This window comes from Massilia phyllosphaerae (genome assembly GCF_034659755.1).
GTDB classification, from domain to species: Bacteria; Pseudomonadota; Gammaproteobacteria; order Burkholderiales; family Burkholderiaceae_D; genus Telluria; species Telluria phyllosphaerae.
Map to the genome: position 1 here is coordinate 478,212 of NZ_JAXSQX010000002.1, position 114,658 is coordinate 592,869.

The 114,658-nt window shown below is 64.6% G+C and carries 97 protein-coding genes, 4 tRNA genes and 1 pseudogene (1 of these 102 running past the window's edge); 47 read left to right on the top strand and 55 right to left on the bottom strand.

Features of this window, described 5'->3' with window-relative positions:
* The 10 genes from U1H99_RS10275 to U1H99_RS10320 all read left to right on the top strand — a co-directional run.
* Positions 1-72, top strand: partial view of an efflux RND transporter permease subunit gene (locus U1H99_RS10275; RefSeq protein WP_323141639.1) — the 3' end only. Its footprint begins 3,033 nt before the window's first position; the window shows 72 of its 3,105 coding nt (coding positions 3,034-3,105); its start codon lies beyond the left edge, outside the window; it ends in the stop codon at positions 70-72.
* 292 nt (positions 73-364) lie between these two features.
* A tRNA-Leu gene (locus U1H99_RS10280) sits at positions 365-451 on the top strand.
* Between the two features lie 31 nt (positions 452-482).
* Entirely contained in the window at positions 483-1,823 is a 1,341-nt protein-coding gene (gene tig / locus U1H99_RS10285; protein WP_323141640.1) for a trigger factor, read from the top strand.
* A 112-nt stretch (positions 1,824-1,935) separates the two neighbouring features.
* Positions 1,936-2,553, top strand: coding sequence for an ATP-dependent Clp endopeptidase proteolytic subunit ClpP (gene clpP, locus U1H99_RS10290; RefSeq protein WP_185748496.1), 618 nt, complete (start codon positions 1,936-1,938; stop codon positions 2,551-2,553).
* 157 nt (positions 2,554-2,710) lie between these two features.
* Complete coding sequence (gene clpX / locus U1H99_RS10295; RefSeq protein WP_323141641.1) at positions 2,711-3,979, top strand: ATP-dependent Clp protease ATP-binding subunit ClpX; 1,269 nt, start codon at positions 2,711-2,713, stop codon at positions 3,977-3,979.
* A gap of 268 nt (positions 3,980-4,247) precedes the next feature.
* Positions 4,248-6,653: an endopeptidase La gene (gene lon, locus U1H99_RS10300; protein WP_323141642.1), complete on the top strand. Its 2,406-nt coding sequence runs from the start codon at positions 4,248-4,250 to the stop codon at positions 6,651-6,653.
* A gap of 204 nt (positions 6,654-6,857) precedes the next feature.
* Complete coding sequence (locus U1H99_RS10305; RefSeq protein ID WP_141829851.1) at positions 6,858-7,130, top strand: HU family DNA-binding protein; 273 nt, start codon at positions 6,858-6,860, stop codon at positions 7,128-7,130.
* 48 nt (positions 7,131-7,178) lie between these two features.
* A tRNA-Asp gene (locus U1H99_RS10310) sits at positions 7,179-7,255 on the top strand.
* A 56-nt stretch (positions 7,256-7,311) separates the two neighbouring features.
* Positions 7,312-7,388, top strand: a tRNA-Asp gene (locus U1H99_RS10315).
* A gap of 114 nt (positions 7,389-7,502) precedes the next feature.
* Positions 7,503-9,425 carry a SurA N-terminal domain-containing protein gene (locus U1H99_RS10320; protein ID WP_323141643.1) on the top strand — a complete coding sequence of 641 codons (1,923 nt, stop codon included), beginning with the start codon at positions 7,503-7,505 and terminating at the stop codon, positions 9,423-9,425.
* 136 nt (positions 9,426-9,561) lie between these two features.
* On the opposite strand, the gene mnmH is transcribed toward U1H99_RS10320, so the two are convergent.
* Both mnmH and U1H99_RS10330 read right to left on the bottom strand, forming a co-directional pair.
* Positions 9,562-10,617, bottom strand: coding sequence for a tRNA 2-selenouridine(34) synthase MnmH (gene mnmH, locus U1H99_RS10325; protein WP_323141644.1), 1,056 nt, complete (start codon positions 10,615-10,617; stop codon positions 9,562-9,564).
* A gap of 7 nt (positions 10,618-10,624) precedes the next feature.
* Positions 10,625-11,257: an arylesterase gene (locus U1H99_RS10330; RefSeq protein WP_323141645.1), complete on the bottom strand. Its 633-nt coding sequence runs from the start codon at positions 11,255-11,257 to the stop codon at positions 10,625-10,627.
* On the opposite strand from U1H99_RS10330, the gene U1H99_RS10335 reads away from it, so the two are divergent.
* Both U1H99_RS10335 and U1H99_RS10340 read left to right on the top strand, forming a co-directional pair.
* Positions 11,256-11,981, top strand: coding sequence for an ABC transporter ATP-binding protein (locus U1H99_RS10335; protein ID WP_323141646.1), 726 nt, complete (start codon positions 11,256-11,258; stop codon positions 11,979-11,981). The two genes, U1H99_RS10330 and U1H99_RS10335, sit on opposite strands and share 2 nt — an antisense overlap.
* A gap of 2 nt (positions 11,982-11,983) precedes the next feature.
* Positions 11,984-12,481: a hypothetical protein gene (locus U1H99_RS10340; RefSeq protein WP_323141647.1), complete on the top strand. Its 498-nt coding sequence runs from the start codon at positions 11,984-11,986 to the stop codon at positions 12,479-12,481.
* On the opposite strand, the gene U1H99_RS10345 is transcribed toward U1H99_RS10340, so the two are convergent.
* Positions 12,441-13,967 (bottom strand): NAD(P)H-hydrate dehydratase, encoded by a 1,527-nt coding sequence (locus U1H99_RS10345; RefSeq protein ID WP_323141648.1) that lies wholly within the window; start codon positions 13,965-13,967, stop codon positions 12,441-12,443. The two genes, U1H99_RS10340 and U1H99_RS10345, sit on opposite strands and share 41 nt — an antisense overlap.
* Positions 13,968-14,081: 114 nt before the next feature.
* Here U1H99_RS10345 and U1H99_RS10350 point away from each other — a divergent pair, with 114 nt between their 5' ends.
* Complete coding sequence (locus tag U1H99_RS10350) at positions 14,082-17,702, top strand: hydantoinase B/oxoprolinase family protein (protein ID WP_323142101.1); 3,621 nt, start codon at positions 14,082-14,084, stop codon at positions 17,700-17,702.
* A 143-nt stretch (positions 17,703-17,845) separates the two neighbouring features.
* Here the strand turns inward: U1H99_RS10350 and U1H99_RS10355 are convergent, their stop codons facing one another.
* The gene (locus U1H99_RS10355) at positions 17,846-19,483 is read right to left on the bottom strand and encodes a response regulator (protein ID WP_323141649.1); all 1,638 of its coding nucleotides are present in this window, start codon (positions 19,481-19,483) and stop codon (positions 17,846-17,848) included.
* A 209-nt stretch (positions 19,484-19,692) separates the two neighbouring features.
* Between U1H99_RS10355 and purL the strand changes: the two genes are divergently transcribed.
* The gene (gene purL / locus U1H99_RS10360) at positions 19,693-23,697 is read left to right on the top strand and encodes a phosphoribosylformylglycinamidine synthase (RefSeq protein ID WP_323141650.1); all 4,005 of its coding nucleotides are present in this window, start codon (positions 19,693-19,695) and stop codon (positions 23,695-23,697) included.
* A 72-nt stretch (positions 23,698-23,769) separates the two neighbouring features.
* Here purL and U1H99_RS10365 read toward each other — a convergent pair whose 3' ends face one another.
* Positions 23,770-24,468, bottom strand: a complete 699-nt coding sequence (locus tag U1H99_RS10365) for a glutathione S-transferase family protein (protein WP_323141651.1) — start codon at positions 24,466-24,468, stop codon at positions 23,770-23,772.
* A gap of 270 nt (positions 24,469-24,738) precedes the next feature.
* Here U1H99_RS10365 and lpxD point away from each other — a divergent pair, with 270 nt between their 5' ends.
* Positions 24,739-25,791 carry a UDP-3-O-(3-hydroxymyristoyl)glucosamine N-acyltransferase gene (lpxD, locus tag U1H99_RS10370; RefSeq protein WP_323141652.1) on the top strand — a complete coding sequence of 351 codons (1,053 nt, stop codon included), beginning with the start codon at positions 24,739-24,741 and terminating at the stop codon, positions 25,789-25,791.
* Positions 25,792-25,798: 7 nt separating this feature from the next.
* Here the strand turns inward: lpxD and U1H99_RS10375 are convergent, their stop codons facing one another.
* The 7 genes from U1H99_RS10375 to U1H99_RS10405 form a co-directional block, all read right to left on the bottom strand.
* A complete protein-coding gene (locus U1H99_RS10375; RefSeq protein WP_323141653.1) occupies positions 25,799-26,683 on the bottom strand; it encodes a dioxygenase family protein in 885 nt (294 codons plus the stop codon).
* A 228-nt stretch (positions 26,684-26,911) separates the two neighbouring features.
* Positions 26,912-27,694, bottom strand: coding sequence for a foldase protein PrsA (locus U1H99_RS10380; RefSeq protein ID WP_323141654.1), 783 nt, complete (start codon positions 27,692-27,694; stop codon positions 26,912-26,914).
* 104 nt (positions 27,695-27,798) lie between these two features.
* A complete protein-coding gene (locus U1H99_RS10385) occupies positions 27,799-28,590 on the bottom strand; it encodes a peptidylprolyl isomerase (RefSeq protein ID WP_323141655.1) in 792 nt (263 codons plus the stop codon).
* Between the two features lie 104 nt (positions 28,591-28,694).
* The gene (locus U1H99_RS10390; protein ID WP_323141656.1) at positions 28,695-28,970 is read right to left on the bottom strand and encodes a BolA family protein; all 276 of its coding nucleotides are present in this window, start codon (positions 28,968-28,970) and stop codon (positions 28,695-28,697) included.
* Positions 28,967-29,608 carry a septation protein A gene (locus tag U1H99_RS10395; RefSeq protein WP_323141657.1) on the bottom strand — a complete coding sequence of 214 codons (642 nt, stop codon included), beginning with the start codon at positions 29,606-29,608 and terminating at the stop codon, positions 28,967-28,969. The genes U1H99_RS10390 and U1H99_RS10395 overlap by 4 nt, the downstream gene beginning before the upstream one ends.
* Before the next feature lie 21 nt (positions 29,609-29,629).
* Positions 29,630-30,025, bottom strand: coding sequence for a peptide-methionine (R)-S-oxide reductase MsrB (gene msrB, locus U1H99_RS10400; protein ID WP_323141658.1), 396 nt, complete (start codon positions 30,023-30,025; stop codon positions 29,630-29,632).
* 24 nt (positions 30,026-30,049) lie between these two features.
* Positions 30,050-31,549, bottom strand: coding sequence for a protein adenylyltransferase SelO (locus tag U1H99_RS10405; protein WP_323141659.1), 1,500 nt, complete (start codon positions 31,547-31,549; stop codon positions 30,050-30,052).
* A 193-nt stretch (positions 31,550-31,742) separates the two neighbouring features.
* On the opposite strand from U1H99_RS10405, the gene U1H99_RS10410 reads away from it, so the two are divergent.
* From U1H99_RS10410 to U1H99_RS10420, 3 genes are all read left to right on the top strand, one after another.
* Entirely contained in the window at positions 31,743-33,413 is a 1,671-nt protein-coding gene (locus U1H99_RS10410) for a 3-(methylthio)propionyl-CoA ligase (protein WP_323141660.1), read from the top strand.
* A gap of 161 nt (positions 33,414-33,574) precedes the next feature.
* Complete coding sequence (locus U1H99_RS10415; protein ID WP_323141661.1) at positions 33,575-35,662, top strand: 3-hydroxyacyl-CoA dehydrogenase NAD-binding domain-containing protein; 2,088 nt, start codon at positions 33,575-33,577, stop codon at positions 35,660-35,662.
* A 76-nt stretch (positions 35,663-35,738) separates the two neighbouring features.
* Positions 35,739-36,962 carry an MFS transporter gene (locus U1H99_RS10420; RefSeq protein ID WP_323141662.1) on the top strand — a complete coding sequence of 408 codons (1,224 nt, stop codon included), beginning with the start codon at positions 35,739-35,741 and terminating at the stop codon, positions 36,960-36,962.
* Positions 36,963-37,031: 69 nt separating this feature from the next.
* On the opposite strand, the gene U1H99_RS10425 is transcribed toward U1H99_RS10420, so the two are convergent.
* The 4 genes from U1H99_RS10425 to U1H99_RS10440 all read right to left on the bottom strand — a co-directional run bounded on the left by U1H99_RS10425 (position 37,032) and on the right by U1H99_RS10440 (position 41,381).
* Positions 37,032-38,729: an MFS transporter gene (locus tag U1H99_RS10425; RefSeq protein WP_323141663.1), complete on the bottom strand. Its 1,698-nt coding sequence runs from the start codon at positions 38,727-38,729 to the stop codon at positions 37,032-37,034.
* A 129-nt stretch (positions 38,730-38,858) separates the two neighbouring features.
* Complete coding sequence (locus tag U1H99_RS10430) at positions 38,859-39,236, bottom strand: hypothetical protein (RefSeq protein WP_323141664.1); 378 nt, start codon at positions 39,234-39,236, stop codon at positions 38,859-38,861.
* An 87-nt stretch (positions 39,237-39,323) separates the two neighbouring features.
* Positions 39,324-39,878, bottom strand: a complete 555-nt coding sequence (locus U1H99_RS10435; protein WP_323141665.1) for a DUF3237 domain-containing protein — start codon at positions 39,876-39,878, stop codon at positions 39,324-39,326.
* 102 nt (positions 39,879-39,980) lie between these two features.
* On the bottom strand, positions 39,981-41,381 hold the full coding sequence (locus U1H99_RS10440; protein WP_323141666.1) for an aminotransferase-like domain-containing protein: 1,401 nt from the start codon (positions 41,379-41,381) through the stop codon (positions 39,981-39,983).
* A gap of 157 nt (positions 41,382-41,538) precedes the next feature.
* On the opposite strand from U1H99_RS10440, the gene U1H99_RS10445 reads away from it, so the two are divergent.
* A complete protein-coding gene (locus U1H99_RS10445) occupies positions 41,539-41,775 on the top strand; it encodes a hypothetical protein (protein ID WP_323142102.1) in 237 nt (78 codons plus the stop codon).
* A gap of 125 nt (positions 41,776-41,900) precedes the next feature.
* Positions 41,901-42,785, top strand: a complete 885-nt coding sequence (locus tag U1H99_RS10450; protein WP_323141667.1) for a TraB/GumN family protein — start codon at positions 41,901-41,903, stop codon at positions 42,783-42,785.
* A gap of 5 nt (positions 42,786-42,790) precedes the next feature.
* On the opposite strand, the gene U1H99_RS10455 is transcribed toward U1H99_RS10450, so the two are convergent.
* Positions 42,791-43,939 (bottom strand): GGDEF domain-containing protein, encoded by a 1,149-nt coding sequence (locus U1H99_RS10455; RefSeq protein WP_323141668.1) that lies wholly within the window; start codon positions 43,937-43,939, stop codon positions 42,791-42,793.
* Positions 43,940-44,205: 266 nt separating this feature from the next.
* Positions 44,206-45,267, bottom strand: a complete 1,062-nt coding sequence (locus U1H99_RS10460) for a site-specific integrase (RefSeq protein WP_323141669.1) — start codon at positions 45,265-45,267, stop codon at positions 44,206-44,208.
* A gap of 333 nt (positions 45,268-45,600) precedes the next feature.
* Between U1H99_RS10460 and U1H99_RS10465 the strand changes: the two genes are divergently transcribed.
* From U1H99_RS10465 to U1H99_RS10475, 3 genes are read left to right on the top strand one after another with little or no spacing between them, the layout of a single operon-like run.
* On the top strand, positions 45,601-45,903 hold the full coding sequence (locus U1H99_RS10465) for a Dabb family protein (RefSeq protein WP_323141670.1): 303 nt from the start codon (positions 45,601-45,603) through the stop codon (positions 45,901-45,903).
* Between the two features lie 50 nt (positions 45,904-45,953).
* Positions 45,954-46,598 (top strand): SDR family NAD(P)-dependent oxidoreductase, encoded by a 645-nt coding sequence (locus U1H99_RS10470; RefSeq protein WP_323141671.1) that lies wholly within the window; start codon positions 45,954-45,956, stop codon positions 46,596-46,598.
* Between the two features lie 6 nt (positions 46,599-46,604).
* Complete coding sequence (locus U1H99_RS10475; protein ID WP_323141672.1) at positions 46,605-47,021, top strand: secondary thiamine-phosphate synthase enzyme YjbQ; 417 nt, start codon at positions 46,605-46,607, stop codon at positions 47,019-47,021.
* Between the two features lie 164 nt (positions 47,022-47,185).
* Here U1H99_RS10475 and U1H99_RS10480 read toward each other — a convergent pair whose 3' ends face one another.
* Together U1H99_RS10480 and U1H99_RS10485 are read right to left on the bottom strand one after the other, a co-directional pair.
* Positions 47,186-47,926 carry a CPBP family glutamic-type intramembrane protease gene (locus U1H99_RS10480; RefSeq protein ID WP_323141673.1) on the bottom strand — a complete coding sequence of 247 codons (741 nt, stop codon included), beginning with the start codon at positions 47,924-47,926 and terminating at the stop codon, positions 47,186-47,188.
* Positions 47,923-48,492 (bottom strand): TetR/AcrR family transcriptional regulator, encoded by a 570-nt coding sequence (locus U1H99_RS10485; protein ID WP_323141674.1) that lies wholly within the window; start codon positions 48,490-48,492, stop codon positions 47,923-47,925. The genes U1H99_RS10480 and U1H99_RS10485 overlap by 4 nt, the downstream gene beginning before the upstream one ends.
* Positions 48,493-48,642: 150 nt before the next feature.
* On the opposite strand from U1H99_RS10485, the gene U1H99_RS10490 reads away from it, so the two are divergent.
* Positions 48,643-50,874: a TonB-dependent receptor plug domain-containing protein gene (locus U1H99_RS10490; RefSeq protein WP_323141675.1), complete on the top strand. Its 2,232-nt coding sequence runs from the start codon at positions 48,643-48,645 to the stop codon at positions 50,872-50,874.
* A 15-nt stretch (positions 50,875-50,889) separates the two neighbouring features.
* Here U1H99_RS10490 and U1H99_RS10495 read toward each other — a convergent pair whose 3' ends face one another.
* The 4 genes from U1H99_RS10495 to ygfZ all read right to left on the bottom strand — a co-directional run bounded on the left by U1H99_RS10495 (position 50,890) and on the right by ygfZ (position 55,528).
* The gene (locus tag U1H99_RS10495; protein ID WP_323141676.1) at positions 50,890-53,280 is read right to left on the bottom strand and encodes a sensor domain-containing protein; all 2,391 of its coding nucleotides are present in this window, start codon (positions 53,278-53,280) and stop codon (positions 50,890-50,892) included.
* Between the two features lie 128 nt (positions 53,281-53,408).
* Positions 53,409-54,167: an NRDE family protein gene (locus U1H99_RS10500; RefSeq protein ID WP_323141677.1), complete on the bottom strand. Its 759-nt coding sequence runs from the start codon at positions 54,165-54,167 to the stop codon at positions 53,409-53,411.
* Complete coding sequence (locus U1H99_RS10505) at positions 54,158-54,448, bottom strand: DUF4936 family protein (RefSeq protein ID WP_323141678.1); 291 nt, start codon at positions 54,446-54,448, stop codon at positions 54,158-54,160. The genes U1H99_RS10500 and U1H99_RS10505 overlap by 10 nt, the downstream gene beginning before the upstream one ends.
* 21 nt (positions 54,449-54,469) lie before the next feature.
* Positions 54,470-55,528, bottom strand: coding sequence for a CAF17-like 4Fe-4S cluster assembly/insertion protein YgfZ (gene ygfZ / locus U1H99_RS10510; protein ID WP_323141679.1), 1,059 nt, complete (start codon positions 55,526-55,528; stop codon positions 54,470-54,472).
* A gap of 150 nt (positions 55,529-55,678) precedes the next feature.
* Between ygfZ and mltG the strand changes: the two genes are divergently transcribed.
* From mltG to lpxO, 11 genes are all read left to right on the top strand, one after another.
* A complete protein-coding gene (mltG, locus tag U1H99_RS10515) occupies positions 55,679-56,710 on the top strand; it encodes an endolytic transglycosylase MltG (RefSeq protein WP_323141680.1) in 1,032 nt (343 codons plus the stop codon).
* A 19-nt stretch (positions 56,711-56,729) separates the two neighbouring features.
* A complete protein-coding gene (gene tmk / locus U1H99_RS10520) occupies positions 56,730-57,365 on the top strand; it encodes a dTMP kinase (protein WP_323141681.1) in 636 nt (211 codons plus the stop codon).
* Positions 57,366-57,370: 5 nt separating this feature from the next.
* Positions 57,371-58,402, top strand: coding sequence for a DNA polymerase III subunit delta' (locus tag U1H99_RS10525; protein ID WP_375341595.1), 1,032 nt, complete (start codon positions 57,371-57,373; stop codon positions 58,400-58,402).
* 36 nt (positions 58,403-58,438) lie between these two features.
* The gene (locus tag U1H99_RS10530) at positions 58,439-58,816 is read left to right on the top strand and encodes a PilZ domain-containing protein (RefSeq protein ID WP_141829929.1); all 378 of its coding nucleotides are present in this window, start codon (positions 58,439-58,441) and stop codon (positions 58,814-58,816) included.
* Positions 58,817-58,835: 19 nt separating this feature from the next.
* Positions 58,836-59,354, top strand: a complete 519-nt coding sequence (locus tag U1H99_RS10535) for a GNAT family N-acetyltransferase (RefSeq protein WP_323141683.1) — start codon at positions 58,836-58,838, stop codon at positions 59,352-59,354.
* Between the two features lie 104 nt (positions 59,355-59,458).
* Positions 59,459-60,241 (top strand): TatD family hydrolase, encoded by a 783-nt coding sequence (locus U1H99_RS10540; protein ID WP_323141684.1) that lies wholly within the window; start codon positions 59,459-59,461, stop codon positions 60,239-60,241.
* Between the two features lie 3 nt (positions 60,242-60,244).
* Entirely contained in the window at positions 60,245-60,889 is a 645-nt protein-coding gene (locus U1H99_RS10545) for an ankyrin repeat domain-containing protein (RefSeq protein WP_323141685.1), read from the top strand.
* Between the two features lie 146 nt (positions 60,890-61,035).
* Entirely contained in the window at positions 61,036-61,965 is a 930-nt protein-coding gene (locus U1H99_RS10550; protein WP_323141686.1) for a class I SAM-dependent methyltransferase, read from the top strand.
* A 187-nt stretch (positions 61,966-62,152) separates the two neighbouring features.
* Entirely contained in the window at positions 62,153-62,341 is a 189-nt protein-coding gene (locus tag U1H99_RS10555; protein WP_323141687.1) for a hypothetical protein, read from the top strand.
* A gap of 116 nt (positions 62,342-62,457) precedes the next feature.
* Positions 62,458-62,685 carry a DUF6139 family protein gene (locus tag U1H99_RS10560; protein ID WP_141829939.1) on the top strand — a complete coding sequence of 76 codons (228 nt, stop codon included), beginning with the start codon at positions 62,458-62,460 and terminating at the stop codon, positions 62,683-62,685.
* A 147-nt stretch (positions 62,686-62,832) separates the two neighbouring features.
* The gene (lpxO, locus tag U1H99_RS10565) at positions 62,833-63,732 is read left to right on the top strand and encodes a lipid A hydroxylase LpxO (RefSeq protein ID WP_141829941.1); all 900 of its coding nucleotides are present in this window, start codon (positions 62,833-62,835) and stop codon (positions 63,730-63,732) included.
* Positions 63,733-63,927: 195 nt separating this feature from the next.
* Here the strand turns inward: lpxO and U1H99_RS10570 are convergent, their stop codons facing one another.
* The 6 genes from U1H99_RS10570 to U1H99_RS10595 form a co-directional block, all read right to left on the bottom strand.
* Positions 63,928-65,340, bottom strand: coding sequence for an acetate kinase (locus tag U1H99_RS10570; protein WP_323141688.1), 1,413 nt, complete (start codon positions 65,338-65,340; stop codon positions 63,928-63,930).
* Positions 65,341-65,363: 23 nt separating this feature from the next.
* Positions 65,364-65,885 carry a hypothetical protein gene (locus tag U1H99_RS10575; RefSeq protein WP_323141689.1) on the bottom strand — a complete coding sequence of 174 codons (522 nt, stop codon included), beginning with the start codon at positions 65,883-65,885 and terminating at the stop codon, positions 65,364-65,366.
* Between the two features lie 11 nt (positions 65,886-65,896).
* Positions 65,897-66,586, bottom strand: a complete 690-nt coding sequence (locus tag U1H99_RS10580) for a C39 family peptidase (protein WP_375341596.1) — start codon at positions 66,584-66,586, stop codon at positions 65,897-65,899.
* Complete coding sequence (locus U1H99_RS10585; RefSeq protein ID WP_323141691.1) at positions 66,583-66,951, bottom strand: hypothetical protein; 369 nt, start codon at positions 66,949-66,951, stop codon at positions 66,583-66,585. The genes U1H99_RS10580 and U1H99_RS10585 overlap by 4 nt, the downstream gene beginning before the upstream one ends.
* A gap of 134 nt (positions 66,952-67,085) precedes the next feature.
* The gene (locus U1H99_RS10590) at positions 67,086-69,626 is read right to left on the bottom strand and encodes a beta strand repeat-containing protein (protein WP_323141692.1); all 2,541 of its coding nucleotides are present in this window, start codon (positions 69,624-69,626) and stop codon (positions 67,086-67,088) included.
* A gap of 532 nt (positions 69,627-70,158) precedes the next feature.
* Complete coding sequence (locus tag U1H99_RS10595) at positions 70,159-71,493, bottom strand: sigma-54 dependent transcriptional regulator (RefSeq protein WP_323141693.1); 1,335 nt, start codon at positions 71,491-71,493, stop codon at positions 70,159-70,161.
* A 495-nt stretch (positions 71,494-71,988) separates the two neighbouring features.
* On the opposite strand from U1H99_RS10595, the pseudogene U1H99_RS10600 reads away from it, so the two are divergent.
* Positions 71,989-72,339 (top strand): annotated as a pseudogene (locus tag U1H99_RS10600) (pyridoxamine 5'-phosphate oxidase family protein); the annotation flags it as partial.
* Positions 72,340-72,375: 36 nt separating this feature from the next.
* On the opposite strand, the gene U1H99_RS10605 reads toward U1H99_RS10600, so the two are convergent.
* Complete coding sequence (locus U1H99_RS10605; RefSeq protein WP_323141695.1) at positions 72,376-74,346, bottom strand: peptidase U32 family protein; 1,971 nt, start codon at positions 74,344-74,346, stop codon at positions 72,376-72,378.
* 186 nt (positions 74,347-74,532) lie between these two features.
* Here U1H99_RS10605 and U1H99_RS10610 point away from each other — a divergent pair, with 186 nt between their 5' ends.
* Complete coding sequence (locus U1H99_RS10610; protein WP_323141696.1) at positions 74,533-75,081, top strand: DUF2939 domain-containing protein; 549 nt, start codon at positions 74,533-74,535, stop codon at positions 75,079-75,081.
* Here the strand turns inward: U1H99_RS10610 and U1H99_RS10615 are convergent.
* Both U1H99_RS10615 and U1H99_RS10620 read right to left on the bottom strand, forming a co-directional pair.
* Entirely contained in the window at positions 75,067-75,543 is a 477-nt protein-coding gene (locus tag U1H99_RS10615; protein WP_323141697.1) for a PPC domain-containing DNA-binding protein, read from the bottom strand. The genes U1H99_RS10610 and U1H99_RS10615 overlap by 15 nt on opposite strands.
* Entirely contained in the window at positions 75,540-77,837 is a 2,298-nt protein-coding gene (locus tag U1H99_RS10620; protein WP_323141698.1) for an FdhF/YdeP family oxidoreductase, read from the bottom strand. Before U1H99_RS10620 ends, U1H99_RS10615 begins: the two co-directional genes overlap by 4 nt.
* A gap of 191 nt (positions 77,838-78,028) precedes the next feature.
* Here U1H99_RS10620 and U1H99_RS10625 point away from each other — a divergent pair, with 191 nt between their 5' ends.
* Together U1H99_RS10625 and U1H99_RS10630 are read left to right on the top strand one after the other, a co-directional pair.
* Positions 78,029-79,141 (top strand): catalase family protein, encoded by a 1,113-nt coding sequence (locus U1H99_RS10625; RefSeq protein ID WP_323141699.1) that lies wholly within the window; start codon positions 78,029-78,031, stop codon positions 79,139-79,141.
* Between the two features lie 11 nt (positions 79,142-79,152).
* A complete protein-coding gene (locus U1H99_RS10630) occupies positions 79,153-79,539 on the top strand; it encodes a hypothetical protein (RefSeq protein ID WP_323141700.1) in 387 nt (128 codons plus the stop codon).
* A 129-nt stretch (positions 79,540-79,668) separates the two neighbouring features.
* On the opposite strand, the gene U1H99_RS10635 is transcribed toward U1H99_RS10630, so the two are convergent.
* The 7 genes from U1H99_RS10635 to fdnG all read right to left on the bottom strand — a co-directional run bounded on the left by U1H99_RS10635 (position 79,669) and on the right by fdnG (position 89,112).
* A tRNA-Sec gene (locus U1H99_RS10635) sits at positions 79,669-79,764 on the bottom strand.
* Between the two features lie 77 nt (positions 79,765-79,841).
* Entirely contained in the window at positions 79,842-81,734 is a 1,893-nt protein-coding gene (gene selB, locus U1H99_RS10640) for a selenocysteine-specific translation elongation factor (RefSeq protein WP_323141701.1), read from the bottom strand.
* Positions 81,731-83,152 (bottom strand): L-seryl-tRNA(Sec) selenium transferase, encoded by a 1,422-nt coding sequence (selA, locus tag U1H99_RS10645; RefSeq protein ID WP_323141702.1) that lies wholly within the window; start codon positions 83,150-83,152, stop codon positions 81,731-81,733. Before selA ends, selB begins: the two co-directional genes overlap by 4 nt.
* Before the next feature lie 16 nt (positions 83,153-83,168).
* A complete protein-coding gene (gene fdhE, locus U1H99_RS10650) occupies positions 83,169-84,197 on the bottom strand; it encodes a formate dehydrogenase accessory protein FdhE (RefSeq protein WP_323141703.1) in 1,029 nt (342 codons plus the stop codon).
* A 230-nt stretch (positions 84,198-84,427) separates the two neighbouring features.
* Positions 84,428-85,111, bottom strand: a complete 684-nt coding sequence (locus U1H99_RS10655; RefSeq protein WP_323141704.1) for a formate dehydrogenase subunit gamma — start codon at positions 85,109-85,111, stop codon at positions 84,428-84,430.
* Positions 85,101-86,021 (bottom strand): formate dehydrogenase subunit beta, encoded by a 921-nt coding sequence (gene fdxH / locus U1H99_RS10660; protein WP_323141705.1) that lies wholly within the window; start codon positions 86,019-86,021, stop codon positions 85,101-85,103. Before fdxH ends, U1H99_RS10655 begins: the two co-directional genes overlap by 11 nt.
* A gap of 19 nt (positions 86,022-86,040) precedes the next feature.
* Positions 86,041-89,112, bottom strand: coding sequence for a formate dehydrogenase-N subunit alpha (fdnG, locus tag U1H99_RS10665; RefSeq protein ID WP_323141706.1), 3,072 nt, complete (start codon positions 89,110-89,112; stop codon positions 86,041-86,043).
* 259 nt (positions 89,113-89,371) lie between these two features.
* Between fdnG and fdhD the strand changes: the two genes are divergently transcribed.
* Together fdhD and U1H99_RS10675 are read left to right on the top strand one after the other, a co-directional pair.
* Complete coding sequence (fdhD, locus tag U1H99_RS10670) at positions 89,372-90,169, top strand: formate dehydrogenase accessory sulfurtransferase FdhD (protein ID WP_323141707.1); 798 nt, start codon at positions 89,372-89,374, stop codon at positions 90,167-90,169.
* Positions 90,170-90,242: 73 nt separating this feature from the next.
* The gene (locus U1H99_RS10675) at positions 90,243-90,563 is read left to right on the top strand and encodes an EthD family reductase (RefSeq protein WP_141829971.1); all 321 of its coding nucleotides are present in this window, start codon (positions 90,243-90,245) and stop codon (positions 90,561-90,563) included.
* A 19-nt stretch (positions 90,564-90,582) separates the two neighbouring features.
* On the opposite strand, the gene U1H99_RS10680 is transcribed toward U1H99_RS10675, so the two are convergent.
* Complete coding sequence (locus tag U1H99_RS10680) at positions 90,583-90,933, bottom strand: hypothetical protein (RefSeq protein WP_323141708.1); 351 nt, start codon at positions 90,931-90,933, stop codon at positions 90,583-90,585.
* A gap of 181 nt (positions 90,934-91,114) precedes the next feature.
* Here U1H99_RS10680 and U1H99_RS10685 point away from each other — a divergent pair, with 181 nt between their 5' ends.
* From U1H99_RS10685 to U1H99_RS10700, 4 genes are all read left to right on the top strand, one after another.
* Complete coding sequence (locus U1H99_RS10685; RefSeq protein ID WP_323141709.1) at positions 91,115-91,438, top strand: patatin-like phospholipase family protein; 324 nt, start codon at positions 91,115-91,117, stop codon at positions 91,436-91,438.
* 123 nt (positions 91,439-91,561) lie between these two features.
* The gene (locus U1H99_RS10690) at positions 91,562-92,482 is read left to right on the top strand and encodes a patatin-like phospholipase family protein (RefSeq protein WP_323141710.1); all 921 of its coding nucleotides are present in this window, start codon (positions 91,562-91,564) and stop codon (positions 92,480-92,482) included.
* Between the two features lie 7 nt (positions 92,483-92,489).
* Positions 92,490-93,635 carry a DSD1 family PLP-dependent enzyme gene (locus tag U1H99_RS10695; RefSeq protein WP_323141711.1) on the top strand — a complete coding sequence of 382 codons (1,146 nt, stop codon included), beginning with the start codon at positions 92,490-92,492 and terminating at the stop codon, positions 93,633-93,635.
* 37 nt (positions 93,636-93,672) lie between these two features.
* Positions 93,673-94,683: a LacI family DNA-binding transcriptional regulator gene (locus U1H99_RS10700; protein ID WP_323141712.1), complete on the top strand. Its 1,011-nt coding sequence runs from the start codon at positions 93,673-93,675 to the stop codon at positions 94,681-94,683.
* A gap of 39 nt (positions 94,684-94,722) precedes the next feature.
* Here the strand turns inward: U1H99_RS10700 and U1H99_RS10705 are convergent, their stop codons facing one another.
* From U1H99_RS10705 to U1H99_RS10760, 12 genes are all read right to left on the bottom strand, one after another.
* Positions 94,723-95,535 carry a transporter substrate-binding domain-containing protein gene (locus tag U1H99_RS10705; RefSeq protein ID WP_323141713.1) on the bottom strand — a complete coding sequence of 271 codons (813 nt, stop codon included), beginning with the start codon at positions 95,533-95,535 and terminating at the stop codon, positions 94,723-94,725.
* Positions 95,536-95,546: 11 nt separating this feature from the next.
* A complete protein-coding gene (locus U1H99_RS10710; RefSeq protein ID WP_323141714.1) occupies positions 95,547-96,479 on the bottom strand; it encodes an isoaspartyl peptidase/L-asparaginase in 933 nt (310 codons plus the stop codon).
* Entirely contained in the window at positions 96,476-97,210 is a 735-nt protein-coding gene (locus U1H99_RS10715; RefSeq protein ID WP_323141715.1) for an amino acid ABC transporter ATP-binding protein, read from the bottom strand. The genes U1H99_RS10710 and U1H99_RS10715 overlap by 4 nt, the downstream gene beginning before the upstream one ends.
* A 1-nt stretch (position 97,211) precedes the next feature.
* Positions 97,212-97,886 carry an amino acid ABC transporter permease gene (locus tag U1H99_RS10720; RefSeq protein WP_323141716.1) on the bottom strand — a complete coding sequence of 225 codons (675 nt, stop codon included), beginning with the start codon at positions 97,884-97,886 and terminating at the stop codon, positions 97,212-97,214.
* Positions 97,883-98,545, bottom strand: coding sequence for an amino acid ABC transporter permease (locus U1H99_RS10725; RefSeq protein WP_323141717.1), 663 nt, complete (start codon positions 98,543-98,545; stop codon positions 97,883-97,885). The genes U1H99_RS10720 and U1H99_RS10725 overlap by 4 nt, the downstream gene beginning before the upstream one ends.
* 115 nt (positions 98,546-98,660) lie before the next feature.
* A complete protein-coding gene (locus U1H99_RS10730; protein WP_323141718.1) occupies positions 98,661-99,392 on the bottom strand; it encodes a copper homeostasis protein CutC in 732 nt (243 codons plus the stop codon).
* Complete coding sequence (locus U1H99_RS10735; RefSeq protein WP_323141719.1) at positions 99,385-100,302, bottom strand: ROK family protein; 918 nt, start codon at positions 100,300-100,302, stop codon at positions 99,385-99,387. Before U1H99_RS10735 ends, U1H99_RS10730 begins: the two co-directional genes overlap by 8 nt.
* Positions 100,303-100,373: 71 nt before the next feature.
* The gene (locus U1H99_RS10740) at positions 100,374-101,300 is read right to left on the bottom strand and encodes a hypothetical protein (protein WP_323141720.1); all 927 of its coding nucleotides are present in this window, start codon (positions 101,298-101,300) and stop codon (positions 100,374-100,376) included.
* Positions 101,301-101,381: 81 nt separating this feature from the next.
* A complete protein-coding gene (locus U1H99_RS10745; RefSeq protein ID WP_323141721.1) occupies positions 101,382-103,538 on the bottom strand; it encodes a glycoside hydrolase family 97 protein in 2,157 nt (718 codons plus the stop codon).
* 26 nt (positions 103,539-103,564) lie between these two features.
* Complete coding sequence (locus U1H99_RS10750; protein ID WP_323141722.1) at positions 103,565-105,094, bottom strand: tryptophan halogenase family protein; 1,530 nt, start codon at positions 105,092-105,094, stop codon at positions 103,565-103,567.
* Complete coding sequence (locus U1H99_RS10755; protein ID WP_323141723.1) at positions 105,091-106,584, bottom strand: tryptophan halogenase family protein; 1,494 nt, start codon at positions 106,582-106,584, stop codon at positions 105,091-105,093. Before U1H99_RS10755 ends, U1H99_RS10750 begins: the two co-directional genes overlap by 4 nt.
* A 78-nt stretch (positions 106,585-106,662) precedes the next feature.
* Positions 106,663-109,389, bottom strand: a complete 2,727-nt coding sequence (locus U1H99_RS10760) for a TonB-dependent receptor (protein ID WP_323141724.1) — start codon at positions 109,387-109,389, stop codon at positions 106,663-106,665.
* A gap of 722 nt (positions 109,390-110,111) precedes the next feature.
* On the opposite strand from U1H99_RS10760, the gene U1H99_RS10765 reads away from it, so the two are divergent.
* Complete coding sequence (locus U1H99_RS10765) at positions 110,112-110,288, top strand: hypothetical protein (RefSeq protein WP_323141725.1); 177 nt, start codon at positions 110,112-110,114, stop codon at positions 110,286-110,288.
* 707 nt (positions 110,289-110,995) lie between these two features.
* A complete protein-coding gene (locus U1H99_RS10770; protein WP_323141726.1) occupies positions 110,996-111,214 on the top strand; it encodes a hypothetical protein in 219 nt (72 codons plus the stop codon).
* A gap of 342 nt (positions 111,215-111,556) precedes the next feature.
* Here the strand turns inward: U1H99_RS10770 and U1H99_RS10780 are convergent, their stop codons facing one another.
* Both U1H99_RS10780 and U1H99_RS10785 read right to left on the bottom strand, forming a co-directional pair.
* On the bottom strand, positions 111,557-113,263 hold the full coding sequence (locus U1H99_RS10780) for an ATP-binding protein (protein WP_323141727.1): 1,707 nt from the start codon (positions 113,261-113,263) through the stop codon (positions 111,557-111,559).
* Positions 113,264-113,266: 3 nt separating this feature from the next.
* Positions 113,267-114,511, bottom strand: a complete 1,245-nt coding sequence (locus U1H99_RS10785) for an SIR2 family protein (protein WP_323141728.1) — start codon at positions 114,509-114,511, stop codon at positions 113,267-113,269.
* Between the last annotated feature and the right edge of the window lie 147 nt (positions 114,512-114,658).

The following is a 114,658-nucleotide window of genomic DNA, read 5'->3' on the forward strand; positions in this document are numbered from 1 at the left end:
GCATTGACGCTGCTGTTCCTGCCGGCCCTGTACGCGGCCTGGTTCAGGGTAAAAAAGCCGGTTAATTCGTAGGGTGGACATCCCGTGCCCACGCGAGCGTTCGCGTAACGACGGCGTTCGCGTGGGCTCGGGGAGCCCACCCTACCTATACATTGCTAACCTAAGTAATTGATATAACGTAGAAAAATCTCCGCTATAAAAACGGGGTCAATGACTAGCACGGTACGATTTAAAAATCATCCAATGCTGTCAGAAAATCCAGTAAAATATCGGGTTGAAGTTGTAGCCCCTAAACAAATGGAATGCAGGGCGGCCGGGTGTTCGATCGGGCGCCCTTTGTTTTTGTGGCAAGATGCAATCCTGCGCGAGGATGGCGAAATTGGTAGACGCACCAGGTTTAGGTCCTGACGCCAGCAATGGTGTGGGGGTTCGAGTCCCCCTCCTCGCACCACGAATAATTATTTTTTTGGACGATTTTTACAATGGCAACTGCAGTCGAAAACCTGGGTAAACTCGAGCGTCGCTTGACTCTCTCTTTTCCGCTGAGCGACGTTCGTACGGAAGTTGAAAAGCGCCTCAAGCAGCAGGCCAAGACCGCACGCGCACCGGGCTTCCGTCCGGGCAAAGTGCCGCTCAAGATGGTCGCTGCCCAGTACGGCTACCAGATCGAGTCCGACGTGCTGAACGACCGCGTCGGCGCGGCCTTCAACCAGGCAGCGACCGAAGCCCAGCTGCGCGTCGCCGGCATGCCGAAAATCGAACCGAAGCAAGATGCACCGGAAGGCATGCTGGCCTTCGACGCGACCTTCGAAGTCTATCCGGAAGTCTCCCTGCCTGACCTGGCCGGCATCGAAGTCGAAACCGTCAAGGCCGACGTCAGCGACGCCGAGATCGACAAGACCATCGACATCCTGCGCAAGCAGCGCGTGCACTTCCACACCAAGGGCGAAGCCGGCGAACACGGCGACGGCGGCGAAGCCGTCGCTGCCAACGGCGACCGCGTGACCGTGGACTTCACCGGCGTCATCGACGGCGTCGAGTTCCCGGGTGGTAAAGCTGACGACTACGCCTTCGTGCTGGGCGAAGGCCGCATGCTGCCGGAATTCGAAGCCGCGACCGTCGGCCTGAAAGTCGGCGAAAGCAAGACCTTCCCGCTGGCTTTCCCCGAGGACTACCACGGCAAGGACGTGGCCGGCAAGACTGCCGAGTTCACCATCACCCTGAAGAACCTGGAATGGGCGCACCTGCCGGCGATCGACGAAGAGTTCGCCAAGTCGCTGGGCATCGAAGACGGCAGCGTCGAAAAAATGCGCGAAGACATCAAGGTCAACCTGGAGCGTGAAGTCAACGCCCGCATCAAGGCGCGCAACAAGGAAGCCGTGATGGATGCGCTGGTCAAGCACACCGAAATGGACGTGCCGCAAGTGATGGTTGCACAGGATTCCGAGCGCCTGGCCGAGCAGACCCGCCAGGACATGGCTGGCCGCGGCATGGACGTCAAGAGCCTGCCGTTCCCGGCCGACCTGTTCGCGACCAAGGCCGAGCGCCGCGTGCGCCTGGGCCTGATCCTGTCGCAGCTGGTGGGCGACAACAACCTGCAAGCCACCCAGGACCAGGTGAAAGCCCAGATCGAAGACTTCGCGCAAAGCTACGAAGACCCGAAAGAAGTCCTGAAGTACTACTATAGCGATCGTCGCCGCCTGAGCGAAGTCGAAGCTCTTGTATTGGAAGAAAACGTCGTTAACTATGTACTTGGCAAGGCAAAGGTGACTGCGAAAGACATCGCCTTTGACGAACTGATGGGAAGCAACGCCCAAGCGTAATCGCTTGACGCAAGTTCCCTGACGCTCGGCTGCATGGAGCCGCCGCCGGTGCCGCGCTTAGCGCCGCACCGGCGGCGGCGTCCCGTAACTTTATACAAGGATAGTGACAGGTATGAATCATAATCCCGCATTGGATACCCAAGCCCTCGGCCTCGTGCCGATGGTGATCGAGCAGAGCGGTCGTGGCGAGCGCGCCTACGATATCTACTCGCGCCTGCTGAAAGAGCGCGTGATTTTCCTGGTCGGTCCTGTCAACGACCAGATGGCCAACCTGATCGTGGCCCAGCTGCTGTTCCTGGAAAGCGAAAATCCGGACAAGGATATTTCGCTGTACATCAACTCGCCGGGTGGCTCGGTCTCGGCCGGCCTGGCGATCTTCGACACCATGAACTTCATCAAGCCGGACGTGTCGACCCTGTGCACCGGCCTGGCCGCGTCGATGGGCGCCTTCCTTCTGGCTGCCGGCGCCAAGGGCAAGCGTTTCTCGCTGCCGAATTCGCGCGTCATGATCCACCAGCCGTCCGGCGGTTCGCAGGGCATGGCCTCGGACATCGAGATCCAGGCCAAGGAAATTCTGTACCTGCGCGAGCGCCTGGCGCGCATCATGGCCGACAACACCGGCCAGACGATAGAACAGATCCACAAGGATACCGACCGCGACCGCTTCATGTCCGCCGAGGAATCCGTCGAATACGGACTGATCGACCGGGTGCTGACCAGCCGTGCATAATCAAGGTAAATAGTAACGCCCGATTGTTGCTCAAAACGCCCGGTCGCGACAGCGGTTCGGGCGTTTTATTTTCAAATCGAGTAGCATGGAGATGTGTGCACTTGTTGCGCCCCTGTATTAGCGTTATATTCATTGCAATTCAACAGAAACCTGCCCCATGTCTGACAAAAAATCCTCAAGCGGCGAAAAACTCCTGTACTGCTCGTTCTGCGGCAAGAGCCAGCACGAGGTCAAGAAGCTGATCGCGGGACCTTCGGTCTTCATCTGCGACGAATGCATCGACCTGTGCAACGACATCATCCGCGATGAGACCTCGAACGTCGAAACGGTGGCGGGCGCCAAGTCCGACTTGCCGACGCCGCACGAGATCAGCGAGCTGCTGGATCAATACGTGATCGGCCAGCAGACGGCCAAGCGCATTCTGTCGGTCGCTGTATACAATCACTACAAGCGCCTCAAGCACCTCGGCAAGAAGGACGAGGTCGAGCTGGCCAAGAGCAACATCCTGCTGGTCGGTCCTACCGGCTCCGGCAAGACGCTGCTGGCCCAGACCCTGGCGCGCATGCTCAACGTCCCGTTCGTGATCGCCGACGCGACCACGCTGACGGAAGCCGGCTATGTCGGCGAGGACGTCGAGAACATCATCCAGAAACTGCTGCAGAGCTGCAACTACGAAGTCGAGAAGGCGCAGCGCGGCATCGTCTATATCGACGAGATCGACAAGATTTCGCGCAAGTCCGACAATCCGTCGATCACGCGCGACGTGTCCGGCGAAGGCGTGCAGCAGGCATTGTTGAAGCTGATCGAAGGCACCATGGCCTCGGTACCGCCGCAGGGCGGGCGCAAGCACCCGAACCAGGACTTCGTGCAGATCGATACGACCAACATCATGTTCATCTGCGGCGGCGCCTTCGACGGCCTGGCGAAAGTGATCCAGAACCGTTCGGAAAAGAGCGGCATCGGCTTCGCGGCCAGCGTCAAGAGCCCGAGCGAGCGCTCCAACAGCGACGTGCTGCTGGAAGCCGAGCCGGAAGACCTGATCAAGTTCGGCCTGATCCCCGAACTGGTCGGCCGCCTGCCGGTGGTCGCCGCGTTGAGCGAACTCACCGAAGAAGCGCTGATCCAGATCCTGATCGAGCCGAAGAACGCCCTGATCAAGCAGTATTCCAAGCTGCTCGAGATGGAAGGCGCGGAACTTGAAATTCGCCCGGCGGGCCTGCATGCGATTGCCAAGAAGGCACTGGCACGCAAGACCGGTGCGCGCGGCCTGCGTTCGATCCTGGAACACGCGCTGCTGGACGTGATGTACGAACTGCCGAGCCAGCAAAACGTGGTGAAAGTCGTGATCGATGAAAATACGATCACGAATGGCGCGAAACCTTTGCTGATCTATAGCGAGACGCCAAAAGTTTCTGGGGAAAATTAATATTTCCTGCTGTAAAAGCCTAAAACACGCTTGAAACCTGCGGTCGAGTCGGTACAATCAATCTCGACACCAGCGGGGAACGCAGTAAAAAGCCACTCGCGACTTTCGTTGCAGAGTGGCTTTTTCATTCAAAAAGCACGCTTTTGTCGAATCGGCTATAGTCAAACCCAAGTTAACAAATTTTTCATCAGGAAAAATTTTTTTGGCCGGTCTTGTGAATCGAGGGTGGGCGCCCAACATCCTCTTCACGCTTTCTATAAGGTATGCCATGACGACTACTAAATTTACCGAGCAAACGACGCTGCCCCTCTTGCCCTTGCGCGATGTGGTGGTGTTCCCTCATATGGTGATACCTCTGTTCGTCGGCCGCCCGAAATCCATCAAAGCGCTGGAAGCTGCGATGGAGCAGGGCAAGAGCATCATGCTCGCTGCGCAAAAAGCAGCTGCCAAGGACGAACCTTCGGCCGCAGACATCTACGAGATCGGCTGCGTGGCCAATATCCTGCAAATGCTGAAGCTGCCCGACGGTACCGTGAAGGTGCTGGTCGAAGGCGCCCAGCGTGCCCGTATCAATCACATCAGCGACGGTCCGAGCCATTTCGTGGCTGACCTGACCCCGATCAATTCGGAAATCGGCGACGACTCGGAAGTCGAAGCGATGCGCCGTGCGATCGTCCAGCAGTTCGACCAGTACGTCAAACTGAACAAGAAGATTCCTCCCGAGATCCTGGCATCGCTGGCCGGTATCGACGACGCCGGCCGCCTGGCCGACACCGTTGCTGCCCACCTGCCGCTCAAGCTCGAGCAGAAGCAGGTGATCCTCGAGATCTTCAACGTCGCCAAGCGCCTCGAGCACCTGCTCGGCCAGCTGGAAGGCGAACTCGACATCCTGCAGGTGGAAAAGCGCATCCGCGGCCGCGTCAAGCGCCAGATGGAGAAATCGCAGCGCGAGTACTACCTGAACGAGCAGGTCAAGGCGATCCAGAAAGAGCTGGGTGAAGGCGAAGACGGTGCCGACATCGAAGAGCTCGAGAAGAAGGTGATCGCGGCGAAGATGCCGAAGGAAGCCCTCGAGAAGGCCATGGGCGAGATCAAGAAGCTGAAGATGATGTCGCCGATGTCGGCCGAAGCCACGGTCGTGCGCAACTACATCGACACCCTGGTCGGCCTGCCTTGGAAGAAAAAGTCCAAGGTCACGATCGATCTGGAAAAGGCCGCCGAAGTGCTCGAATCCGACCACTACGGCCTGGACAAGATCAAGGAACGCATCCTCGAGTACCTCGCGGTGCAGCAGCGCGTCGAAAAACTGAAGGCGCCGATCCTGTGCTTCGTCGGTCCTCCGGGCGTGGGCAAGACGTCGCTGGGCGAATCGATCGCCCGCGCGACCGGCCGCAAGTACGTGCGCATGGCGCTCGGCGGCGTGCGCGACGAAGCCGAGATCCGCGGCCACCGTCGTACCTACATCGGCTCGATGCCGGGCAAGGTGCTGCAATCGCTGTCGAAAGTCGGCGTGCGCAACCCGCTGTTCCTGCTCGACGAGATCGATAAGATGGGTGCGGACTTCCGTGGCGACCCGTCGTCGGCACTGCTGGAAGTGCTCGACCCGGCGCAGAACCATACCTTCAGCGACCACTACGTCGAAGTCGACTTCGACCTGTCGGACGTGATGTTCGTGGCGACCTCGAACTCCTTCAACATCCCGCCGGCGCTGCTGGACCGGATGGAAGTCATCCGCCTGTCGGGTTACACCGAAGACGAGAAGACCTCGATCGCTCAGCGCTACCTGCTGCCGAAGCAGATCAAGGCGAACGGCCTGAAGGAAGAAGAGATCAAGGTCGAAGAAGCAGCGATCCGCGACATCATCCGCTACTACACCCGTGAAGCGGGCGTGCGTTCGCTCGAGCGCGAAATCTCGAAGATCTGCCGCAAGGTCGTCAAGATGCTGCTGCTGAAGAAGGACAACAAGCGCGTCATCGTCAACGCCAAGACCCTGGACAAATACCTGGGCGTGCGCCGCTACGATTTCGGCGTGGCCGAGAAGGAAAACCAGATCGGCCAGGTGGTCGGCCTGGCATGGACCGAAGTCGGCGGCGACCTGCTGACGATCGAAGCCGTGCAGGTGCCGGGCAAGGGCGCAGTGATCCGTACCGGTACGCTGGGCGACGTGATGAAGGAATCGATCGAAGCTGCGCGTACCGTGGTGCGCTCGCGTGCGAACCGCCTGGGCATCAAGAACGAGGTGTTCGAGAAGACCGACATCCACATCCACGTGCCGGAAGGCGCGACGCCGAAGGACGGTCCGTCCGCCGGTATCGCGATGACGACCGCGCTGGTGTCGGTGTTCACCGGTATCCCGGTCCGTGCCGATGTCGCCATGACCGGCGAGATCACGCTGCGCGGTGAAGTCCTGCCGATCGGCGGCTTGAAGGAAAAACTGCTGGCGGCGCAGCGCGGTGGCATCAAGACCGTGCTGATCCCCGAGCAGAACGTGAAGGACCTGGCCGACATCCCGGACAACGTCAAGAACAAGCTCGAGATCGTGCCGGTGCGCTGGATCGAAAAGGTCCTCGAAGTCGCCCTGGAACGCCAGCCGGAAGCCCTGGTCGACGTCCCGGCCGTGGCTGCCCCGGTGGCCGCGGCTGCCGAAGGGCAGGGCGGCGTGGTCAAGCACTGATCCTGCCTGTTTCACTCTGAAAAGCGCCCCTCGCGGGCGCTTTTTTCTTGCCTGTGCCTGCCGCAGTCGAATGGTTCTTCTAATTTGTTGCCCCACGGTACCATACTTGCTTGACATGAAGCATCACGCCCTTGTCTAATACGCGCTTGCGGTTTTGCCGGCGCTCGTCGCCTGGCAAGCCGGGAACGTAAATGAGGGAAAAGAGTGAACAAAACTGAATTGATCGAAGAAATCGCGAAGTCCGCGGACCTGACCAAAGCTTCTGCGGCGCGTGCCCTCGATGCGATGATCGAAGCGGTGACCAACACCCTGAAGAACAACGACAGCGTGACCCTGGTCGGCTTCGGCACCTTCACGGTCGGCGAACGCGCTGCCCGCACCGGCCGCGACCCGCGTACCAAGGAAGCCATCAAGATCAAGGCAGCCAAGGTCCCGAAATTTAAGGCTGGTAAAGCACTGAAAGATGCAGTAAACTAATGCCTCTTCTGCGCTGACACGCAGAGGTTGGTAGTGCCAGTATTTCGTGGAGCGGTAGTTCAGTTGGTTAGAATACCGGCCTGTCACGCCGGGGGTCGCGGGTTCGAGCCCCGTCCGCTCCGCCACCCATCCCAGTGCCAATGTCTGGCCGGATGAAGCGGTTTGCGAAATACACGAATTTGGAGCGGTAGTTCAGTTGGTTAGAATACCGGCCTGTCACGCCGGGGGTCGCGGGTTCGAGCCCCGTCCGCTCCGCCAGAATGTAAGAGAAGTGTCCCCTCCGGGCGACGCGGCTGAAAAAAAGGCGAACCCGAGGTTCGCCTTTTTTTTTGGTTTTTTTGTGAATGCATCTTCAACCTTGATTGGCTGACCATGTTTGAATTTATCCGTACTCACCAGCGTGTCATGCAGATCCTGCTGCTGCTGCTGATCCTGCCGTCCTTCGTCCTGGTCGGCGTCAGCAGTTACCAGGATCGCGGCGGCAGCAGCGATGGTGTGGCGACCGTGGACGGGAAAAAGATCACCCAGCAGGAGTGGGAAAACGCGCAGCGCCGCCAGATCGACCAGGCGCGCCAGATGATGGGCGCCCAGTTCGACCAGAAACTGTTCGACACGCCGGAAGCGAAACAGGCGATCCTCGATAACCTGGTGGCCGAACGCGCCATCAACGCCGAAGTCGCGCGCAGCAACCTCACCGTCAGCGACGCCGTGCTGGTCAAGGCCATCTCCGACATCCAGCAGTTCCGCAAGCCGGACGGCAGCTTCGACAAGGAAGGCTACTACGCCGCGATCGCCGCCCAGGGCATGAACGAGCAGCAGTTCAACGCGCGCATGCGCCACGACATGGCCGTGCAGCAGCTGGTCGGATCGATCCAGCAGACCGCCTTCGCCCCGCGCACCGTGTCGAACCGCCTGTCGGACATCAACGACCAGGAACGCGAAGTCCAGGAGCAGCTGTTCCCGGTCGCGAACTTCGTCGGCCAGGTGAAAGTCACCGACGACATGCTGAAAGCCTTCTACGACAAGAACGCCACCCTGTTCCAGGTGCCGGAAACCGTCAAGGCCGAATACGTCGTGTTCAACGCCGACGCCGTCGAGAAATCGGTGACCGTCTCGGACGCCGAGATCGCCGACGCCTACAACAAGAACAAGGCCCGCTTCACGACCGCTGAAAAGCGCAGCGCCAGCCACATCCTGATCAACGCACCGGCGGGCGCCAAGCCGGCCGACGATGCCGCCGCCAAGGCCAAGGCGCAAGCCATCCTGGATGAAGTGCGCAAGAACCCGGCCGACTTCGCGAAGATCGCCAAGGCGCAGTCGCAGGACCCGGGCTCGGCCGAGCTGGGCGGCGACCTCGGCAACATCGAGCGCGGCGTGTTCCCGGCCAAGCAGGTCGAAGACACGATCTACAGCCTGAAGGACGGTGAAATCAGCGGCCTGGTGCGTTCGGATTTCGGCTACCACATCATCAAGCTGACCAAGCTGACCCCGGCCACGCAGAAGAGCCTGGAAGATGCCAAGCCGGAAATCGCGGCCGAGCTGAAGAAGACCAAAATGTCGTCGAAGTATTCGGAACTGGCCGAGACCTTCTCGAACACCGTGTATGAGCAGGCCGACAGCCTGAAGCCGGTGGCCGACAAGCTGGGCCTGACCATCCAGACCGTGGACGGCCTGACCCGCACGCCGAATCCGGCACTGGGCACCTCGCCGGTCAACAACGACAAGTTCCTGAAGGCGATCTTCTCGAGCGACGCGCTGACCAACAAGCGCAACACCGAAGCGGTCGAAGTGGCGCCGAGCACCCTGGTGGCGGGCCGCGTGGTGGCTTCCAAGCCGGCGTCCAAGCGTCCGTTCGCGGAAGTCGAAGGCATCATCCGCCAGCGCGTGACCCAGGAAGAAGCCACCCGCCTGGCACGCCAGGCCGGCGAAGCCAAGCTGGCCGCGGCCAAGGCCTCGGGCGACGCCAGCGGCTTCGGCGACGTCAAGGTCGTGTCGCGCACCAAGGAACCGACCATCAACCAGACCGCCGCGCTGGCCGTTCTCAAGGCCGACACCAGCAAGCTGCCAGCCTACGTCGGCGTCGAGTTGCCGGGCCAGGGCTATGGCGTGTACCGCATCGCCAAGGTGTCGCAGCCGGCCCAGCCGGACACCGCGCGCCGCCAGCAGGAAGCCGAGCAGATCGCGAATGCGGTCGGCGGCGGCGAGACCTACGGTTTCGTGGAGGCGCTGAAGCACAAGGCCAAGGCCAAGATCAACGTCAAATCGGCCGACCTGGGTGTGAAGCAGGATCAGTAAGCACCACGTAGTCAGCATCACGTCTACGGCAAAAAGCCCGGTCCGCGCAAGCGGCCCGGGCTTTTTTCATGGCGGATGCGGCCGCCTTATTCGAAGGTGCCGCGCCCGGGCGCGGGCGCACCCGTGCGCGGAAAGCTCAAGCTGGATGCAGGTGGCGCGCGGCCGCGAGGAAATCGTCCGGGCCGATGTCTGCCAGTTCCAAGGCCTCGGCCCCCGCATACTGGGCAAAATTGCGGTCGATCGAACGCAGGTAAGCCGGGTCGTAGTGCTCGACCAGCAGCTGGTCGACCAGTTCCGGCATGCGGCCGCCGTTGGCCAGCCCGTGCCACGCTTTGATCTTGGCGTGGCCGTGCAGTTGGACCAGGTGGTCGAGCTGGGTGTTCAGCGCGGCCGGGTCGGCGGCGAAGTGCTCGTAGTCTTCCATCAGCAGGCGCACCCGGTTCGGGCGCGACAGCTGCAGCGCGATGCAGGGCGAAGCGCGCATGCGCGCCATCACGGCGTCGGGCACGCGCAGGTTGCCGACCTTCTTGCTTTCCGATTCGACGAATACCGGGCGCGCCGGATCGAAGCGCCGCAGCAGTTCCCAGATGCGGGTCTCGAAGGCTTTCTGGCTCGGCTGCGGTTCGTTCGGCAGGTGGCCCAGCACCGAGCCGCGGTGCGCCGCCAGCTGCTCGAGATCGAGCACTTGGGCGCCGATCGAATCGAGCACCTGCAGCAGGCGGCTCTTGCCGCTGCCGGTGGTGCCGCAGATCACGCGGAAGTCGAGCTTGCAGGGCTGTTCCAGCGCCGCGTTGACGTGGCCGCGGAAGGCCTTGTATCCGCCCTCCAGCTGCACTACCGGCCAGCCGATCTTGGCGAAGATCAGCGCCATCGAACCGCTGCGGTTGCCGCCGCGCCAGCAGTAGACCAGCGGCTTCCAGTCGCGCGGCTTGTCGGCGAACATGGTCTCGACCGCGTGCGCGATGTTTTTCGCCACCAGCGGCGCGCCCAGGCGCTTGGCTTCGAACGAGCCGACCTGCTTGTAGGTCGTGCCGACCAGGATGCGCTCGGCGTCGTTCAGCACCGGGCAATTGATCGCGCCCGGAATGTGATCGAGCGCGAACTCGGATTCGCTGCGCGCATCGATGATGGTGTCGAAGTCGTCGAGCAAAGGCAGGATGGTGTCGAAGTTCAGGACTGCAGGGTATTTCATCGAGTTCTTATTCTTTGATCAGCGGCGCGAATTGCGGCCAGATATTGTTGAGGATGGTCGGATGCGCGGTCGCCAGCGGATGCAGGCGGTCGGCCTGGAAGTTGGCCGGTTCCTGGGCCACGCCTTCGAGCATGAAAGGCACCAGCGGCACCTTCAGCTCGCCGGCCAGTTCCTTGTACATGCCGGAAAAGCGTTCGGTGTAGGCGCGGCCATAGTTCGGCGGCATGCGCATGCCGACCAGCAGGACCTTGGCACGGTTCTTCTGCGCCAGCGAAATCATGGTACGCAGGTTGTCTTCCGCGGCGTTCACCGGCAAACCGCGCAGGCCGTCGTTGGCGCCCAGTTCCAGCACCACCAGGTTCGGCTTGTGCTGCTGCAGCAGGGCCGGCAGGCGCGTACGGCCGCCGCTGGTGGTGTCGCCGCTGATGCTGGCGTTGACGATGCGCGCATCGATCTTCTGCGCCTTCAGGCGCTGTTCCAGCAGCGCGACCCAGCCGCTGCCGCGTGCCAGGCCATATTCGGCCGACAGGCTGTCGCCCACCACCAGTACGGTTTTTGGTGCAGAATAGGCACTCCCCGACGCCGCCAGCGCGAAGGCCGCGAGGGCACCTACGGTATATTTTTTGAGACGAGCAAGCATGCGTGATATTCCCGAGGCTACAAAAGGTGACAGCGTAACATTGGATAAGGAAAGAGGACGGCCTGCGATCGAGGTGATCGGCTTGTCGAAGCGGGTGGCCGACGCCAGCGGCGAACTCACCATCCTGCACGACGTCGATTTTACCGTGGGCGCGGCAGAGACGCTTGCCCTGGTGGGCGCCTCGGGGTCCGGCAAATCCACGCTGCTCGGCCTGCTGGCCGGCCTCGACACGCCATCGAGCGGGAAGGTGCTGCTCGACGGCACCGATATCTTCGCCCTCGACGAAGACGGCCGCGCGGCCTTCCGCAAGGCCAAGCTCGGCTTCGTGTTCCAGTCGTTCCAGCTGCTGGCGCACCTGAACGCCGTCGAAAACGTGATGCTGCCGCTGGAACTGCGCGGCGACGCCGACGCCCGCGGCAAGGCCGAAGCCATGCTCGGCCGCGTCGGCCTCGGCAGCCGCCTGCGCCACTATCCGAAATACCTGTCCGGCGGCGAACAGCAGCGCGTCGCGCTGGCGCGCGCCTTCGTCACCGAGCCGCCGCTGCTGTTCGCCGACGAACCGACCGGCAGCCTGGACGCGGCCACCGGCGAAGCGGTCATCCAGCTGATGTTCGAACTGAACCGCGAGCGCGGGTCGACGCTGGTGCTGGTGACGCACGATCCGGCGATGGCGGCGCGCTGCGGGCGTACACTGACCATTGCGGCGGGGCGTTTGCAAACCTGAGCATGGATCGCGCCTATGTGATGAACAGCCTGCTCGTGGACGATGGGTCATGCCGGGACATCAACTTCTCGCAGTGCATCTCCACGCATGGGGCGAAGTCGCTGCTGGACACCCTCTCGGCGTTCTGGACGCTGACGGAGGCGACGGATGCCGAGGGTGAAGACGTAGCCGATGCCTGTCTCGGCGCATCGCTGAGCCGGCAGGAGGGGGCGTTGCGAACCCTGTGGCATGGACCCGGTCTGTTGCGTGACTTGCAGGCCTTTCTTTACTGGCCAGCCCATGACCAGGTGTTTTGCGAGCTGACCTTCTTTCCCGAAGCCCTCGATGTGCCGGGGTTCACGCTGGAAGGTTTGTTGACGCAGCTGGCCACCTTCGTGCGCGTCACCGGATCGCGAGAATATTACGTTCGTTTCGAAAACGCCGCGTGGCGTCACGGCTGCCACGACAGGGACCAGGGCGTCATTCTGTCTCACCTGTCCGTCCCCCTGCCGCTGGCGTAGCCGCTACCAGCCTATTGCGTTCGGCCCGGATCGCGCGCGGCAGCTCGCCCGCCGTCAGGCCGATCGGCCCGGCGCCATCCGCCACCAGCCGGTCCGCCGCGGCCCCGTGCAGCCACACCGCACCCAGCGCCGCTTCCCACGCCGGCCAGCCTTGCCCCAGCAGGGCGCCGCACACGCCGGCCAGCACGTCGCCGCTGCCGCCGGTCGCCAGCCCGGGATTCCCGGTGGGGTTGATCGCGACCTCGCCGTCCTGGCGCGCGATCACGCTGCCGGCGCCTTTCAGCACCACCACCGCATTCAGGCGCTGCGCCAGTTCACGCGCGTTTTCGAGGCGGTCGGCCTGCACGATGGCGGCGGTCACGCCGAGCAGGCGCGCCGCTTCCAGCGGGTGCGGCGTCAGCACCACGGGCCCGTCGTGATGGGCCAGGCGCGCCTGTAGGTCGGGGCTGGCCGCCACCAGGTTCAGGCCGTCGGCATCGAGCAGCAGCGGCCCGCTGCCGTCGATCACCTTGCCGAGCAGGCGCATGGCTTGGCTCGAATCGCCCAGGCCGGGCCCGGCAACCACCGTGCGCCGCTCGAACGCGAATCCCGCCGCGTCGCGCAGCATGATTTCCGGCTGCAGCGGATCGACGCCCAGCGCCGCATCGAGGGCCACCAGGAACACCCGGCCGGCACCGGCGAACAGCGCGCCGCGCGCCGCCAGCAGGCCTGCGCCCAGCATGCCCGGCGCGCCGCCCAGCACCGCCACGTCGCCGAAGCTGCCCTTGTGCGAATTGCGCCGCCGCGGCGCCAGGCAGGCGCCGAACAGCGCCGGCGTATTGCACCGGACCTGCGCCGCCTCCCGCACCGCGACGTCGAGCAGGTCGACGCTCACCCGGCCCGCGTAGTCGCAGCCGTCGCCCGTATGCAGCCCCGGTTTGTCGCCGAGGAAGGTGATGGTGTGGGTCGCGGCGACCGCCACCCCGCCCGGGCCGACGATGGCGCCGGTATCCGCATCCAGGCCGCTCGGCACGTCCAGCGCCAGCACCGGGCCGCGCATGATATTCACCTGTTCGGCCAGCTGGCGCGCCTGGCCGGTCAGCGGGCGGGTCAGGCCGATGCCGAACAGGCCATCCACCACCAGCGCGTACTGCGCATCGGCCGCGACGGCATCGATGAAGCGCAGGCCGGCGCCGCGCGCGCGTTCCAGCGCCGCCTGGGTTTCCGGCGAGGGCGTGCTGCCGGCCAGGTGCACGACCTCGACCGTCCAACCGGCTTCGCTCAGATGGACCGCGGCTTCCAGCGCATCGCCACCGTTGTTGCCGGGACCAGCCAGCACCATCACTGGTAATGACAGGTCGGCCACGGGCCGGCCTTTCAACAAGTCCAGTGCTCGGGCCGCTGATGCGGCGCCGGCGCGCCGCATCAGCGTGCCCGGCGGGAGGCCGGCCTGGGCTGCCTGTTCGATGGCGCGGATCTGGGCGACGCTGTAGAGCTGGGTGTCCATGCAAAGTCCGATGAAGAGGGTAGACATGCATTTTCGCTAAAATCCGTCCGGCGTGCTGCACGCGACTACAATAGGCGCAGCGACCGAATGGAGACATGGATGGCAGAGACAGGCATGGACTGGCAGTTCTGGATCGACCGCGGCGGCACCTTTACCGACATCGTTGCCCGCCGCCCCGACGGCGGCCTGGTGACCCACAAGCTGCTGTCCGAGAATCCGGAACAGTACCGCGACGCCGCCGTGGCCGGCATCCGCCACCTGCTCGGGCTGCAGCCCGGCGACGCCATCCCCGGCGGCCGGGTGGAGGCCGTCAAGATGGGCACCACGGTCGCCACCAACGCGCTGCTCGAACGCAAGGGCGAGCCCACCGCGCTGGCGATCACGCGCGGGTTCCGCGACGCGCTGCGCATCGCCTACCAGAACCGGCCGCGCCTGTTCGACCGCCACATCGTGCTGCCCGAGCTGCTGTATGCGCGCGTCATCGAGATCGACGAGCGCATGGGCGCCCACGGCGAGGTCGTGCAGGCGCTCGACCAGGAAGCGGCCCGGCGCGCCCTGCAGCAGGCCTACGACGACGGCCTGCGCGCGCTGGCCATCGTCTTCATGCACGGCTACCGCTACAGCGGCCACGAAGCGGCGGTGGCACGCATCGCGCGCGAGATCGGCTTCACGCAAGTGTCGGTATCGCATGCGGTCAGCCCGCTGATGAAGCTGGTGGCGCGCGGCGACACCACCGTGGTCGACGCCTACCTGTCGCCGATCCTGCGCCGCTACGTCGACCAGGTGGCGGGCGAGCTGCCCGGCGTGAATCTGCAGTTCATGCAGTCGAACGGCGGCCTGACCGATGCGCGCGCCTTCCAGGGCAAGGACAGCATCCTGTCCGGCCCGGCCGGCGGCATCGTCGGCATGGTGCGCGCCAGCCGCCTGGCCGGCTTCGAGCGCGTGATCGGCTTCGACATGGGCGGCACCTCGACCGACGTCTCGCACTACGCCGGCGAATTCGAGCGCGTGTTCGAGACCCAGGTCGCGGGCGTGCGCATGCGCGCGCCGATGATGAGCATCCATACGGTGGCGGCGGGCGGCGGCTCGATCCTGCATTTCGACGGCAGCCGCTACCGCGTGGGGCCGGACAGCGCCGGCGCCAATCCCGGCCCGGCCAGCTACCGGCGCGGCGGGCCGCTGTGCGTCACCGATGCCAACGTCATGCTCGGCAAGCTGCAGCCGCGCCACTTCCCGCACGTGTTCGGGCCGCAGGCGAACGAAGCGCTCGACGTCGACGCGGTGCGGGCCGGTTTCGCGGCGCTGGCTGCGGAAATCGGCCGCGCCGGCGGGCAGGCCGCGCCGTCGCCCGAATCCGTGGCGGAAGGCTTCATCCGCATCGCCGTCGGCAACATGGCGAATGCGATCAAGCAGATCTCGGTGCAGCGCGGCCACGACGTCACCGACTACACGCTGACCAGCTTCGGCGGCGCTGGCGGCCAGCATGCCTGCCTGGTGGCCGATGCGCTGGGCATGAAGACGGTGTTCATCCACTCGCTGGCCGGCGTGCTGTCGGCCTACGGCATGGGCCTGGCCGACCAGAGCGCGATGCGCGAGCATGCGGTCGAGCGGCGCCTGGACGCCATCGGCGAGGGCGAGCTGGCGCTGACGCTGGAAGGACTGGCCGGGACCGCGCGCGAGCAGCTGCTGGCGCAGGGCGTGCAGATCGAGCGCATCGAACTGCTGCATCGCGTGCACCTGCGCTACGAAGGCACGGATGCGGCGATCGTGGTCGCCTTCGGCAGCAGCGAAGCCATGCGAGCACGCTTCGAGCAGGCGTACCGGCGCCGCTTTTCCTTCCTAATGCCGGATAAGGCGCTGGTGGTGGAAGCGGTGTCGGTGGAAGCGCTGGGGCGCTCGGACGCGCCGCCGGAGCAGCCGCTCGACGCCCCGCTGCGCGAGGACACGCCGGCGCCCTGCGAAGCGGTGCCGATGTTCGGCGACGGCGCCTGGCGCGCTACCGGCGTCTACCTGCGCCGCAGCCTGGCGCCGGGCCACCGCATCGCCGGGCCGGCCATCATCGCCGAGGACAATGCGACCACGATCGTGGAGGCGGGCTGGCAAGCCGAGGTCACGCCGTACGACCACCTGGTGCTGCGGCGCGTGGCGGCGCTGCCCGAACGCCACGCGATCGGTACCAGCGCCGATCCGATCATGCTCGAGATCTTCAACAACCTGTTCATGTCGATCGCCGAGCAGATGGGCCTGCGCCTGCAGAACACGGCGTATTCCGTCAACATCAAGGAGCGTCTCGACTTCAGCTGCGCGATCTTCGATGCGGACGGCAACCTGGTCGCGAATGCGCCGCACATGCCGGTGCACCTGGGTTCGATGGGCGAGAGCATCAAGGCCGTGATGCGCAAGAACGCAGGCCGCATGCAGGCCGGTGACGTGTTCATGCTGAACGATCCGTACAACGGCGGCACCCATCTGCCGGACGTGACGGTGATCTCGCCGGTGTTCGACGAAGCCGGCAAGGAGAACGGGGAGCCGGACCTCCTGTTCTACGTCGGCTCGCGCGGCCATCACGCCGACATCGGCGGCACCACGCCGGGCTCGATGCCGCCGGATTCCACGCACGTCGAGGAAGAGGGCGTCCTGATCGACAATTTTAAATTGGTCGATGGCCGCGACGCTCAGCTGCGCGAAGCCGAAACGCGCGCGCTGCTGGCCGGCGCACGCTACCCGGCGCGCAATCCGGACCAGAACCTGGCCGACCTGCGCGCCCAGGTCGCGGCCAACCAGAAGGGTGTCGAGGAACTGCACAAGATGGTGGCGCTGTACGGCCTCGACGTGGTGCGGGCCTACATGGGCCACGTGCAGGACAATGCCGAGGAGGCGGTGCGGCGCGTGATCGGCGCCCTGAAGGACGGCCGCTTCGTCAACCAGCTCGACAACGGCGCCCGCATCGAGGTCGCGATCCGCGTCGACCAGGCCGCGCGCAGCGCCGAGATCGACTTCAGCGGCACCTCGGGCCAGCTGCCCAACAATTTCAATGCGCCGTCGAGCGTGTGCATGGCGGCGGTGCTGTACGTGTTCCGCACGCTGGTCGAGGATGCGATCCCGCTGAACGCCGGCTGCCTGAAACCGCTGAAAGTCATCATCCCGCCCGGGTCGATGCTGAATCCGCATTACCCGGCCTCGGTGGTATCGGGGAACGTCGAGACCTCGACCTGCATCACCAACGCCCTGTACGGCGCGCTCGGCGTGATGGCGGCCAGCCAGGGCACGATGAACAACTTCACCTTGGGGAATGCGCGCTACCAGTATTACGAGACCATTTCCGGCGGCTCAGGCGCCGGCCCCGGCTTCGACGGCACCGACGTGGTGCAGACCAACATGACCAACTCGCGCCTGACCGATCCGGAAATCCTGGAGTTCCGCTTTCCGGTGCGGCTGGAGAGTTACGCGATCCGTCCCGGGTCGGGCGGGGCGGGGCGCTGGCATGGTGGGAATGGCGGGGTACGCCGGATCCACTTCCTGGAGCCGATGACGGCGGCGATTTTGTCGAACAACCGCCTGCATGCGCCGTTCGGGATGGCTGGCGGGGAGCCTGGGAAAAAGGGACGGAATCTGGTCGAGCGCGCGGATGGGCGGGTCGAGGAGCTGGGGCATATCGGGAAGACCGATATGGGGCCGGGGGATGTGTTCGTTATCGAGACGCCGGGTGGTGGGGGTTACGGCACGCCCGGATAAGCGCGAGCCGATGCTTCGCGATAGGGTGGACGGCTGTGCCGTCCACGCGGCGAGTGAGCGGCAGCCATCACGTGCACGAGATCGGAGCTCGCGCCAATCGACGCGTGGACGGGGAACCCGTCCACCCTACCGTCAACAGAGGGTCACGTCGAAATACCGTACTTCCGCTTGGCTGCCGCAAACTCCGCCTCCAGCGCCGCCAGCCGCGGATGCGACGCATCCAGCCCGCGGATATGCGCCAGCTGCTCGCCGCACAAGCTCCCCAGCGGCTCGTCCCAACCCATCTCCATCACTTGGCGCAGGATGCCGCCGACCAGCGCGATCATCACCTGCAGGTTGTTCGGCGCCATGTTGAGCGCTTCCAGCAGCGTCTGCACCGCGCCGCGCACGTCGCCCATGTTGCGCTTTTCGTCGGCGATGCCGAGCAGGATCTGGGCCTGGGCGCGCAGCTGCTTCACCATGCCTTCGGCGAGGTCGGGGCGGCCGGCGTCCACGAATACCTCGGTGGCCTGGCGCGCCGACACGCCGGCGTCTTGCGGCGTCGCCGTGCCCAGTCCCGCCATCATCACGGCGGCGGCTTCGTCGTCGAGCCGGTGCGCCAGGCAGGCGCGCGCCAGGTCGGCCCGCACGGCGCCGGACAGCGCGCTGCCGCCGCGCACCGCGTCGACCGCCTGCTTCAGCTGCGCCACCGCGCCGGCGCCGTTGCCGCCGGCGTCCTGCACCAGCGCGCCGGCGAGGGCGGCGCAGGCGGCCGTCTCGGGGGCGCCCTGCAGCGAACGCTCCATGTCGCGGATCACGCCGCCGGCCGCCGATGCGTCGCCCCTGGCGACCAGCGCCTTGACCAGGCCGAGGTGGTCTTGCGGCGTGCGGAATGCGGAATGGCGCGAGCGCGCTACCGCTTGACGGTAGGACTGTTCGGCGGCGGCGGGGTCGCCGGCGTCAAGCGCGACCTCGCCCAGCCGGCGCAGGCGCCCGACCATGTGCGGCGAGAGCGCCACCGCGGCCGCCAGCACCTTCTGCGCCCCGGCGTGGTCGGCGCGCGCTTCGTGGCAGCGCGCCAGCAGGTCGTAGGCCCCCATCAGGCGCGGATTGTCGTCGATCAGGGCGTCGAGCAAGGCCGCGGCTTCGGCTATGCGCTCCTGCTCGACCATCGCGCGCGCCAGTCCGAGTCCGGCCCAGCCCAGCGGCCGCGCTGCCAGCACCTCGCGGTACACGCGTTCTGCTTCGCGCGGCTCGCGCAGCGAGGCGTGCAGCTCGGCGCGCAGGCGCGCGAAGTCGAAAGCGAAGCGCGGCCTGGCGCCGGCGCCGTCGATGCAGGCCTGGATCGCAGCGCGCGGCTGGCCCTGCGCCACCAGCTGGTAGGCCGGCAGCAGGGCGGCGCGGCGCTCGAGCGCGCGCGTGATGCGCTCGTGCAGCATGCCGGCGGTAAAGGGCTTGAGCACGTAGTCGGTGGGCGCCAGCTCGGCCGCGCTGACCACCTTGTCGCGGCTGCCCTCGGCGGTCAGCATGATGAAGATGGCCCAGGGCGGGATAATGCGCTCGCGGCGCAGGTCTTCGAGCAACTGCTGGCCGTCCTGGCCCGGGCCGCCGAGGTCGTATTCGCACAGGATCACGTCGAAGCCACGGCGTGCCAGCTGCCTGACGGCGGTGCCGGCGTTGACGGCGAACTCGACGCGCGTGATGCCAGCCCCGTTGAGCATGTTCTGCAGGTTGGCGCGGATGCCCGGATTCGGGTCCACGACCAGTACGCTCAGCTGAGCACTCGACTGAGCATGCTGCAAGGCGTTTTGTGGCGTAGTTGGGCTGGTTTCGGGCATCGTCGTTCTCGTCTGGACCGCACTACAATAAGCGATTCCTCGTCACCCTGCCAAGCGTGTGGGGGCACGGTGCCGCGGCCGAGGCGCTTCCAGAGTGTCAACAGTGGCCGACACTGTATAATAGCGGGCTATCTTTCACCCGCAGCCACGCTGCATCAACCGACTGTTTAGCCATGTTGATTCTGCCGGGTTCCAACGCCCTCTCTGCCTTCCGTAGCAACCGCCTCCTCGCGCAACTGCAAGCCGTCGCCCCGACGATTGCCGCCGTGCAGGCACGTTACTACCACTTCATCGACGCCAGCAGCCCTCTCACCACGGAGGATACCGAGCGTCTGACGGCCATGCTCACCTACGGCGAGCCTGTGCCGGAAACGCAGTACGAGGGCGTGACCGAGGAGTTCTTCGTCATCCCGCGCCTGGGCACGATCTCGCCCTGGGCCTCGAAGGCCACCGATATCGCCCACAACTGCGGCATGGCCCACATCCACCGCATCGAACGCGGCGTGGCCTACACCGTGGTGCTGAAAAGCGGCATCCTCGGCACCGGCTTTGGCGCACCCAAGAAGCTGCCGGACAACGAAATCGCCGCCGTCTCGGCGCTGCTGCACGACCGCATGACGGAAACCGTGCTGCGCAACGCCGACCAGGCCCAGGCGCTGTTCACCGAACTCGAAGGCCGTCCGCTGGAATCGGTCGACATCCTGGGTAGCGCCGGCCGCAATGCGCTGGTGCAGGCCAATGTGGACATGGGACTGGCCCTGGCCGAAGACGAGATCGACTACCTGTTCGACGCCTTCACCCGCGTGCAGCGCAACCCGACCGACGTCGAACTGATGATGTTCGCCCAGGCCAACAGCGAACATTGCCGCCACAAGATCTTCAACGCCGAGTGGACCATCGACGGCGTCAAGCAGGACAAGTCGCTGTTCGGCATGATCAAGAACACGCACCAGCTGCAGCCGAAGGGCACGATCGTGGCCTACAGCGACAACTCGTCGATCATGGAAGGCGCGGAAGTGATGCGCTTCTTCCCGCAAGGTGAAGCCCACGAATACAGCCCGGCCACTCAGCTGACCCACACGCTGATGAAGGTCGAGACCCACAACCACCCGACCGCGATCTCGCCGTTCCCGGGCGCCTCGACCGGCGCCGGCGGCGAGATCCGCGACGAGGGCGCGACCGGCCGTGGCGCCAAGCCGAAGGCCGGCCTGACCGGCTTCACGGTGTCGAACCTGAACATCCCGGGTGCCGAACAAGCCTGGGAAACGCCGGCCTACGGCAAACCGGAACGCATCGCCTCGCCGCTGCAGATCATGGTCGACGGCCCGCTCGGCGGCGCCGCCTTCTCCAACGAATTCGGGCGTCCGGTGCTGGGTGGCTACTTCCGCACCTACGAGCAGAACGTCGGCAAGACCGCGCTGGGCGACAACACCGTGTTCGGCTACCACAAGCCGATCATGATCGCCGGCGGCATCGGCAACATCTCGAACGAACACACCCACAAGAACGACATTCCGCCGGGCAGCCTACTGATCCAGCTCGGCGGCCCCGGCATGCGCATCGGCATGGCCGGCGCGGCGGCGTCGTCGATGGCGACCGGCACCAACACCGCCGACCTCGATTTCGACTCGGTCCAGCGCGGCAATCCGGAGATGGAGCGCCGGGCCCAGGAAGTCATCAACAGCTGCTGGCAGCTGGGTAGCGCCAACCCGATCATCTCGATCCACGACGTCGGCGCCGGCGGCATCTCGAACGCCTTCCCGGAAATCACCAACGACGCCAAGCGCGGCGCCACCTTCGACCTGCGCAAGGTACCGCTGGAAGAAAGCGGCATGTCGCCGCGCGAAATCTGGAGCAACGAGTCGCAGGAGCGCTACGTGCTGGCGATTTCTCCCGACGACCTGGCGCGCTTCGCCGCCATCTGCGAGCGCGAGCGCTGCCTGTTCGCCGCGGTCGGCGTCGCCACCGAGGAACGCCAGCTGCGCCTGATCGACCCGCTGACCAACACCTCGCCGGTCGACATGCCGATGGACGTCCTGCTCGGCAAGCCGCCGAAGATGTCGCGCAACGTCGAGCATGTGCAGAACGACTTCGCGCCGGTCGACGTCACCGGACTGGAGCTGACCGAAGTGGCGCGCCGCGTGCTGCTGCTGCCGACCGTGGCCGACAAATCCTTCCTGATCACCATCGGCGACCGCAGCGTCGGCGGCATGAGCGTGCGCGACCAGATGGTCGGCCCGTGGCAGGTGCCGGTGGCCGACGTCGCCGTCACCACCATGAGCTTCGAAGGCTTCAAGGGCGAGGCGATGGCGATGGGCGAACGCACCCCGGCCGCCGTCATCGATGCGCCCGCCTCGGGCCGCATGGCCGTCGGCGAAGCGATCACCAACATCGCCGCGGCACCGATCGCCGACATCACCGACATCAAGCTGTCGGCCAACTGGATGGCGGCCTGCGGCCAGCCGGGCCAGGACGCCGCGCTGTTCGACACCGTCAAGGCGGTCGGCATGGAACTGTGCCCGGCGCTGGGCGTGTCCATCCCGGTCGGCAAGGATTCGCTGTCGATGCGCACGACCTGGAACGATAACGGTGAATCGAAGGCGGTCATTTCTCCTGTCTCGCTGATCGTCTCGGCCTTTGCCCCGGTGGGCGACGTGCGCAAGACGCTGACCCCGCAGCTGCGCACCGACCTGGGCGACACCTCGCTGATCCTGATCGACCTGGGCCGCGGCAAGAACCGTCTCGGCGCCTCGGCGCTGGCGCAGGTCACCGGCCAGCTCGGCAACGAGACCCCGGACCTCGATAACCCGGCCGACCTGAAAGCCTTCTTCGCGGCCGTCCAGCAACTGAACGCGGACGGCAAGCTGCTGGCCTACCATGACCGTTCCGACGGCGGCCTGTTCGCGGCCCTGTGCGAAATGGCCTTCGCCGGCCGCGCCGGCGTCTCGGTCAACCTCGACATCCTGACCATGGAAGGCGAGCACGCCTCCGACCACGGCGACGCCAAGAACTGGACGGCGCAGGTCGGCGAGCGCCGCAACGAGATGACGCTGCGCGCGTTGTTCAGCGAAGAGCTGGGCGCCGTGATCCAGGTGCGCCACGACGAGCGCAGCGCGGTTATGAACGTGCTGCGCAGCTTCGACCTCGGCGCCTGCAGCCACATCATCGGCAAGGTCAACGACCGCGGCGTGATCGAGTTCACCCGCGACACCAAGGTCATCTACCAGGAGCGCAGGAGCGCGTTGCACCGCCTGTGGAGCGAGACCAGCTGGCGCATCGCGCGCCTGCGCGACAACCCGGCATGCGTCGACCAGGAATACGAGCGCCTGCTGGACGAACAGGACCCGGGCTTCACGCCGAAGCTGGTGCACGACACCGAGGTCAACATCGCCGCACCGTTCATTGCCACCGGCGCGCGTCCGAGCGTGGCCATCCTGCGCGAGCAGGGCGTCAACTCGCACATCGAAACCGCCTGGGGCATGCACCAGGCCGGCTTCAAGGCGGTGGACGTGCACATGAGCGACCTGATCGCCGGCCGCGTCTCGCTGCAGGACTTCAAGGGCCTGATCGCCGTCGGCGGTTTCTCCTACGGCGACGTGCTGGGCGCGGGCGAGGGCTGGGCCAAGACCATCCTGTTCAACGCCGCTCTGAAAGAACAGTTCGCCGCCTTCTTCGGCCGCGACGACACCTTCGGCATGGGCGTCTGCAACGGCTGCCAGATGATGAGCAACCTGAAGGGCATCATCCCGGGCGCCGAAGCCTGGCCGAAGTTCACCCGCAACAAGTCGGAACAGTTCGAGGCGCGCTTCGGCATGGTCGAGGTGCTGGATTCGCCGTCGATCTTCTTCCAGGACCTGGCCGGCACGCATGCGCCGCTGGCGATCGCCCACGGCGAGGGCTTTGCCGATTTCTCGCAGACCGGCGACCTGTCGAAGGTCGTGCAGACCTTGCGCTATGTCGACAATCGTGGCCAGGCGACCGAGGCGTACCCGTTCAATCCGAACGGTTCGCCGGGCGGCCTGACCGCGGTGACTACGCCGGACGGCCGCTTCACCGTCATGATGCCGCACGCCGAGCGTGTGCAGCGTACCGTGACCATGTCCTGGCATCCGGATGCCTGGGGCGAGAATTCGCCCTGGGCACGCATGTTCCAGAACGCGCGCAAGTGGGTCGGCTGATTTGATTTGATGTGATGCGTCACGAAAAAGCGCTCCCTTGGGAGCGCTTTTTTTACCGGCCCGCGCCGATCGTCAGGCCGGATTGTCGATCTCCGGAATCCCGCTATTGCGGTCGGCATAGGCAGCCTTGAAGGCCGGCCGCTGTTGCCAGCGCTGCCAGTAGGCATCCAGGAATTCGAAACGCTCGTCGAGCGGCGTGGCGATCACGGGGAATTTCGAAAACGCGATGGCGGTTGCCAGCGTGATGTCGGCAAACGTCGGCTGGTCGCCGCCCAGCAGCCATTGGCGTCCGTCCGACAGCTGCTTGTTGACCAGCGCGGCATGCGCGATGGCTTCCTTGCGGCAGTGCTCGCCCCATGCCTCATTCTTCGTGAGTTCCAGCTTGAAACCCAGGCCGGTATGCAGGACGTGGAAGGCCGTGGTCAGGCGGTACAGGATGTGGACCCAGATGCGGTGGTCCCACATGCTGTCCAGGCCCTGTTCCAGGGGCGTGTCGCCGGTGAGCTTGCGGCCCGGGTAGGCCTGGTCCAGGTAACGGACCACGGCGGCGGTCTCGGAAATATAGCTGCCGTCAGCCAATTGCAGGGTCGGGGTCTCGCCCCACTCGTTCATTTTGAGATGGCGCCAGCCGCGTTGCTCGCCGACCGGCGTCATGTTGTAGACAGTCTCTTCGAATTGATCTGCGATTCCCTTTTCATGCATGAACAGGCGCAGGCGCTGGGGGTTGGGAAATGCGGATGGCGAAGTAAAGACACGTAGTTTGGTAGTCATTCGGGCGGTTCCTCGGTTGTGTTGTTCATGAAGCCGTGCCTCGATAAGACGGCCCGGCCGCACCGTCTGCTTGATGAGGCAATGAACAGACTGTACCAGTCCTGCATAGAATCCATCGCACGATCCCCGTCGTTCGCCGCGGCAGCGATTGGACGGTCAGGCGTTTGCGCTGCAACAGGACGGCCATCGAGGCGCTCCTCAGGCGGGAACTGTCAGCCTTATCGATGAGTCCAAACGACGCATATGGACACGGCGACGAAAGGTGAGGCGATGGGAACGCGACTCGGTGAGCTGGTGGAGCGCTTCGGTGGACAACTTGCGGGCAGTCCGGACGTCGAGGTCACGGCGATCGCCTCGCTCGAGCGCGCCGGGGCGTCGGAAATCAGCTTCCTGAGCAACAGCAGGCTGCGTACCCTGGCGCTGCAGAGCCGGGCCGCCGCCCTGATCCTGTCGCCCCAGGACGATGACGCCGTGGCTGCCGGTTACGCGGGCGCCCGCATCGTCACCGCCAATCCCCATGCGTATTTTGCGCAGGCCGCGCAATACCTGGTGCGGGCAAGCGAAGAACCGGCGGCGGGCGGCATCCATCCCACGGCGGTGGTCCACGGCACGGCAAGCGTCGACCCCACGGCCTGCATCGGCCCGCACGTCACGGTAGAGGCCGGCGCGACGATCGGTGCGCACGCCGTGATCGATGCCGGTTGCTATATCGGCCGCGACGCCGTCATCGGCGACCATACCCACCTGTTCGCCAACGTGAGCTTCCACGCGCGCTGCGTCATCGGCGCACGCGGCATCATCCACGCCGGCGCCGTGATCGGCGGCGACGGCTTCGGCTTTGCCGTGGACGACGGCGTCTATATAAAAATCCCGCAGGTCGGCCGCGTGCTCATCGGCGACGACGTCGACATCGGCGCCAGCACCACGGTCGACCGCGGCGCCCTGGACGACACCGTCATCGAGGACGGCGTCAAGCTCGACAACCAGATCCAGATCGGCCACAACTGCCGCATCGGCGCCCATACCGCCATGGCCGGCTGCGTCGGCGTGGCCGGCAGTGCGGTCATCGGCCGGTACTGCACTTTCGGCGGCGCGGCCATGGTCAACGGCCACATCGACATCTGCGATCATGTCGACATCACCGCCGGCACACTGGTCGCGCACTCGATCAGGGAGCCGGGCCGCTACACCGGCTATTACCCGATAACGCGCAATGCCGAGTGGGAGCGCAATGCCGCGCTGCTGCGCAATCTGCCGGCGCTGCGCGACAAGATCCGTGCACTGGAGCGTGCGCTCAAGGCGCTCGGCGGCAGTGAGGACTGACGGGGCATTAGAGCGAGACGCCGATCGTCAGCGTCACCACGTAGCCGTTGACCGGGTCGCCAGTGACAGAGGCGATTTGCAGCGAAGTGCCGTCGCTGAACACGTTGTCGGTGGCGTAGCTAATGCTCGACAGGTTGCGTGAACTGCTGGCATAGGCGGTCGTCGAATACGCTTCGTTGAGCGTCGCCATCGGAAAAGTGAATTGCGAGGTCTTGACGCGGTTGGCGGCGCTGGTGGCCTTGGCCAGGCTGGGATAGACCTCGAAGTGGATGTGCGGCATGCGGCCGGCGTAGCAGCCGGGGAAGATGGTAGTAAAGGTCACGATGCCGCTGCTGTCGGCTTCCTGCACGCCGCGCAGGTAGTTTTCCTTGGTCAGGCCGGTGGCATACATCGAATAATTGCCGTCGCGGTCGCAATGCCAGAGGTAGACGGCGGCGCCGGCGGCGCTGGCGCAGCTGTTGCCGACGTTGACGATCTGCAGTTTCAGCGTGGTCGGAATGCCGGCCGCGGTGGCGCTGCCGGGCGATACGCTGGTGCGGATGTCGCTGCGCACGATGCCGGACAGCGTGAGTGCGTTGGCGATGCCGCTGCCGTTGCTGTTGGTGCCGTCGCCAGGGTAGGGGCCGCCGGTCTCTTCAGGAATGACGCTGCAGGTGCCGTTGCTGCCGGTGCCTGTGCCTGTGCTCGTACCGGTGCCGGTACTGCCGGTGCTGGTCGTCCCGCCGTTGCCGGTCGTCGTCGACGCCGTGGTGGTGCTGCTACCGCCGCCGCAGCCGATCAAGGGCAGGGCGGCGGCGCCGGCAAACAGCCAGCGCAATGACTGGCGGCGGTCGGACTGGGTGGCGAGCATGCGCTCGAGGTCGTCGGCAAGGGTGGTGTGTTCGTGGTCCATGATTCAATCTTTCATCGCGCGTGGGGGCGGCCGGGGTTGTCAATACTACTTGCCGGATCGACGACATTGTCTGTTGCCCATACGTAAAGCGCAGTCAACGGCGGTAAATGAATGTAAAGACGAATCGCGATGTAAAGACGAATAGGAAACATGCGGCTACGGCGGCCAAAAAAAAGCGCCCCCGAAGGAGCGCTTTTTTCAGCTTGACCGCGTCAAGACCATGCCAGCTTACTGGATCTTGGCCTTCTTCATCAGGTCGTCGCGGAAGGCGGCAACTTTACGCTGCTGCACGGCTTCTGCCACTTGCTGCTTGACTTCTTCCAGCGGCGGGATCGGGGTCGCGCGGCTTTCTTCCAGGCGGATCACGTGGTAACCGTACTGGCTCTTGACCGGGGTCTGGGTGACTTCGCCTTTTTTCAGCGAGGTCATGGCCTTCGAGAACTCAGGCACGAAGTTCTCCGGGCTGGCCCAGCCGAGGTCGCCGCCATTGGCTGCCGAACCCGGGTCTTTCGATTGCTTGGCCAGGTCTTCGAACTTGGCGCCGCCCTTCAGCTTGGCGATGATCTGGTTGGCTTCGGCTTCGGTCGCGACCAGGATGTGGCGCGCGTGGTATTCCTGGCGGCCGCCCTGTTCAGCCTTGGCCTTGTCGTACTCGGCCTTGATCTGGGCGTCGGTCACCGGGTTCTTCTTGATGTAGTCCGCCAGCATCGCGTTGATGATGATGCTTTGACGGGCATTGTCGATCTGGTTCTTGACCTCCGGGCGGGTGCCGACGCCTTGCTTGTCGGCTTCCTGGATCAGGACTTCACGGCCGATCAGGTCCTTCTTGATCGCATCGCGCAGTTGCGGCGAGTCGGTCGCTTTGCCTTGGGCGACGACTTGCTTGACCAGCTGGTCGACCTTGGACGCCGGGATCGGTTTGCCATTGACGGTCGCAACGTTTTGCGCGAACGACGGCAGGGCTACCATCGCGGTCATGGCTAACAAGAGGCGGGCTGGCTTCACAATCATTTATTCGATCCTATTTGTTCCCGGCAGCGCAAGGCCACCGATGTTCAACATAATGTCGCGATGCGACGCAAACCGGCGGTCGGTGCCGCCGGGATACCAACATCTTACTGTACCTTCGCCTTCTTGACCATTTCCTCTTGGAAGGCTGCCAGCTTTTGCTGCGACAGCGAATCCTGGATCTGCGGTTTGACTTCATCCAGCGTCGGCAGTTTCGCCTGGCGGATGTCGTCCAGCTTGATCACGTGGTAGCCGACCTGGGTCTTGACCGGCTTCTCGGTGACCTGGCCTTTTTGCAGGCCGGTCAGGCCGGCAGCGAATTCCGGCGGGAAGGACGACGGGCTGGCCCAGTCGAGGTCGCCACCGTTGTTGGCGGAGCCGGTGTCTTTCGATTGCTTGGCCAGGTCTTCGAACTTGGCGCCGCCCTTGATCTTGGCGATCACGGCGTTGGCGTCGGCTTCGTTGTCCAGCAGGATGTGGCGAACGTGATATTCCTTGTCGCCACTGGTCTTGACGAAGCGGTCGTACTCGGCCTTGACTTCAGCATCGGTCACCGGATGCTTGGTGATGTAGTCGCGGGCCAGGGCGTTGATGACGATGGTCTGGCGGGCGCTTTCCAGGGCTTGCTTGACTTCCGGGTTCTTGTCGTAGCCTTGCTTGACGGCTTCCTGCATCATCACTTCGCGGGCGATCAGCTGCTGCTTGACTGCTTCGCGCAGTTGCGGCGAATCCTGGCCCTGGCCCTGGGCCACGACTTGCTTCACGGCCTGGTCGGCGCGTGCGGACGGGATGGCCTTGCCGTTGACGACGGCGAGGTTCTGGGCGGATGCTGGCAGGTTTGCAAAGGATGCGGCGATAGCGATCAAGGCTAACAGCAGCCGTGCTGGCTTAAAAGTCATGTTGTTTCCTGTGAGGGGGTTGCTTGGACGAGATTGGATTAGTTTTTTTAATACGCAGCAGATTTTCAAACAGATTACTTAAGATTCCCTGAAAGCTCCGGCCATCAGGACAGCTCGGATGGTGCGTGTGCGGTAATCGCCAGCGCGTGAATGTCGGTATGCATCATACCTTGCACGGCATCATATACCAGCCGATGGCGCATGACCAGTCTGAGGCCCTCGAAGCGTTCAGAAACGATCTTGACCCTGAAGTGGCCACCGCCGGATGCCGCGCCGGCATGGCCGGCGTGCAGGTGGGAGTCGTCGCCGACTTCTAGTACGGTCGGGGCCAGCGCGTCGGCCAGCAGCATGTGGATACGTTCGACTCGGGTCTGGCTCATACGATATCTTCCGGTTCTTCCTGCATATGTTTTGACAGCATCAGCGTCTGGATGACCACGAACGCGAAGAACAGGCCGGTGGCGCCGAACATCTTGAAGCTGACCCACGCGCTGGTATTGCCCTTGAAGACGATGAAGGCCATGACCAGGTTCAGCACGCCCATGGCGGCCATGAAGGCGATCCAGGCGTAGCCGACGCGGTCCCAGACCGCGTCCGGCAGCTTGATCTGCGCTTCCATACCCTTGCGCATCAGGTTTTTGCGGAACACCACCTGTGCCACGAACAGTACGACCGCGAACGCCCAGTACAGGATGGTCGGCTTCCACTTGATGAAGTTCTCGTCGTGGAAATAAATGGTGGCGCCGCCCATCACGACGATCACCGCCAGCGACAGCCACAGCATGCCGTCCACCTTGCGGCCGCGGACCAGCAGGTAGCCGATCTGCAGCACTGTGGCGACGATGCCGACTGCGGTGGCCAGGATGATCGGCGATTGTTCGGGCGTGATGCTGCCGCCCGCGATCAGGCCGCCCATGTACTCGAGCGCCAGCGCATGCGCGGTATCCTGGTTGCTGGTGCCGAAACGATAGGCGATGAAGAACAGGATGACCGGAAACAGGTCGAACAGGAATTTCATGTTACGGAAACGTCTTTCAGGTCAGGCAGGTTCGAAGCGCATCGCTGCGGAGTTGATGCAATAGCGCAGGCCGGTCGGCGGCGGGCCGTCCTCGAAGACGTGGCCCAGGTGCGCATCGCACACGGCGCAAATGATTTCGGTGCGCACCATGCCGTGCGTACGGTCGACCTTCTCGATCACGTTGGCCGGGTCCAGGGCCTTGAAATAGCTGGGCCAGCCGCAGCCGGATTCGAACTTGGCGTCGGATTCGAACAGCGGGGTGTCGCAGCAGACGCAATGGTAGATGCCGTGCTCGTGATGGTCCCAGAACTTGCCGGTGAAGGCGCGCTCGGTGGCCGCGTGGCGGGTCACCTGGTATTCCATTGGATCCAGCTTGGCACGCCATTCGGCGTCGGTTTTGGTTACTTTTTCAGTCATCGATGTCTCACTTGTATACAGAGTTCAGGAAGAGCAGCTCACCTCGAGGTGGGCTGCCCAATCCGGCGGCAGCGCCGCGTAGGATTCGTTCTCGGGCTGCTCGTCGAACGGACGCTCGAGCACCGCGAGCAGGCGCGCCACTTCGCTGAAGTCGCCATTCTGCGCCTTTTCGATCGCAACCTGGGCCAGATAGTTGCGCAATATGTATTTGGGATTGACGCGGTTCATGGCCTCGCTTCGATTTGCATCGACGCTCCCTTCCTGACGCAAGCGTTCGCGGTAGAGCACGGCCCAGGCATCGAAGCCGGGACGGTCGAGGAACAGGTCGCGCAGCGGGGCGTCGGCCGCTTCCCGCTCCGCATCCGCCACGTCCAGGCGCAGGCCGCCCAGGCGGCGGAAGAACAGCGTGAAGTCGACGTGGTTCTCCTGCATCAGCTTGAACATGTGGTCGAACAGCGCGCGGTCATCGGCCTGTGCCGTCGCCAGGCCCAGCTTGGCGCGCAGCAGTTCGTCGAACTTGTCGCCGTAGGCGTCGACGTAGACTTCGAGCGCGGCCTGGGCGGCCTCGGTATCGCCGATCAGCGGCAGCAGGGCGTTCGCCAGCGCGTAGCAGTTCCAGTGGCCGACCGGCACCTGGTTGGCATACGAATAGCGGCCGCCCTGGTCGGTGTGGTTGCAGATGTGATCGACGTCGAAGGCCTCCATGAAGCCGAACGGGCCGTAATCGAGGGTCACGCCCAGGATCGACATGTTGTCGGTGTTCATGACGCCATGCATGAAGCCGACCGCCTGCCAGTGCGCGATCATGCGCGCAGTGCGTTTGGTGACTTCGCCCAGCAGGGCCAGGTACGGGTTCTCGGCGCCGGCCAATTCCGGATAGAAGTCGCGAATCACGTAGTCGGCCAGGATGCGCAGCTCTTCGTGCTTGTTACGGTAGTGCCAGTGCTCGAAGGAACCGAAGCGCACGAAGCTGGGTGCCATGCGCGTCACCACGGCAGCGGTCTCGACGGTTTCGCGCATGATGCGCTGGTTGGAGCCGGTCACCATCAGGGCGCGGGTGGTCGGCACGCCCAGGGCAGCCATGGCTTCCGAGCACAGGAATTCGCGGATCGAGGAACGCAGTACCGCGCGGCCGTCGCCCATGCGCGAGTAGGGCGTCATGCCGGCGCCCTTCAACTGCAATTCCATCGGTCCTTCAGGGGTGGCCAGTTGGCCCAGCAGGATGGCGCGGCCGTCGCCCAGCTGGCCGGCCCAGTGGCCGAACTGGTGGCCGGAGTACACCGCGGACAGCGGCTTGGCGCGCGGCGGCACCGCGTTGCCGGTGAACACGGCAACGAAATCGTCATGCGCCAGGTCGGCAGGATCCAGACCGACCAGGGCGGCAGCCTTGGCGCTGGCCGCGACGAAATACGGCGCGGGCATCGGCGTCGGCATCAGCCGCGTGTAGAACGCGGGTGGCAATTCAGCGAAGGAATTGTCGAGTGGCAGGTCGTCAGCAGTAATGGTCGTTCCAGTCGGTGGCATTGCAGGAATGTCGCGATTCTACCGTAAGCGCGCCGATTCTATGGGTCCGCTTGCAGGCCGGCCAAAGCACGTTACATTCGGTAACGGATTGCCGGCATGCCCCTTGCGGCAATGCAGCATCGAAAACCGTTGACGATTTTCGCACGACCGGTCGAAACTGAGCCGTAAACATCATCAGAGGAGATACGCCGTCATGCAGAGCCCGCTTCAAAGTCCGGTGCAGAGTCTGCTCATGGGCCAGATGATGCACCAATCGCTGACCATCTCGAGCATCCTGCAATTTGCCGCGCGCCACTTTGGCGCCAGCGAGATCGTGTCGCGCCGCGTCGAGGCGGACCTGCACGGCGAGCTGCACCGCTACACCTACCGCGATTGCGAATTGCGCGCGCGCAAGCTGGCGCAGGCGCTGGGCAGGCTGGGCGTCGAGAGCGGACAGCGGGTCGGCACGCTGGCCTGGAACGGCTACCGCCATCTCGAGCTCTACTACGGCGCGTCGGGGTCCGGTGCGGTGCTGCACACGATCAATCCGCGCCTGCATCCCGAGCAGATCGCCTACATCGTCAACCACGCGGAAGACCAGGTGCTGTGCTTCGACCTGACTTTCCTGCCGCTGGTCGAGGCGATCGCCGCCGCCTGCCCGACGGTGCGCGCCTTCGTGCTGATGAGCGACCGCGCCCACATGCCGGCCAGCACGCGCATCCAGGACCTGCTGTGCTACGAAGACCTGCTCGATGCCGAGGACGGCGCTTACGCCTGGCCGGAGATCGACGAGAACGCGGCCGCGTCGCTGTGCTACACCTCGGGCACGACCGGCAACCCGAAGGGCGCGCTGTACTCGCACCGCTCGACCGTGCTGCACGCCTATGCATCGGCCCTGCCGAACGTGCTGAACGTGGGCGCCATCGATACCGTGCTGCCAGTAGTGCCGATGTTCCACGTGAATGCCTGGGGCTTGCCGTATTCGGTGCTGCTGTCTGGCGCCAAGCTCGTGCTGCCGGGCGCCCAGCTCGACGGCAAGTCGCTGTACGACCTGTTCGAGGGCGAAGGGGTGACCTTCTCGGCCGGCGTGCCGACCGTCTGGCTGGGCCTGATCAATTACGCGATCCAGAACGACCTGACATTCTCGACATTCCGGCGCACCGTGATCGGCGGCTCGGCCTGCCCGCCGGCGATGATGGACACGCTGATCGACCGCTTCGGCGTACAAGTCATCCACGGCTGGGGCATGACGGAAATGTCGCCGCTCGGCACCACCGGCGGCCTGCTGGCCAAGCACCGCGCGCTGCCGGTCGAAGGCCAGCGCGCGATCCTGCAGAAGCAGGGCCATGCGATCTATGGCGTGGACATGAAGATCGTCGACGACGCCGGCGTTGAACTGCCCTGGGACGGCCAGGCATCCGGCCACCTGCTGGTCAAGGGACCGTGGATCATTGCCAGCTATTTCCGGGACGAGGGTGGCGATCCGCTGGTGGACGGCTGGTTCCCGACCGGCGACGTGGCGACCATCGACCCTGACGGTTTCATGCAGATCACCGACCGCAGCAAGGACGTGATCAAGTCCGGCGGCGAGTGGATCGGCTCGATCGACATCGAGAACATCGCGATGGCGCACCCGGCGGTGCTGCAGGCGGCCTGCATTGCCATGGCCCACCCCAAATGGGACGAGCGGCCGCTGCTCTTGGTGGTGCGCCGGCCCGGCCAGGACGTCGGGCGCGAGGAGATGCTGAAGTGGTTCGAGGGCAGGATCGCCAAGTTCTGGATGCCGGACGATGTCGTGTTCGTCGACGCGCTGCCGATCGGCGGGACCGGCAAGGTCCAGAAGAACAAATTGCGGGAGCAATTCAAGGACCACCGCGGAGTATAAGAGCGCGCTCGCGTAGGGTGGACGGGTTTCCCCGTCCACGCGTTCAACCGGCGCTTGCACGCCGGGTTAAACCGCACGTATCACCGCGCGGGCGGCACAGCCGCCCACCCTACGATCGGTTATAGTGCCCGTATTGCCTTATCATTAATACAGAGACATACATGAGCGCAGATTACCAGCTCCGCAACCGGATCGCCGTCATCACCCTGAACAACCCGCCGGTCAACGGCCTCGGTCGCGAGACCCGCAGCGCCGCCGTGGCCGCCCTGCAGCGTGCCCAGGCCGACGACGCGGTGCAGGCCATCGTCATCACCGGCGCCGGCACCGCCTTTTCGGGCGGCGCCGACATCCGCGAGTTCAATTCACCCAAGGCGCTCACCGAACCGACGCTGCACACCCTGATCCGCGTGGTCGAGGAATCGAGCAAGCCGGTGGTCGCCGCCATCCACAGCGTGTGCATGGGCGGCGGACTGGAGCTGGCGCTGGGCGCGAATTACCGGGTGGCGCTGCCCGGCGCCCAGATCGCGCTGCCGGAAGTGAAGTTGGGTCTGCTGCCGGGCGCCGGCGGCACCCAGCGCCTGCCGCGCGTGCTGGGCCTGGAGCCGGCCTTGGACATGATCGTCTCCGGTACGCCGGTCCTGTCCGAAAAACTGGCCGGCACGCTGCTGTTCGACGACCTGCTGCCGGCCGGCAGCGACGTGGTGGAAGGGGCAGTCGCTTTCGCCGAACGCGTGGCCGCCGTGCGTCCGCTGCCGCGCGTGCGCGACAACACGATCGAGCAAGCCGGCCTGGACGCATTCCTGGCGGCGGCACGCGCCAGGGTACAGGCCGCCGCCGGCCCGTTCCCGGCGCCGCTGGCCTGCCTGGACGCGGTGGCCGCCGCCGCCGCCATGCCCTTCGAGGAAGGACTGGCCTTCGAGCGCGACCGTTTCATGGCGCTCGCGGAGACCGTCGAGTCGAAGGCGCTGCGCCATGCCTTCTTTGCCGAGCGCGCCGCCGCCAAGGTCCCGGACGTGCCGGCCGATACGCCGGTGCGCCCGATCGCGGCCGCGGCGGTGGTCGGCGCCGGCACCATGGGCGCCGGCATCGCCATGAATTTCGCCAATGCCGGCATCCCGGTGACCATCATCGATACCGAGCAGGCCGCGCTCCACAAGGGCCTGGCGACGATCCGCCGGAACTACGAAAGCAGCGTCAAGAAGGGCAAGCTCGGCCAGGACCAGTTCGACCGGCGCATCGGCCTGATCCGCACCACGCTCGCCTATGAAGACATTGCCGCGGCCGACATCGTGGTCGAAGCGGTATTCGAAGACCTGGCCGTCAAGGAAACCGTGTTCCGCCGGCTCGACGCCGTCATGAAGCCGGGCGCGATCCTGGCCTCGAACACCTCGACGCTGGACCTGAACCGCATCGCCGCCTTCACCGCCCGCCCGCAGGACGTGATCGGGCTGCACTTCTTCAGCCCGGCCAACGTGATGAAGCTGCTGGAAATCGTGCGCGGCGCGCACACCGGCAAGGACGTGCTGGCCACCGCGCTGGCACTGTCGAAAAAGCTGAAGAAGACCGGCGTGGTGTCGGGCGTGTGCGACGGCTTCATCGGCAATCGCATGGTCGAGCAATACATCCGCCAGGCCGGCTTCCTGCTGGACGAGGGAGCGCTGCCGCAACAGGTCGATCGCGCCGCCGAAGCCTTCGGCTTTGCCATGGGTCCGTTCCGCATGAGCGACCTGGCCGGCAACGACATCGGCTGGTACATCCGCAAGCGGCGCCAGGTCGAGATGCCCGACCTGAAATACTCGAAGACCGCCGACCTGCTGTGCGAGCAGGGCCGCTTCGGCCAGAAGACCGGCGCCGGTTGGTACGACTATGTGGCCGGCGAGCGCGCGCCGTTGCCGTCGCCGCTGGTCGAGGACATGATCACCGGGCACGCGGCCGGCCTGACCATCGAGCGCCGCATCGTCGGCGACGAGGAAATCGTCGAGCGCCTGGTGTACGCGCTGGTAAACGAGGGCGCCAGGATACTGGAAGAGGGCATCGCCCTGCGCGCCTCCGACATCGACATGGTCTACCTGTCCGGCTACGGCTTCCCGCTGCACCGCGGCGGGCCGATGTTCTATGCGGACACGGTCGGCTTGCCGGCGGTGCTGGCGGCAATGGAGAAGTTTGCGCGCGGCTACCACGGCGATGCCTGGACGCCGGCGCCGCTGCTGGTGCGGCTGGCGGCCGAGGGCAAATCCTTCAACGCTTAGTGTGGTCGCTTAATCCCGAGATGCGGGTAGGGTGACGCTCGTGCTAGGCTCGTTACACTTTCGTTAACGAGCCGACATGAAGAACGCCCTGCTGATTGCCACTGCCTGCCTGCTGGGACTGCTGTCCACGACCGGCGCCTCGCTGCCTTATCCGATCCTGCCGCCGCTGTTCGTCCATGGAACGGCGGACGGGCTGACCAATTTCCTCGGGCTGCCGCCCAAGCTGCTGTTCTCGGTGGCGCTGATGGTGAACCCGATCGGGCTGCTGATCGGCACCGCGGTGCTGGGCTCGCTATCGGACCGCTTCGGACGCCGGCCGCTGCTGCTGGGGACGGCGGCCGGCGCCGCGCTCGGCCACGTGCTGACCGCCTGGGCCCTGGCCAGCCATTCCTATCCGCTGTTCCTGCTGGCGCGTTTCGGCACCGGGCTGCTCGAAGGGCAGAGCTCGATCGTGCGGGCGATGCTGGCCGACGGCCTGCAGGGACCGCTGCGCAACCACGCGCTGTCGTGGCTGAACGGCGCGCTGACCCTGGGCTGGCTGTTCGGGCCGCTGCTGGCCGGCCTCACCGTGGGCTGGGGCGTCACGGTACCGTTCTATATCGCCGCCGGCGCGCTGCTGCTCGGCGCGTGCCTGGTGACGATCGCGCTGCCGCGCCAGCCGCGCAGCCACGGACCGTCGTGGTGGCAAGTGGCGCGCGAACGCCACGCCTTCAACCTGCTGCGCCATCCCGGCCTGCGCACGCTGTTCGGCGTGCAACTGGCCTACACCTGCGGCGTCACGGCCTTCTATGAGTTCTATCCGCTGTGGCTGGTCGAAGTCGGCCATTACGACACGCGGTCGATTGCCCTGGTAAATGTCGGCATGTGCGGCATCATGACCGGTGCCGCGCTGTTCGCCGGCCGCCAGAGCCGCTCCGATCCGCTGCGGCGCGCCGGCCTGCTGGCCGTGGTGGTGGCGCTGGCGATCGCCTCGCTCGGTGCCGGCAACCTGTGGATCGGCATGGTCGGCATCATGGCCTTCGGGCTGCCGCACGCGTTCTACAACGCCGTGATCCAGGTATGGGCCGCCGACCGCTTCGGCGGCCATGGCCAGGGCGCGGTGATGGGCCTGCTGTCGACCACCTTCTGCCTGGCGAACATCCTGATGGCGGCGGCCGGTGCCGTGCTGACCCTGTTCGACACGCGCCTGGTGCTGCTGTTCGGCGCCGCCATGACGGCATGGGCGGCGACCCGCATGCGCGCGTGGAGCCGCGCGCCGGCGCCGGTCGCGAGCGAGGCCGCGGCCGAGAGCGTCAAATAGGAACGGCGGCGGCGGAACAGGCCACCATCGATGGCGGCCTGTTCTCGGACGGTCGTATTGACGGCCGCTTCAGTCCGCCGCGTAGATATTGTTGTCCTTGGTCTCGCGCACGAACAGCGCTCCGATCACGACGCAGATGGCTGCGATGATGATCGGATACCAGAGACCGTAGTAAATGTTGCCGTTTGACGCCACCAGCGCGAACGAGATCGTCGGCAGCAAGCCACCGAACCAGCCGTTGCCGATGTGGTAGGGCAGCGACATCGAGGTATAGCGGATGCGGGTCGGGAACATCTCGACCAGCATCGCCGCGATCGGACCGTACACCATGGTCACGAACAACACCAGGATGAACAGCATCAGCACCAGCATCGGCCGGTTGATCTGCTCGGGATCGGCCTTGGCCGGGTAGCCGGCCGCCTTCAACGAGGCGCCGAGGTCTTTCTTCAGCGCCGCTTCGCGCGCCTTGCTGGCCTTGTCGAAGTCCAGTCCGTCCGCCGTCATGGTGGCGTTGAAGGACGGGTAGACCTTGTCGCCAATCTTGATGCTGGCAACCGTGCCGGCCGGCGCGTCCTGGTGGGTGTAGCTGACCGAGGCGGCGGTCAATTGCGCGGTGGCGATGTCGCACGACGATGGGAACTTGGCGGTGCCGGTCGGGTTGAACTGGAAGCGGCAGGACGCCGGATCGGCCACCACCACCACCGGCGCGTTGTTGATCGCGCTTTCCAGGGCCGGGTTGCCGTAGTGGGTGACGGCCTTGAAGATCGGGAAATAGGTGAGGGCGGCGATGGCGCAGCCGCCGAGGATGATCCACTTGCGGCCGATGCGGTCCGACAGCGTGCCGAAGAAGATGAAGAAGGGTGTGCCCAGCGCCAGCGCGACGGCCAGCATGATGTTGGCCGATGCCGGTTCGATCTTGAGGGTCTGGGTCAGGAAGAACAGGGCGTAGAACTGGCCGGTGTACCAGACCACGGCCTGGCCCATCACCATGCCGAGCAAGGCCAGCAGCGCGATCTTGCCGTTGCGCCAGGTCAGGAAGGCTTCGCTGAGCGGTGCCTTCGAGGTCTTGCCTTCGGCTTTCATCTTCGCGAAGGCGGGCGATTCGGCCATCGACATGCGGATCCACACCGATATGCCGAGCAGGACCACCGACACCAGGAAGGGAATGCGCCAGCCCCAGGCGTCGAAGGAGGCGGTGTCCATCGAGCTGCGTACCCCGAGGATCACCAGCAGCGACAGGAACAGGCCCAGCGTTGCCGTGGTCTGGATCCAGGAGGTGAAGTAGCCGCGCCGGCCTTCGGGCGCGTGCTCGGCGACGTAGGTGGCGGCGCCGCCGTACTCGCCGCCCAGCGCCAGGCCCTGCAGGATGCGCAGGCAGACCAGCAGGATCGGCGCGGCGATGCCGATCGACGCGTAGCCGGGCAAGATGCCGACGATGAAGGTCGAGCCGCCCATGATCAGGATCGTGACCAGGAAAGTATATTTGCGGCCGATCATGTCGCCCAGGCGGCCGAACACGAGGGCGCCGAAGGGCCGTACCAGGAAGCCGGCGGCGAAGGTCAGCAGCGCGAAGATGAAGGAGGTGGTCGGGTCGCCGAGGAAGAACTGCTTGCCGATGATCGCGGCAAGCGAGCCGTACAGGTAGAAGTCGTACCATTCGAAGACGGTACCGAGGGAGGAAGCGAAGATGACTTTCCGTTCTTCCCTGGTAAGCCCGCTGGAAGGCGCTGCCTTCCCGCCGGCGGCCATGCCGGGTGTGATCGCCATTGTAGTCCCCATATTGTAAGTTTGACGTCCTCGCGGCGGCGTATTTACGCCGGCCGCGGAGCGACTGTGCGCCGCGAAGCTTACGCGGTGCTGTCTTCAAACTTACAGGGCACTGACGGTTCCACCAATCTAGACTGGCTTCCACTCTCCCGGGATGGGAGGAGAACATCGAACGGAGAAGTCGATCCCAGTCTCGATCAGGGTCAAGATATTCTGCACAGCGCGCTCAAGTTCATCCTGGTTGCACCAGTATTCCGCGAGCTTCCCTAGAACTATATATGAAGAGCAATTAAATCCATCTTCGATATCGTTGAACCAGATTGCCCGGTTGCCGATAATGGCCACCACCCAGAATCCTCCGCCGGGGACACCGTACGATGTTTCGCTCCATTTTTCAGGCGTGATCTTGACCGCTTCCCACAAGCGGAAAATGTGCGGACTCATCCGGCCCTCGGCGTCGATGATTCTGTCCCATAGTTCGGCTTCTGAAATTGGTTCCCAGTCCATTGTCTCTCCAGTGATGGCATTTGCGCGCCAGCTAGCGTTCCGACTAATGCCATGCATGCCGAAATGGACTGAGGACGACGCTTTTTTCTATTCCAATAAGTATGCATCGTACACGACAGCGGCCCCCAGGCGCATCGCCGAACCCACACCGATAGCACGGTTGAGCCAGGTGTAACGCGGATCGGCTGTTTCGAAACTCATCGTCAAGCGAAACGTATATTTGGCGGGATCGACCGGGTTGCCCTTGGCGACTTCCGCCATCACTTCGGGCGGTCCGTAGCGAAAACCCTTGGTCTGCAAGTAAATCAGGGCGCCGTCGTTGGTCTTGAGCAGGTAGCGGGTGTCGATGATGGCAAGCCCCTGGGCGGTAACGACCTGCCAGTCCGCACCATTGTTGAGAATCGTTCCTTTCAGCCGCTTGCCGTCGAAACTGCCGCTGGTGATCGGAATGATGCGGCGGCGCCCCAGATCGCTGGTGGCGCCCAGTTCCCAGATCGGCGCTTCCAAATTGACGCTGAAACGCGCGAGGTGCTCGAGCTTCGGTTTGGGTGGCTGGAAGTCCTCCTTGCCGGCAGCGCACGCCGACCCATGGCCGGCGATAAGCGATACCAATGCAAAAACAAGGGCAAAGTATTTTTTCATGTCTCCTCCGGGTTCGATCTTTTTTTGAAAATATCAGGCAGGCTGATACTCAGTTCATACTATCCGGGGGCATGCGCGTTGACAAGTCAACGCGCATGTTATTCAAACCATGGCAGCGCCGGACGACTCGGGCCGCCGCGCAAGGAGTTGAGACAGCCGTTGCAGACCCGCCTGCAACTGCCCACGGTCCTGGATGCTGCCCAAGGAGATCCTGATGGCGTTCACGGATCCGCCGCCCATTGCGAAGGCCTCCGCCGGCGTGACGGCAATACCCTCGCGGTCCGCCGCCCGCGCCAGCTGCGATGCCGTCCAATACGCCGGCAGCTCGAGCCATACGTGCAGGCCGTCCCCGGCGCCGCTGTAGCGCCCGGCGAGGATGTCCCGCGCCATCCGGTGGCGCAGGCGGGCCTCGCCCCGTACGCCTGCCAGCAATCCATCGGCCGAACCGTCGAGTATCCACTGGGTAGCCAGGGCGGCCGTCAGCGGCGCGGCCATCAGCGCGAACGCGCGCAGCGCGACCAGGAAACGCTCGCGCTCGTGCGAATCGCGCAGCAGCACGAAGGCGACCCGCAAGCCTGGCGTCAGGCATTTCGACAGGGTCGAAATGTAGACCACCTGGTCCGGGGCAAACGTGGCAATCGGTGGCGGCGCTGCCTCGGCGAGGCGCCAGTAGGGATCGTCCTCCACGATGCGGACCTTGCAGCGCTTGGCGACGGCGGCGAGGGCCTTGCGGCGGCGCTCGGGCATGGTGATGGCGGTCGGATTCTGCAATGTCGGATTCAGGTAGACCAGTCCCGGCTTGTGCCGCGCGCACGCTTCTTCCAGCATCTCGGGCACCATGCCGTGCCTGTCCGCTTCCACCACGACGATGTGGCGGCCGAATTGGGCGGCCGCGGCGCCCAGGCCGGGATAACTCATGGGCTCGGCCAGGATGACATCGCCGGGCGCCGTCAGCGCAAGGATCGATGCGGCGATCGCGGCCTGCGCACCCGGGCAGACGACCAGCTGGCGCGCATCCAACTGTCCGAACATCGGTGCGAGCCATGTGGCGCCGGCCTTGCGGTCGGCGTCGCTGCCGCCGCCCAGGTGATAAGTCATCAGCAAGTCGTTATCCGTCCGCATGAGTACCTGGGACAAGCCCTGTTTCAGCAGGTCGTCGAAGTCCACGCCATCCGGCGGTGGCGGGGTATTCATGCTAAGGTCCAGGACCGCGGTCAATTCGACTTTCGGCGCCGCGACATACGTGCCGCGAGCGCCGCGCCCCTCCAGCAGCCGGCGGCGCCTGGCTTCGTCGTAGGCGCGCGTGACCGTGGTCAGGTCGACGTCCAGTTGCGCCGCCAGGCGGCGCTGCGGTGGCAGCCGGTCACCCGGCTTCAGCGATCCGTCCGCGACCGCCGCCTGCAGGGCATCTGCGATCTGCAGGAAGCGTGGACCGCCCTGCACGGCCAGCCGTGGCAACCAGGGCGGGACATTTTCACCTTGTATGGCTTCTAACTGGGACATTATGTCTCAATGTATGGAAATTGCTTTTAAGTAGAATGCCGCAGAACGTGCAGCGGCGCCATGCTTGCACGGCGGTCGCCGGCGTTTTCTCTTCTCTCATCCGCAGTCGGACATCACGCTTTCGTCTTAAGTCATAGCCTGGAAAACATTCAAAATGATGGATTGGGTCCCTGTAGTCTTCGTTATATTCAAGTTTCTGGTGTTAGGCATCGGCATGTTCTTCGCCATCAAGTGGCATTACGACCAGGGGAAGAAAGGACGGCAGCGCGAGCGGGGCGAGGTTCTGCGCACGGCCGCCAAGGTGGCGGTGGGCTTCGTGCTGGCGCTGGTGGTCCTGGCCGTTCTTACCTTCGTCCTTGGCCGCAAGCTTGGTCTGGATTTGAACTTCTCTTGAGCAGTCCGCCATCACACAGGGCTGTCACCGGACGCCATGTTGCGAAATGATGTAAAAATTAAATAGCTACACGGCAAACGACTCGCTAGAATGCCGACGCTCATCCCTTGTTCAAGGAGTCGCCCATGGCCCGTCGGATAATTGTCGTTTTCCTTGCTGCACTCAGCCTGTTCGGCAACCACGCCTGGGCGGTCGAACGCGGTGCGCTGTTCAAGGTCAGCGGCCATGGCCATACGATGATGTTGTTCGGCACCATCCACATGGGACTGCCCGAATTCTTCCCGCTCGACGACAGCGTCACCAAGGCCCTGGCGGCCTCCACGACCCTTGCGCTGGAAATCGATCCGACCGTACAGACTGCCGAGATGGCCGCGGCGGTGCAGCGCATCGCGCTGACCACGCCCGCCATCGCCGCCGCCATGCCGCCTGCGCTCGGGCCGCGCCTGACGCGCCGCCTGGAGACGCTGGGCGCGCCGGCGACGCTGTCCAGCCAGCTCAAGCCGTGGATGCTGCTCATCACGCTGACGACGGTCGAGTACGCCAAGCTCGGTTACCGGCCGGACCTGGCCGTCGATACCCACCTGGCCCGACTGGCACACGAGCGCAACGTCAAGGTCATCGCGCTGGAGACCGTCGAGAGCCAGCTCGACCTGTTCGACCGGCTGCCGGTCGCCGACCAGTGGACACTGCTCGATGAAACCCTGGCATCGCTGGATTCCGGTGAAGCGCAACAGGAAATGGTATCCGTGACAAAGGGGTGGGCCAAGGCCGATCATGCTGCGCTCGACGCCCTGGCCCTCAAATACGAGCAGGACCCGCGGCTGTCGTCGCAGATCCTGCAGCGCCGCTTCCTGAGCGAGCGCAACGGGCCGATGGCCGACAAACTCGACGGCTTGCTGCGCCGTGAACACCAGACGATGGCGGCGGTGGGACTCATGCACTTGATCGGCAAGGACAGCCTGCCCGCGCTGTTGCGCGCCAAAGGCTTGAAAGTCGAGCAGGTGTACTGATCGGGCTAGGCGGCGACGACGCGGTTTTTCCCGGCCCGTTTCGCTGCATAGAGCGCCTTGTCCGCTGCATCGAGCAGCGACAGCGTATCGGTGTCGGCCCGCTCGAGACAGGCGACGCCGATGCTGACGGTATAGGCCGGCAGATCGGTCGTTTCCTTGGCCTCGGCAACCCGGCTGCGAATGCGCTCGGCAGTCGCCAGCGCGGCATCGAGGCCGGTGTGCGGGAGCAATACCACGAATTCCTCGCCGCCAAAGCGTCCGATAATGTCCTGGGTGCGCAACAGACGCGTCGCCTGTGCCGCAAAATCCACGATGACCTGGTCGCCGACGAGGTGGCCCAGCGTGTCGTTGATGGCTTTGAAGTTATCCAGGTCCATCATCAATATCGCCATCTGCTTGCCGTGTCTTCGCGATGCGGCCATTTCCCGCTGCATCATCTCGAGCAAGGCGTCGCGCCGGTAGGCACCCGACATCGGGTCGTGCAGCGCCTGCGACTCAAGGCGGCTCTGCAGCTCCCGATTGGCCATCATCAGGAATCCCAGGCTCATCGCCACCAGCGAGAACGGGAATGAGGTGAAATAAACGTCGTGGATGGCTGAGGTGTCATTTTGCAGCGTCAAGGTGCCGTCGTATAGCAGCACCGCGATAAAGCGCGTGGCCATCACACAAGCGGTAGCGGCGTAGATCGCACAGGTGAACCACTCCGGAAAGCGCTTGACGCGGTAACCCAGGATCCGTTTGCAGCATGCCGCAAACAATACGGTCAGCAGGCTGCTGACGACGAGCACCCGGCCACGGTAGTCATCGACGATAAAGGTCACCCAGGCCAGCGCAAGCGCCGCGACGCAGAGTAGGGCGACGAGCAGGCGTCCGCTCGACGCGAGCTTGCCGAACAGCCCCAGGCTGTAATGCATGAAGATCACGCCTGCCGGAATAAGGAGGTTGGGCAGGTAGCTGGAAAAGAGCACCGGCACATGGTCGCGCGTTGTGAAACCGACGGCACCCACGACCATCAGCAGACATCCCCATCCCCATTGGGCCAGGCCGGTGATGGTTTTCGGGAAGCCCACGCGAATGGAGAAAAACAGGAACGCGCAGAGCAGGCCGAATGCGGCGGAAATGATGATGAACGAGTTGGCGTCAATGCCGAGCATAAGCACGCGGACCTTTTCGGAAAATGCCGTGCCCAGAACGCCTGCGCAGGGCTGCGGTCGAGCGTGAAAGCGTCGACGCAGCGTGTACGAAAAATACAATTTTAACAGGAAACATTGTTTCTAGTTAGCTACGGTTTAGTATTGGACGTATATGCGAACGCAGACATGAACGCTACGGCAGAGGTGATCTGCAGACGGTCAAGTACTCGTCGTCGCAGCTGCAAAAACAGTGGCCCCTTGGTTCTGAGCGCCAAAAGTCACGCCCCTCAGCCAGCCGGCTTCGGCGGCAGAACATCGTCCAGCTCGTCGTCCGGATCGCCTTCCTGTTCCACACCGTCCTCGGGATTGGTGCGCGCATATTTATAGGCCTGGGCCGAGCGTTCCAGCGCCAGGCCGAGTACGGCCGTCATCTCGTCCGGCGTCGCTCCTTGCTGCCACTGGCGCGCGGCAAAGGTATTGCGCAGGGTGCGGCCGCCGGCGCGCGGCACCGCTACGCCGGCGCGCTCGAAGGTGGCGCGCACCTGGCGGTAGACGGTGGCCTTGTGGAGCGTGTCGCCTTCGAGGCTGGCGGGGAAGACCAGGTCGCCTGGAATGCCCAGCTCGGCGCGCTCGCGCAGCCAGGCTTCGAGCTCGGCCACGCCCTCGCGTGGCAGCTTGGCGGTGTGCTCGTAGCTGGTGCGGTGCTTTTGCTCGGGGGTGATGTTGATCTCGATGGCGCCCTCGACGTCGGCCTGGCGTCCGATCTCGTCGACCAGCAGGCCGACCGCTTCGGCCACGCGCAGGCCGGACAGCGCCATCACGATCTGCATGGCGCGGTCGCGCCGCCGTTTCCAGCCGGCGCTGCCGCTCTGGTCGGGTGCGCGGCCGGCGGGGAGGGCGGCCAGGAAGCGCTCCAGCTCGTCGCCGTTGAGGGCGGCCATCGGCGCATCCTTGGCGATGTGGGCACGGTCGGTGGCGGCGATGGCGTCGCGTGCCGGATTCGGCGAGCGTTCCAGCCAGTCGTAGCAGCGTTCGAGCAGGCGCAGGTAGCGGTAGGCGATCTTGCTGTTGAGGTCGCGCTTGCCATTGGTGCGGTTGTCGACGAAGCGCTGCAGGTCGGCGGCGCTCACGGTCGAGATCTTGAGGCGCTGCTCGACCATCCAGGCGGCGAATTTGCCGAACATGAATTTGTAGACGGCGGCCGACTCGGCCGAGACCGGCATCGGGACGATGTCGCGCTGGCGGCTCGAGGTCAGCACGAACTCGGGCGTGACGACGAAGGCGGCGAAGGCGACGTTGGGGGCGCGGTCCCAGTCGGCCGCAGTGTGTTTGGGTTGGGTGGTGCTCATGAAGAATCCGGGTAGTGCGATCAGCCTCTATCTTGCAACTAACCGACTAAGTTCTGCAAGGGGCACACGGTAGCCCGGCCTCGCGCCGCAATTACCTGCACTATTATGCAACTAACCGATAATAACCAAAAACCACCCCAACCCCTAGCCACCAGAACGCAGCCGGCGCGGCACCGGCGGCCATATTGTGACGCATCACGACAAACGATCCGCGCACGGTCCCGTCGTGGACTCGCCATTCCTGCCCCGACACGGTATGCTCACTGCGCATTGCAGCCCAGCCGGGTTCGGAAGGATACTGGGCTGCCGTAACTCATATAAAGAAGGAATGTCATGCTGAAGCACATCGTCATGTGGAAACTGAAGGACCACGCTGAAGGCGCCGACCGCGCCGCCAATGCCATCGAGATGAAGCGCCGTCTCGACGAATGCGCCACCATCGTGCCTGGCATCCTGAAGTTCGAAGTCACGCTGGCACAGCCGGGCCTGGAAGCCACCTACGACGTCGTGCTGTATTCGGAGTTCCAGGACAAGGCCGCGCTCGACGCCTACGCGCAGCACCCGACCCACCAGGCGCTGGTCCCGTTCATCGGCGCGATCCGCGAAGGGCGCCAATGCATGGACTATATCGTTTGAGCGCATACTGGCAGCGATAGACCTTGACGACAGGTGCGGGGAGACGTCCGATGAAGGATTTCGCAGGCCGCGTGGCGGTCATCACCGGCGCCGCAACCGGTCTCGGACGCGCGTTCGCCGAGACCGCGACTGCGCTCGGCATGAAGCTGGTACTGGCCGACCTCGACGCGGATGCGCTCGAGCGCGCCACCGACGAGTTGCTTGCCGGCGGCGCCGAAGTGCTGGCCATGGTGTGCGACGTGCGCAAGTGTTCGCATGTGGAAGAACTGGCGGATGCGGCCATGATCCGCTTCCACGGTGTGCACCTGCTGGTCAACAACGACTGCGCCCGCGTGGACGGCCTGACCTGGGAACTGAGCGAAGCCGACTGGGAGCGCGTGCTCGATATCAACCTGTGGGGCGTGATCCACGGCGTGCGCATCTTCACGCCGCTGATGCTCGACTGCGCCCGGCGCGATCCCGCTTACCGGGGTCATATCGTCAACACGGCGTCGATGGCCGGGCAGGGCGCGGTCAAGGTGGCGCGGCAGGCGGTGCTGGCCCTGTCCGAGACCCTGGACCAGGACTTGCGCCAAGCTGGCGCGCCGATCGCGGCGTCGGTCCTGTGTACCGAGGATGTGACGGGCCGCGGTGACGCCGACATCGCCCGCCTCGCCTTCGATGCGATCCGCGCCGGCGCGCTTCACATCCGCTAGCTGGCCATGGCGCACCAGACGATCCTCGAATTCCCGATGCGCGGCCGCGGCACCCTCGACATCACCAGGGAAGTGGCGCGCGTGGTGGCCGAAGCCGGCGTCGAGGTCGGCCTGGCCCACGTGTTCGTGCAGCACACCAGCTGCTCGCTCCTGATTACCGAAAACGCCGACCCCGACGTGCGGCGCGACCTCGAAACCGTCGTCGCGCGCCTGGCGCCGGACGGCGACCGGGCCTACCGCCACGATGCCGAAGGACCGGACGACATGTCGGCCCATGCGCGCAGCATGCTGACGGCCACCGGCCTGAGCGTGCCGGTCGGCGGCGGCCGGCTGCTGCTGGGTACCTGGCAGGGCATTTATTTGTGGGAGCACCGCACCAGTCCGCACCGACGCTCGGTGGTGGTGACTGTGCTGGGCGGCTGATCAGGCGGCCGGCACCGCCGTGCTTTTGCTCGCGCGCCGGGCCACGGCGCGGCTGAGCTGCGGCGCGTTGCCGGCGGTGCTGTTTTCCATGGGCGGTCCCGACGAGAATTATTGGTTGTCAGGCATTTCTGGCCGTTACCGCGCGGCGGCGCAAGCATGAAGATTTACAGCAGGCCGAACCCGACCAGCAGGTCCCAGCCTGCATGCTGGACGATGCCGGCACGGATATTTCCGCGCCAATACGCCAGCACCCCCAGCACCAGGCCATGCAACACGATGTGCAGCACCGCAGCCGGGCCTTCGTAGGCGTGGCCGACGGCAAACACGGCGGCCTGGATCAGGATCGCCAGGCCGATCTTGCCGGTCAGGGTGGCAAGCTGGCGTTGCAGGTAGCCGCGGAACACGATCTCTTCGCAGATGCCGGCACTCAGGGACAGGCCGATCCAGACCAGGCTTGCGGCCAGGCCGTCGGGCGTCGCGGACAGGATCGGGTTGTTGGACAGTCCGGCGCGCTCCGGCACCAGCTGGTCGATACCGAGCGAACCGATATACACGAGCGCAATCGCCAGGACGCCGCAGCCCGCGTCGGCAAGCAGGCGGCCGGGCGTGGACGGCGCCGGTCCGAAGAATTCGCGGATGGAACGCCCGCGCTCGCGCATGCCCTTGTAGACGAAAAGCACCCAGAACCACAGGACCGCGATCATGAACAGGTCGGTCTTGATCATGCGCGCCGCATCGGGGGCCTGCTGCGCGGTGAGGTCGTGCCTGTCGTTGAGGGCGCCGAGGATCGTCAGGACCGCGACGATCCCGAACAGCGTCCAGGTGTGCCGGCGGGGCGCCAGCAAGGCCGGCGGATGGGTCTGCGCGTTGAAAACACCTGGCGATGCGGTATCGGGACGGCTCATGTCGGTGGCTCCTGGTGGTTGGGGGGTGTGGTGGGGTAGCGGCTCAGCAGCGATACGAAGAAGTGCAGTGCGGCGCTGGTACGGTCAAGTTCGCCTGTGCTCATGTAGTCGAGCACCAGGCCGTCGATCACCGCACTGCACAGGGTGGCAATCGTGCGGCGCTCGGCCGATGCGGGAATGCCTTGTTCGATCAGTTCAAGCCAGCTGGCGCTGGTATCGGACAGGTACTGCGCATACACCTGGGGATGTTGCAGCGCCAGTACCTGCACTTCGAACAGCAGGCGCACGTAACGCAGGTTCTCGCGGTCGCTCACCCATCCCCACACCGAGACCATGTCGGCCCGGCCCTGCGACGTCCGCATCATCCCGACGACCGACTCCTGTACGCGGCTACGCGCGTGCGCCATCACGGTGGCGATCAGGTTTTCCTTCGATGCGAAGTGATAGATCAGCAGCCGTGCACTGGTGCCGATCTGTTCCGCCAGCGGGCGCAGCGACAGTTCGGCCAGCCCGTGGTCCAGGAAGTATTCCAGCGCCTTGTCGCGCAACTCGTTTCTTTTGTCCATGAAACGGACGTTACATGAAACAGTCGTTACATACAATTGATTTAATGTGTCGCTGCCGAATGATTATTTTCACAATTTTGCGTGCTGCCAGTGCAATATTGCTGGTATCGTGTTGGGCGTTCCGGCCCATCCATCCTGCCCATGCCCGCAATGCCACGTCATCGACTCCGCTACGCCCGCGCCGCCGTTCCCTTCCTGCTGCTCGCACCGGTCGCCGCGCTGGCACAATCCGCAGCGCCGCCCGATGCGGCACCTGCCGACAAGCCGGTTACCACCGAGACCACGCCGACGCAGAAGGAAGCCATCCAGACCGTCAAGGTGACAGGCGCCGCCGCCAGCTACGACGCGCGCCGCGACGACACCGCCAGCAAGACGGTCCTGAGCGCCGACGAGATCCGCAAGTACGGCGACGACAATATCTTCGACGTGCTCAAGCGCGCTCCCGGCATTACGGTCACCGGCAAGACCCTGCGCATGCGCGGCCTGGGCGCCGGCTATACCCAGATCCTGGTCAACGGCGACCGCCCGCCGCCCGGCTTTTCGCTGGATGCGCTGACGCCCGACCAGATCGAGCGTATCGAGATCGTGCGTGCGGCCAGCGCCGAGTTCTCGATGCAGTCGATCGCCGGCACCATCAATGTGGTGCTGCGCAAGGTCGTCAGCAAGCCGCAGCGCGACCTGCGCCTGAGCGTCATGCGCTCGCAGGAAAGCCGCAACCTGAACGCCGGCGGCACGCTCGGCGACCGGAAGGGCAACCTGTCCTACTTCCTGAACGGCAGCCTGTACGCCGGCGAGAACGCCTTCACCAACCGCAGCGCCGATTACTTCTATGCGCCCGACGGCACCCTGGTGCAGGCGCGTGAGACGCCGTACCAAGGCGCCGGCAATTACCGCGGCATCGCGCTGTTCCCGCGCCTGTCGTGGAAGCTGGAGAACGGCGACGAGCTGAATTTGTCGGCGGGGCTGCAGGCGACCCGCTCGACCTGGGGCGGCAATACCTTCAACACCAACCTGGTGGGCAGCTTTCCGGATCCGGACTACGTCGAGTACTACCAGAGTTCGCCTACCAGCAGCCGCATGCAGCGGATCGAAGGCAACTGGGTGGCCAAGCTGGCCGGCGGCAAGCTGGACCTGACCCTGTCGACCGAGCGCAACCGCAACACCAGCGACGCCTACAACGACCAGTACACGGCCGGGCGCGCGCTGCGCTTCCTGCGCGACTGGGACAGTGAGACCAACGGCCGCCGCAGCAGTGTCCGCGGCAAGTATGCGCGCTCGCTGGGCGAGGGCCATGCGTTGACGACCGGCTTCGATACCAGCGTCCAGACCAGCGACGAGGTGCGCGACCGCAACGAGATGCTGGGGACGGCAGGGGTTATTCCGACCTCGACCCACGTGGTCGAAACCTTCTCGCCGAAGATCACGCGCCTGGCCGGCTACCTGCAGGACGAGTGGAGCATCGACAGGCAGATGTCGCTCTACCTGGGTGGCCGCTGGGAGGGTGTCAAGATCGACAGCGAGGCGTCCGGCCTGGCGCCGACCCGTTCCAACAGCCACGTCCTGAGCCCGGTGGCCCAGGCCCTGTACAAGTTCTTCGGCGCCGACGGCAAGGCCAACGGCCGCCAGCTGCGCCTGGCCCTGACCCGCACCTACAAGGCGCCGACCATCGAGCAGCTGACCGCGCGCCGCTACGAATCGGCGCTGAACACGCGTTTCAATGCCGATTCCGCCGGCAACCCCGAGCTCCAGCCCGAACTGGCGAAAGGCCTCGACCTTACCTACGAGCATTTCCTGCCGCAAGGGGCGATGTTCTCGGCCAGCGCCTCGCGCCGCGAGATCACCGACTACATCCGCACCCGTCTCGACCTCGATCCCGATGGCCGCTGGGTGTATCGCCCGGTCAACGACGGCGACGCGCTGGTGCGCTCGTTCGAGGCCGAGCTCAAGTTGCCGGGCAAGCTCTTGATGGAGGCGGCGGCCGCCTTCGACCTGCGCGCGGCCGTGACCCGCAACTGGTCGGACGTGGCATCGGTGCCGGGGCCGGGCAACCGGCTCGACGCCCAGACGCCGATGTCGGCCAACTTCGGCATCGACTGGCGCAAGGGCGACCTGAGCATGGGCGCCAGCCTGGCTTACCAGCAGGGCGGCTGGGTGCGCATCTCGGAAGCCCAGAGCCAGCACCAGCAGACCCGGCGCGACCTCGACGCCTTTGCGCTGTGGAAGCTGAACCCGCAATACCAGTTGCGGCTGTCGGTGAATAACCTGCTCGGCATGGACAACGCGTCGGACCGCATCTACGAGGATGCGAGCGGCACCTCACGGGAGATCGGGCTCAGCCCGGGCTCGCCGCGGGTGGGGCTGAACCTCGAGATGAAACTTTGAGATGACGGGGGCGGCTTAATCGGCCAGGCGCGCATCGTTGCCGACCATGCGCTCCAGCCGTTTCTGCGACACCGGCGGGCTGAAATAAAAGCCCTGCATCTCGTCGCAGCCGTGGTCGCGCAAGAAGGCGAGCTGCTCGCGCGTCTCGACCCCCTCGGCGATCACCTTCAGCTTCAGGTTGTGGCCGAGCGCGATGATGGCGCGCGTGATCACGGCGTCGTCGTCGCCGCCGTCGCCGACGTGGTGCAGGAAGGAGCGGTCGATCTTGATGTAGTCGACCGGGAATTTCTGCAGGTGGCTCAGGCTCGAATAGCCGGTGCCGAAGTCGTCGATGGACAGCCGCACGCCCAGCGCTTTCAGGCCGGCGAGCGCCTGCAGCGCGTCGTCCCGGTGGTCCATCAGCTGGCTTTCGGTCACCTCCAGCTCCAGGCTGGCCGGGCGTACGCCGTGGCGCTGCAGGGTGGCGGCCAGGAGGTCGACGAACTGGCGCTGGCGCAACTGGCGCGCCGACAGGTTTACCGAGATCACGAAGCCTTCCATGCCGATCCCATCCAGCGCACGCAGTGCGCCGCAGGCTTCGTCGATCACCCATTCGCCCAGCGGCACGATGAGTCCGGTCTCTTCGGCCACCGGAATGAAGCGTTCCGGCGCCATCAGGCCGTGCTCGGGATGATGCCAGCGCACCAGCGCCTCGGCACCCACCACTTTGCCGCTGCGCAGGTCGACCTTGGGCTGGTAGCCCAGGCGCAGCTCGCCGTTGCCGATGGCGCGGCCCAGGCTCGCTTCGAGCTGCAGGTGTTGGTGCACCACGCGGTTCAGCTCTTCCGAATAGAACTGGCAATTGTTCTTGCCCAGGGTCTTGGCGTGGTACATGGCGGCGTCGGCGGCGCGCATGACGCGGTCGAGCGTATCGCCGTCGCGCGGGAACAGGCTGACGCCGATGCTGGCGCCGCTGGCGATTTCCTGGCCGGCGGCAAGGATCGGCTGCTCGATGGCGTGGCGGATCCGTTCCATCATGTCGCCGACGTGGGTGACGCTCGGCTGGTCGCGGATCACGACCACGAACTCGTCGCCGCCCATCCGTGCCACCGTATCGTCTTCGCGCACGTTGGCGCGCAGGCGGTCGGCGATCGCGTGCAGGACGGTATCGCCGGCATCGTGGCCGAAGCTGTCGTTGATGTACTTGAAGTTGTCGAGATCGAGGAAGGCCAGCGCGCCGAGCGTGGCGTCCTGCACGGCGTCGTCGATCGCGTGGCGCAGCTGTTCCTGCAGCAGGGTGCGGTTGGCCAGGCCGGTCAGCGGGTCGTGATGCGCCAGGTGGTGCAGGCGCCGCTCGTAATGGCGGGCTTCGGTAATGTCGTTGATCACGGCCACGAAGTGGGTGACCTGGTTTTCGAGGCTGGCGACGGGGTCGATCCGCAATTCGTTCCAGAACACCTCGCCATTCTTGCGGCGGTTACGGATCACTGCGCGCACGCTTTCGCAGCGCTGCAACGCGTGGTCGATGCGGCGCTGCTCGTCGGCATCGCAGCCTTCGATGCGCATGAAACGCGGATCGCGGCCCTTGATCTCGGCCAGCATGTAGCCGGTCAGCTGTTCGAAGGCCGGGTTGACGTACTCGATACGATTCTCGCCACCCTCGCGGCAGGTGATCAGGATCGCGTTGACGCTTGAAAAAATAGCGCGTTCGCGCACGCGGAGGTCGCGTTCGGCCTGCTTGCGCTTTGAAATGTCGAGCCCGGTACCGAAGATGCACGGCAGGTCGCCCAGGCTGGTGCGCGCGCAATGGAACAGATAGGGGGTGCGCTTGCCGTGCTTGCCGACCAGGTCGGCCTCGTGCATGGTGGGGCCGTCGGCGAAGGTATCCAGGATCCTTTGCACGATGAACGGCCGCTCGGCCTCGTCGAAGAAATACTGGACGTCGGTGCGCGTCATTTCCTGGCTGGTGCGTTCCAGCGCCGTCTCGAGCTGGCGGTTCCACAGCAGCAGGTGGCCGCTCTGGTCGATCACGTAGAACACGCAGGGCAGGCCTTCGATGATCTCTTCGATGGCCAGGTCCTGGATCAGCGCGTAGCGCGGCGGCGCGATACCGGTGCGCGGCACCACGATGACGCTGTAGGCGCGCGGGCCGCCGTTGTCGAAGGACTGCGGGGCGATCGTGATGCGTACCGGCAGCGCCTTGCCGTCGGCGCAGCGCAGGCTGCCGGAAAATTCGCTGTCGGCGCGCGCCGCCATCGGCAAGGAGGCGTCGCCGGGCTGGTCGAAGGCGAGGATGCGATCGAGTGCCTGGCCCTGGATGTCGCGCGGCGTCAAGCCGGCCAGCTTTTCGCAGGCCTTGTTCCAGGTAATGACGACGCCGTCTTCGCCGACCACGAAGACGGCCAGGGGCAAGGGTGAGGGATTCATTGCGGAATCTCCGCCGGACTGCGCCCCTCCGCGCTGGACGGGCAGGCAGTTATGCGGCCATCATAGCGCAGTGATCCTGTTCATGATCTCCGGCGGGCGAAGCGTGCGGGGCCTTCCCCTGGCAACGTTCAGGCGGCCTTTTCCGCGCAGGGTTGCAGGATGCGCTCGTGCAATTCGGGTTCGGCATCGGCGTACAGCTTGACGACCGTCGAGGTGCGCGTGCCGTAGCCCGGAATCTCGATGCAGACGGCCGACAATTGGCGCTCGACCTCGATCGGCACGCCGGTGTCGGGCAGGCGCAGGTCGGGTGCACGGGTGGTGTCGGCCAGCATCTCGAAATAGGCTTCCTCGGGCGCGCCCTGCAGCAGCAGGCTGGCGAATGCCGCCTTCGTGCGCAGGACTTTCGGCCAGGGCGCATCGAGCAGGCCGTTCGAGATGCCGTAGATGCCGGGTTCGAGCGCCTTGCCGTTGCGCGCATCGGCGTCGCCGCGGTTCGAGAACCAGTACAGGCCGTCGCGGTCGCCCAGCACCAGGTTGAAGCCGTTGTAGGCGCCGGCGCCGGGGGCGATGCGGGCCAGGTAGGCCGGCGCGTCGAGGTCGCCCTTGAGGTAGTCGGCGACCAGGGCGCCGCGCGTGGGCGCGTCCTCGCGGCGCTCGCCCGGCGCGCGGATATTCGTCAGCGCGGCGAACCTGGGGCCGTGCGGGCCGTGGCGCGTCACGCCCATCCAGCTGCCGCCGCCCTGCAGGTCGCGCCCGGCGATGATGTCGGGGTCGTCGGGCCAGGGGCCCGCCGGGGTGGCCGGGCGGTCGTAGAATTCGTCGCGGTTGGCGCAGGCGATCACCGGCACGCCGGGAATCACGCGCCACGCGAAAACAATCAGGCACATGGGTTCAGGTCCATAAAAACTTCGGCGCGGCGCGGACCCGTGATGAGGGTATCGAGTCCTGCATCGCGTGCGGCGGCCTCGAGCGCGGCGCCAAAGGCGTCGTCGGTAGACGGGTAGACTTCCATCCAGGTTTGCAGGCCGTCGCGGATTTCCGGACGGCGCTTCAGTTGCGGCACCACGGCGTGGCGCGCGGCGAGTGCGGCCTGCAGGGCACGCACGCGCGGTTCGAGCGCGGCGCTGTCCTGCTCGCGCACTTTATAGTAGACGTACAGGTCGATCATGGCCGGTGCGCGGGGCAGGCTTCAGGCATCGATCGCGTCGAGCGCATACGGCAGCGGCAGGAAGGACAGCGCGGTGCCGCCGGCCGAACCGTGGCGCACCTCGCTGTCGATCGCGGCCAGCTTGATTTCCACCAGCACGTCGGCGCCGCCGTTGCCGTTCGGCGCGGCGTTCACGATCATGCCGCAGGGCTGGTCGGGATCGGCGCTCGAAAACACCTCGTCGCCGGGACGCGCGGCGGCATTGTCCAGCGTGGCCAGCGCCATGCGGCGCTTGAGTTTGCCGAGGTACTGGCTGCGGGCGACGATTTCCTGGCCCGGGTAGCAGCCCTTGCGGAAGTTGACGCCGCCGATCAGCTCGAAGTTGACCATCTGCGGCACGAACTGTTCCTGGGTCGGCTGGCTCACCTGCGGCACGCCGGCGTGGATGGCGGCCAGCTGCCAGGCCGCGTTGCCGCCCAGGGCCAGCTGTTCGCGCAGCGCCGGCAGGGCGGCGGCGGCCGTCTCGGCCGAGGTCAGCCACAGGTAGCGCGGCGCGCCAAGGGCGTCCGCCAGGCGGATGACGGTGCCGGCAGGGCCTTCCACCTTGGCATAGGGCGCCGCCGGCAGCTCGGCCACATGGGCGCGCAGTGCGCTTTCCGCCTTGGCGCCGCCGAGGCCGAGCACCGCCACGCGCTGCGCTTCCTCGGTGGCATCGCGCAGCTTGGCCTTGGCGCGCAGCACGAACATCGACAGGCGCTTCTGCAGCGGCGCCTGGATTGCGCGCGGCAATTGCAGATAGATGCCGTCCGCCTCCTTCCACATCAGGAAGGTGGCCATCAGGCGGCCTTTCGGGGTGCAGTAGCCGGCCAGGCGGACGTCGCCCGTGCCGAGGTGCTCGACGTCGTTGGTCAGCTGGTTGTGCAGGAAGGAGGCGGCATCCTCGCCGGCCACGCCGATCAGGCCCAGGTCGGTGACCGGGGCGACGAAACCGGCGGCCAGGTCGGCCGCGCTCAGTACGCGGCCGAAGTCTTCGATCTGGGTGGCTTCGTCGGGATGGAAGCGGGCGCCGAGCGGCGACAGGTGGTCGATCCAGGAATTCATGCTCATAGGGCTACAATACGCGGGTTATTATTGCTGATTACTTACGGCGAATGACTTACTAATAACGCAGCAGGGCTATATCATTACGGGCTCATTATAGAGATGTCGACAAAATCGCGCCGGGGACGGCGTAAAAACAAACCCTCGAGCATGGCATTCTTAAAAAAAATCATCGTATCGGGCGTGATCGTATCGGTCGCGGCCGTCGCCGGCTTCCAGTGGTGGGCCGGCCGGCCCCTGACCAGCGCAAGCGCCGCGGTCATCCCGTTTGCGATCGCGCCCGGCAGCGGCGTCGGCGGCGCCACCCAGCAGATGGCAGTAGCCGGCGTGCCCGTCAATACTTTCCTGTTCGGCGTGCTGGCGCGGGTGACCGGCAAGGCCGGCCAGATCAAGGCCGGCAGCTATGAGCTGAAGCCTGATACCTCGCCGCGGCGCCTGCTGACCCAGTTGGTGCGCGGCGAGTTCGCCCAGGAGTCGCTGACCATCATCGAAGGCTGGACCTTCCGCCAGATGCGCCAGACCGTCGATGCCGCGCCCAACCTGAAGCACGACACCGCCAAGCTGACCGACCAGGAACTGCTGGCCAAGGTGGCAGGCGCGGATGCGAAGTTCGACGGCCCCGAAGGCCTGTTCTTTCCGGACACCTACCTGTTCGCCAAGAACGCCAGCGACCTGAGCATCTACAAGCAGGCGCACGAGATGATGATGAAGCGCCTGAACGCCGCCTGGGACAAGCGCGAACCGGGCCTGCCCTACAAAGATCCGTACCAGGCGCTGGTGATGGCCTCGCTGGTGGAAAAGGAGACCGGCCAGAAGGGCGAGCGCGCGATGATCGCCGGCGTCTTCGTGAACCGCCTCAAGACCGGGATGCTGCTGCAGACCGACCCGTCCGTCATCTACGGCATGGGTCCGAAATACGACGGCAAGATCCGCAAAAAGGATCTCGAGACCGACACCCCGTACAACACCTATACCCGCGCCGGCCTGCCGCCGACGCCGATCGCGCTGCCGGGCGTGCAGTCGCTGGCGGCGGCCCTGGCGCCGGCCAAGACCGAAGCCCTGTATTTCGTGTCGCGCGGCGATGGCACTAGCCATTTCTCGGTCAACCTGAACGAGCATAACAAGGCGGTCGACCAGTACATCCGCAGTAGCGCCGGCAGCGAAAAGCGCTCCAATCAATAAATGAATAAAAGAAGCAACCATGAATAGTAGTGACCAGGCGGGCAAGGCGCGCGGGCGTTTCATCACCTTCGAAGGCATCGACGGCGCCGGCAAGTCGACGCACATCGGGTTCATCACCGAGTACCTGAAACGCGCCGGCAAGACCGTGGTTTCCTCGCGCGAACCGGGCGGCACGCCGCTCGGCGAAAAACTGCGCGACCTGCTGCTGCACGAAAAGATGCACCTCGAGACCGAAGCGCTGCTGATGTTCGCCAGCCGGCGCGAACACATCGCCCAGGTGATCGAGCCGGCGCTGGCACGCGGCGACTGGGTGCTGTCCGACCGCTTCACCGATGCCAGCTTCGCCTACCAGGGCGGTGGCCGCGGCATGGACCGCGCCAAGATGGAGGGGCTGGAACAGTGGGTGCATCCGCATCTGCAGCCCGACCTGACCCTGCTGTTCGACGTGCCGCTCGAAGTGGCGCGCGCGCGCCTGGACGCCACCCGCACGCTGGACAAGTTCGAGCAGGAAGAAGCCGACTTTTTCGCGCGCTGCCGCAACGAGTACCTGCGCCGCGCCGCGGCATCCCCGGAACGCATCGTGGTGATCGACTCGACGCAGTCGATCGACGACGTGCGTGAAGCGCTCTTGTCAGCGCTGGAGAAACTGGATTGAGTGGCATGATCTACCCATGGCAAGAGCAGGCCTGGGACCAGTTGCAACAGATGCGCGTGCGCCTGCCGCATGCGATCCTGTTCTACGGCCCGGCCGGCATCGGCAAGGCTGACTTCCTGGAAGCCTTTGCCCAGGCCCTGTTGTGCGAAAACGTGCGCCCTGACGGACGGGCCTGCGGTACCTGCGCCTCCTGCGGCTGGTTCGCCCAGGGCAACCATCCGGATTACCGGCGTGTGCGCCCGGAAGCGCTGGAAGACGAGGTGCCGGCGGCAGACGGCGACGACGCGGCGGCCGGCGATGGCGACAAGAAGTCGAAATCGTCGAAAACCGCATCCAAGGACATCAAGATCGAGCAGGTGCGCGCCCTGGCCGACTTCATGAACATCTCGACCCACCGCCAGGGCTTGCGGGTGGTGGTGCTGTACCCGGCCGAAGCGCTCAATATGCCGGCCAGCAATGCCCTGCTGAAAACACTGGAAGAGCCGCCGCCCGGCACCGTGTTCCTGCTGGCTTCCAACGGCCTCGACCGGCTGCTGCCGACGATCCTGTCGCGCTGCCGCAAGTTCGCGCTACCGACGCCCGACCACGCCAGCGCGCTGGCCTGGCTGCAGGCCCAGGGCGTGAACGACGCCGACGGCTGGCTGCGCGAACAGGGCGGGGCGCCGCTGGCGGCCCTGGCCCAGGCCGAGAGCGGCAGCCGCGAGGAACTGGACACGCTGCTGCAGATCCTGGCCCAACCCAGCGTCGATAGCGCGTTGCGCGCCGCCGACAAGCTGAGCAAGGCGCCGCTGGCGAATCTTGTGGCATGGCAGCAGCGCTGGCTTTATGACGTATTTTCGTACAAGCTGTCCGGTACGATCCGCTATTATCCGCGTTACCAGCGCGAACTCGCGGCGCTGGCCGGCCGGATATCGACGCCCAAGCTGATGCGCGCGATCAAGTCCGCCAACGAACGCCGCGCAGTGGCCGATCACCCGTTGTCGCCGAAACTGTTTGTAGAAGACATGTTGCTTGATTACACTGCGTGCTGCAGCTGACAACCCCCGCTGCGCCGAACCGATGAAAGGAATCCGATGAGCGGCTTGACCGTGGACCCGAACGCCGCGCAGGCACCGCGCCCGTCCGTGCTGTCGCTGGCCATCAAGGAAAAGGCGGCGCTGTATGCCGCCTACATGCCTTTCCTGAAGAACGGCGGCATGTTCGTGCCGACGACCAAGCCCTACAAGATCGGCGACGAGATCTACCTGATCCTGTCGCTGATGGACGATCCCAACAAATACCCGATCGCCGGCAAGGTGGCCTGGATCACGCCCGCCGGCGCCAACAACAACAAGGCGCAGGGCATTGGCGTGCATTTCCCGGCTGACGAGACCGGCCAGCGCGCCAAGCTGCGCATCGAAGAAATCCTGGGTGCCGCACTGCGTTCCTCGCGCGCCACCCACACGCTTTAATTCCTCCACGTTCTTTTTTATGCCGTCCTACGTTCACCGCCTCGCCCGCATCGAAGACCTGCCCGTCATCGTCGACATCTACAACTCCACCATCGCCTCGCGCGAAGTCACCGCCGACACCGAACCGATCACCGTGCAGTCGCGCGAAGGCTGGTTCGCCGACCATACCCCGGAACGGCGCCCGCTGTGGGTGATCCACGATGCCGCCGACACGGCGGACAACCCGGCAGTGATCGGCTGGCTGTCCTATTCGAATTTCTACGGGCGCCCGGCCTATTCGGGCACGGCCGAGCTGTCGATCTATATCGCCGAAGCATGGCGCGGCAAGGGCATCGGCAAGTATTGCCTGGAGCAGGCGATGGCGTTCGCGCCGAACGTCAACGTGCATACGCTGCTCGGGTTCATCTTCGGGCATAACGAACCGAGCCTGGCCCTGTTCCGCAAGTATGGTTTCGATACCTGGGCACATTTCCCGCGGGTGGCGAACCTGGATGGGATCGAGCGCGACCTGATCATCCTGGGCAAGCGCGTCGCGTAGGGTGGGCACCACGTGCCCACGCGGACGTATGCGCGATGGCGGCTCCCACGTGGGCACAGGGTGCCCACCCTACCTTCAATTCGGGGCTCGCGTACAATGTCGGCATGTATATCGATTCCCACTGCCACATCAATTTCCCCGAGCTCGCCGCCCGGATGCCCGAGATCCTCGCCAAGATGGCCGAGAACAAGGTGACCCACGCCCTGTGCGTGTCGGTCGACCTGCCGGACTTTCCTGGCGTGCTCGCGCTTGCTGAGCAATATCCTCATATATATGCGTCGGTCGGCGTCCACCCCGACTACCAAGACACGCCGGAGCCGAGCGTCGAGCAGCTGGTCGAGATGGCGAATCACCCGAAGATCGTCGCCATCGGCGAAACCGGGCTCGACTATTACCGGCTGGAAGGCGACCTCGAGTGGCAGCGCGAGCGTTTCCGCACCCATATCCGCGCCTCGCGCGCGACCCGCAAGCCACTGATCATCCATACCCGCGCCGCCAGCGCCGACACCATCCGCATCCTGCAGGAAGAGGGTGCCGGCGTGGAGCAGGGCGGCGTCGCCGGCGTCATGCACTGCTTTACCGAAAGCCTGGAAGTCGCGCAGGCGGCGATCGAGATGGGTTTCTATATCTCGTTCTCCGGCATCGTGACCTTCAAGAGCGCCAAAGACCTGCAGGCCGTGGCCAAGGCGCTGCCGCTGGACCGGATCCTGATCGAAACCGACTCACCCTATCTCGCGCCGGTGCCCTACCGTGGCAAAATGAACGAGCCGGGCTTCGTGCCGCACGTGGCAGAGTTCCTGGCGACCCTGAAGGACGTGCCGCTGCGCGAAGTTGCCGACCGCACGACCGAGAACTTCCACACCCTGTTCAACGTGCCGAAGGACTGACCCATGCTGCTGCGCCGCGCGCTGTATTCGATCCTGCTGTCCGCCACCGCCTCGCTGGCCATGGCGGCCACCCCGGCCCAGGTCAGCAACTTCTTCCGCGCGGTACAGATGGACGATGCGCGCACGGTCAAGACCATGCTCGGCGCCCAGGTCGACCCCAACGACACCAATCCGATCGGCGGCGAGCCGGCGCTGGTCCTGGCCCTGCGCGAAGGGTCGATGGCAGTGTTCCAGACAGTGCTCGAGCATCCCGGCACCCGCGTCGACACACCGGCGATCAACGGCAACACGGCGCTCATGATGGCCGCCTTCAAGGGCAACCGCCCGGCCGCCGAGGCACTGATCGCCAAGGGCGCGGCCATCAACCGCCCGGGCTGGACGCCGCTGCACTATGCGGCCGCTGCCGGCGACGACGCCATCGCCGGTCTGCTACTGGAGCACGGCGCGAAGATCGACGCGCTGTCGCTGCGTGCCAGCGGCGGCTACACGCCGCTGATGCTGGCCGCGCGCGAAGGCAAGGAGGAGACCGCGCGGTTCCTGCTGGAGCACGGCGCCGATCCCCGCCTCAAGAATGGCGAAGGCCTCACCGCGGCCCAGATCGCCGCCCGTGCCGAGCACCCTTCACTGGCCAAGGCGCTGACGCGCTGAAGGCGGGTCCGGTCCCCCATAAGCGCCGAACTGGACCGGAAAAGTTCGTTTCCTCAACGCATCAATTCTTTCTCGACATGGCGATAATGGCTACGTGATCAATAACACGGCGCCAGCGATAACGCGGCCTCCACTAAAGGAATTCCATGCTGAACGAACGCGAAATCGAGAGCTGCTACCTGGGTCAATTCATCCCGGTCCACTACCATCACAACATGCTGATGGACCATAACCGGATGCACAGCTTCAAGTCGGCGATCTTCCACGCCGTCAAGCCGGGCGCCAAGGTGCTGGAACTGGGTGGCGGTACCGGCGTGCTCTCGTTCTTCGCGGCCCAGCAGGCCGACAAGGTGTATTGCGTCGAGTTCAATCCGGATATGGTGCGCGAGGCGCGCCGCTTCCTGGCGATGAACGAGAACGGCCATAAGGTCGAGGTCGTGCACGCCGACGCCTTCGACTACCTGCCGCCGGAGCCGGTCGACATCGTGATCTGCGAAATGATCCACGTCGGCATGCTGCGCGAAAAGCAGGTCGAGGTGATCGAAGCGTTCAAGCGCCGCTACCTGGCACGCTTCGGCGGCCCGCTGCCTGTGTTCCTGCCGGAAGCGGTCATCATGGCGGTCCAGCCGCTGCAGGCCGAATACGATTTCGAAGGCTTCCACGCGCCGATCATCCAGTTCCAGCCGACCAACGTGGTCTACCCGGGCACGGTCGAGCTGGCCCAGCCGGGCGTGTACAGCGTCCTCGACTTCAGCCAGCCGGTCGATTCCCTGATCGCCTGGGAAGGCCAGTTCCTGGTCGAAAAGGCCGGCAGCCTGAACGCGCTGCGTTTCATCACCAAGAACGTGCTGTCGATCATCGAAGAGCGCGGCACCACGATCGACTGGCTGAACCACTACATGACGCTGCCGCTGGCGCGTGCGCTGGACGTGCAGCCGGGCGATATCGTGCAGGTGAGCTTTGCCTACCGCGCGGGCGGGTCGATTCCTTCGCTGGAAGCATCGATCCGGACCGAGGTGGTGGCGAAGTATGAAGAGCAGGTGGTAGAACGGGCTGCCGAGGCCGCATTCGCCTGATTGCAGGCCACGTTTATTAGCCTGGAACCGTCGCCCCTGCGCAGGGCGACGGCTGTGTCTGCACCGTTCGCCCCCGCATTTCCCCCACTCATCGTTCCCACCTTCCATCCATCGCATCCACGTTGCCGCTCCCGGTCGACGCGCCTACAGTAAGCCCATCGTCCAACCCACCCTGATGGAGCCAACAATGCTGGGTTTCCTGGTCTGGCTGTTCCTGCTCTTCCTGTGCTGGCCACTCGCGCTGCTGGCACTGGTGCTGTATCCGGTGTTCTGGCTGCTCCTGCTGCCATTCCGCCTGGTCGGCATCGGCGTCGAGGCCGTGTTCGAACTGCTGCGCGCGATCGTCATGCTGCCGTCGCGCGTGCTGGGCCGGTAAATGCGTTGTTGAGAATCCAGTGTGCGTCCATTAACAGACGCTCGAGGAAACTTGGCTTATCGTCAACCTTACCGATGGCTGTCATCCGTCAGCCATGCTTATAAAGGAAAACGACTATGCGCCTGGACGTCTATCGCAGAGCCGAACACGACGGTAAATTCTCTTACCTGGTGGTTCCGGAAACGAAGAACATCCCCGAAGAAGCGACCAACACCGACTGGGAAGTCGAAGCACGTGCCGTCGAAGTCGACGACAATGCATCCGACCTGCCGGATTACCAGATCGAGAACGTGAGTGGCCAGCTGGCCGAAAAAGGGTACGCCGTAACTTCCCTGACGCATTAATCCTCACCGGCTTGTAGCTCAGTCACGACAGACTGTGCCACCGGGCCGCCACTGCACCGCCAGTCCGCCAATCGGCAGACCGGTGGTGCACGCCTGTTTCTGCCCTATGGTATCCTTGCGCCTCGATGAAATGCGTTCGGAGGCGTAATGAAGTGGGCAGTGGTCGGTTTTCTCATCCTGTCGGTGTTGCACATCCATTTCCGCGGGAAGGTCCGTCTGCCGTTCGGCCGCCAGCTGTTCGACCACTCGTCGTTCATGGCACCGATCAATATCTTCATGCACTTGTTCTCGCGGGTGCCGAGCACGCCCTACATCCCGGTGCGCGAATTCCCGGAACTGGCGGTGCTGCAGCAGAACTGGCAAGTCATCCGTGACGAAGCCGAAAACCTGCTCGCCCTCAAGAAGATCAAGGCGTCCGAAGAGAACAACGACGCCGGCTTCAACTCCTTCTTCAAGACCGGCTGGAAGCGCTTCTACCTGAAGTGGTACGACGCCAGCCACCCGTCGGCCGAGCGCCTGTGCCCGCGCACGTATGCATTGTTGAAAAATATCCCGTCGGTGAAGGCCGCGATGTTCGCCGAACTGCCGCCGGGCGCCAAGCTGAACCCGCACCGCGACCCGTTCGCCGGCTCGATGCGCTACCACCTGGGCCTGGCCACGCCGAACGACGACCGCTGCTTCATCGACGTCGACGGTACGCCGTACAGCTGGCGCGATGGCGAAGGCGTGATCTTCGACGAAACCTATATCCACTGGGCCATCAACGGCAGCGACAGCGACCGCGTGATCCTGTTCTGCGACGTCGAGCGCCCGATGCGTTTCCGCTGGGCCCAGGCGGTCAATCGCTGGCTCGGCCGCACCATGATGACGGCGGCGGCGTCGCCGAACGAAACCGGCGACCAGACCGGCCTGGTGAGCAAGCTGTTCCGCATTTCGCACGTGATGGGGCAGTATCGCCGCCGTTACAAGGCGTGGAACAAGACGGCGTACAAGGCGACCAAGGTTGCCTTGATCGTGGGGCTGGCGGCGCTGGTCTACTACATCTGAAGCAGTATCACCAACCGGGTTGGGACACTCGACCGGATTCGCGCCGTCAAGCTGCTCCGCAATAAAACAACGTCGTCCCTGCGAAGGCAGGGACCCAAGTTTGCAAGCGTTACCTCAACGCGAACAGAAACTGGGTCCCTGCTTTCGCAGGGACGACGTGCATGTGCTATCGATTCTTGTTGCGTCCAGTGACGATCACAGGTTGAACGGCATCCGCACCATCAAGGTGACATCCGGCGTATCGCGCGTCATGCCGGCGCCGACCGACAGGTTCAGCGTGCGGTTGTTGCTCAGGCGATAGGAGCCGCCCAGCAGCAGCGTACCGAGCTGGATACGCACCGAGCCCGGGATGATCTGGCCGTTCTGGCGCATGCGCGACACCGAGCTGTGGTCGTAGCCGATACTGAACGAGGCCTTCTCGTTCAGGGCCAGGCCCATGCCCACGTTGAAGCCGAACACGTTGCCGGGATCGATTTCGCCCAGCAGCTCGCGTTCGCCGTTCAGCACGGTGCGGTAGATATTGCCGCGCTTGAAGTTCTTGGTGTAGCTGAAGGTGCCGAAGAAGATCGCCGGGTCGGACGGCAGCAGCCAGGTCACGCTCGGCTGCAGCGAATAGAACCCGGAGCCGGTCGGCAGGTCGAGCGGCAGGCCGGTGCCGGTGACGTTCTGGCCGACGCAGCGGCTTGCGCAGTCAGTGACGACTTCGAACGGGTCGCGGCCGGTGCGCGACTTGAAGCGCATGCCGGCGATGTAATAGGGCTTGTCGACGCCGCCGTCGTTCAACTGGTAGCGCCAGCCGAGTTCGACGTCGCCGATGCCCTTGCCGCTGGTCTGGAAGGCGCGCTCGGCGGCGGTGCCGGTGAAGATCTCGCGGCTGACGGTCGAATCGCTGCGGTAGACGTAGGGAATCTTGGCTTCGATTTCGAAGCGGTTGCCAACGCCATAGCGGAAGGTAGCGGAACCGGTCGTGCTGTTGCGCTTGACTTCGCGCACGTCCAGCAGGCCGATCAGGATGGCGGGAATCACGGTGTAGCCGACCAGGGCCACGCGGTTGCTGGACGAATAGCCGTACTGGATCGACGGTTCGAACACCACCTTGCCATGCGGGGTCAGGACGCCCGGCGTTTCGAAGATCGGCGCCACTTCGGGCTGGCGTTGCTGGGCCTGTTCCGGCGCGCGGCCGACGGCGCCCTGGGGCGCTGGCGCAGCCGCGGCGGTGCTGCCGGTGACTGGTGCCGGCAAGCCGGCCTGCGGCGCGTCGGCACCGCCGGTCCCGCGCAGCACATCAAGCGGCGTGCCGGCGGTAACGCTGTTCGCGGGCGCGGCGCCGCCTGGTGCTGGGCTGTCTGCCCAGTCCGTGCCGACCACCGGACCGGTGCCGCGCAGTCGCTCGAGTTGGGATGGGCTGGCCGTGCCCACGGGCGGCTTGACGCCGCTGGCGCGCAACTGGCGCTCGAGGTCGTCGACGCGGGCGCGCTGTTCTTCCAGCTGTTGTCGCATGATTTTCAACTGCGCGGCCAGGTCGGGCGCGGTCTGCGCGCCGGCCGGAATACAGGCTAGGGCCGCTGCGAGCCCAATCACGCTGTACAGCGCTGGAATTTTTTGCATCTTTTCTTGCTCCGGTTGTGCCGTCACCTTCCGGTCGCGGCGGTGTTGAGTGCGTTCGACAGTGTCGACTGGAAGTTCATGGCTTGCAGCATGCCCCGGGTGTCGACACTGGCGTTTATTATAGTTGCATTATTAATAATCTGATTGTTCAGGCTGTTTTGAATCACGGTACCGCCCATGGCGCCGGAGCCGAGCTGGACGTTGAAGACACCGTTGCCGTTCTGGATCAGGTTCAACTGGTTCGCGGCTTCAGGCGACAGCGTGGTCCTGCCGGCGGCAAGGCTGCCGAGATCGCCGAAGTTCATGCTGGTGGTCGCCGCCACGTTGCCGTTGACGGTGACGATGCGGTCGATCCCCAGCGAGACGGCGAGGCCGCTCGGGTCGGTGAAGCCGCCGCGGTAGTCGTCCAGCGAGGCCGGCGCGACGGCATTCGCGTCGCTGAAGCCGGCGGCGGCGCGCGGGGCCGCATCGGCCGGGGCCGCCATGCCGTTCATGGCGAGGGCGAGGGCGGCGCCGGCCAATCCGATCTGGAGGATGGTGCGCATGGATTCTCCTGTCAAAAATCGCCCGGTCCGAACTTCGGCAGCGAGCTGATGTCCAGCACCAGGCGGCTCATCGCCTGATCGAGCGGCGCGCGCGGCGCGGCACGCCAGTCGGCGGTGAGGTTGAATTGCGGCCGGGTCGGCGATTCGTGGATCACGAACAGCAGCTTGGTCGGCCAGATGGCTTCGAAGTGTTCGCGCGTGATCGCGCGCGTGCCCGCCGACGGATCGCCGATCAGAAGGCGGCCGTCGTCGGCACCCTTGATCACCACGAAGTGGTTGTAACCTTTTTCGGTCACCAGCACGATGGCGGGGAGTTTGGCCTCGAACAGCTTGTCGAGGGGCTGGCGGAAGCCGTCGGACTTGAAGCCGATGGTCGCCAGGTAGCGTTGCATGTCGAGCAGCGAAAAGCCTTCGCGGCGGATCTTGGCCTGGTCGCCATGTTCCCACATGGCCTGGAAGGCGGTGGTTTCGCTGATCGGATAACCGTAATGGTGGGTCAGCAGGGTGGCCAGCGCGGCGGAGCCGCAGCTGAAGTCGTACTGCTGGCGGGTGGTGGAAAGAAAGCGGAGTTCTTTCAGGCTGTGCATCGGCACGCGGTAGGTGGGACCGCTGGCAAGCGACATGTCGGCCGCTTGGGTGCCCGCGGATCCCAGGAGCGCGCACGTGACGAGAGTTGCGAGTGACAGTGCGCTGCGTTTCATTTCATCTGCAGGTTGATGATGGTGGCGTTCTGGATCAGGACGTTGGCGCCGCTGTTCTGGATGACCACCGGGATACCGGACATGTTGGCAAAGGAACCGGAATCGATGATGTTGTTACCGGTCATGACGTTGACGGCGCTGTTGCCGTTGACGCCGCCTTCAAGGTTCGCGGTGTTGTTCGTGGTATGGGTATCGGTGCCGCCACGTTGCCGCTCGAGCTTGGCGCTGCCGTCGTCCTGGGTGGCCTGCACCGCCTCGTGGCCGCTGCTGATCCCGAACTCGGCCCGGAACAGCGAACGCGCATCGGCCGTGCGGGCGTCTGCGGGCTGGTCCGTGGCGGCCGAGGCCGCGGAGGCAAGCGTCACGAGCGCTGCAAAGGCCTGAAGCTTGGCCCAGGCGTGGAGCGCCTTGCGTTGAGAGACTGGATGCTGCATGTTCTACCCCCTTGCGACAAAAAAAACTGCCGCACCTCGCAAGAGGCACGGCAGTCAAGCTCGGATTACAGGTTCATGTTGGCCTGGACGTTCACGCTCTGCTGGACCATCGAGGAGATGCCGGTGTTCTGGCTGATCACCGAGATGCCTGCAGCCGATTGCGCGGTGCCGTTCATCGTGTTCGACATGTTGAAGGTGCCGCCGCTCACGGTGTTGGAGCCGCCCATGCCGCCGGTGGCTGCGCCGCCCATGCCACCCTGGCCGTAGCCGGTGGTGATGGCAGCCAGGTCGCCGCCGCGGCCGCCGGTGGTGGTGCCGCCCGAACCGCCGGTGCCGCCGTTACCGGCAGTCGAGGCGCCCGAGGTAGCCGAGCCGGTGGTCGCCGAACCGGTGGTTGCCGAACCGCCTGCTGCACCCGAACCCGAGGTGTTCGAAGCCAGGCCGGTGTCGCCAGCCGAGCCGCCTGCTGCGCCAGCACCGCCGGCACCTGCGGTGGCGGTGCCCGAAGCACCTGCACCGCCCGCACCGCCGACGCCGCCGGTGGTCGAACCGCCGGCACCTGCGGTCGCCGAGTGCGAACCGCCTGCGCCGCCTGCACCGCTGGTGGCAGCGCCGCCAGCTGCACCCGAACCTGCGCCGTTCGAAGCCATTGCACCTGCGCCGCCTGCGCCGGCCGCTGCACCTGCACCGCCTGCGCCGCCGGTACCGCCGGCTGCACCTGCTGCACCCGCGCCGCCTGCGCCGCCGGTGGTGGTACCTGCGGTCGCCGTGCCGGCGCCGCTGGTGACTGCGCCGCCGGTCGCGCTCAGGCCGCCCGTGGTCGCGGTGCCGCTGGCGCCGCCGGTGCCGGTGCCGTTCGTGCCTTCAGTGCCGGTGCCCGGCATGCCGCCGGCGCCCGAGCTGGCGTAGGAACCGCCGGCGCTGGCCGGGGCACCCGAAGCGCCGTTCGACGCGGTGGCACCGGCATTGCCGGCGGTACCGCCTGCCGCACCCGAACCGCCTGCGCCGCCCATGCCGCCGGCTGCGCCGGCTGCGCCTGCACCGCCCGCGCCGCCTGCTGCGCCGCTACCGCCGGTGGCGGCGCCGCTGGTGCCGCCTGCACCGCCGGTGCCGGCCCAGGCACCGCCGGTCGCGCCGCCGCTACCGCCGGCAATCGCGCCGGTCGAACCGCCTGCAGCGCCGGTCGACGAGCCGCCAGCCGCGCCTGCACCGCCTGCGCCGCCGGTCGAGCCGGCTGCGCCGCCTGCTGCGCCCGAACCGCCTGCGCCGCCCGATGCGCCGTTACCCGAGGTGGCGCCCGAAGCCAGGCCGCCTGCGCCGCCTGCGCCGCCGGTTGCCGAACCGACCGTGGCACCGCCCGCGGTCGCGCCGGCGCTGGTGGCGTTGCCGCCTGCCGCACCGGTTGCCGCATCGGCGCTGCCGCCTGCCGCGCCGGCGCCGCCGGTGGCAGCGACGCTGCCGCTGGTGCCCATGGCGCCGTTGCCGGCCGTGGCTGCGCCGCCGTTGGCGCCGCCGTTGTTCACGACCTGGTTACCGATGTTCGACACGGTGTTGCCCGAGACCGAGCCGCTCAGGTTGCTGGTGGCGTTGGCGGTCGAGGTGTTGAACGAGTTGGCCAGCGACGAGCTTGCATCGCCGCCGTTGTTGGCAGCTGCGGCGCCCAGGCCCGATGCTGCGGCGTCGCCGCTGCTGCGGTTCTGGCCCGAGCTGTTGTTGTTGGTCGTGGTGTTGGTGGTGGTGTTGGCCGTACGCTGGCTGTTGTCGTTGCCCTGGTTCGAGTTGTTGGTGCTGGTGTTGGTGGTGGTGGTGCGCTGGCTGTTGTCGCTGCGGTTGCTGCTGTCGGTGCTGGTCACCGAGCGGTTGCTGCTGTCGGTCTGCGAGTTCGACGCGGTGTTGCCGCTGTTGCTGCTGTTGTTGCCTTGGTTCGAGTTGTTGCTGGTGCGCGAGCTGCTGTCGTTGCCCTGGTTCGAATTGTTGGTCGACGTCGTGCGGGTGCTGTTGTCGTTGCCCTGGTTCGAGTTGTTGGTCGACGTGGTGCGCGAGCTGTTGTCGCTGCTGTCGGTGTTGGTCGTCGTGGTGTTGGTGCGGGCGCTGTTGTCGTTGCCCTGGTTCGACGCGTTGGTGCTGGTGGTGTTGCTGGTGGTGGTGCTGGCGGTGCGGGTGCTGTTGTCGTTACCCTGGTTCGAGTTGTTGCGGCTGCTGTTGTCGGTGGTCGAACGGTTGCTGTTGTCGGTCTGGGTGGTCGAACGGTTGCTGTTGTCGGCCTGGGTATTCGAGCGGTTGCTGTTGTCCGTCGAGGTCGTCGAACGATTGCTGTTGTCAGTCGTGATCGTGCTGGTGTTGGTGCTGCGGTTGCTGCCGTCGGTGTTGGTGGCGGTGTTGCCGCTGTTGCTGGTAGCGGTGTTGCCGGTGTTGCTGTTGTCGGTAGCGGTGTTGGTGGCAGTGTTGCCGGTGTTGCTGTTGTCGGTAGCGGTGTTGTTGCTGTCCGTGGCACGAGTCGTGTTCTGCGTGACCGTGCTGCCGCCGCGGCCAACGACGGAATCATCAGCTTGGGCGCTCAGCGAGAAAGCGAGCGAAATGGCGGTCACGAGCAAAGTCTTGTTCATTCGAGTTTCCCCTCTGGGTGTTGGTTGGTAGTAGGCCGGCTGTAGCGCCGACTTCTTTCACTTTGCACAACACGTGCCAGCCATACTGTCGAGTTCGCTAAGTATTTGTTTTTGAAGGCTTTGCCAGATTCATCCGACACGAATGTCAGACTCAGTCTGATACGATTTGCCGAAAATGCCGATTAAGTGTCACAGAAGTGGTACAGGTGTGTAACGAAGGGTGTGGCAACACACAGAGTTTTCTGGACACGTGTAACACCCTGTTACGAGTGTAAAAATCGGTTATTTGCTATATAAATCAATAACTTACTATGCACGGAAAAGTTGTGTCACAAGGGCGACGACACACCTGTAGGACAAGCCGAAAAGGATGATTGCAGGATATATTTCGATGTGACCGGGCGTCAGGAGGGCTCGGCTTGGTGGCAGGCTGGAGGAACGAGAATTGCCGCCGCGTGCGGGTCGCGGCGGGCGAATCCGGCGCGGCGGAAGATGCCGGCGCCGTCGGTAATAGAAATCCGGATGACAGGCGTCAGGAACGCATGCCGTGCTTGCTCAGGAGGCGGTACATGGTGGTGCGCGACACGCCGAGGTCGCGCGCCGCGCGGCTGACATTCTGGCCGCTGCGGTCGAGGCATTCGCGCAGCGCGGAGCGCTCGGTGCGCAGGCGGGCATCGTCCAGCGCCGCGGGCGCCATCAGCGAACTGGAATGGCCGAGTCCAAGGTCTTCGGGCATGATGAAGCGCCCGTCGGACATCACCAGCGCACGTCGGACGCGGTTGATGAGCTCGCGGACGTTGCCGGGCCAGGTATGCTCCAGGATCGCGGCGATGGCGCGGTTGGAAAAACCCTTCAGGCGCGGCGACTTTTCGTTCGCATACAGGTTGAAGAAATGTTCGGCCAGCACCACCAGGTCGTCACGCCGTTCGCGCAGCGGCGGGACGGTGACCGGCAACACGGCGAGACGGTAATACAAGTCCTCTCGGAAATTGCCCTTTGCTACAGCTTCCTGCAGCTGCACGTGCGATGCCGCCACCACGCGCACATCGACCGCGATGTTCCGGGTACTGCCCAGGCGGCAGATGGTCTTTTCCTGCAGGAAGCGCAACAGGTTGGCCTGCTGGTCCTTCGGCAGGTCGCCGATCTCGTCCAGGAACAGGGTGCCGCCGTGCGCCGATTCGATCAGGCCGGCCTTGCCCTTGGTGGCGCCGGTAAAGGCGCCACGCTCGTAGCCGAACAGTTCCGAGTGGATCAGGGTCGGCGAGATGGCGCCGCAGTTGATCGGCACGAAGGGGCCGTCGGCGCGGTCGGAGTAGGTGTGGACGGCCTGCGCCGTGAGTTCCTTGCCGCTGCCGCTTTCGCCCCAGATCAATACCGGCGCCGCCACCTTGGCGACGCGCTCGACCTGGGCCCGCAGGCGCACGATGGCGTCGCAGTTGCCGATCAGCGGCGAGCGCGCGTCCCCGTCCGCCGCGGCCGGCTCGGTACGGCGGCGCAGCATGGCCCAGCCGTGCGCATGGCCGAGTGTGTGGGCGAGGCGCACCGGATCGACCGGCGCCGTGTGGTAATCGCACAGGTGTTCGACCACCAGGTCGCGGCAGGGTGCGCTTTCCAGGTCGCGCGGACGGAAAACGCCGACCCACTGCATGTGACCGTGGCGGCGCAGGAAGGTATCGAGCTCGGCCGACCGGTACGCTTCGCGGTCGTGCACCAGCAGCCCGACCAGGTAGCGCTGGCTGCGCAGTTCGCGGGCGGCATCGGCCAGGGTTGGCACACTGCGAATCTCCCAATCGCCCATGGCTGCGTCGAGCAGGTCGTCGGCGTCGGATTCATTGGGAGTAATGCACAGCAGGCGTTTTCGGATCATCCATCCTCCAGAAGCATCATATGGCACCGTCGCTGCAAGGAGCAGCGATGGCGCCATATCGAATGTTTATTTTACAAGTGTAACTAAATGTTAGACATGCCATTTTCATACGTTTCCGTGGCAATTTCTACACATCAGTTAAGTTTTCACTAACATTATGCCCATCGATAGGAGAAAGTGGCGGACGATTCAAATTCCTGCCGAGAGTGAAGATGTGCAAAGATACGGAACGCCGCGTCGCGCAAGGCCCCCAGCCACTTTTGGTATCAACAAAAAGTTCCTTTGGGCAATGTGTAACGCCGGATTGACAGGGTGACGCTACAGGTGCAACCTGAAAGTTACAGGTTCGTGACTTTTGGTATATGGAAAATTGCCAGGGAGGGCCGTATGGACGAGGCGCAACGGGGATTCATCAGGCAGGTACTGGACAATGGTAGCGACCTCACGCTGGCGACGATCCGGCCGGACGGCTATCCGTAGGCGACCACGGTCAGCTTCGCCTGCCGCGACATGACGCTGTACGTGGGCATCGGGCGCCACAGCCAGAAGGCGGACAACATCCGCCACAATAACAAGGTGTCGCTGACGGTCAACCTGCCGTACCGTGACTGGCGCGACATCCGCGGCCTGTCGATGAGCGCGCATGCCGAGATCCTCGACGATCCGCAGGAAGCCGAAACGGCGCGCGCCTGCCTGGAGGCGCGCTTTCCGGATGTGTCGGAGTGGGTGGGGCCGGACATGGCGGCGGACGTGGCGTTCCTGCGCATCCGCCCGATGCTGGTGTCGGTGATCGACTATTCGAAGGGCTTCGGCCACACCGAACTGATCGATGCGGGAAGCGACTGACAAAAGGTCCAGTCAATCGCTTCGGGGAGGCAGGTCTCAGGCGCGCGGGCGCTGGCGGTGGAACACCAGCGGGCTGTACGGAATAGCCGACGGCGGCGGCGATTGCAGGATGTGCGGCTTCATCGCGCCGATGATATGCATCTCGCACGGCTTGCAGTCGAACTTCAGCGTGTACTTTTCCTCGCCGCTGACCAGGGTCATCGGCTCGGCCCGCACCTGGCCCTGCACACCCTGCACGCCCTTGGCTTGTTTCGGGCACAGGTTGAACGAGAAGCGCAGGCAGTGCTTGGTGATCATCAGCGGGACTTCGCCGGCTTCCTCGTGCGCCTCGTAGGCGGCGTCGATCAGCTGCACGCCGTACTTGTGATAGAAGGCGCGCGCCTTGTCGTTGTAGACGTTGGCCAGGTAGCTGAGCTGGGTCTCAGGGTAGGTCGGGGGCGGGCTGGCGACGGCGGCCCGTTCCGGACGCTCCCAGCTGCCGAGGCGCGCCGCTTCATGGGCAGCGACTGCGTCGCGGCGCAGCGCATTGATGGCACTCGCGGCCACGAACCAGGGTTGCGACAGCTGCAGCGTGACCGAACCGGCTTCGAACATCGTGTTGCCCAGCTTGCCCAGGCTGGTGCGCAGCGCGCTGTCGGCCTGCGCCGCTTCGCGTGCCGGCTGCAGGGCGATCAGGGCGTCGGCATGGCTCTCGATGCCGTCCTCGTCGCGCAGCTGCAAGCGCAGGCCGCCTTCGATCTCGGACAGGGTCAGGTCGACGCCGACGCGGCGCTCCGACGACTTCTTGGTCAGCTGCGCTTCCCAGGTATGGTCGCGGTTGCGGTGGATCACGCTGCCGACCTTCAGGCCCGGCAGGTTGGCCAGGGTCTCGTTGGGGAACACGCGCCAGCGCTGGCCGTCCTCGTCTTCACCCAGCTTTTGCACGGTGTTGGCCTGGATGCCGACCGTTTCGCGCTTGTGCATGTAGTTCAGGCCATCGCCGTTGGCCATCGCACTGTGGGCGACGATGTCGAAATTGTCGCCGCCGATGCGCACCACGGTGCCCAGTTCCACACCCACGTACTTGGGTGAATCGAAGGCGCCGATGGTCTGCTGGCGGCCCTGGGCAAAGTAATCGGTGTGGCCGCGGTGGAAATTCTTGTCCACGTCCGGCGTGAACAGCACGCGGGTACGGCCGCTGGAAGCGCGCGCCAGTTCCGGACGGCGCTCCAGGATCTCGTCCAGCAGCAGGCGGTAGTGGGCGGTGATGTTCTTTACGTAGCCCATGTCCTTGTAGCGGCCTTCGATCTTGAACGAGCGCACGCCGGCATCGATCAGCGCTTCCAGGTTGCGGCTCTGGTCGTTGTCCTTCATCGACAGCAGGTGCTTTTCGTAAGCCACCACGCGGCCCTGGCCGTCGGACAATGTGTACGGCAGGCGGCAGGCCTGCGAGCAGTCGCCGCGGTTGGCGCTGCGGCCATTGTCCGCATGCGAGATATAGCACTGGCCGGAGAAGGCCACGCACAGGGCGCCGTGGATGAAGTATTCGAGCGGGGTATCTACCTCTACACGGATCTTGCGGATCTGCTCGATCGTCAGTTCGCGCGCCAGCACCAGCTGGCTGAAGCCGACCTGGGACAGGAATTTCGCCTTTTCCAGCGTGCGGATGTCGCACTGGGTACTGGCATGCATCTGGATCGGCGGCAGGTCGAGCTCGAGCAAACCCATGTCCTGGATGATGAGGGCGTCGACGCCGGCCTCGTACAGCTGCCAGATCTGCTTGCGCGCCGTCTCCAGCTCGGCATCGTGCATGATCGTGTTCATGGTCACGAAGATGCGCGAACGGTAGCGGTGCGCGAATTCGACCAGCGCCGCGATGTCTTCCAGCGGGTTGCTGGCATTGTGGCGTGCGCCGAAGGCGGGGCCGCCGATGTAGACCGCGTCCGCCCCGTGCAGGATCGCCTCCCGGCCGATCTCGGCGGTTTTGGCGGGGGACAGCAGTTCGAGCTGGTGGGCGAGCAGTGACATGGCGGGTTCCTGGAAGGTGCGGCAGACGCGGAAGGCGGAAATTATAGCCAGATCAAGGGCTTATGTCACTGCACGGGGCGCCGGGACGGGGTGGTGTACGATTTCGATAGATTTCTGCTTGCTGCTGAGAAATATAATACGGCCAGACTAGTCACACTTTTATCATCACGCTTTCGCAAGAGGACCATGCAGCGCAAACACATTGTCATCACCGCAGCCGCCGTCGCGCTCGCCGCTCTGCTGGCCGCAACCAGCTACGCCAGCCCCTACTGGAACCTGTATCGCCTGCGCGACGCCGTGGCCGCGCACGATGCCGACGCCGTAGCTGAGCATGTCGATTTCCCCGCCTTGCGCGAGAGCGTCAAGACGCAGATGATGCTTGTCATGAACGAACGTGCGGCATCCGCAGGGGGCGCAGACAACCCGTTCATGGCGCTGGCACCGGCCTTGATGGCCGCCATCGCCAATCCGCTGATCGATGCGATGGTGTCGCCGGCCGGCGTGACGGCAATGCTGGAAAACGGCGAAGTGAACATTGCACGGCCCTCGGCGCCCGTGCCGGGCGATGCCGGCAAGCGCACATCCGACTGGTCCCTGCGTTACCGCAACTGGAGCAAGGTGGTCGTCACCATGAACGTGCCCGGCAGCGCCGGCTTCGTGTTCCGCCGCGATGGCCTATGGAGCTGGAAACTGGCGGCGCTGGAAGTGCCGCGTGACGCGTCACGAAAAAACTAGCTTGAAGGCAGGCGCAGGATGTTGGCGCCGATCGAGGGCTCCTCGCGCCGTTCCAGCCGGGTGCCGTGCACGCTGATCCAGCCGGGTGCCGTGCACGCTGATCGTGACCTCGAGCGAACCGCGGCCGACGGCCAGCGCCAGCAGGTGCCCGCCGCTGACCTGGAAGTCCGGCCCGCCGCCGACGCCATGCGCGTGAATCGACGGCTTGCCATCCTTCCATGCCAGCGTGCCGTTAATCCCGGTCATCTCGCGGTTCTCGAAGGTGGCCGGATCGTAATCGCGCTTGGCGAAATCGAAGAAGCCGAAGGTGACCTTGCCGGCGAAGCCGAAGCCGGTGAAGCTGGCACTCGGGATGTCTTCGCGCAGCGCCAGCGCTTCCAGTTCGGCGAACAGGTCGTCGCCCTCGGTCAGCACCATCAGGTAGCCGGCCGGCGTGCGCATCGATTTCGCGGCGCCGCTCATGCCGCGGCTTGCCGGCTGCGGGTCAGCCGCACCGCGATCGATTTCGCCGCCGGCACCTTGCTGTCCTTGGCATAGTGCCACAGCGGCAGCAGCGGGTTGCATTCCGGGTAGTAGCCGGCGGTGCAGCCCGGCGGCACCGGATACTCCACCACGCGCAAGCCGTCGACGCGGCGCTCGACGCCATCTTTCGCCACCGCGCTGGCCTGCACGATGTCGCCGTCGCTGAGGCCCTGGGCGTCCATGTCCTGGCGCGCCATGAACAGCACCATGCGGTCCTTGACGCCGCGGAAGCGGTCTTCATGGCTGTAGATCGTGGTGTTGAACTGACCGTCGCTGCGTACCGTGAACAGGCGCAGCACGTCGGGGCTCTCTTCCTTCATGTCGGGATCCGCGGCCAGGCCGTCGGGCACCGTGAAGTTCGCCTTTTTGGTCGGCGTGTTCCATTGACGCTGGGACGCCGCCACCGGCTTGCGGAAACCGCCCGGCGTCCACATGCGTTCGTTGAAGTGGTTGAAGATCTCCGGGTAGGTCGCGGCGATGGCGTCGCGCACCTTGCTGTAGTCGGCCACCCAGCCGTCCCAGTCGACTTTCGGATTCGGCGCCAGCGTGGCCTTGGCCAGGCGAGCGACGATCGCCGGCTCCGACAGCAGCGTGTCGGCGGCCGGCTCGGCGCGCCCGCGCGAGCCGTGCATGCAGCCGGTCGAGTCTTCCATCGACACCGCCTGCTCGACGCCGTTCTGGCGGTCGATCTCGATGCGCCCAAGGCAAGGCAGGATATAGGCCGCCTTGCCGTGCACCAGGTGGCTGCGATTCAGCTTGGTCGAGATCTGCACCGTCAGCGGCAGCGCGCGCCAGCCGGCGTCCATGGCGCCGTGGTCGGGCACGGCCCGTACCAGGTTGCCGCCCAGGCTGATCAGCGCCTGCACCTTGCCGGCCTGGATCCCTTCGCAGGCTTCGATCGTGTTCATGCCCTTGTCGCGCGGCGGCTCGAAACCGTATTGTTCCTTCAGCTTGTCGAGCGGCGCCAGTTCCGGTTTCTCGGTGATGCCGACGGTGCGCTGGCCCTGCACGTTGGAGTGGCCACGCACCGGACAGATGCCGGCGCCCGGCTTGCCGATGTTGCCGCGCAGGAGCAGGAAATTCACCAGCATCTGGATGTTCTGGACGCCGTTGCGGTGCTGGGTCAGGCCCATGCCGAAGATGCCGATCACGGCATGCGAGCGCATGTAGACCTGGGCCGCGCCTTCGATGGCGGCGCGCGTCAGGCCGGATTCGCGTTCGATCTCGTCCCAGCCGAGCGCGCGCGCCGCGGCCGCCAGTTCCTCGAAGCCGTGGGTGTGGCCGGCGAGGAAGGGCGCGTCGAGCGTGCGGCCGGCGTGCGCGGCCATGGTGGCATCGTCGGCTTCGATCACGGCCTTGCACAGGCCCATCAGTGCGGCGGTGTCGCCGCCGGCCTTGACCTGGTGGTACTGGGTGCTGATGCAGGTCTCGCTGCCGGTCAGCATCTCGAGCGGCGATTGCGGATTGGTAAAGCTGACCAGGCCGCGTTCGCGCAGCGGGTTGAAGGTGATGATCTCGACGCCGCGCTTGCGCGCTTCCTGCAGCTGGTGCAGCATGCGCGGGCTGTTGACGCCGACGTTCTGGCCGAAGAAGAAGATGCAGTCGGTCTTCTCGAAATCGTCGAGGGTGACGGTGCCGATCGGCACGCCGATCGACTTCGGCAGCGCCACCGAGGTGCTTTCGTGGCACATGTTGGAGCTGTCCGGCAGGTTGTTGTTGCCGTACATGCGCGCCAGCAGCTGGTACATGTAGGAGGTTTCGAGCGAGGCGCGGCCCGAGCTGTAGAACACCACCTGCTTTGGATCGAAGCCGCGCAGCTGGGCGCCGATCTCGTCGAAGGCCTGGTCCCAGCCGATCTCGGCATAGCGGTCGCTGGCGGCGTCATAGCGCAGCGGCACCGTGAGGCGGCCAATGTTTTCCAGGTCGTGGTCGTTCCAACTTTCCAGCTCGCGCACCGTGTGCTTGGCGAAGAATTCCGGCTTGACCACCTTGCTGGTGATTTCCCAGGCAGTGGCCTTGGCGCCGCTCTCGCAAAATTCGGCCGGGTGCGGATGCGCCGGCTTGGCCCAGGCGCAGCTCGTGCACATGAAGCCGTCCGGCTTGTTCTGCTTGAGGAGGAGGGCCGAACCCTCGATCGGTACCCGCTGCTCCAGCAGGATGGTGGTGACTTCCTTGATCGAGCCCCAGCCGCCGGAAGGAAGTTTGGGTTCGTTTTTGCTGCCGTCCTTGATCATGATGCTTGCCCTGTCGTGGTCTCCGTGCCGTCAGCGTGCGTCAGCGGAGGGGCGATGTCTGTTCGCAAGCGCACACGGGCGAGCGCATTGACAGCATTCGCAATCAAATCCGTCAAATACGTGCGCCGCTGCACAGACGGGTCGGTACGGCACAAGCATGATGGCATCTCCATAACCGAAAGCGAACGACCATGACGACTCCCGCTGAAATCCGTCCCATTCCCTACGCGCCGGCCTATGAGGTGCCGGAAGACGAGGAACAGGTCACCACCTTCGACCTGAAGGACACGATGCACGGCATCTCGGTCAAGACCTTCCAGGACTCCGGCCGTGCGATCCGCAGCGTGCACGCAAAGACGCACGGCCTGCTGGTCGGCGAACTGACCGTGGAAGGCGGCCTCGCGCCGGCCTACGCCCAGGGCCTGTTCGCCCAGTCCGGCCGCTACCCGGTCGTGATCCGCCTGTCGACCACGCCCGGCGACATCCTCAGCGACGACGTCTCGACGCCACGCGGGCTCTCGATGAAGGTGGTCGGCGTGCCCGGCAGCCGCGTCGAGGGCAGCGAGGATGCCACTACCCAGGACTTCGTGCTGGTCAACGGCCCGGTGTTTACCGCGCCGACCGCCAAGAAATTCCTGGGCAGCGCCAAGCTGCTGGCATCGACCACCGACAAGGTGCCTAACCTGAAGCGCGCCTTCTCGGCGGTCGCGCGCGGCGCCGAAAAGGTGATCGAGGCGGTCGGCGGCGAGAGTGCGACGCTGAAGTCGCTGGGTGGTCATCCGGAAACCAACCCGCTCGGCGAAACCTATTACAGCCAGGTGCCGATCCTGTTCGGCGACTACATGGCCAAGGTGTCGGTGGCGCCGGTCAGCCCGGATCTCACCGCGCTGAAGGATGCGCCGGTCGACCTGAAGGACAAGCCGGACGGCCTGCGCGACGCGGTGGTCGATTATTTCTCCGGCCACGGCGGCGAATGGGAACTGCGCGTCCAGCTGTGCACCGACATCGACAAGATGCCGATCGAGGACGCCTCGGTCGAATGGCCGGAAGACCTCAGTCCCTACGTCACGGTGGCGCGCCTGCGCGTCGCCCCGCAGGAAGCCTGGAGCGTCGAGCGGGCCCGGAAGATCGACGAAGGCATGCAATTCAACCCATGGCATGCGCTGGCCGCGCATCGCCCGCTGGGTTCCATCATGCGTGTACGCAAGGAAGTGTATGCAATGTCAAAACGCTTCCGCGCCGAGCGCAACGGTGTCGAGATCGCCGAGCCGAGCTCGGTCGACCATATTCTCGACAAACATTGAAAGGAACAACCATGAAGACCAAACTCGCAATCGTACTGGCCAGCTTGCTCGGCGCCGGCCTGGCCCAGGCCCAGAGCCACTCGGTGGCCAATTACTCTAACCCGCCCAACACCCAGGCCGACAGCAAGGCTGGCACCGACGCCACTCCGGGCCTGAGCGCCACCCATGCGCGCCAGGACGTGCATCACGCCAACCAGAACAAGCCGAACGGGAAGCACAAGAACATCGGCAAGGGCGTGAAGTCGAAGAACGGCGCCGATAGCGCCACCACCAACCAGCCCAAGCCAGGTGCGGAAGCAACGCTGCAGAAGGATCCTTCGGAGGCGCAGGATCCAGCGCAGCAGAAGGCGTTCAATTCGACGTCGTCGACGGGCTCGAGCACTTCGGGTTCGAAGTAATCATCTTCTCGGCCGAGGTAATAATCGGCTCGGCCGGCAGGTGCTGCATATAGCAGTGCCTGCGACCGAAGCACGTCGCCCCTGCCTGCGCAGGGGCGACGTTTATGCGCTAGCTATAGGGAAGAAGACTGGCGGAAGGCAGAAAGAGTCGAACTTACAGGAGAGCGGCTGACGCCCCCCACTGGGTTTGAAGCCCAGCCCCATCACCGGATGAGAATGCCTTCCTTATGTGCCGGTTTGATGCCGGCTTTGCGGTACTGAACCGGGGTCAGAGCCCAATCGTCAAAACCGGGCTCTGACCCCTACTGCCAACTGACCTGCGGACGCAGCATGTGGCTGTTGCGGACGCGGCGAGTATAGCCGACGCGGTCGAAAAACTCCAGAATCTGGATCGCGCGCTTGCGTCCCAGGCCGGTGGCGTCGCGGAAGGTGGCGGCCTGCACGTCCGGCAGGCCGGCCACGATGTGCGCCAGTTCGGCCAGCGGCGCCGGATGGTAGAACAGGTCGGGCACCACCTGGCTCAATTGACCCGCGCGCGCCAGCTTGCGCAGCAGCGCGCGCACGGCATCTTCCGCCACATTGTAGGTCTTGGCCAGGTCGCGTACCCAGGGCGGATCGTAGCGGCCGGCCTGCAGCGCCGGCAGCAGGCGTGCGGCCAGCGCTTCTTCGGGCGCGCTGAGAGCCACGCTGTGCCCCGGCAGGTGCAGGCTGTGGCCGGTGCGGGCCAGTGTTCCGGCGTCCAGCATGCGCGCCGTGAGGCCGCTCCACAGGGCGTCGCTCGCATCCGGCGCCGCCATGCGCTTCAGGCGCCACAGTTCCGGGCCGGCTTCGTCGGGCTGGCGCGCATGGAAGTCGGCCAGCACGGCCAGCACCTTGTCTTGCAGCGGCGCCAACATCGCCGGATCGACCAGCAAGGTGTCGCCGCCGGGCAGCGGCAGGCGCAGCGTGTCGGGCGGCAGTGCCAGCCACTCCAGCGGCACTTGGGTCAGGCGCACCAGCTCGGCGCCGCTCAGGCCCGAGGCACTGGCGCGCAGCAGCGGCGCGGCGTCGCCGTCGTCGACGAAGGCGGCCAGCGCGTCCAGCCAGGCCAGGCGCGCCGGGCTCCGGCGCTTGCGCGCTGCGCCGAACGGGTCGAGCACGACGCCGCCGCCGATGGTCTGGGTGGCCTGGGCATTGCGCAGCACGAAGCGGTCGCCCGGCACCGCGTGCAGCGCCTGCTCGAACACCAGCTGCACGCGGCCGCGCTGGCCGGCCTGCAGCTGCTCGGCGTCGAGCGGCACCACGTTGGCGGTATGGTGGGCAGCGCCGATGTGCACGTGCACCGGGCTCCAGGCTTTCAGGGCGGCGCCGGCATCGTCCAGCAATTGCAAGTCGACGTCGAGGCGCTCCGAGCACGCGCCCATGCGCGGGTCGACGATCCAGGTGCCGCGTTCGATGTCTTCGCGCGCCACGCCGGCCAGGTTCAGCGCCAGGCGCTGGCCGGCCAGGCCGCGGTCGGCGGCGCGGTTCTGGGCGTGGACCGCGCGCACGCGCGCCTGGCGGCCCGAAGGCGCCAGCACCACGCTGTCGCCGATGGCGACACTGCCCGCCAGCGCGGTGCCGGTGACGACCGTGCCCTGGCCGGACAGCGTGAACACGCGGTCGACGCCGAGGCGGAACAGGCGCGCCTCGTCGCGCGCCGGCAGGGACGCTTCCAGTGCGCGCAGGTGGGCCAGCAGGGCGGCCACGCCGGGGTCGCCCGGGTCCGTAGCGCGAGTGGCGAACATCGGCGCGCCGGCGAAAGGCGTCGCCGCCAGAAGGGCGCGGATCTCGCCTTCGACCTCCGTGATGCGCTGGGCATCGGCGCGGTCGGCCTTGGTCAGCGCCACCACGCCGCGGCGCACGCCGAGCAGTTGCAGGATGGTCAGGTGTTCGCGTGTCTGCGGCATTACGCCGTCATCTGCCGCCACCACCAGCAGGGCGACGTCGATGCCGGTCACGCCGGACGCCATGGTGCGGATGAATTTTTCGTGGCCGGGCACGTCGATGATGCCCAGCACGTGGCCGTCCGACTGCGACGGTAAATAGGCGTAGCCGAGTTCGATCGAGATGCCGCGCGCCTTTTCTTCCTTCAAGCGGTCGGTGTCGACTCCGGTCAGGGCGCGTGTCAGCGTGGTCTTGCCATGGTCGATATGGCCTGCAGTGCCGAAGATCATGCTGCCGAGGACGCCAGCTGCGCCAGTTGGCGGATGAACACGTCGCGCTGCGGCTCCTCGAGGCAGCGCAGGTCCAGCCACAGGGTGTCGTCGGCGATGCGGCCGACCACCGGACGCGGCAGGGCGCGAAGGCGCCGTTCCAGCACGCCGAGCGGATTGCCGCGCACGCCAGCCCCGGCGCGGATCGCCAGGCCATAGCTCGGCAAGCGGTCCACCGGCAGGGCGCCGCTGCCGATCTGGCTGCTCATCGGCGCGGCCGCCACCTTGTAAGCGGTGCCGAGCGCTTCCTGCAGCGGCGCCTGCAGCGCTTCGGCCAGCGCGCGCATGGCGGCCGCCGGACGGGTCAGCAGGCGCAGCGTGGTCAGGCGCTCGGGCAACAGGTCGGGCGCGCGGTACAGGTTCAGCACCGGCTCCAGTGCCGCCAGCGTCAGTTTCGATACGCGCAGCGCGCGTTTCAGCGGGTTCTTCTTGATCGCCGCGATCAGGTCGGCGCGGCCGGCGATGATGCCGCATTGCGGGCCGCCGAGCAGCTTGTCGCCGCTGAAGGTGACCAGGTCGGCCCCGGCCGCGATGGTTTCCTTGACCGTGGTCTCGTGCGGCAAGCCGTAGCGCTCCAGGTCGACCAGCGTGCCGCTGCCGAGGTCGACGGCGATCGGGATGCCGCGCTCGCGCGCCAGCGGCGCCAGTTCGGCCACCGTGACTTCCTTGGTGAAGCCGGTGATCGCGTAATTGCTGGTATGGACCTTGAGCAGCATCGCGGTCTGTGCACCGGCGAATTCTGCATAGTCCTTCAGGTGGGTGCGGTTGGTGGTGCCGACTTCGCGCAGGATGGCGCCGGCGCGGGTCATGATGTCGGGGATGCGGAAGGCGCCGCCGATCTCGACCAGCTCGCCGCGCGAGACGATCACTTCGCGGCCGGCGCCGAGCGCGTTCAGCATCAGCAGCACGGCCGCCGCATTATTGTTGACGATGGTGACGGCTTCGGCCCCGGTCAGCGCGCGCAGCTGGGCCTCGACCAGGTTGTCGCGGTCGCCGCGGCTGCCGGTCTCGAGGTCCCATTCCAGGTTCATCGGCCAGCGCAATGCTTCGACCACGGCCTGCACCGCTTCATCGGGCAGCAGCGCGCGCCCGAGGTTGGTGTGCAGGACGGTGCCGGTCAGGTTGAACACCGGGACCAGTTTCGAAGCGTTGTTGCTGCGCAGGCGCGCGTCCAGCAGCGCCAGCAGCGCGGCCGGCGCCGTATCGAGCGCTTCGCCGGCCAGCAGGCGCGCCCGCACCTCGCTCAGCACGGTACGCAGCGTCTCGACGCTCTGTTCGCGCCCGTATTGCGCCAACAGCGCTGCGCAGGCCGGATCGTCCAACAGCACGTGCACAGCAGGCAAGCGCAGGTTGGGAGGTGCCGCACCATCGGCCGCCATTACGCTTGTTCCTTCATCATGCGTCTTCCTTGAGCCACAGCAGCGGGTTACCGCTGGCGCGTGCATAACCCGCTTCCGACACCAGCACGTCCAGCATCATGCTGGCCAGGTCGTCCGCCACCGGCTCGACGTGGAAATCGTGTTCCTGGTTGAAGATCTTGCGGTAGGTGTGGCAGTCGTCGCAGGTTTCGGCGCGCGCGACCTTGGACGGGTCCATGTTCTTGTAGCCCGACTTGCCGGCCTTGGCGGCGGCTTCGTTCTCGAGTTGCGGGTCCTCGTCCTTGCCGATCAGGCCCTGGTAGGCGATCTTGCCGTTCGATTCGCAGCACGAGCACTTTACGCGCACCATGTGCCATTCGCTTTCGCAGACGCTGCAGTGCAGGTAGCGGTAACCCTGCGACTGGCCGCCGATCCTTACCACGCTGGCAACCGGATGCGAACCGCACACCGGGCACAGGGTGCTCGTGACCAGCGGCTGGGCCCAGGCGGCATCCAGCTGGCCGGCCATCAGGCTCCAGGTGACTTGCAGGGCCGCCGCGATGAACGGCGCGCGCAGCGGGTCGGCGCCTTCGTCGAAGCTGCCGAGGATGGCGTCGGCGATGCCTTCCAGCTCGGCGCTCGGGGTGGCGCGCAGGCTGGCGACGGCCGGCGCCAGCTGCGGCGGGGCATCCTTGGCGGCTTCGAGCGCGTCGAGCAGACTGGCGAACACGCCGAGCCAGACGGCGGGACGGGCGCCGGTGGCCGGCAGTGGCGGCATGTTGTGGTCGTGCGCGAGCTTCAGCGCGCTGTCGTCCGGCAGCGCGACGCCGGTAGCGCCCAGGCGCGTAACGACGCTGTGCTGGGCGTCGGCGACGCAAGCCATCAGGGTCAGGTAGCCCTTGAGGGCTTCCTCGACCGGAATGCCGGGCACGTCGCCGGCGGCCAGGGCGCGCAGGCGCGCGGCGCGGGCCTGGTAGAGGGACGCCGGGTGCGGCAGCAGCAGGCGCGGGATGGCGTTGTGATCGAGGCTTTCGATCTCGCCGGGTTGGAGTAGACGTTGTACCAAGGGAATCTCTCGACTAAAAACAAAGGCCGGGTCGCGTCGGCGAACCCGGCCTATTCTAAATGAATGGTGCGAAGTGCGTTGGAAGCCGCTTTTGTTGGCTCTCGAACGTCGTTCCCGCGGAGGCGGGAACCCAAGTTGCGCGCGTTACCGAACTGCGTGCAACTTGGATCCCCGCCTTCGCAGGGATGACGTTCGAGGGCTAACGCAGCAATCAAGCCACCACGATGGCCTTAATGACCGCTATCACCCTTCTTCATCACCTCTTCGAACCACTTCGGATGGTGCTTGCGCGCCCAGCCGTAGCTGACGAAGCCGCGCGTCATCGCGCCGATCGAGCCCTTGATCCACAGGCCGGCGTAGATGTGCACGATGATCGCCGTGATGATCACGAAGGCGAAGAACGCATGCATCAGCGACGAGAAGCGGATCAGGCCGATCGGGAAGAAGTGCGAGAACCACTCGCGCCAGATCACGATGCCCGACAGCAGCAGCACGATCATGCACACCACCAGCGTGAAGAACAGCATCTTCTGGCCGGCGTTGTACTTGCCGATGCGCGGCAGCTTGTCCTCGCGGTTGGCCAGTACGTCGCCAATCTGCTTCAGCCACTGCTTGTCGCCGTCCTCGAACTTGTTGTGGGCACGCATGCGCAGTGCCAGCAGCATGAACGAGACGAACATCACCACACCGAAGAACGGGTGCAGGATGCGGGTCCATTGGCCGCCGCCGAACAGCAGCGCCAGCCACGACATGGCCGGATGGAACATGGCCAGGCCGGTCAGCGCCAGCACGATGAAGCAGATCGCCGTCAGCCAGTGATTGCTGCGTTCGTTGGCCGTGTAGCGCTGGATGACCGGATTGCCGTCCTTGTCATGGCGCAACTTGATCAGGTTGCCGTCTTGATCACGCTTCATGCTTTTCCCCTTTCAACTGGCGGGCTTCATGCAGCGCCTCGGCTTCCTCGTCCTTGCTGACCTCGTTCGGGCCGACGCGGGTGTAGTGGAAGAACCCGGCGACCGCGGCCGCCGCCATACCCAGCAGGGCCAGCGGCTTGGTGGCGCCTTTCCACAGACCGACCATCGGGCTGATCGACGGATTGTTCGGCAGGCCGTGGTACAGCGCCGGACGGTCCGCGTGGTGCAGCACGTACATCACGTGGGTGCCACCCACGCCGGCCGGGTCGTACAGGCCGGCGTTCTCGTAGCCGCGTTCCTTCAGGTCTTCGATACGGCTGGCAGCGTGTTCCTTCATCGCCACCTTGGTACCGAACACGATGGCGCCGGTTGGGCAGGTCTTGACGCAAGCCGGTTCCTGGCCGACAGCCACGCGGTCCGAGCACAGGGTGCACTTGTAGGCGCGGTTGTCTTCCTTCGAGATGCGCGGAATGTTGAACGGGCAGCCGGTGACGCAATAGCCGCAGCCGATACAGTTTTCCTCGTGGAAGTCCACGATGCCGTTGTTGTACTGCACGATCGCGCCCGGCGACGGGCAAGCCTTGAGGCAGCCCGGCTCTTCGCAGTGCATGCAGCCGTCCTTGCGGATCAGCCACTCGAGGTTGCCGTCGTTGGTCTCGTGCTCAGCAAAGCGCATCACGGTCCACGACTTCGGGGTCAGGTCGAGCGGGTTGTCATACACGCCCGCGTTGACGCCGACTTCGTCGCGCACGTCGTTCCATTCCATGCAGGCGGTCTGGCAAGCCTTGCAGCCGATGCACTTCGAGACGTCGATCAGCTTGGCGACCTCGCCGGCCGCCGGATGACGATTGGTCGGCGGTACCGTCGTGGTAGCGGAAACCCGCTTGATATCCAAAGATTGTAATGCCATAAATATTCTCTCGGGAGCCTTATGCCTTCTCGACTTTCACCAGGAACGACTTGAATTCCGGGGTCTGCGAGTTGCCATCGCCCACGACGGGGCTCAGCGTGTTGGTCAGGTAGCCAGGCTTGGTCAGGCCCTTGAAACCGAAGTGCAGCGGAATGCCCACGGTATGGGTTTCCTTGCCGTCGATCTTGAGCGACTTGATCCGCTTGGTCACCACGACCTTCGAAATGATATGGCCGCGCTTCGAGCTCACCTTCACCGTCTGGCCGCTGCTGACGCCGATCTGCTTGGCCAGGGCTTCGCCGATCTCGACGAACTGCTCGGGCTGGATAATCGCATTCAGGCGCACGTGCTTGGTCCAGAAGTGGAAGTGCTCGGTCAGGCGGTAGGTCGTTGCCACCACCGGGAACTCCTGCGCCGTGCCGAACTGCGCACGGTCACCCGGGAACACGCGGGCGCCCGGATTGCTGGTCGCCTTTGGATTGTTCGGGTGCATCAGGTTCTTGCCGACCGGGTTCTCGAACGGCTCGTAGTGCTCGGGGAACGGACCTTCGTTCATCTGGCCGCGGGCGAAGAAACGCGCCACGCCTTCGGCGTTCATGATGAACGGGTTCATGCCGTTGGCCGGATCCTCGTCCAGCTTGAAGTCCGGCACGTCCGGACCGCTCCAGGTCGCACCGTTCCAGGCCACCAGCTTGCGCTTCGGGTCGAACGGCTTGCCCTTGATGTCCGCCGAGGCACGGTTGTACAGCACGCGGCGGTTGGCCGGCCATGCCCACGCCCAGTTCAGGGTGTTGCCGATACCGGTCGGGTCGCTGTTGTCGCGGCGGCCCATCTGGTTGCCGGCCTGGGTCCAGCTGCCGCACCAGATCCAGTTGCCCGAGGCGGTCGAGCCGTCGTCGCGCAACAGGCCGAAGCTACCCAGCTGCTCGCCTTTCTTGGCCAGCACCTTGGTCGGGTCTTTCGGATCGAGCACGTCGGCCAGCGCCTTGCCGTTGAACTCCATCGCGAGTTCTTCCGGGGTCGGGCTGCTCGGTTTGGCATACGGCCAGGTCAGATTGACGATCGGGTCCGGGAACTTGCCGCCGTCCTTCACGTACGCCTGCTTCATGCGCAGGAACAGCTCGGACATGATCTCGATGTCCGAACGTGCCTTGCCCGGCGGCTCGACGCCTTGCCAGTGCCACTGCAGCACGCGCGACGACGACACCAGCGAACCGCGCTCTTCGGCGAAGCAGGTGGTCGGCAGGCGGAACACTTCGGTCTGGATCTGGCTTGGGTCGACTTTGTGGAACTCGCCGTGCGATTTCCAGAACTCGGCGGTTTCCGTTTCCAGCGGGTCCATGATCACCAGCCACTTCAGCTTGGCCAGCGCTTCGGTGGTCTTCTGCTTGTTCGGGGCCGACGCGATCACGTTGAAGCCCTGGCAGATGTAACCGTTCATCTTGCCCTGGTGCATCAGCTCGATCGCCTGCAGCAGGTCGTACGGCTTGTCCAGCTTCGGCAGGTAGTCGAAGGCGAAGTTGTTGTCGGTGGTGGCAGCATCGCCCCACCAGGTCTTCATCAGCGAGACGTGGAACTTCTTGTAGTTCTGCCAGTAGCTCAGCTGGTTGGGACGCAGCGGCTTTGAGGCGCGTGCCTCGATGAACTTGCCGAAGTCCTGTTCCGCTTCGAACGGCAGTGTCATGTAGCCGGTCAGCAGGTTCGACATCAGGCCGAGGTCAGTCAGGCCCTGGATGTTCGAGTGGCCGCGCAGCGCGTTCATGCCGCCGCCTGCCGCGCCGATGTTACCCAGCAGCAGCTGGACCATCGCGCCGAGGCGGATGGTCTGGGCGCCGGTCGAGTGGTGGGTCCAGCCCAGCGCGTACAGGATGGTCGCGACACGGCCCGGGACCGCGGTCGATGCCAGGGTCTCCGCCACTTTCTGGAACTGTTCCGGCGCCACGCCGCAGATCTGCTGCACTTTTTCCGGCGTATAGCGGGAATAGTGCTGCTTCATCAGCTGGTACACGCAGCGCGGGTGCTGCATGGTCGGATCGACCTTGGCGAAACCGTCTTCGCCGATCTCGTAGTTCCAGCTCGTCTTGTCGGTGTACTTGCCGGCCTTCTCGTCGTAACCCGAGAAGATACCGTCGTTGAACTGGTAATCCTCGCGCACGATGAAGGACATGTCCGTGTAGTTCTGGACATACTCGTGCTGGATCTTGTCGTTCGTCAGCAGATAGTTGACGATCGCACCCAGGAATACGATGTCCGTGCCGGTACGCGTCGAGACGTGGAAGTCGGCGACGGACGCGGTACGGGTAAAGCGCGGGTCGACCACGACCAGCTTCGCTTTATTGTGGGCCTTTGCTTCGGTGACCCATTTGAAACCACACGGGTGTGCTTCAGCGGCATTGCCGCCCATGACGAGGATGACATCGGCGTTCTTGATGTCTACCCAGTGATTCGTCATCGCACCACGGCCAAACGTCGGGGCAAGACCTGCCACCGTCGGACCGTGTCAAACACGCGCCTGGTTATCGAATGCGAGCATACCCAAAGACCGGATCGTCTTGTGGGTAATGTATCCTGCTTCATTGCTGGCAGCCGATGCGGCCAGCATGCCGGTGGTGAGCCAGCGGTTGACGGTCTTGCCGTCCGGGGTCTGCTCGATGAAGTTCGCGTCGCGGTCTTCCTTCATCAGCTTGGCGATACGGTCGAGGGCCTTGTCCCACGAGATCTTGGTCCACTCGTTGCTGCCCGGTGCGCGGTATTCCGGCTCCAGCAGGCGGCTCGGGCTGTGGATGAAATCGACCAGCGAAGCGCCTTTCGGGCACAGGGTGCCGCGGTTGACCGGGTGGTCCGGGTCGCCTTCAATGTGGATGATCGAGGCCGCAGCGTTTTTCGCGCCGTCGCCAAGGCCATACATCAGGATGCCGCAACCGACGGAGCAGTAGGGGCAGGTATTACGGGTTTCAGTCGTGCGGGCCAGCTTGTACTGCCGGACTTCGGCCAATGCCGTAGCCGGGGTAAAGCCGAGCACTGCCAGACTGGAACCCGCGATCGTCGCGCCAGAAACCCGAAGGAACTGGCGCCGTGACATCTGGTTCATGAATAATCCTTCTAACGGGAAAGTATTGCTCCGCTACTTTACCACTCTATAGAAACCTTGGTGCTACCATGTTCGAAAACAGGTCTGTATGGACGGAAAAATACGTAGTATCCACAACGTTTCTCCGTGGCTTTGTGTATTGCTTTGCAACCATTAGTTAGCTGATTTTCTTTTGATGAAACTACCGATTACAAATGATTCCGAACAAGAATCGACCGGAGAATTGCCGAAAACGGCGCAAGCACGCCGTGTAGCGCGGATGAAACACGGCGTGCTGAGTGAGGCCGACGACCTCGTTGTCGAGGAGCATCCCATTGCGATGACGTATAACGGGATATCACACGCAGTGATGATGGCCACCCCGGCCGACCTCGAGGATTTCGCGCTCGGCTTCTCGCTCAGCGAAGGCATCATTGCCCATCCGGGCGAGTGCTACGGCGTCGATGTCGTCAACGGCGCCGGCGGCATCACGGTCGAGATCGAGATCGCCAGCGGCGCGTTCATGGAGCTCAAGGAGCGCCGCCGTACGCTGGCCGGCCGTACCGGCTGCGGCCTGTGCGGGGTCGACAGCCTCGACCAGGTGTGCCGGCCGCTCCCGACGCTGGCGCGCGCGCAAGGCTTCAATACAGAAGGCGTGCGGCGCGCATTGAGCGAGATCGGCCCACGCCAGGCGCTGACCCGCCTGACCGGCGCCGCCCACGCGGCCGCGTGGTGCGGCATGGATGGCGAACTGCGCATCGTGCGCGAAGACGTCGGCCGCCACAATGCCCTCGACAAGGTGATCGGCGCGATGACGCGCGCCAAGGCCGCCCCTGGGGATGGCTTCCTGCTGATTACGAGCCGGGTCAGCTTCGAGATGGCGCAGAAGGCCAGCCTGGCCGGCGTGTCGGCGCTGGTCGGCATGTCGGCGCCGACGCTGGCCGCGGTCGAACTGGCGGAGACGGCCGGCATGACGCTGCTGGCGTTTGCGCGCGGCAGCGATTTCGTCTGCTACACGCATCCGGACGGCTTGCAACTGGACAGCGCTTGCCAATCGCCGCCGCCTGGCGCAGCATGAGTGTCCAGGATGATCCACCAGACGTGTCAACTAAGCGTGTTAACTAAGCGTGTCAACTACCAGGAGAGCGGCAATGATCAAGGTGAGCGTGATGTACCCGAACGGCCCGGACGCCCGTTTCGACACGGCCTACTACGTGGAGCGCCACATGCCGATGGTGAAGGAACGCATGGGCAGCCAGCTGCGCTACTACACGGTCGACGTGGCGCTCGCGCCTGGCTCGACCGATCCGAATGCGCCCTACATCGCGATGGGGCACCTGTTCTGCGACTCGGCCGAAGCCTTCCAGGCCGGCTTCGGGCCGCACACGCAGGAAATCATGGGCGATATTCCGAACTACACCAACCAGAAGCCGGTAATCCAGATGAGCTCGGTGGCAGTCGGCGCGCCCTGAGCGGCGCGGCGCCCCGGCTTCATCCCGACACCAGCGCCAGCAACTGGCGCCGGTCGTCCGGGCGCTGGACCTGGGCCGTAACCCGGTCCCACAGCAGGAACATGCCATAGGCCCACTGGGTCATCAGTTCGGCCTCGGCCGCCGGCTTGTCCGCTAGGCCGCCCAGCAGGCGCCCGATCTCGGCGCGCGCCTGTTCGGTCACGTGCTCGTAATTCCACTCATCCTTCGGCAGCATGCGCTGGCGCGCACGGTAGCGGCGCGCGCGCTCGGCATCGCTCATCGCATCATCCTTGGGTGGGCGGCCGCGCTTCTTGGCACGGTTCGGGTCAAGCGGGAGTTCGATGGTGCGCTGGTCTTCGGGATGCTTCATGAATCGGCGTGCGTCATTGTGGATGAGATCGATTATTCGTGATGCATCACGCGATAGCAAGCACCGCGCGCAAGTTCATTTATCGTGGCGCATCACGAAAAATGCGGGAGCCAGGCGGAGTCACCCTGGAACGCCGCGCCGATCCCCCTGCCTAAAGGAGATGTGCGAAAGGAGGGCGATCATGGCATCCAGGGACATTGCGATTGCATGCCAGGGCGGCGGCAGTCATGCGGCTTACACCGCCGGCGTGCTGCCGGTACTCTTGGGCGAATTCGACAACCTGGCGCGGGCCCATGCGGCCGCCGGCCAGGCGTACCTCGAATCGGGCACCGAAGGCGGCATGGAAGCGCCGGTACTGGTTGCCATGAGCGGCACCTCGGGCGGCGCCATCAGCGCCTTGCTGGGCTGGTACGGCTTCATCACCGGCGGTGCCGACGAAGCCAGGCGCCGGCTCGACGCTTTTGGGACAGTAACTCGGCCACGCACTGGGCCGAGGCCACGCTGAACCACTACGCGCGTGCCATCGGCGATGCCACGTCGATGTTCGGCCTGGACGTGAAATCCAGCCCGTACGCGCACACGATGCAGGGCCTGGAATGGTTCAGCGCTTGGTCCGGACAACCCGTGGATGCGGCCCGATTACTTCGCGCTGCCGCAGCTGCTGCGTCCCGCCGTCGATTGGCAACTGATCCACGCCTGGGGCGAGTTCGCCAGCCTTCCGCTGGAAGTGCGGCGTTGGGTCCGCAGTGAGCTGCAGGCGGCCATGTTCGCGCCGGACGCACCCTGCCAGCACAGCTACCGTGCCGAACGCTTGGCGATCGAACAGCGGATCGAGGACAAGCTGGGCGCCGCCGAACGCGTGTTGGACCGCATCGAGCGGCTCGGCCTCGGTGACGCCAGCCTGCTGGTTGCCGCCTTCGGCCGCTGGCAACCGCCGCCGCTGCGCTACGAGGCGCAGGCGCTGGAAGCGCTGGCCGGCGCGGTACAGGCGGTCACGCAATGCATCCCGCACCTGCTGATCGGCGCGGTCGAGCTGCACGAGGGCGATTTCGTGGCGTTCAGCTCGGAACGCGGGGGCGACGACGGCGGCATTTCGCTGGACGCCGTGCTGGCCTCGGCGGCGGTCCCCTGGCTGTTCCGGGCGCGCATCATGCGCGGCCTCGACCCGGACACGCTGGCGCCGCGCGAGCTGGCGCTGTGGGATGGGCTGTTCTCCCAGAATCCGCCGGTCAGGGATTTCCTGTCCGGGGTGCTGGACGAGGCCAAGAAGCCCGACGAGATCCGGGTAGTGCAGATCAACCCGGCCCAGGCCAAGGTCGAAGCCGGCGCAGCAGCGGGAAGCAGCGCAGTGGGAAGCGGCGCCAAGGCGGCTGCCTGCCGGCCGGCGGCGTGGCGGCGCTGGCCGACGCTACCCGTACCGGCGAGCGTGTGGAGGCGGCGCCGGCGACGACGCAGGTGCGTCACTGAGCGGCCACTGAGGGGGCGCGCATCGGGGAGTGTTCAAATCATGGGGTTGGCGCTAAGCTGTCCGCTTTCCATCATTTCATGATGTCCCCATGCCCACCACTCAGCATCACCCGAATGCCGCCCTGGCCGGCGTGCCCGGCAGCCGCCGGCGGCTCGACACGCCGGCCCTGCTGCTCGATCTCGATGCGATGACGGGCAACATCGCCCGCATGGCGCAGTTTGCGGCGGGCCGGGGCGTGGGGCTGCGGCCCCACGTCAAGACCCACAAGTCGGTCGAGATCGCGCGCCGCCAGCTGGCGGCCGGGGCCATCGGCCTGTCCTGCGTCACCCTCGGTGAAGCGGAGACGATGGCGGCGGCCGGACTGCCCGGCGTGCTGATCACCTCGCCGATCGTCACGGCCGGGAAGATCCGCCGCCTGGTCGAGCTGGCGTCGCGGGCGGCGCCGGGCGAGGTCATGGTGGTCGTGGATCATCCCCGCAACGTCGACGACCTGGCCGCGGCCGCCGGCGCGCTGGCGCATCCGCTGCACGTGCTGGTCGACTACGCGGCCGGTTACGGGCGCACCGGGGCGGCGGATGCCGCCGCGGTGCTGGCGCTGGCACGGCGCATCGAGAGCCATCCCACGCTGCGCCTGCGCGGACTGCAAGCCTATGCCGGCAACATCCAGCACATCGGCGAGCGCGAACGGCGCGCGGCCGCCGCCGCCGCGGTGCGGTCTTCGGTGCGCCAGGTCATCGACGCCGCATCGGCCGCCAACGTCCGCTTCGGGATCGTCACCGGCGGCGGCACCGGCAGCCACGACCTCGACGCGCACGACGACCTGTTCACCGAACTGCAGGTCGGCTCGTACGTGTTCATGGACGCCGACTACAGCGCGGTACTGGCCGAGGACGACTCGTCCACGGCCTTCGACGTGGCCCTGCTGGTGCAGGCCGCGGTGGTCAGCGTGAACCAGCCCAGTTCGGTCACCGTCGACGCCGGCACCAAGGCGTTCGCCACCGACAGCGGCGTGCCGCTGGTCGCGGGCGGACCACTGGCGGGCGCTGCCTACGTCTTTGCCGGCGACGAGCACGGCAGGCTGGCGGTGGATGGCGGCCGGCGTCCGCAACTGGGCGACCGGGTCGAATTCACGACCCCGCACTGCGACCCGACCGTCAACCTGCACGAGGTCTACCACGTGGTCAGCGGCGATACCCTGGTGGACATCTGGCCGGTGAATGCCCGTGGCCGCTGAGGGAGCGGCAGGTATAATCGCGCCCATGAGCGACCCAATGAGCGACTCCACGCGCGACAACCCGGCACCCGTCCCGGCACCGACCCTGTCCGACGTCGCCGCCCTGGCGGGCGTGTCGCGCGCGATCGCCTCGCGCGCGCTGTCGGCGCAGCCACGCCCGGTGTCGGCCGACAAGCGCGAACGCGTGCTGCGTGCGGCCGAGACGCTCGGGTTCCGCCCCAATTCACTGGCGCGCGGGCTGGCCAGCAAGACCGTCAACCTGGTCGCCATCCTGGTCAACCATATCCACGACCTGTCCGACCTCGACCTGTTCGACCTGCTGCTGGCCGACATCCAGGCGATCGGCAAGCAGGTGATCTTCATCCGCGTGGGCGCCGGCGGCGATGCCGAATCCTTCCTGCGCGACGGCGTCGCCTACCACGTCGATGCGGCGCTGGTGTTTTCCGACTTCGCCGACGCCGCCAGCGTGCGCCGCATGTTCCGCAACAATGCGGTGCTGATGCTGAACGGCCACCACGATCCGGGCGCGCCCTCGGTGACGATGGACGAAGACCAGGGCATCCGCGAAGCCGTGGCCGATGCGGCGGCCAAGGGCGTACGCAGCGCGCTGCTGCTGACCGGCCGCACGATGTCGCTGGTGGAGCAGGCGCGCATCGCTTCCTACCGCGCGGCGCTGGCGCAGCACGGCATCGACCTGCTGGGGGAGTTGGCGGGCGATTATTCGTATGCCAGCGGACGCGCCCTGGCGGACAGGATCGAGGTCGAGCGTACCGGCGCCGTGTTCTGCACCTCGGATGCGATGGCGATGGGGGTGCTGGATGCGCACCGCGCGCACTTTCCGCGGCACCGGCCGGCACGTTTCCGCCTGTACGGCTTCGACAACGTCTCGCTGACCCAGTTCGACGCCTATCCGATTTCCTCGATCGGCGCCGACAAGCGCGCGTATGTGGCGCAGATCGTGCGCATCCTGAACGGGCCGGCGCCGCTGGCGCAGAACAGCGAGCAGGTGCTGGTGCCGACCCGCTTCGTGCCGCGCCTCACGGGCTGACAGCAGTTGCATCGTGGGCACGGGGTGCCCACCCTACAATTATTTCACTTGCGGTGAGAGCGACGGCGGCACCGCTTTCGCACCCCACCACTTGCGGTAATTGGCGGCGTAGGCGCCGCTCCGCACGTAGTCGGCCACGAAGCCGTTCACGAACTGCAGCAGCGCCGGATCGTCCTTGGCCATCGCGATGCCGATCGGCGTGTTGCCGTACATCGCGGGCAGGGTCTCCAGCTGCGGGTTCTTGCTGGCCAGGTAGTCGAGCAGCGATGCATCCTCGATGCCGGCATCGGCGCGCTTCTGCTGCAGCAGCAGGACGCCGTCCGGCGCGAAGTTGTCGGTGTAGACCGGCACCGCCCCCGGCGCCGAGTGGCGCAGGAAGGCATCCGCCGTGGTGCCGCGGCCGACCACCACGCGCTTGCCGGCAAGGTCCGCCAGCGACTTGACGTGCGCGCTCTTCTGCGCGATCACGCGCAGGCCGGCCACGTTGTAGGGCATCGAGAAATCCACCACGCGGGCGCGCTGCGGCGTGATCGAGACGTTGGCCACCACCAGGTCGAGCTGCTTCGAACGCAGCATCGAGATACGGGCGTCGCTCGAGACGTCGGAAAAGCGCACCGGCACGCCCAGGCGCGCGGCCAGCTGCTTCGCGACGTCGACGTCGTAGCCGACCGGCTCGTTGGCGGCGTTGCGGAAGCCTACCGGCTCGCCGCCCAGCGAGACGCCGATGCGCACATAGCCGCGCGCCTTGATCTCCTCGATGCGGCCGGCCAGCGCCGATGTCACCATCAGCATCAACAGGGCGCCGGCGGCGCAGCGTCCCAGGGTCGTTTTCAGTGTCAGGCCGTGCTGCATGTGCTGTCCTTTCAGGGTTTGACGGTGGTGGCGACGCGCAGTTCGGGCGCGGCCATGCGCTCGTCCCAGTACCAATAGCGGATCTCGTCGTCGCAGCGGTAGTTGACCACCTGGTGATTGCCGCTGGCGTCCATCGCGTGAATGACGACGCCGGCCAGGAAGCCGGTCTTCAGTTCGGCCAGTTCTTCCACCGCCAGCTTGACCGCGTCTTCGAGCGTGTGCCCGAGCCGCAGCGCCAGCACGATGCTGCGCGAGGTCCCGCAGCGCATCGTCATCTCGCCGGTATGGGTACAGGCTGCCGCGCCATAGCGGCTGTCCGCATAGAAGCCGGCGCCGGGAATCGGCGAATCGCCCAGGCGCCCCGGATACTTCCAGGCCCAGCCCGAGGTCGAGGTGACCACGCCGATATTGGCGCCGGAATCGCGGCCCAGGAACACCGTGGTGTCGCGCACGCGCTCCGGGTCGGTGATCGTGTTGCTGAGCGGCGCCAGCGGGATGTCCGGGAAGGCCGCCAGCTGCTGCGGCGACATCTCCTTCTGCAGGCGCTCCCACCACACGCGCTTGCTATCCGGGTGCAGCACCTCGTCGAGCGCGAAACCGCGTTCGGTGGCAAAGCGCCGTGCTCCGGCGCCGGTCAGCATCACGTGCGGCAGGTGCTGCATCACTTCGTAGGCCAACGCCGAGACGGGCAGGGTGGCCGGCACCGCCCCGACCGCGCCGACGTCGCGCGTGGTGCCGTCCATGACACCGGCGTCGAACTCCATCTCGCCCAGCATGTTCGGCCAGCCGCCGTAGCCGACGCTGCGCACTTTGGCCTCGCGTTCGACCTTCGCGATGCCGCCGACCATGGCCGGGATGGCGGCGCCGCCCCCTTTCAGCAGGTCGACCGTGGTGTCGAAGCCGGGCCAGGCTTCGGCGTTCGCCAACAGCATTTTCATGTTCATGACTTGTTCATCTTTGACAAAAATTGGGCGATACGCGGCTGCGCCAGGCCGCCGTCGAGGGCGAAGAACTGCGCCGCCGGCAGGTCGGCCAGCAGCCGGCCGCCGTCGAGGAACACGATGCGGTCCGAGATCTCGCGCGCGAAGTCGATTTCGTGGGTCACGAACAGCATCGTGGTGCCGCTGCGCGCCAGTTTTCCGAGGATTGCCAGCACCTCGGCCGTCATCTCCGGATCGAGCGCGCTGGTGACTTCGTCCAGCAGCAGGTAGCGCGGCTGCATCGCCAGGGCGCGGCAGATGCCGACGCGCTGGCGCTGGCCGCCGGACAGCTGGGAGGGATACAGGTCGGCGCGCTCGGCGAGGCCGACCGAGGCGAGCAGCGCGCGCGCTTCCTGTTCGGCGCGGGCGCGCGGCACCTTGAGGACTTCGATCGGCGCCAGCGTGATGTTCTGCAGCGCCGTCATGTGCGGATACAGGTTAAACAGCTGGAACACGGTGCCCGAACAGCGGCGCGCCAGCTGCAGCCCCTTCGGATCGTCGACGCGATGGCCGTCGACCGAGATCGTGCCGCCGTCCAGCTTTTCGAGGCCGTTGATGCAGCGGATAAGGGTCGATTTGCCGGACCCGCTGGGGCCGAGGATGGACACGACTTCGCCTGGCGCGATGCGCAGGTCGATGCCGTCCAGGATGGTGTTGCCGCCGAAGCGCTTGGATACGCTTTCGATGTGGATCATGCTACAAACCCTTCCATTCACGATGCGCGCGCAGGCGCGCTTCCACGCGCGCGCAGGCGGCGGCGATCAGCCGCGCCATCAGGTAATACAGCAGGCCGATCACCGTCCAGACGATGAAAGGCTTGAGCGTGCGCAGGTTCAGGATCGCGCCGACCTTGGTAAGGTCGATCACGCCGATCACCGAGATCAGCGAGGTCACCTGCAGCTGGTTGATCAGCAGGCCGGCCAGCGGTCCGAACCCGAAGGCGGCCGCCTGCGGCGCCACGACCCGGCGCAGCGTCTGCCAGCGGGTCAGGCCGAACACGCGCGCGGTCTCGATCTGCTCGCGCCCGACCGATTCGATGGCCGATACCGCGATGACATATATAAAGGCGGCCGTATTCCCGGACAGCGTGATCAGCGCCGCCTGCACCGGCGTCAGGTCGGTCTCCAGCAGCACCGGCAAGCCGAAGAACACCAGGAACAGCTGTACCAGCACTGGGGAATTCTTCAATAGTTCGGCCAGCAGGGCGGCCAGGGGCGCCAGCAGCGGCACGCGGTAATAGCGCAGCAGCGCCCAGCCCAGGCCGATGACGCCGCCGATCAGGGTGGTCGCGGCGAACAGGGCAACCGAGACGCCGAGGCCCTGCAGCAGCAGGAGCAGGTCGTGGGCGCTGAAGTCGGTGTAGCGCATCATCGGGCATGCTCGCGGTTGAGGCGCCGGTGCAGGGCGCCGGCCGACAGTGCCACCAGCCAGGTCAGCGCGGCATACAGGACCAGCAGCAGCGCATACACCTCGAACGGCTGGAAGGTGTCGGCCGCCACGATCTTGGCGCTGCCGGTCAGCTCGTTCAGCGTGATCGCCGACAGGATCGACGAGGTCAGGATCAGGTTGACGAACACCGACCCGAGCGGCCGCACGGCACTGCGCAGCGCGATCGGCAGCACGATGCGGTGGTAGATCGCGGCCCGCGACAGCCCGCTGACTTCGGCCGCTTCCAGCACGCCGGGATCGATCGCCAGGATGCCGGCGCGGATCGCGTCCGACGTGAAGGCGCCGCCCGCCAGCGACAGCGCCAGCACACCGGTGGCGAAGGCGCTCAGCTCGAGGCCGATTTCGGGCAAGCCGTAGAACAGGAAGAACAGCTGGACGATGAAGGGCACGTTACGGAACACGTCGACGTACACGGCGGACACGCGCCGCGCCGGCGCCGATGCCGCGGTGCGCATCAGGGCCACCAGGGTGCCGAGCACCAGGCTGCCGGCCAGGGCCAGCGCGCAGGCGAGGGCGGTGAGGCGTGCCCCGGCGGCGAGGTCGCCTAAATATGGTACGAGCGAGGTCGGATCGAACTGCAAACTGCATTCTCCCATCAAGCATGAAGCCAAAAGTGAAACCGGTTTCACTTTAAGCCCGACGAGTCTCACACAAACTGTCGGGAATTTCAAGAACAATGGCGGCTGGCGCGGCGGATCAGGCCAGCAAGGCGGCCTTCAGCGCGGCGACCTTGGCGGCGCTGGTCTGGCGGCGGCCGCCGGCGTCGAAGCCGAATTCGGCGACCTGCGGCGACGGCGCCGCCAACGGCACCGAGCAGGAGGCGTGGATGTCGGTCAGCGGCAGGCGCGCGCGCAGCGTGCCGGCATTGCCGGCGTCGATACCGGAACCGGGCATGACCGTGATCCGGCCGGCGGCCGCGTCGAAGCAGCGCTGCAGGCCATCCAGGCCATCCGGCGCTTTCCTGGCGCCGCCGGAAGTAAGGATGCGCTCGAAACCGAGGCCGATGGCGAGCAGGGTGGCTTGCGCCAGGTCCGGGCACAGGTCGATCGCGCGGTGCAGCGTGCAACCGAGCTTGCGCGCTGCCGCGTGCCGGACCAGGCGTTCCAGCGTGCGGGCGTCGAGCTGGCCGTTGTCCAGCGACGCGCCCAGCACGACGCCTTGCAGGCCGGCCACCGCGACCGCGTCGATCTCGTGCAGCATCAGCCCGATCTCGGCCTCGTTGAAACGGAAGTCGCCGCCGCGCGGGCGGATCATGGCCACCACCGGCACCGGGCTGCTCGACGCCGCGCGCAGCAGGCCGGCGCTCGGGGTCAGGCCGCCGATCTCGAGTGCGCTGCACAGTTCGATGCGGCCGGCGCCGCCTTCGAGCGCGGCGGCCAGGCCCTCAGGGTGGTCGACGCAGACTTCGAGGGTGATCCCGTCAGCCACGCTGGTTGCCCAGCTTTTCCAGTCCGAGCCAGGCGGCGCCGATCAATCCCGCTTCGGCGCCGGACTGGCCCGGCACGATCAGCGGCGCGTCGGTCTTGCGCAGGATGGCGGCACGCACCGCCGCGTCGAGGCGCGCGATCAGCGGCGCACTGTTGGACAGGCCGCCGCCGACCGGCAGGATCGATGCGCCGAGCGTATTGACGAGCATCGCCAGCGGCCCGGCCAGCAGGTCGATGAAGATGGCGACCGTGCGTTCGGCGGCGGCGTCGCCGGCCTGCCAGGCGTCGATGATCGCGCGGCTGTCCAGCGCTGGCTGGCCGAGTGCCCCGTGCAGCCGCTCGATGCCGCGCGCGCCGCCCACGGTGTCCAGGCAGCCGGTCTGGCCGCAGCCGCATCGGAAGCGCGGAATCGCTTGCGGCGGGGTGCCGGCGAACTGCGCGGCCACCGGGCCGTGGCCCCATTCGCCGGCGAGGCCGCCGGGACCGCCGACCAGCTGGCCATCGATGACCAGGCCGCCGCCGACGCCCGTCCCCAGGATCAGGCCGAACACGTTGCGGTGGCCGCGCCCGGCGCCGGCCCGGGCTTCGGCCAGGGCGAAGCTGTCGGCATCGTTGAGGATCCAGACCGGCAGCCCGAACACCGCGGACAGGTCGGCAGCCAGGGTGCGGCCATCGATGCCCGGGATGTTGGCGCACTTGATGCGGCCGCTGTCCGGATCGATGACGCCGGCGATCGAGATGGCGACGCCCTGGGTCGGGCCGCCGGCATCGATCAGCGCCTGCATGGCGGCCGCGAAAGCCGCGAAGTCGTGGGTGGGCGTCGGCACGCGCTGCGCGGCGCCGATCTGGCCGTCGGCCGTGGCGACGGCGGATTTGATGGCGGTGCCGCCGATGTCGAAGGAGGTAATCATGTTCGTGATCATAAGGGCAAAAGTTGCGGATTGCCAGAAAGATCAGAATTCATCGATTGCACCGCCTTCGTTCAAAACCGCTTCAGCAGTCCGATCTGGAACAGGTCGCGGTCGTCCGTCTGGCGGAAGGTCTTGACCCGGTTGAAGTTGAGGAAAGCGCGGGTCTGGCGCGACAGCGCGCGCTCGGCCTGGAACGACACCAGCAGGTTGGCGCGGTAATCGTTCCGTTCGCGCCGGTTCCTGGCAATGTAGGGACCGGCGCCGGCGCTCATCGAGAAGCGCGGCGTCACCTGCTGGACGTACCACAGCTGGCCGGCCAGGCCGCGGCGGTCGACCCGTGCACCGTCGTCGCCCTCGAACAGGAATTTGGCGGACAGCGCCCAGTGTTCCAGCCGCGGCCCCAGGTATTTACGCGCTTCCAGCACGGCGGCGTGGGCAACATCGGTCCCGGCCATATTGGTATTCGAATTGCCGGCCGAAACCCCGTACCACCAGGGACCGCCGGCCGGTTCGGTGCGCGGATCCGGGCCGGAGGTACCGAACTGGCGGCCGATGCCCAGCATCAGCGCGCGCGAGCGGTGCACGTCGCGCATCAGCACATGGTTGTAGCCGAGGCGCAGGTGGGTACCGCCCGACAGGAAGCCGAGCGGCAGGCGCACGGCCGCGCTGAGCAGCAGACCCCAGTGAGCGTCGTCCTGCTGGCGGCCATTCAGGGTCGTGGTGTTCATGCTCAGGTAGGGGCCGGCGCCCAGTTCGACGCTCAGATGTGCGCCGAGCAAGCGTTCCGCCAGCCATTGCGGCGCGAAGCCGTCGCGGTGATTGTTGTCGGGGTGGCCTTCGTTGTAGTAGACGAACTCGATGCGGCCGTCGCCGTACACCGCCGACAGGTAGGCGCCGTTGCCGGCGTCCGCGGGCGCGGCCGGCAGCGGCCGGTCCTGGGCCTGGAGTACCCCGCTGCAGGCCAGCAGCAAGGCGCCGAGACATGGTCGTGTGTGCATTGCGATCCTCGCGAAGTGACATCCACAACCAGTCTGGACAGTTGGAGGGTGCCCCGCCTTGACGAGGATCGCATCGAGGCCTCAGCGGTCTTGCTGCACCAGGCTGATGGCATAGCCGCCGCCGGGCGCGCAGTATTGTGTCAGCCTGGTCTTGCTGGTCACCTCCGCTTTGCGAATGGCATACGCCTGGGGGTTCTTCTCGTAGTGCGCATCCTTGGCGTCGGCATAGATCGTGGCGGCGTAGCGCTTTCCGGGGGTGAGGAAGCCGAGATCGATGCTGGAGGTGCGCCCTTGCTCGTCGCAGGTACTGCCGACGAACCAGCTGCTCTTGCCCTTGGCCTTACGCGCGATGGTGATGTAGTCGCCCGGCTCGGCTTCGAGTACCTTGGTGTCGTCCCAGTCCACGGCGACGTCCTCGATGAACTGGAAGGCGTCGAGGTGTTTTTCGTAGGTCTCGGGCAGGTCGGCCGCCATTTGCAGCGGCGAGTACATCGTCACGTACAAGGCCAGCTGGCGGGCCAGGGTGCTGTGGACGAAGGAGGTATTTTGCGGGTTGTAAGCGCTGATCTTCGTCTGGAAAATGCCGGGCGTATAGTCCATTGGCCCGCCGATGAGACGGGTGAACGGCAGAATCGTGGTGTGGTCCGCTGCGTTGCCGCCAAACGACTCGTATTCCGTACCGCGCGCGGACTCGTTGCCGATGAGGTTGGGATAGGTGCGCGACAGGCCGGTCGGGCGCACCGCCTCATGGGCATTCACCATGATCTTGTACTTGGCCGCCTCGGTGATGGCGTAGAGATAGTGGTTGTTCATCCACTGGCCATAGTGATGTTCGCCGCGCGGCAGGATATCGCCCACGTAGCCGCTCTTGACGGCGTTGTAGCCGTTGTCGACCATGAATTTATAAGCCGCATCCATGTGCCGCTCATAGTTGCGCACCGATCCGCTGGTTTCATGATGCATGATGATTTTGATGCCCTTGCTGGCCGCGTAGCGGTGCAGTTCCTGCACGTCGAAGTCGGGATAGGGCGTGACGAAATCGAACACATAGTCCTTATGCTGGCCAAACCAGTCTTCCCAGCCTGTGTTCCAGCCCTCCACCAGTACCGCGTCGAGATGGTGCTTGGCCGCGAAGTCGATGTAGCGCTTCACATTGGCGGTGTTGGCGGCGTGGGTGCCGTTGGGCTTGACCTTGGCATAGTCGAGGCTATCGAGCTTGATGTTGCCGCCGTCGGTGTAGGCCCAGGTGCTGCGGCCGGTGATCATTTCCCACCACACGCCGACGTACTTCATGGGCTTGATCCACGACACGTCCTTGTACCTGGTAGGTTCGTTGAGGTTCAACACCAGCTTCGATTCAAGGATATCGCCCGCCCGGTCGCTCACGATGATCGTGCGCCAGGGTGACAGGAACGGCGTCTGTATGTAACCCTTGTCGCCGCGCGCGTCGGGCGTCAGGTGCGATTCCAGCACCATGTTCTTGTCGTCCAGGTCCAGCGACATCGTCGAGTAGTCGATCAACGCCGCCTCGTGCAGGTTGATGTACAGGCCGTCCGCGCTCTTGAGCATGAGGGGCGTTTGCACCCCGGTGGGCGAAAACGTGGTCTGGGAGGCATTCGGCGTCACGGCCGTCTTCATCAATCCCCGCACTTCCGACAGCTTGGAGGTCGTGGTGTTGTACTCCTGCGTGTCGTAGTCGCCGGGTAGCCAGAAAGCCTTGTGATCGCCGGCCAGCGCAAACTGCGTGCGCTCTTCCTTCACCACGAAATACGCCAGTTCGGGCTGCTTCGGGAAGTCGTAGCGCAAGCCGATACCATCGTCGAACACACGGAAGTGCAGCAGCATCGTGCGCTTGGTCGCCGCTTGCGTGAGCGTGACGGTCAGCTCGTTGTAGTGATTGCGAATCGTCTTGACTTCGCCCCACACCGGCTGCCAACGCTCGTCGAAGGTGGAGGTTTTGCTGGCCGCCACCGCGAAGCCCTTCGTCAGGCCGGGACCATCCTTGAGTTCCAGGCCCAGGCGGCTGGGCTTGATTACCGGACGGCCTTTGTAGGTCAGGCTATAGGTGGGCGCACCGTCCGCCTGCAGCGAGAAGCTGAGCGTCAGGTTGCGGTTGGGGGATTGGATATCCTCGGCCTGGGCCGTGGTCGCCACCAGGCAGGCACCCAGCAGCAGGTATCGGGAAAACCGCGGGGAAAACAGCGGGATTGTGGAGCGTGGTCGTGCTGAGTTAGTCATTGGTGTCTCTTGTCGTTGTGTGGTCATCAGGCGGATGCAGCTTCCTGATGTTTGTCCAGGCAGTCTTCGTGGCTGCTGAAATTCGAGGCGCAGGCGTTCAGGAAGTGGTCGATCCTGCCTTCCGTATGAAGATCGCCCGTGCCAGGCTGGTTTGGTGCGAGCGGAGGGAACGCACCGTATCCCGCCAGCAGGCAATGCCACGAGACCGCGCTGAAATGCGAGTTCCCCTGCGTGCGGGCGATTTCCTTGACGATGTCCGCCCTGTCGAACCAGGCCTGCAACAGGGAGCCCAGCGCGTCCGACAGGTGATCGTTTTCTCGGTTGGCGTGCCAGTAGTCGCTGTCCGAGCGGGTATTGAGCTTGTAGTGGGCGACGATATAGTCGCGCACCCTCTCGAAGCGTTCTACGATATCGTTATTGAAGCTCGACTGGTGCAGCGCCGTGAATTGGCCCTCCTCGAAACACGCCATGAAGGACTCGATCGAGACCTGTACCAGATGCAGGGCAGTGGCTTCAAGCGGTTCGATGAAACCTTGCGCCAGGCCGAGTGCGAGGCAATTCCGGCTCCAGTGGCGCTCTACCTGTCCAACCCGCATTTTCAGGTGCCGTGCCTCCCCCTGGTCGGCGCCCAGACCGAGCGTGCGTCGCAATTCGGCTTCGGCCTGGTCGGCGGAGAGGAATGCGGCACTATAAACATACCCGTTACCGACACGATTTGTCAGCGGAATGTGCCAGGACCAGCCGGCCGACAGGGCGCGCGACACGGTCTGCACCGGCAGCATTGTGCGCGCCGGCGGCGCCGTCGGGATCACGACGGCCGCATCGTTGAACAGGTTGTTACCGAAACTTTTGAACGGCACGCCCAGCTCCTGTTGCAACAGCAGCGACTTGAAGCCGGTGCAGTCGACGAAGAGATCCCCTTCGATGCGCAAGCCGCCGTCGCCAAGCACGGCGACGATGTCGCCCTGGCCGTTCAGCGCGGCCTTGCGTATGGTGGCCTCGACCAGTTTGACGCCACGCGACACGGCATGGTTCGCCAGGTACCTGCCCAGACGCGCCGAATCAAAGTGATAGCCGTAGGCGATGTCGAACGGGAAGTGGGCAGGGGGGAGCGGGCCCTTGGCCTGGGCGGCGAGCACGCCACCCAGCAGGAAGCGCTCGGGCAGCGTGGTCACGTCGAGGCCCAGCCTGCGGGTCATGCAGTTGACGAAAAAGGCCTGCTGGTTGAACGTGTCGATTCTCGAGAAGAACGGATGGCTGTAGGCGCCGACGCCGGACGCCGGAGACCAGTCCTCGAAGCGGATGTTAAGCTTGTAGGTCGCATGGCAGGCCTTCATCCACGCGGCTTCTTCCACGCCGATCTTGCGGAAAAAATTTCTGAGGGAGGGCGTGGAGCCTTCGCCCACACCGATGATGCCGATCTCGGGGGACTCGACGACCGTGATGCGTGCACGTCCGTCGCCCCAGCGGCTGGCCATCAGGTTGGCGGCCATCCAGCCTGCAGTGCCGCCGCCGACGATCACGATCTCGACAGGTTTCGATATGCCCGTCATCATCTTGCCCTCATGACGGCGGCCAGGTAGTCGTCGTGGGACATGAAGCCTTCCAGGCCCTTGGCCTTGGCCGCCGCCATCTCCGCCAGCGTCCTGGCCAGTTCGTCGGGCGCGAACGCGTCCGCAATCGGATGGTGGTCGGCAGGCATCACACCCTGTCCGACCAGGACCTGGAGCCAGGAGGCATCCTTGAAGATATCGTAGGGATCCTGGAACAGCCTGCCCGTGGCGCGGAACAGCGCGATCTTGTCGCGCAGCCGCTGCGGCACCGCCATATGGCGGACGTCCTGCCAGAAGCCGGTGTCGGGGCGTTCGTTGACGTGGTAATGCAGGATGATGAAGTCGCGGATCGTCTCGTATTCCAGCGTCGACTGTGCGTTGTATTCGTCCACGAGCGCCTGCGTGATGCCTTCATGCGGAAACAGCTTGAGCAAGCGGACGATGGCCGACTGGATCAGGTAGATGCTGGTGGACTCGAGCGGCTCGAGGAATCCCCCCGACAGGCCGATGGCGCAGACGTTCTTGGCCCAGGTGTCGCGCACGCGACCGGTGCGGAAGCGGATCAGCTTCGGTTCGGCCAGTGCTGGCGCCGGCAGGCTGGCCATCAGCGTGGCCGTCGCCTCGTCGTCGCTGATATGCCGGCTGCTGTACACCAGGCCATTGCCGATCCGGTGCTGCAGCGGAATCTGCCATTGCCAGCCCGCCCGATGCGCGATCGAACGGGTGTAGGGCAGGGTTTGCGGCAGCCGCTCCGACGGTACGGCGAGGGCGCGGTCGCACGGCAGCCAGTGCGACCAATCTTCATACGGCACGTCGAGTTTCTGCTGGATGAGCAGGCCGCGCATGCCGGAGCAATCCACGAACAGGTCGCCGTGCACCTCGCGCCCGTCCTGCAGCTTGAGCGTGCGCACATGGCCCGACTCGGGCGCAAGCAGAACGTCCGCAATCAGGCCTTCGGTCCGCCGTACCCCGTTGGCGACGCAAATCTTGCGCAGATACCGGCCGTACAGGCCCGAGTCGAAATGGTAGGCATAAGGCACATCGAGAAAAGGATCCTGGGTACGCGGGCGGCCGAACCGGCCGGTCTTGCAGGCCAGGTAATTGAGGTCATAGTCCCACAGGCTGCGCGTCTGGCCCAGGCGTAAGCCGCGGGCCCAGAAGTGCTGGAAGTCGCAGAAGGCATGATTGCGCCCGGGCACCCCGAACGTATGGAAATACGATTCGCCCGGAACGCGCCATCCCTCGAAGCGGATCGCCAGCTTGATGCTGCCATTGGTTTCACGCAGGAACTCGCTTTCGGAAATGCCCAGTACGGCATTCAGATGATGAATCGGCGGAATCGTGGCTTCGCCGACGCCCACGGTGCCGATCGTCTCGGACTCGACCACTTCAACGGCAACCTGGGTGCCCAGGACCCGCCTGATCAATGCCGCGGACATCCAGCCTGCCGTTCCACCGCCGACCACGACGACCTTTGCGATGCGCTCGGGCATAGGCAACCTCCAACAAAATAAAGACGAAAAAAGCCCGGGCAGCGGAAGCTGCCTGGGCTGGTAGGGCTTACAGTTGGATCACAGGGAGTACTTCAGCGAAAGCTGGTACCTGGCGCCGTAGCGATCGTACTGCGTGATTTGACCCGAGGCGGTATCGATGGTGGCATCGTTCTGCTTGCTCAGGTTCTGGGCCTGCAAGGAGATCCGCAGTCCCCTGAGTTGCTGGTTGTCCCATCCGGAGAAGTCATAGCTCACCTGGGCGTCCCACAGCGTCAGCGGCTTGCGGTTGGCCGCCGCCAGCGTATTGCTGCCGGCGCGTGCTTCCGACAGGAAGGCCGAACGCCGGGTGCCGGCCAGGCGGGCGCTGAAACCACCCTGTTCATAGAACGCCGTCAACTGGTAGGCGTGCTTGGACAGGCCCGGGATGCCGGCGCCGTCGCTGAGGTTTCCGTTGTTCAGCGAAGCGTTGGCCACGACGCCGAAGCCATCGAGACGCCTGCTGATCAGCCGCAGAGGCAGCGTCGCGGCCACTTCAAGGCCCTCGACTTTCCCCTTGAGGCCGCCCTCGTAGAAGGTATTGACGCCCTTGAATGTGGCCGGCGTGTACACCTTGCCGTTGGTATCGACGCCGATGTGATAGCTCGGAATGTAATACTGCGAGTAATCGACCACCTCCTGGCTGGAGCGCGACCAATTGACGATGTCCTTGTAGAACCCGCCAATGCTCACATAACCGTCCTTGGCGAAGTACCACTCATGGGCCAGGTCGAGCTGGTTGACCTCGTTCGGGCGCAGCTTGGCATTGCCGGTGTTGGACAACCATGGGCCGCGGGCAGGGTCGGTCTGGGTCACCTCGGAGACGTTCTGGCGGAACTTCACCGAACCGCCCGGCTTGAGGTAGTCGATACGCGCACGGCTGATGGCCTTGCTGGCCGCGAACCTGATCATCTGGTTCTGGCTGACCTCGAAATTCACGTTCAGGCTGGGCAGTACCTTGTTGTAATTCGCGCCGTCTTCGACCGGCGTTGCCTGTACGAACAGGTTGGCACCGGTCAGGGCGGTGTAGCCGGTGGAGGATTGCCTGGTGTTGATGAACTGCAGGCCCGCGTTACCGAAGGTGTTCACCGAGCCGAGCTGGCCTTCGAACTCCGCCTTGGCAAAGACCGTGGCGATCTTTTCCTTGACCGAATAGGTATCGCCCAGGCGATCAGGCTCGAGTTGCTGCGCATCCCAACGGCGGAAGCTGCTGGAGTTGAGCAGCCCCTGTGCATCGTAGGCCACGATCTGCCCCAGCCCGGCCCAGGAAAGGTCCGCCACGCCTCGGCGAGCGGACTCCGGGATCGGGCCGTCGTTTGGCCAGGTGTCGGCTGTCAGGAAGTAACCATGGTTATTCTTGGACTTCTTGTGATCCGAGTACAGCAGACCGAAATTGATCGCGTTGACCCAGCCGAAGTCGAGTTTGCCCGTGGCTTCGAGGCGCACCGAATTCAGGTACTCGTCGAAGACGGCGGTGTTGACGAAGCCGTCCTGCGCCTGGGCATAGCCGACCAAGGGGTTGCCGGAGACCGAGGTCTGCAGGCCCGGGATCGGCGCCAGCGAACCGCCCCAGGCTTGCGGGCCCGCAAGGCGGACCAGGTTATAGTCGGCAAAGTCGGTGCTGTTGTTGCTGAACATCAGCCCCGTGGGCGTGACGGCCCAATCGCGAACGGTACCAGCGCCCGTGGTCGACAGGCCAGGCCGGCCGACACCCGCGTAGCTCTCGCCCGTTTCATCGGTCTTGGTGGTGTCGCTATGGGCCATGTCGAACTTGACTTGCCACCTGTCGCTGACCGCCAGCTTCATGTTGACGCCGTAGGTACGCAAGGTGCCCTGCTTGTCGGTCGGGTCGGCACGCAGGACCGTATTGTAAGCACCGCTGCGGCCCGACTGGGCCACGCCGTTGACGACAGGCCCGATCGTCCCATCGGGCAGGTTCTGCTGGAGGCCACGCTTGATGCCCTGGTCGCGGAAATTGATTAGAAGGGCGTCAAAGGCGATGTTCACCGTGTTGCTCGGCTTGAATTGCAGGACGGCGGATGCAGTCTCGCGGGTCAGCACCGACGAATGCGAGTAGACGGTCATGCCGTTCGGCGTCAACACATTGCCGAAGTTCGGGTTCGGGTTCCAACCCCACACGCCCATTTCTTCCGACTGTGTGGGCGAGTTCGTCTTCGCCAGCGCAATGGCGAGGCCCACGGTATCCTTGGCAAAGTGGCGAGAGTCGCTGAAGGCGAACCGGTAGCCCCTGTTCTTGTAGTCCGGGTTGTTCGACGCCAGGCTGCCTTTCTCGTAGGACGCATTCACCGTCGTGGATCCCTTGCCGTCCAGCGGCCGGGTCGTCCGCAGGTCCACCGTGCCGCCGATGCCCATCGCGCTGAGGCTGGCGTCCGGCGCCTTGTAGACCACGGCGCCGCTCATGATTTCGGCCGGATACAGGTCGAATTCCACGCCGCGATTGTCGCCGATGCCCAGCAGCTCGCGGCCGTTGAGCGTGGTGCCCACGTAGTCTTCCTTGAAGCCACGGACCGAGATGCCACTGGTGCGGCCGGCGACGCGTTCGCCGGCAAGTCCGGGGATGCGCGCGAGCGACTCGGCAATGCTGGTGTCCGGCAGCTTGCCGATGTCCTCGGCGGTGACAGCCTCGACGATGGTCGAGCTGCTGCGCTTGATGGCTTCGGCTTTCATCAGACTCGCACGGAACCCGGACACGACGACGACCTGTGCGTCGGCATTGGCCGCTTCGGTGCTGTCTTGCGCTTGCGCCATGCCACTGGCTACGAGCAGGGATACGGCGCAGGCGATCGCAGTCGGCCGGAGCAGACGCGCTTCGGTGGACGAACACGGCGGTCGCTGCATGCCGAGTGTCTGCGCCGGGGAGGACATCGTGATTTTCTCTTGTTTCAAAGCGGTCTCCTATTGGACGGGCTAACTACGTGCCTGCCCGCGCCAAAATAGTTATTGTTTAATATTGCACGCAGGACAAAACATTACATACGATTGCAAACCATTGCATTAATAATGTTTCATTTGTAGTTATGTAACGACAGTTTGCATTCGATTGCACGGTGGCTGCTCCTGTGCTAGTTCGGATTGCACAAGATGGTCCGGATCCGGATTGAGTCAGGTAGCGGCGGGACTGCCACGCTGCTAACGGCATAAAACTAGTGACGAAGGAGGGCGCTCGGACGCGCCGGCAATGCGCCGGGTGATTGCCGGTACGGGCATCCAGTCGAGTAGCTCAACTACAGCCACGTGTGCCCAGCGCGGTAGCAGCGTTCGATGGCATGAAACGGAAGCATGTTGGTGTGACGCGTCACGCAATTGCTGAAGCAAGGGCCGGCGAAACAGTACGGGCTGCGGCAAACGCTGCGCGAACGCTCCAGTGTCAAACATCGCATTTCGTAACGCCAAGGCTCACTGAGTGAGCGGCTTGCACGTGCGGAACCCCGGCAGCAGCTTGCGCGTCCTGATGTGAGCGGACCGAGCACATGGCTGCGATCGTCAAAGAACAAATCGATGCATTACGGAAGACCGTCGACGTCTTGAAGAACGAACGCGACCGTATCAGGCCAGCGCTTCGGACCGTGCATGGGCAGTTCGAGGCCCGCAGCGCCGACCGGCCGTGGGCAACCATATGCGCAGACCATTTGCGTCATGAGCAGTAGCACCGTCGGGTCGAAGCGCTAGCACGACGAACATGTCTCTGCGGATGAGACAAGGTACGACGATGCATTGCGAGCAAGTCAGGAATTTGCCTCGGAAAGCCATCGGCAGCTTTTAAGCGGGCGGATGCGCACAACAACCACAACTTCGCATTCTTGGTAGTTTCGGGACGGTGTTGCGTGCATTCGTATTCTTAGTTATTGAATATTCCATTAATTCGTGTTGCGTTTGCAAACTACCCTTGAGTGTTGCGCATGCGCCGGTGTCGAGCGCAACGCCTGTCAAACGCAATCCGTTTATTTCCAGCCTTGCTGTTGCGTGAAGCGTCCGGTCGGTCGAACCTGTTCAATGAGAACTTGTTGCAGGGCATGAGCTGTCAGGCATAGCCACAATTTGCGTCGCTGTGGCGGTAGAAGGTGTTGCCAAGACAGCGCTAGCATCGCCAGCCGTTTTTTCGAGGATGGCAGCAATCAGGCCGTGCTATGCTCGAAAAAGAGCCCGCACGGCTTTCCCTCTGAATCCATCTTCAATCTGTCTTATTCAGAGTTCAAATGGCCCATGCCACTACGCTCCAGCCGGGGCAAATCCCTCACCGTTTCCGCGTCACCATGGCCACAAGCAGACATCCAGAGCGAGACTGCTTGGTCTTGTGGCTGGGCCTGACAGCCGGAATGCGCGTTACCGAAATCGCACAAATCGAGGTTAAGATGTGCTGTTTCTGTCAGGCTCGCTGCGCGACGAAATCAGCCTGCGCGCGGTGATCACAAAGGGATGCCGGCAGCGCTGCATGTACCTGCGCCACGCAAAGGCCATTGATGCGCTTGATCGATACCTGGACTACCGGATTGCGCGGCGCCTGCGCACGACTGGCGATCCGGCCCGCTATCGAGACCCGGAGCCGGCGAGCAAGCTGATCCTGACGTATTAGCGTGTTAAGCGGAGTGCGACACTTCTGTTTCTCTTAGAATCAAGTGCTTGGGGTAGACAATGTGTCGCTCATCGAATCGGCGGTTAACGACAGTTCAAGGCCTGAAGTGTCCACAGATCGCCGCCCGCTAAGCTGGGGTGATCCAAGTCATATGGGATCGCCAGCGTTGACGCTGTTAGACGTGCCAGCACCGATCAGTGGTGAGCATACTGGCCGCAACCCGACTGGTCGCAGCAAGCTCGGCTGCAAACGCCATCTAATGGGGGGATTACCGTACTTTCCGTATCTCAATTAGAAAATTTTATTTCTGTCTTGCTCTTGCCGTTGGGGGAGGCAATCGCGTTACCAGAGCTCTTGGAAGCTTGGCCCGTCGGAAATTGGTGGCTGAGCTGGTCGACCGATTGTAATTGTCACAGGGATTGGAAAGTCAACACCCACCATTGCTACCTCGCCTTGTTTTAAATTGGGAAGAAATGCGGCGGCAGAACGATCTAATTCGCCACACGCTCGCTCGACAATTTCTCGGTCGCGGTCATTGGTTAACCTGTGTACCAACAACGTACCCATCTGACTTAAAACGCCTTCGGTAATGTCTCTTGGCCTTTGTGTGGCAAGGCAGATGTTCAACCCATATTTTCGTCCTTCTTTCGCAATCAACTCAAAGGCATCCAAAGTTTGCAGGTCGTCCTCATTTCCAAGCGTTTTCCCAAGAAAATTATGTGCTTCATCGAGAATAACCAGTAATGGTTTTAATCTGAAAAACTCACCTCTAGCTCGTTGTAAGAGTAGTCGGCCAATTGCATTGGCAATAACTTCCCGAGCATTGAATTCATAGCCAACCGAACTTAGACAAATCCTGAAAAGACGTTCGTCACTTTCCAGAAACTTATCAAAGCTCTCCACGAGACTGGGAAGATCGGCTGGCGGGCTAAACACACAACTGAGGGATTTGGACTCCATCACGCTCATGATTCGCGTCATAAGTGAGGAGCAGTAGGACAATTCATTGCTTGCCCCTCCCCAGCGGTCTAATTTTTCCGCGCCCGCATCAGGATAGCAGCATTCCTGCACGACTTGTCGAACCAAAAAATTTGGATCAAATGGTTGACTGGGGTTGCCTACCAAACTGGCATTATTCCCAATCTTCATAGCCTCGCGATAGACTTGCTTAGGTTGATTAACCTTCTGTACTAGTCCCTTAGGAAATAAATTTGGCGCAAGCGCTGCTAACCTTAAGCTTTTGATTGCCTCCCTCAGCTTCGGGCCTTGGGTTTTTCCAGAGGGCTGAAAGAGTGCGATGAAATCTGACTCTGTAAAGCTTGTCGGCGGGATAGAGACCTCTTTGGAGTCGCCATTGCGACGAATAGGTTCACCTAGGTGATAGTGGACTGTATCTTGCCCGCTGAGTGAGCGATACTCTCCCGTCGCATCAATTAGAACAATTTTGGAGTTAAACTTTCTGCATTCTTGGATCAGCTTAGAGGTCGTCCAGCTTTTGCCGCCGCCGGTCGATCCCAAAATTGCGCAATGTCGACCAAACAGTTTTTCCGGGGTAACAGAGATCGGGAAACCATTGTCACCCGAAACATGGCCCAGGTCGAAGGCAACACGCGGCACCCTGCCATCGACGCCAGAGGAAGTCAAAAGAGGAATTTGAGAAATTAATGACGCAGGAGCTGAGTAAACTCGGTCACCAAGTCGCGGATAGGAGCTTACCCCAGCAGTAATTTTGAGGCTTCTAGGATTTATCGAGCCGAGTAGACGAATGACCCCGATAGCATCAATCTGATTAATGCCTGCGAAATCTTGAGAAATCTCGCTGCGATCTCTATCGGGAAGACTAACCTCAACCATGCGACCGAGCAAAACCGCTTGTTGACCTTCGATTAAAATCAGTTCGCCAACCTCACCCTTTCCATAGCGATTTTTCCCAAGGTAGCGTCCGCTGACCTCGCCAGCGTGTGCTAGATTAGTTTTAACAAATTGTGCACCGATACTTGAAACTACGCCAATTTTCAGCGAGTTATCTAAAATTCCATCAAGTTGCATTCGTTACGCCCTCCCGCCAACACGACGTACCGCGTTCGCAAGTTGCTCTGCAGGGGATGCGGAGCGTAAATGCGGAATGTAACCGACAAGGTCGCTAAACGAGCTGTTTATAAAATGGATGTCGAATCCTTGCTGCGCTAAGTCATGCATTTTTTCCCAATAAGGGCTTGATCCATTGTGGCCACGATTATGGATATGAGCAATGCATTGGAAATCGCAGAGAATAAGTTTTAAGCTAGGATTGGATTGGATGGCAGAGTAAATTGGCTCCGATAAATGATCATCGTTGAAGCCAAATCCAGAAATCATCAAGCAGCTATTAGGTTGGCGTAAAAACTCTAAAAACCTTGAGAGAAGCTCCAAGTGGGGTTGGAGAAATGCTTGCTGATATTTGCCTTTTGCAGGGTAGATTAGACATGCGTTAGCTGGCCTCGGCGCAATGTCTTCATAAATATCCTTGCCTTCGCGACTCCAACTAACGGAGCCATGGAGCTTTAATAGTTGGTAGACCCCCTCCGCAAATTCATGACTATCTGTTTCGCGCCGTACAATATCATAGGTAAAATGTTTTCCATCAAATCTTCGGCGTCTGGTGTGCGAAAAGCCGTCAATGGTTACCATTCCTAAATCGGATGCTGCAGTTTCGAAGCACATGTCGTAATTGGTTGTAAATACTTTTAGGCGTGGGTCTCTAACTCGACGTCTAGCAAGCTTTTGTAATAGATTTCGATAAGAGGAGATGTCTGAAGCTGGGTTCGTCAGAAAGTCTGAGCAAGCACGGAGGATCAATGCTTTGACGTCATTGACAAATGTACTGACGACATCATTTTCAGTAAACGCCAAGTATGAGTCACATTGCGACAAAAAATGTTCAATGTTAGGATTATCCCGCTCGCCATAATGCACGATATCAAGAACACGCGCAGCATTTTCTGAAAGCACATCCTGGACATCCGGGCACATTGCTTGCTGCCAAAGGTCCCACATACTGGGACCACCGACTGGTCCCAACGACGTACCGCTACCAGCGAAAAAACCGACATTTGGAATTTGCAGAGCCGTAGAGAACATTTCCGACAAGGCACTGCGACTGGCGCCGATGCCGGATTCATCCACTTCATCTGTTTCCTTTAAAACCTTAAAGGCTTGCGCAGTCAATGGCTGCCACTCCATCATCCCAGGGGGCAGGTAAGCTTCCTGCCCCTTTAAGGCCGCGTTGATAGGAGAGGGGGGAACTTTAAATGTCATTACAAGGATCCTGTATGTGTGCAAAATTAATGCTAACCCAGAGTGCAAAAAATATAGATACCTGTTTGCATCTTCAGTCGAAGGGCGCGGCAAGGTGATCTCAGATCCTCAGCAAAGACTCAGTGCGACATACGTCTGGAGCATTCT

Bases quoted from the DNA above. Each gene is read 5' to 3' on its own strand.
- mnmH (WP_323141644.1), bottom strand. From the start codon at position 10,617: ATGAAATACCCTGCAGTCCTGAACTTCGACACCATCCTGCCTTTGCTC.
- U1H99_RS10455 (WP_323141668.1), bottom strand. From the start codon at position 43,939: ATGCTCGGCATTGACGCCAACTCGTTCATCATCATTTCCGCCGCATTC.
- U1H99_RS10525 (WP_375341595.1), top strand. From the start codon at position 57,371: ATGATCTACCCATGGCAAGAGCAGGCCTGGGACCAGTTGCAACAGATG.
- U1H99_RS10530 (WP_141829929.1), top strand. From the start codon at position 58,439: ATGAGCGGCTTGACCGTGGACCCGAACGCCGCGCAGGCACCGCGCCCG.
- U1H99_RS10350 (WP_323142101.1), top strand. From the start codon at position 14,082: ATGGACTGGCAGTTCTGGATCGACCGCGGCGGCACCTTTACCGACATC.
- U1H99_RS10470 (WP_323141671.1), top strand. From the start codon at position 45,954: ATGAAGGATTTCGCAGGCCGCGTGGCGGTCATCACCGGCGCCGCAACC.
- U1H99_RS10740 (WP_323141720.1), bottom strand. From the start codon at position 101,300: ATGCACACACGACCATGTCTCGGCGCCTTGCTGCTGGCCTGCAGCGGG.
- tig (WP_323141640.1), top strand. From the start codon at position 483: ATGGCAACTGCAGTCGAAAACCTGGGTAAACTCGAGCGTCGCTTGACT.
- U1H99_RS10405 (WP_323141659.1), bottom strand. From the start codon at position 31,549: ATGCCACCGACTGGAACGACCATTACTGCTGACGACCTGCCACTCGAC.
- U1H99_RS10465 (WP_323141670.1), top strand. From the start codon at position 45,601: ATGCTGAAGCACATCGTCATGTGGAAACTGAAGGACCACGCTGAAGGC.
- U1H99_RS10535 (WP_323141683.1), top strand. From the start codon at position 58,836: ATGCCGTCCTACGTTCACCGCCTCGCCCGCATCGAAGACCTGCCCGTC.
- U1H99_RS10415 (WP_323141661.1), top strand. From the start codon at position 33,575: ATGAGCGCAGATTACCAGCTCCGCAACCGGATCGCCGTCATCACCCTG.
- U1H99_RS10425 (WP_323141663.1), bottom strand. From the start codon at position 38,729: ATGGCGATCACACCCGGCATGGCCGCCGGCGGGAAGGCAGCGCCTTCC.
- U1H99_RS10690 (WP_323141710.1), top strand. From the start codon at position 91,562: ATGCGGCCCGATTACTTCGCGCTGCCGCAGCTGCTGCGTCCCGCCGTC.
- U1H99_RS10345 (WP_323141648.1), bottom strand. From the start codon at position 13,967: ATGGACACCCAGCTCTACAGCGTCGCCCAGATCCGCGCCATCGAACAG.
- U1H99_RS10760 (WP_323141724.1), bottom strand. From the start codon at position 109,389: ATGGCGCAAGCGCAAGACAGCACCGAAGCGGCCAATGCCGACGCACAG.
- selA (WP_323141702.1), bottom strand. From the start codon at position 83,152: ATGGCGGCCGATGGTGCGGCACCTCCCAACCTGCGCTTGCCTGCTGTG.
- U1H99_RS10480 (WP_323141673.1), bottom strand. From the start codon at position 47,926: ATGAGCCGTCCCGATACCGCATCGCCAGGTGTTTTCAACGCGCAGACC.
- U1H99_RS10755 (WP_323141723.1), bottom strand. From the start codon at position 106,584: ATGCCCGAGCGCATCGCAAAGGTCGTCGTGGTCGGCGGTGGAACGGCA.
- U1H99_RS10580 (WP_375341596.1), bottom strand. From the start codon at position 66,586: ATGAAACGCAGCGCACTGTCACTCGCAACTCTCGTCACGTGCGCGCTC.
- selB (WP_323141701.1), bottom strand. From the start codon at position 81,734: ATGATCTTCGGCACTGCAGGCCATATCGACCATGGCAAGACCACGCTG.
- tmk (WP_323141681.1), top strand. From the start codon at position 56,730: ATGAATAGTAGTGACCAGGCGGGCAAGGCGCGCGGGCGTTTCATCACC.
- U1H99_RS10765 (WP_323141725.1), top strand. From the start codon at position 110,112: ATGGCTGCGATCGTCAAAGAACAAATCGATGCATTACGGAAGACCGTC.
- U1H99_RS10610 (WP_323141696.1), top strand. From the start codon at position 74,533: ATGCAGCGCAAACACATTGTCATCACCGCAGCCGCCGTCGCGCTCGCC.
- U1H99_RS10685 (WP_323141709.1), top strand. From the start codon at position 91,115: ATGGCATCCAGGGACATTGCGATTGCATGCCAGGGCGGCGGCAGTCAT.
- U1H99_RS10365 (WP_323141651.1), bottom strand. From the start codon at position 24,468: ATGACTACCAAACTACGTGTCTTTACTTCGCCATCCGCATTTCCCAAC.
- U1H99_RS10550 (WP_323141686.1), top strand. From the start codon at position 61,036: ATGCTGAACGAACGCGAAATCGAGAGCTGCTACCTGGGTCAATTCATC.
- U1H99_RS10490 (WP_323141675.1), top strand. From the start codon at position 48,643: ATGCCACGTCATCGACTCCGCTACGCCCGCGCCGCCGTTCCCTTCCTG.
- U1H99_RS10625 (WP_323141699.1), top strand. From the start codon at position 78,029: ATGACGACTCCCGCTGAAATCCGTCCCATTCCCTACGCGCCGGCCTAT.
- U1H99_RS10445 (WP_323142102.1), top strand. From the start codon at position 41,539: ATGGATTGGGTCCCTGTAGTCTTCGTTATATTCAAGTTTCTGGTGTTA.
- U1H99_RS10570 (WP_323141688.1), bottom strand. From the start codon at position 65,340: ATGCAAAAAATTCCAGCGCTGTACAGCGTGATTGGGCTCGCAGCGGCC.
- msrB (WP_323141658.1), bottom strand. From the start codon at position 30,025: ATGACTGAAAAAGTAACCAAAACCGACGCCGAATGGCGTGCCAAGCTG.
- U1H99_RS10735 (WP_323141719.1), bottom strand. From the start codon at position 100,302: ATGATTACCTCCTTCGACATCGGCGGCACCGCCATCAAATCCGCCGTC.
- mltG (WP_323141680.1), top strand. From the start codon at position 55,679: ATGGCATTCTTAAAAAAAATCATCGTATCGGGCGTGATCGTATCGGTC.
- U1H99_RS10440 (WP_323141666.1), bottom strand. From the start codon at position 41,381: ATGTCCCAGTTAGAAGCCATACAAGGTGAAAATGTCCCGCCCTGGTTG.
- U1H99_RS10555 (WP_323141687.1), top strand. From the start codon at position 62,153: ATGCTGGGTTTCCTGGTCTGGCTGTTCCTGCTCTTCCTGTGCTGGCCA.
- U1H99_RS10340 (WP_323141647.1), top strand. From the start codon at position 11,984: ATGGATCGCGCCTATGTGATGAACAGCCTGCTCGTGGACGATGGGTCA.
- U1H99_RS10330 (WP_323141645.1), bottom strand. From the start codon at position 11,257: ATGCTTGCTCGTCTCAAAAAATATACCGTAGGTGCCCTCGCGGCCTTC.
- U1H99_RS10460 (WP_323141669.1), bottom strand. From the start codon at position 45,267: ATGAGCACCACCCAACCCAAACACACTGCGGCCGACTGGGACCGCGCC.
- U1H99_RS10540 (WP_323141684.1), top strand. From the start codon at position 59,459: ATGTATATCGATTCCCACTGCCACATCAATTTCCCCGAGCTCGCCGCC.
- U1H99_RS10720 (WP_323141716.1), bottom strand. From the start codon at position 97,886: ATGATGCGCTACACCGACTTCAGCGCCCACGACCTGCTCCTGCTGCTG.
- U1H99_RS10495 (WP_323141676.1), bottom strand. From the start codon at position 53,280: ATGAATCCCTCACCCTTGCCCCTGGCCGTCTTCGTGGTCGGCGAAGAC.
- U1H99_RS10700 (WP_323141712.1), top strand. From the start codon at position 93,673: ATGAGCGACTCCACGCGCGACAACCCGGCACCCGTCCCGGCACCGACC.
- fdxH (WP_323141705.1), bottom strand. From the start codon at position 86,021: ATGGCATTACAATCTTTGGATATCAAGCGGGTTTCCGCTACCACGACG.
- U1H99_RS10320 (WP_323141643.1), top strand. From the start codon at position 7,503: ATGTTTGAATTTATCCGTACTCACCAGCGTGTCATGCAGATCCTGCTG.
- U1H99_RS10615 (WP_323141697.1), bottom strand. From the start codon at position 75,543: ATGAGCGGCGCCGCGAAATCGATGCGCACGCCGGCCGGCTACCTGATG.
- U1H99_RS10375 (WP_323141653.1), bottom strand. From the start codon at position 26,683: ATGGACCACGAACACACCACCCTTGCCGACGACCTCGAGCGCATGCTC.
- U1H99_RS10545 (WP_323141685.1), top strand. From the start codon at position 60,245: ATGCTGCTGCGCCGCGCGCTGTATTCGATCCTGCTGTCCGCCACCGCC.
- U1H99_RS10620 (WP_323141698.1), bottom strand. From the start codon at position 77,837: ATGATCAAGGACGGCAGCAAAAACGAACCCAAACTTCCTTCCGGCGGC.
- U1H99_RS10595 (WP_323141693.1), bottom strand. From the start codon at position 71,493: ATGATCCGAAAACGCCTGCTGTGCATTACTCCCAATGAATCCGACGCC.
- U1H99_RS10450 (WP_323141667.1), top strand. From the start codon at position 41,901: ATGGCCCGTCGGATAATTGTCGTTTTCCTTGCTGCACTCAGCCTGTTC.
- U1H99_RS10420 (WP_323141662.1), top strand. From the start codon at position 35,739: ATGAAGAACGCCCTGCTGATTGCCACTGCCTGCCTGCTGGGACTGCTG.
- U1H99_RS10680 (WP_323141708.1), bottom strand. From the start codon at position 90,933: ATGAAGCATCCCGAAGACCAGCGCACCATCGAACTCCCGCTTGACCCG.
- U1H99_RS10385 (WP_323141655.1), bottom strand. From the start codon at position 28,590: ATGACTTTTAAGCCAGCACGGCTGCTGTTAGCCTTGATCGCTATCGCC.
- U1H99_RS10575 (WP_323141689.1), bottom strand. From the start codon at position 65,885: ATGCGCACCATCCTCCAGATCGGATTGGCCGGCGCCGCCCTCGCCCTC.
- U1H99_RS10655 (WP_323141704.1), bottom strand. From the start codon at position 85,111: ATGAAGCGTGATCAAGACGGCAACCTGATCAAGTTGCGCCATGACAAG.
- U1H99_RS10505 (WP_323141678.1), bottom strand. From the start codon at position 54,448: ATGATCGACCTGTACGTCTACTATAAAGTGCGCGAGCAGGACAGCGCC.
- U1H99_RS10335 (WP_323141646.1), top strand. From the start codon at position 11,256: ATGCGTGATATTCCCGAGGCTACAAAAGGTGACAGCGTAACATTGGAT.
- U1H99_RS10500 (WP_323141677.1), bottom strand. From the start codon at position 54,167: ATGTGCCTGATTGTTTTCGCGTGGCGCGTGATTCCCGGCGTGCCGGTG.
- U1H99_RS10705 (WP_323141713.1), bottom strand. From the start codon at position 95,535: ATGCAGCACGGCCTGACACTGAAAACGACCCTGGGACGCTGCGCCGCC.
- lpxO (WP_141829941.1), top strand. From the start codon at position 62,833: ATGAAGTGGGCAGTGGTCGGTTTTCTCATCCTGTCGGTGTTGCACATC.
- U1H99_RS10590 (WP_323141692.1), bottom strand. From the start codon at position 69,626: ATGAACAAGACTTTGCTCGTGACCGCCATTTCGCTCGCTTTCTCGCTG.
- U1H99_RS10380 (WP_323141654.1), bottom strand. From the start codon at position 27,694: ATGATTGTGAAGCCAGCCCGCCTCTTGTTAGCCATGACCGCGATGGTA.
- U1H99_RS10395 (WP_323141657.1), bottom strand. From the start codon at position 29,608: ATGAAATTCCTGTTCGACCTGTTTCCGGTCATCCTGTTCTTCATCGCC.
- U1H99_RS10695 (WP_323141711.1), top strand. From the start codon at position 92,490: ATGCCCACCACTCAGCATCACCCGAATGCCGCCCTGGCCGGCGTGCCC.
- lpxD (WP_323141652.1), top strand. From the start codon at position 24,739: ATGGGAACGCGACTCGGTGAGCTGGTGGAGCGCTTCGGTGGACAACTT.
- clpP (WP_185748496.1), top strand. From the start codon at position 1,936: ATGAATCATAATCCCGCATTGGATACCCAAGCCCTCGGCCTCGTGCCG.
- U1H99_RS10675 (WP_141829971.1), top strand. From the start codon at position 90,243: ATGATCAAGGTGAGCGTGATGTACCCGAACGGCCCGGACGCCCGTTTC.
- U1H99_RS10435 (WP_323141665.1), bottom strand. From the start codon at position 39,878: ATGAAAAAATACTTTGCCCTTGTTTTTGCATTGGTATCGCTTATCGCC.
- U1H99_RS10780 (WP_323141727.1), bottom strand. From the start codon at position 113,263: ATGCAACTTGATGGAATTTTAGATAACTCGCTGAAAATTGGCGTAGTT.
- U1H99_RS10605 (WP_323141695.1), bottom strand. From the start codon at position 74,346: ATGTCACTGCTCGCCCACCAGCTCGAACTGCTGTCCCCCGCCAAAACC.
- U1H99_RS10745 (WP_323141721.1), bottom strand. From the start codon at position 103,538: ATGACTAACTCAGCACGACCACGCTCCACAATCCCGCTGTTTTCCCCG.
- U1H99_RS10430 (WP_323141664.1), bottom strand. From the start codon at position 39,236: ATGGACTGGGAACCAATTTCAGAAGCCGAACTATGGGACAGAATCATC.
- fdhD (WP_323141707.1), top strand. From the start codon at position 89,372: ATGAAACACGGCGTGCTGAGTGAGGCCGACGACCTCGTTGTCGAGGAG.
- U1H99_RS10390 (WP_323141656.1), bottom strand. From the start codon at position 28,970: ATGAGCCAGACCCGAGTCGAACGTATCCACATGCTGCTGGCCGACGCG.
- purL (WP_323141650.1), top strand. From the start codon at position 19,693: ATGTTGATTCTGCCGGGTTCCAACGCCCTCTCTGCCTTCCGTAGCAAC.
- U1H99_RS10410 (WP_323141660.1), top strand. From the start codon at position 31,743: ATGCAGAGCCCGCTTCAAAGTCCGGTGCAGAGTCTGCTCATGGGCCAG.
- U1H99_RS10715 (WP_323141715.1), bottom strand. From the start codon at position 97,210: ATGATCCACATCGAAAGCGTATCCAAGCGCTTCGGCGGCAACACCATC.
- U1H99_RS10750 (WP_323141722.1), bottom strand. From the start codon at position 105,094: ATGATGACGGGCATATCGAAACCTGTCGAGATCGTGATCGTCGGCGGC.
- lon (WP_323141642.1), top strand. From the start codon at position 4,248: ATGACGACTACTAAATTTACCGAGCAAACGACGCTGCCCCTCTTGCCC.
- U1H99_RS10785 (WP_323141728.1), bottom strand. From the start codon at position 114,511: ATGACATTTAAAGTTCCCCCCTCTCCTATCAACGCGGCCTTAAAGGGG.
- U1H99_RS10475 (WP_323141672.1), top strand. From the start codon at position 46,605: ATGGCGCACCAGACGATCCTCGAATTCCCGATGCGCGGCCGCGGCACC.
- ygfZ (WP_323141679.1), bottom strand. From the start codon at position 55,528: ATGAATTCCTGGATCGACCACCTGTCGCCGCTCGGCGCCCGCTTCCAT.
- U1H99_RS10560 (WP_141829939.1), top strand. From the start codon at position 62,458: ATGCGCCTGGACGTCTATCGCAGAGCCGAACACGACGGTAAATTCTCT.
- U1H99_RS10485 (WP_323141674.1), bottom strand. From the start codon at position 48,492: ATGGACAAAAGAAACGAGTTGCGCGACAAGGCGCTGGAATACTTCCTG.
- clpX (WP_323141641.1), top strand. From the start codon at position 2,711: ATGTCTGACAAAAAATCCTCAAGCGGCGAAAAACTCCTGTACTGCTCG.
- U1H99_RS10630 (WP_323141700.1), top strand. From the start codon at position 79,153: ATGAAGACCAAACTCGCAATCGTACTGGCCAGCTTGCTCGGCGCCGGC.
- U1H99_RS10710 (WP_323141714.1), bottom strand. From the start codon at position 96,479: ATGAACATGAAAATGCTGTTGGCGAACGCCGAAGCCTGGCCCGGCTTC.